Raw genomic sequence first — 106,386 nt, 5'->3', positions numbered from 1 at the left:
TAGAGCATTAGCCTTCCAAGCTGAGGGTCGCGGGTTTGAGTCCCGTTTCCCGCTCACAAGAAAGTCGGTCGAAATATTTCGACCGACTTTCTTTATATTACATTTGTGCAAATCTGATTTAATGGCGGTATTCTCGATTGATGATATTGAGGTATAAAAAAAAGACGATTCGAAGAACCGTCTTTCGTTTTTTTAATCTTGATTATATTGCTTATTCAGCAGGATGAATAGCTCCGGTCGGACAAGCGTCAGCACAAGTTCCGCAATCTGCGCAAATCGATGGGTCGATTTTGTAGATATCGCCTTCAGAGATAGCTTCTACCGGACATTCGCTGATGCAAGTTCCGCAAGCAATACAATCGTCACTAATAACGTAAGCCATTGTTTCTAAGTTTTAATTGATGAATTAGTACTAATTATGTTCTGCAAAAGTAGTAGTTTTATCGGTTCATTCAAATAAAAAGAGGTTTTTTTATTTTGAGGCTCGCTGACAGGACTTGTCAAAATGTTATCTTTGCAGGCAATAAGAGAAACTTTTCACCGTTTAATGTATGTATTAAAAGAGACGCGATTGAGAAAGACGATACTTTTGTTTTTAATGTCATTGATGGCTGTTTCAGGGATTGCGCAGAAACGTAAATTGGAAAGGTTGCCTTATATTGACCAGCGGAGGATACATTTCGGATTCTCTGTAGGATTGCATACGCAAGATTTGGGCTTTACTCATACCGGATATACAACAGAAGCGGGAGAAACTTGGTATGCCGAAGTCCCCTCTTTCTCTCCCGGCTTTAATGTCGGGTTGGTCAGCGATCTTTATCTTTGTAAATATCTTAATCTTCGTTTCTGTCCCACCATGTATTTTGGAAATAAAACGGTCGAATTTCGGGAAGATCATACAGATGAACGCCGTACTGTAGATTTGAAGTCGAATTATATTATGATACCGATAGATCTAAAATATAGTGCAAAACGGCTGAATAATTATTGTCCTTATATCACTGCAGGAGTTGCTGGGGCTTTTGATATTTCAAAAAAGAAAAATGAATTGTTGAAGCTTAAGACTTATGATACTTATTTGCAAGTAGGATTGGGATGTGATATTTACCTACCTTTTTTTAAATTGATTCCGGAGCTTAAGTTTTGTTTCGGTCTTGGCGATATTTTGCAGCATAAGCGTCCTGATCTGCGCGATCCTTTAGATTATAAATATACACAAGCGATTAAGCGAGCATCTTCTAATATGGTCGTGCTTACATTCTATTTCGAATAAAGTCTATTTTTTTGCTCGTTTTCGATTCGAAAATGGCATTTTTCTGTGTTTAGGATTCAATACTGTGTTAAATATATAGATTTAACATTTCTCTTCTTGTATAATCGGACAATATGTTATAAATTTGCACTGTAAATATCGCGGGGTGGAGCAGTGGTAGCTCGTTGGGCTCATAACCCAAAGGTCGTCAGTTCGAGTCTGGCTCCCGCAACTAAGTTTAAGAGCGCTAAGTGGTTGGCGTTCTTTTTTATTTTATTGCCTTTGCTGGGGAGGGCGGTTCGCATTGATTTTAAGAGCCTGTCTAAATTTTCCGATAAAAAAATATTATCTGGTCATTTTTGTGTTTTCTTCCGGTCTTTTTTCCCGTTTTTCCTCGTCAGATAGCTTGCTATCCTCCTCGTAAAAACAGAAAAATATCTTCGAAAGAAACTCTCAAAACTGACCCGAGCAAAATTTAGACAAGCTCTAAGGCAGGAAATATTAGAAATAAAAAATATCCGGATTTTAAAGTCCGGATATTTTTTAGTCGTATAATGAAAATACGAAAGTTCAAGAGTTTAGAATCGAGGCCGTGCTTCTTTTACTACCATCGTACGATTATCATACTGTGCGCCATTAAGTTCTTTAATTGTGTTCGCTGCTTGCATGTCATCTGGCATTTCTGCAAAAGCGAAACCTTTAGAACGACCGGTTTCTCGATCTTTAATTAATTTTACAGAGTTAACTGTACCATACTCTTCCAAAACTTGGATTAAATCTGACTCCTTAACGTTATAGCTAAGGTTACCAATGTAAATATTCATAAGAATGAAATAAAAATAAATAATAAAAAATTGAAACAACGAGGTTTGGGGAAAGATCTTGATCGACGATAAAAAAATACTCAACGGTTTGCGTTTGAGAAAATCCTCATAGAAGAGTAAGAGCGATATAAACTCTCTTTGTTTGTATTGCAAATAACGATATAATAATCGATATATATACTATGTTATCTTTATTTTCTTTATAATTTAAATATTTAGCTTTTTATTTTACGCATTTTACCAATCCAACTTAGAACCTGTATAAATTTTCCGACAAAAAATATTATCAGGTCATTTTTGCGTTTTCTTCCGGTCTGTTTTCCCGTTTTCCCTCGTTAGATAGCCCGCGCTATCCTCCTTGTAAAAATAGAAAAACATCCTCAATCGAAATTCTCAAACATGGTCTGAGCAAAATTTAGACGACAGACTCTGAATATAGTTTGTATATCGTCACTATTAATATTAAAAGACTTTGAAGCGGGTTGTATATATAGGTATATTTTTATAGAAAGAATACATTTATGGCTTTTGTGTTTCTTTTTTATATTAATAGTATAACAATATGTTGTTTTAATTGTAGAATTATTATCTCAGAATATGTTTAATAACATATTTTATACTTGATAATTTTTTATAAACATTTGATTTATAATAAAATATGTGATTTTGTGTGTTTTGTGTGTGCGCACACATATTTGTTATTTAAAATTTATGCCATATATTTGTCCGTGAAATTGAGCCTAAATCTGTTTTTATGCCGATTGATTAGACTGTCCAAATAAACGTTCGTTTATTCGGACTTTTTTTATTCACCAAATTTCTTCTTTAATTTTTACACAAATTTTTGTTATCAATATATTTATCGAATATCCAACACTACATATTTAAGACTTTTCATTCCGTTTAGTAAAACGAACGTTTGTTTGGACAAAAGATGGAGTTTGTAAATAAAAGTAGATATCTATTACCATGTCTATCTGAGTGTTTAAATTTTTTACTAAACTAATACATAACATGAAAAGTGGAACAGAGCGAATAGTCCGTATTGTCGGATGCCTAATGGCTTTTTTCAATTTCTTATTGCTGGTGCAGCCGATAAATGCGCAGACTTCCGGTAAAGTAAGTGTGAAAGGTGTTGTTCTGGACGAGGCGGGGGAAACATTGCCCGGTGCTACCGTTACAGAAAAAGGGACAAAAAATGTTGCAGCGACCGATTTGGATGGTAAGTTTACGATTAAAGTATCGAAAAGCGGTGCTACTTTGATCGTTTCGTATGTCGGGTATGTAACTAAAGAGGTTACATCAAAGCCGGATATGAAAGTTATTTTGTCCGAAAATTCTAAAAATCTCGATGAAGTAGTCGTTGTCGGATACGGAACGATGAAAAAACGAGATGTGACAGGCGCTATCAGTTCTATATCCAGTAAAGATATAGAGCAGAAGATGGCGACGAATGTGTTTGAGGCTTTACAAGGACAGACTGCCGGAATTCAGATTATTTCCGGTTCTGGTCAACCCGGGGAAACTTCTTCAATTAAAATACGTGGAACATCTACATTCTCTGCCGATGGAGTAAAACCCCTTTATATTGTGGATGGTATTCCTTTGGATGATATTGATGGAATCAACCCAACGGATATTGCATCTATGGAAATCTTGAAAGATGCAGCTTCGGCAGCTATTTACGGTTCTCGTTCTGCTAATGGTGTGATTATCATTACAACTAAGCAAGGAGAAGCGGGTAAGCCCCGTATTGATGTGAAGTATAATCATTCATGGGGAACATTGTCTCATAAGTTGGCTCAGGCAAACCGTGCTGATCGTCGTTATTATGATAATGCTCGTCGTCAGTATTTTTTAGATAATAATATCGGTAATGCAGATGAGAGTATCCAAATGATTCAAGACTCGTTGAATGTATTTTTTAATGTAGATAATGACTATCAGGATATGATTTTGCAAACTGCACAGAAAGATCAGGTTGATATTAGCGTGGGCGGTGGTAGCGACAAAATCAAATATTTTATCAATACCGGTTATTTTAATGAAAGAGGTATAGTTCCTAATACGGCATTTCAGCGGTTGACAACTCGTATTAATTCTGATTACAAACCGGTAAAATGGATGAATATGGGTAGCCGCATCGCTCTTACTTACTCTAAAAAAGAGGGTATAAACGAGAATGCATTATTAAATGCAATGTTGAGTCGTCGTCCTTATTTCTCGACATACTACCCTGATGGCTCGCTTGTGGGAGTGTTTAACGGACAGAAAAATCCGATTGCGCAAGTCGAGTATACGACAGATTTTACAGACGCATATAAAGGGAATTTTTATCAGTTCTTTGAATTTGACATTTATAAAGGTTTAAAATTCCGTACGAATATCAATGCCAATTTCTCGCTTAGCAAACGAAAGAAATTATATCCCAGTATTATTACGGATGAATGGCAAAAAAGTAATGAAGGCGGTTCTTATAACTATTTAGGCTGGAATTGGATGAATGAAGATTATTTCAGTTATAGCCACAAATGGGGAGACCATAATTTTTCTGCAATGGCGGGTTTTAGTGCTCAGCGTTGGTCAAATCAAAATGAAATTCTTGTAGGGACTAATTCTTCTACCGATTATATTTATACGATGAATGCTTTTGCGTCTAATTTGAATCAAACTTCTACCGGTACATGGCAGACGAGTCATTCTTTAGCTTCTTTGTTTGCTCGTATAACTTATGATTATAAAGGACGTTATTTATTGACGGCAAATGTGCGCCGAGACGGATCTTCTCGTTTTGCTGAGAATAATAAATGGGGGAATTTCCCGTCTGCATCTGTCGGTTGGCGTATTTCTGATGAGAAGTTCATGCAATTTGCCAAACCTGCACTCGATGATGCGAAGATTCGTGTAAGTTATGGTGTAACCGGAAATGAGTCTATCGGAAATTACGATTACGTATATACTTATTCTCCGAGTACTGTTTATGACGGTGTCGGAGGCGTTTCTGCAACTCGTATCGGTAAAGATAACCTGAAATGGGAAGAGACAAAACAGTTTGATATCGGCCTTGACCTTTCTTTCTGGAATAGCCGTCTTACCGCTACATTTGATTATTATGACAAATATACTTCGGGATTGTTGGCAGATTATGAACTTCCGAAGGAGTCGGGTTTTTCAACGATGAAAACCAATGTGGGCGAGGTCAGCAACCGGGGATTCGAAGTCGCTATTGCCGGAGATATCATCCGTACAAAAAATTTCCGATGGAATGCTTCGTTTAATATTTCACGAAACATAAATCAGATAGAGCGTCTTTCTGAAGGTAAAGCTTATTTGGAAGGAGATTTATGGTGGATGCAAGAAGGAGGACGTATCGGAGACTTCTATGGATATAAATATATCAATGTATTCCAATATGATGAGTCTAATGCTTTTGCCGAAGGATCATGGCAACAGCTTACACCGGTTTTTGAAAATGGTGTATTTCAAAATAAATATTTATTGAATGGAACGGAATATACCGGTAAAGTCTTGCAGAAAACTTTACCGAACGGAAAACCTTTCCGCGGAGGAGATATTAACTGGGAAGAACCGGAAGGCAGTCGTGACGGAATTATCGATGATAATGACCGTATGATTATCGGCAATGCACTTCCTGATGTTACAGGAGGTCTTAGTACTCAGTTTACGTATAAGGATTGGAGTTTGTTTATTTCTTTTTATTACTCTTTGGGTGGAGAGATTTACAACTTCGGTGAGCATAACCGGAATATGTTTAAATATACCGGAACGACACCTTCTCCGGATGTAATTTATAATACATGGTTGAAACAGGGAGATATAGCCCTTTATCCGAGACCTTATAATGATGAATATGATAATGCCCGTTATGCTAACTCTTTCTATGTCGAAGACGGTTCTTTCATCCGATTACAGAATGTGCGGTTAAGTTATAACCTACCGAAAAATTGGTGTCGGAAGTGTGGTGTAAAAGGTATAAATCTGTATGCTTTTGTAAATAACGCTCTTACTTGGACTAAATATTCGGGATTTGATCCGGAGTTTTCGACAAGCGATCCGTTACAAATCGGTCGGGATAATTATCGTTACCCGAAAAAAAGAGAATATGGTGTAGGTATGTCTGTTAATTTTTAATCGAAACTACTATGAATAAGATAAAGTTATTTTTTGGAGTTGCCGCACTTGCTTTTTCGTTGAGTTCTTGCGAGGCATTTCTTGAGGAAGAGCCGATAAGTGAAATACCGGTAGAAGAGATGTGGCAAACTTCACGGGATGTAAAAGCCGGAGTAAATGAAATTTACGGACTTTTCCGTACGACTATGCGGAAGAATTATTTCTACTGGGGAGAGTTCCGTTCAGACAATATGTCTCCCGGTTCTTCTTCTGCGGCAGATCAACAAAGAGTTATCGATAACTTGATAACGACGAGTCATGAATGTGCCAAGTGGACAGATTTATATAAAATGATCAATCAGGCGAATTTGGCGATTAAGTATATTCCGACAGTCGATATGCCTTCTATCGCTACCCGTAACGATTATTTAGGACAGGCCTATGCCATGAGAGCTCTCGGTTATTTTTACGCTATTCGCGTTTGGGGAGACGTACCTTTGTTTACCGAGCCGAACGAAAAGTATAGCACTGATCTGTATAAAGAGCGTACCGATAAAAATTATATCCTTAGGAATGTGATTCTTGAAGACCTTAAAAAGGCTGAAGAATTAATGGATAAAACGAATAATAAGGAACGGAAACGTATCTCTATTTATGGCGTTTGGGCTATTATGGCAGATGTGTATATGTGGCTTGAGGAGTATAATTTGGCAGATCAGACTATCGATAAGATGTCCGGAGACGCTACGTTTATGAAACTTGAAACAAGTATTGAGAATTGGCGGAAAATGTTTGTGGAAGAGCTGAACGGAAAACCTTCGGATGATACTCCTGAGAATGATGAATACACGACTAAAGAACTCATCTTTGTTGTTCATTTTGATATGGACGAAGTGGGATCGAGTGGATATAGTTATATGTATCAATGGTTTACTGGATCGGGAAACCGTGCCGCCGTTTTATCGGATGCTATTCTTGAAAAATTTTCTGATGATGATTTAAGAAAAGCATATACAACTCAGTATTATCAAAATGGATGGGAGCTCAATAAATTTATCGGAGGAACAATCAGTACGACTTTAAATAAGACATGTGAAGTGGCTTATCCTATTTACCGCTATTCAGATATGATTTTGTTACAGGCCGAAGCGCGTGCCCGTATGGGAAAATGGGAAGAAGCGTTGGATTTGGTAAAACAGATTCGCGACCGTGCCGGGTTGACAACCGCTACGTCTATGGATTTTGCTTCGGAGGACGATATTATCAATTATATTTTGGATGAACGTCAAATAGAGTTGGTCGGAGAAGGACGCCGTTGGTTCGATTTGTTGCGTACGAAAAAGTGGAAAGAAGTCATGGAGCCTATTAATGGAATGAACCAAGATGGAAATGAACTTTTCCCGATACACTATTCCCATATCAATGAGAATCCGAAATTAACACAGAATCCGTATTACGGTAAGTAAAAATAACCACATCTAAAATATAGAATCATGTTGAAGAATTTATTAAATAAGATAGCGGTTCTACTGGTCATTATCGGTACGATGAATAGTTGTGACATGCCGTTGCAGAAAAATTACGACTATGAAAGTTCTGTTCTTGATCCGCATGTGAATATGACTGCATGGGAGTATATTAATTCTCGTCCGGATATATTTTCAACCTATATCGAAGCAATAGAATATACCGGAATGAAAGATTATTTTACTCAGACTGATACCGAATATACTTTTTTGGCATTGAACAATACTGCCATGAAAAATTTTATGGCAGATCGTTTTCCGGGAATATCATCTATTTCTGATTGTGATATGGAAAGCGTAAAAAAATTATTGCAGTATCATATTATTGAAGGAAGTTATAGCGCTTATGGAGATTTGCCCGTAGAAGCGATCCATGTTCTTACTTTGCTAAGAGGAGAAGAAGGCCTTATGACTATCCTGGTACGGAAAAATCCATGGCAAGCAGATGCGGGTAAAGTGATTATCAATGATACGGGGACAAATGGAAATTCTCCGATGAGAGCAGCTATCACCAGCAATATTATGCCTGTAAACGGTGTAATTCATGTCTTTGACTCATATTGCTATTATAAAAAATAGTTTATCATAAGTAGTAACGCTTAATATATAAACGTATGTTAAAAAAAATATTATCAATATTGTTTCTTACAGCTTGCATTTTACCGTTTTCGAGCTGTAAAGATGACGAAGAGACCTTAGATCCGTCATTGAGCCAGCCGGTTATTAAGTTTGCTTATGATGATCTTCAGGCCGATATGAATGAAGTGGATAATTTGCCGGTAGTCGCTGTTATCCGTTCTGAGCTTGGACTGAAAAAAGTTATAATGCAAATCGAGACGGAAACAGGGATGATCGATTATAAAACGGTAACGACGTTCTTTAATGAGAAGGCATATAGCCTGTCTGAGAACCTGAACTATCAGGAAGATTATAAAGCTTTTGTCGTTACTGCGATCGATAAACTGAACCGGGAAGCCAAAGCGACTTTGGAGTTAGGAGTTACGGGAATAAAAGAAGGTCCGTCGATAGTCTTTGACCCTGAATCGATTACTTATGATGAGTTGGTTGGCGGGGATATGCCGAAAACGCATTTCACGGTAACCTCTGTTGCCGGATTGCAGAAGATCGAGATGTATCTTGTGTCGGAAAGCGGACAAATGCAATATGGTTTCCCGATCGAGTTTGATAATGCTGAGACCGAATATGTTTTTGATGAGCAGATTATGTATATGGAAGGGGACAAAGGTTTTAAAGTAAAAGCTACCGATGTTTACGGACAAGTGAAAATTGTTACGATGACGGTAAATTATCTGACACCGGCACCTCCGACTATTACGTTGAAAGAAGATACTGTATTTGCGGATAAGGATGAAACGAAAGCGATTACATTGCGTATGGAATCTCAACGCGGTATCCGCAATGTGAAAATTTATCGTATAGAAGATTCGCAAGAGGTGCTTGCCGCTACGAAAGATTTTGCAGACTCTCCTCTTTCGGTTACCGAATCTTTGGATGTATTGTTGACGAATGCGACATCTAAGCTGAAAATTGTGGCTACCGATGTTGTGGATAAGACATCGGAGGCGACGATGACGGCGATTGTCAATATGGATTTTGTCGCTAATCTTTCTGTCGGCAGCCAGATATTGGCTAATGGGAATGCAAATTATCCGGATGTATATGCCTTGATCTCATTGAAAGATATGAAGACTTATTCGGTAGATTATGCACTTGAAAGTTCGGCCAACGCTTCAAATGTAGATCTCAAATTTTATGCTTATGGCGGACAAGGGGTATTGCGTATGTATGCAATAGATGGAGGTAATGATACGAAATGTTCTGAATTTAAAGGAAAGAACGGATCGGTAGCAGATATGGAGGTTCAAAACAAAACTCGTTTGTTGGCAGTTCCCGGATTTGATTTCGATAATGCCACGGCAGAGTCTATATCGAATGCTATTTCTGCATCTAATATAACATCGAACAAAATCAATCCGTTTGTTGTCGGAGATATAATTGCATTTAAAACGGTAGATACCTCTACTGCAGGAGGCGGCCGTATCGGTGTAATGAAAATCTTGAGCGATACGCAGGTCGTGTCGAATAATCCGACAGCCCGTATCATAACAGTATCGATCAAGCTTCCGAAAAAATAAATCTTGAATGAAAATATGCGGTATGGCATTTTTATATGCTATACCGTGTATTCTCTTTTTTCGTAATCCTAATCAAGAATGTATAACTTCTGTTCAAATAGTGTTTTATGAAAAGATTGTTGACTTTATTTCTGCTGACGGTTTTACTTTTTCCCGTTTATTCGCAAAAAAAAGTATATGCCGATTATCATGGAATCCGCCGTACCCGTCTCTATGACGGTGAATTCGGAGAATGGAAGTATGCTTCGAAAATGACTTACAGCCCGGAAAAGTCAGGAGTTACTCAATTAACGTATAATCCTGATCTGATTTTGGCGAATGGACAGCATAATATCGCGGCCTATGAATATCCTTTGGTGGGTATGCAATCGCAATACGATCCGGATAATATCGAATATCAAGTATTAAGTGCCAAAACTGCCGGGATTGACGGATTTTTTGTGGAATGGGGTTATATAGACCATACATCGAACACTCTTTTGCAAAAAATTCAGGAGGTTGCGAAAAAGTATGATTTTGAAGTGGGCGTTAATATTTGTGATGGATGGTTGATGGAAAAGGGATGGCATGCCGGTACACGAGAAGAGAACGTAGAGTATTTTATTACCTGTATGCAATATCTTATAGATAATGTGTTTACCGGTTCGACAGCACCGATTGTCAATGGTAAACCTGTATTTTATTTGTTTCATGACGGATTTACCGCCGAAGAGTTTAAAACGATTCGTGAACATACTTATACGTATCCGGATAATTATCCGGTAAGCGGTACGGATAAATTTCCGAATGTAATTATGCGTACGACACTTAACCCGTCTTTGACGAACGATGTATATACTCCTAAAAGTCCGTTGACACAAGCCGGTTCTGAATGGGTGACTGAAAATAAAGTCGTGCCTACACCTTGGATGCCTGAACGCATACGTACCGGTTATCATCTGACTCCTAAATTTCACCGATATGCTTCTGCTGATGATTGTGAAATATTTTTGAATGCTTTTGCTACGACGGTATGGCGTTCGGGATATCCCGTCAAATCGGGATTTGTAGCTCCCGGAATGAATAACTACGGGTGTGGAGGATGGTCAACGACCGGAAAACTTTCTTATATTCCGAGAGATAATGGAGATACCTATGAGAGAATGTGGGAATTGAATCTGAAATATAAGAATATGTTAAACATGATTTATATCGGATCATGGAATGATTATACCGAAGGGCATGAAATCGAACCGACTGTCGAGAACGGAGATCGTGATTTGCGTATGACGCTTAAATATGCGACACAGTTTAAAGGCGAAACCTCTTATGATGAATCGGGTATAACCCTACCGCTCGAACTATTTAAGTTACGTAAGAAAGCTGAGTTTTTTACTCTTTGCGGCATAGACGGTTCTGCCTATACTTCTGATCTTGATAAGATAGCCATGTCTATATCCGATGGAGATTACGCCGATGCAGAATCGGAGATTGAGGATATGAAAGACCGGTTTGCTCAGTTGGAAGCAGGGATAACTTCAGAAAGTTATCATATCGATGCAGCCGGTTTGACGATTACAGGCTCATTGAATGATGACGGTGAATATGTATTGTCTAATAGCCGTACCGGAGTAACGATAAAAGACAATGATCTTAAAGGTAAATTGGCTGCCCAGAATTATGAGGGATATATGAATTTCGAATATTGGGATGACACATGGGGTAAGAATATCAATATCGTATCCGGAACATATAAAGAACCCCGAGATCTGTTCAAAACGATAGCACAACTTAAGCATGAAGGACTGGGTGCATGGAAAACTGCGAAAATACGCTTATATAAAGAGAATGTAAAATATGGAGCAGAATCGGGAAATAGCGATATTTCGTTTTATGGAGACGATTCGAAGGTTTCTAAGATCAGAAATCTGTCATTTGATTTTACCGTTTATTCGACAACATCGGGAGCTGTTTCAAAATCGGTATCCGAAGCATCTGTACGGCTTTTTATGTCCGGGAAAAACCTGAATATTCTTAATGCAGGGGAAAATGCTCGTTTGCAGATATATAATGCTGCCGGGGGAAGTTCGGTTTGTGATATGCTTGTGACAAAAGCGGTTGAAACAGTAGATCTTACAAGTTTGTCTTCGGGAGTGTATATTGCGGTTATTGTTTCGGACAGCCAGTATTCCTCATGTAAGTTTATCCGTTAACCGATAAAATATCCGGATCATGAAAAAAAGGCTGCTATATAGATTAATGCCGCTTTTGTCTTTGTTTCTATTAAGTTATCCGACGATAGCGAAGAATACGGGGAACGGCAAAAAAGTATATGCCGATTATCATGGAGTACGTTATACCCGAAATCATGACGGGATGTTAGGTCGTTGGGCTATGTATGCCGATACCCGAAAATCTCATACGGGGATAAATTCCTTGTGTTATAATGCAGATAATTTATCGGGAGATAAAGAGCCGTATATGAATGAAATTGCATCGGTTCATTATCCGATTCTCGGCATACAGTCCGATTTGGATGAAGACTATATCGAGTATCAAATTCTGAGTGCAAAGACTGCCGGGATCGACGGCTTTTTTATCGAGTGGGGATTTATGGGGCATGAGAATGATGTCTTGTTAAAAGCCATGCAAAAAGTCGCGGCTCGATACGATTTTGAAATCGGGGTGAATTGGTGTGATGGTTGGCTGTATTATGATTGGATAACCAAACGTTATCCTGAAATTAATACTCGCGAAAAAAAGACCGAGCATTATGTACGTTGTTACCAATACCTTATCGATAGTGTTTTTACTGGAGTTACAGCTCCGATAGTAAAAGGATATCCGGTATTTTATCTATTTGGTCCTGGTGCGACTGTTGAAGAGTATAAATGGGCTTATGAAAGAGTCAGAATTCCTGTAGGAATGAATGCTCCGGTAGTCTTACGTCGGTGGGCAGATTGGGGCAGATTGGAAAATAACCGTTATATTCCGGTTACTCATAGCGAAGAAATTGATGAATGGATCGGTTTGGGAGCAGTTCCTACAGCATGGTTGCCTGCCCGTGTTCGCATAATGGATGCGGCTCATCCTTATTGGGATAATTATGCGGAAACGGAAGATTTGATCGAATTTATGAAACCATTTCGTGATTCGATCTGGAACAATCCGAATCCTGTTTTCAGAATCAAGTCGGGATTCGTGATGCCCGGTATGGATAATCGGGGATGTGCAGGATGGGGACGAGGGCATTTCTTTTATATTCCGAGAGATCGAGGAGAGACATATCGTAAAATGTGGCGATTCAATATGGCGAACAAGGATAGTCTGGACATGGTTTTTATTGCGTCATGGAGCGATTTTACGGAAGGTCATGAAATTGCTCCGACACGTGAAAACGGAATACGTGAACTGGAAACTACATTGTATTATTCCTCTTTATTTAAAGAAAAGATTGCAGATAAAAGGGGATTGCTTTTGCCGGAACGGTTGTTTTATCTTCGAAAACAGTTTGCCTTATTGAAAGATTCAGGCATAGACATTGAAAAAAAGCAAGTACGAATGTTAAATGATGCAGCTAAGTATATTTCCAAAGAAAAATATAAAAAGGCGGACGGATTATTGAGAGCTTGTACGGATTATGTCTTGAAAATGTCTTCTCGTTTGATGAGGGAAAATTTAAATCTTTCGGAAAAAGATCTTTTACGGGACTCGCTCGATAAACAGGGATATGATGTCGGCAAAAGTTTGAAACTTTATTTGCCGAAGGATTTGCATCATAAGCTTTTAAAATATAATTATGAGGGATATATATGTTTTGAATATTTAGATGAAGGAGATGATTTCATTCGGATATATTCCGAAACAAATAGGATACCTAAGGATAAATATAGTGTTGTAGGAAGTATTCGCAAAAATAAGACCGGTCAATGGAAACCTGTTAGAATACGTCTTTATAAGGGAAATATCTTTTATAAAGAGAATAATCCGGCATTTTATATTAAAGGACGGGGGTATGTTCGAAATATTATGTTACAATATCAGATGATGCATTATGAAAATGATTGACCGAATTTGTATTCTTCTTGTTTTTCTGTTGTCCGGATGTTCTGTCTCGGAAACAGGTATAATATCTTTTCGGGAAGATAACGTTGATTATCGGGTCGAATTCTTTTCACCGCGGATAGTCCGGATATTATCATATCCGTCGGGAGATACTTTGGTTACGAAAAGACTTGTTGTAGATACCTCCTTACCTCGTTATACCGGTTATACTGTAAAAGATAATTCTTCTGAGTACCGTTTTGTTACTCCTGAACTTATCATTCTTTTTGATAAAAAAGAGAAAGCCTTTGAATTTAGAGAGGTCGGTACGGACAGACTTTTATTGCGTGAGAAGAATAATGGGAAGGCTCGAACGTTCCGCAGAGATACTGTTGCCGAAGAACCATGCTTGCACGTAACGCAACGCTTTATCCCGACAGAGAAAGAAGGTCTGTATGGTTTAGGTCAATATCAAACAGGTGTCATGAATTATCGCGGTGATACCGCTCTTTTGTTACAGGCAAATATGGACATAGTGAATCCATTTCTTATCTCTACTAACCGATACGGGATATTATGGGATAATTATTCTGAAACCCGTTTTAGAGATAATGAACAGGGATACAGTTTCGATTCGGAAGTCGGAGATGCCTCAGATTATTATTTTGTTTATGGGAAAAATATGGATGAGGTAATCGCCGGTTATCGAACTCTTACCGGGAGAGTCCCGATGTTCGGTAAATGGGTTTTCGGTTTTTGGCAATCTAAAGAACGTTATCGTTCGTTCTCAGAATTAGAAAATGTCGTGAAACGCTATCGGGAAGATAGTATCCCTCTTGACAATATTGTACAAGATTGGGAATATTGGGGTGATAAGGCCCATTGGAACGGCCTGATGTTCGATACGTTGAATTTTAGCCGACCTAAAGAGACGATTGCTCGATTGCAGAATGATTATCACGTTCATTTTACGTTATCCGTATGGCCTGGTTTTGGAAAAGAAACATCTGTTTATAGAGACCTTGATTCTATACACGCTTTGTTTGATGAACCTACTTGGGCAGGTTATAAAGTGTTTGATGCTTACAATCCTTATGCTCGGGAAATATTCTGGAATCATTTGAAACGAGGACTATATGATCAAGGTGTTGACGGATGGTGGATGGATGCGACAGAACCTTCCTTCAGAGATGGGTTTACCCAGTTGAAGCAGGCCGAGAAAACAAAATCTGCCGGAGATACGTATATCGGTTCATTTCATAGGTATTTGAATGTATATTCGTTAGAATTGTTACGTTTTTTACATGATAAACTTTGTGCCGAAAATGATGAAAAACGGGTGTTTATACTTACCCGGTCGGCGTTTGCTTCTCAGCAACGATATGCGACGGCGGTGTGGTCGGGAGACGTATCTGCATCATGGGAGAATTTTCGCAAGCAGATCGCTGCGGGAATAAATCTTTCCATGTCGGGCATTCCTTATTGGACATCGGATATTGGAGGTTTTTTTGTAACCGAAAGAGATGCTTGTTTCCCGAAAGGATTGGATGATCCGGCCTATAAAGAATTGTATCTTAGGTGGTTTCAGTTCGGGTGTTTTTCTCCGTTATTTCGGGCGCATGGTACGAATGTACCAAGAGAAATATGGCAATTCGGAGAACCCGGTTCTGTATATTATGATACACAGTTGAAATATATCCGCTTGCGATATAAATTGTTACCTTATATTTATTCCGTCTCTCGGCAGGTAACAGAGCGTCATGGCTCTGTTATGAAAGGGTTGTGTATGGACTTTGTTTCCGATACATCTACATACGATATTGCCGATGCGTATATGTTCGGTCCATCGTTGCTGGTTAGCCCTGTCGTGACTCCCGGTGCACGGGAGAAGAGTACATATCTGCCCGAACATTCCGGAACGTATTGGTATGACTTTTATTCCGGTGAGGCATATCGTGGAGGATGTATGCAAAAAACTTTGTCGCCATTAGATGTCATTCCTCTTTTTGTGCGGGGCGGGTCGATATTGCCTATGACCGATGTGAAACAATATGTTTCGGAATGTCCTGACCTGAAGGTAGAACTCCGTATATATACAGGGGCTGATGCTTCTTTCGAATGGTATGATGATGAGGGTGACTCATATCGATATGAAAACGGGGAGTTTGCTATATGTCCTGTCTTGTGGGATGAATCGGATAAAAGTGTAACATTAGGAGATCGTATAGGAAAGTATCGGAATATGCCTGAAAATCAACGAGTAATTGTAAAAGTTTATTTCCCGGAACAATCTACCCCGATAGAAAGAGAAATTTTTTATACAGGAGAAAAAATAAAAATCGATTTTAAATAACGCGTAATTATGAGAAAGAGCTTAGTATTTGTTTTTCTAATAGCATTGTTCGCAACAGCTTCAGCCGGAGTACGAACAGTCTATACGATAAATGACCGATGGAAGTTTTGTCCGGGATCTCCTTTTGATGCGCAAAATATCGGAGCTGATGATAGCTCGTGGGAAACCGTAAATATTCCTCATACTTGGAATAATCTTGACGGAGATGATGAAATCCCGGGATATTACAGAGGTCCGGCGTGGTATAGGAAATCTATATTTGTAGATAAGTCCCGGGAAAACCAGAGTGCGGTTATTGTTTTTGAGGGGGCGAATCAGGTTGTGGAACTTTATGTAAACGGACTTTATGTGGGTAAACATATAGGGGGATATACCCGATTTAATTTTGATATCAGCCGTTTCCTTAATTATGGAAAGAAAAATGTTTTTGCTATAAAAGTAGATAACGGGTATGATCCTAATATACCTCCGTTGTCGGCGGATTTTACCTTTTATGGAGGCATTTATAGAGATGTTTACCTGATGTTTGTCGATAAGGTACATTTGGCGACAAATGATTATGCGTCTTCGGGAGTATATATTCGTTCACCTGAAGTGACTGAGAAAAAAGCGGTTGTGGAGATTACCTCTTTGGTCAGTAACGATACCGATTCTCCTGTGGAAGTTATTCTTGAAAATAAAATATGCGATGCTACCGGAAAAGAGGTGAAATCTTTGCGGACAAATCTGAAAATTGCATCTCGGACTACGGAAACCGATATACAGAAAAAAATCATAATCGATAATCCTTTGCTTTGGGATATCGATAACCCGCATCGCTATCAAGTTTATACACGTGTTTATAATAAAAAGGGCGATGTCCTTTATGACGAAGTTTCTAATCCGCTCGGACTCCGTTGGTTTGAGTTCGACCCGGAACGGGGGTTTTTCTTGAACGGTAAGCCGAGAAAGTTGGTCGGAAATAATCGGCATCAGGATTATCTGGCTAAGGGAAATGCTTTGCGGGATGAGATGCATGTCAGGGATATTTTGTTGATGAAACAGATGGGAAGCAACTTCTTGAGAGTATCTCATTACCCTCAAGACCCGGTTATTATGGAGATGTGCGATAAGTTGGGAATTGTAACTTCCGTTGAAATACCGGTTGTGAATGCGGTTACCGATACGCCGGAATTTCTTGAGAATTCGGTAAATATGGTGAAGGAGATGATCCGGCAGGATTTTAATCGCCCGTCGGTAATGATCTGGGGATATATGAATGAAATATTGCTTCGGCGTCCGCGTACGGATGAGGATTTTCTAAAATCTTATTATCCCGTTGTGGAAAAGACAGCGAGAACGTTGGAAAATACTATTCGAAAAGAAGATCCGTCCCGTTATACGATGATGGCATACCATAATGCTCCTGATCTTTATGAACGGGCTCATTTGACGGAGATACCGATGATTATGGGGTGGAACTTGTATCAAGGATGGTATGAACCGGATATCGATGAATTTCAAAGGCTTCTTGACAGGGCTCATGATAAATATAAGGGAAAAGTGTTGTTGGTGACTGAATATGGGCCGGGAGTTGATCCGAGACTACATTCTTATAAACCGGAGAGATTTGATTTTTCTCAAGAGTACGGAATTATTTATCATCGTCATTATTTGCGGGAAATGATGGCACGTCCGTTTATTGCCGGATTTACAATGTGGAATCTGAATGATTTTTATTCTGAATCCCGAATAGATGCCGTGCCTCATGTAAATAATAAGGGTGTAACGGGGCTCGATCGTGAGCGTAAAGATACCTATTTGTTTTATGAGGCGTCTTTAGGGAACAAAGATGTCTTGCGCATAGGTAACCGAGAATGGAAAAATCGAGGAGGAGTCGTAAATACGGTAGAAAATACATGTGTTCAATCTGTTCCTGTATTTTCTGACTATCCGGTGGTTGAGTTATATGTAAACGGCAAAAGTATCGGGTCGAAAAAATGTGAAGAGAATATCGCGTTTTTTGATGTTCCCTTTGTCAATGGAGAAAATGTTGTGGAAGCAGTTGCCCGTAAAAACGGGAAAGAGCTGCGTGATATGATTCGGATCGATTTCGAACTTATTCCCGATGATTTGAAAAATGGAGACGTTCCTTTTACCGAAATGAATGTTATGCTCGGTTCTCCCCGTTATTTTGAAGATCGGACGGCAGAGATGATCTGGATACCTGAACAGCCTTATAAACCGGGAAGTTGGGGATATATCGGAGGTGAGCCTTATCGCAGAAAAACAGGCTTCGGTTCGATGTTAGGTTCTGATATAGATATATTCGGAACGGACAATAATCCGATTTTCCAGACTCAACGTACCGGTTTGGAAGCTTTTAAAGCGGATGTCCCGGATGGAGAGTATTCGGTATATCTTTATTGGGCGGAATTGGACTCTGATAAAAAGAAAGAATCTTTGGTATATAATCTTGGCGCGGATACGGAAAACGGGGGGTATAGTAAGCGTACTTTCGGATTGGAAATAAATGGTAATCCGGTAATGGATAAGGTCGATATTGCTGAAGATTACGGTTTTGGTTGTGCTGTTATCCAGAAGTTCATTGTGAATGTAAATGATGGGAAGGGCCTGACTGTTGGTTTTAAGCGCATAGAAGGAGAACCGATATTGAATGCTATTCGCATTTATAAAAATTATTAGGGGATAATCAGGTTATAAAATGAAAAGATTTTTTGCATATCTGATATGCAGTTTGACGTTTACCATGATGATTGCCCGTTCCGAAGCGTCCGGGAAATTCGACATATATCTTTGTATCGGTCAGTCTAATATGGCAGGGCGGGCGACTTTAACACCGGCTGTTATGGATACTTTAGTGAATGTTTATCTTTTTAATGACCGAAATTTTTTTGAACCGGCCGTTAATCCGCTGAATCGTTATTCTACGATAAGGAAAGAGATAGGAATGCAGAAATTAGGGCCGGCTTATTCTTTTGCCCGTAAAGTTTCAGAAAAGAGTGATTGTAAAATCGGGCTTGTTGTAAATGCCAGAGGCGGCTCTTCTATTAAATCATGGGAAAAAGGGGCATCAGATAATTATTATGGAGAGATGTTGAGCCGAATTAGAGAAGCCTTGAAGTATGGTCGGTTAAAGGCGGTATTATGGCATCAGGGGGAAGCCGATTGCCGTTATCCCGAGTCGTATAAAATCTATATTTGTAAATTGGTTGAACAGTTGCGCGCAGATTTGAATATGCCTGATTTATTGTTTGTTGCGGGAGAAATTTCTCGATGGAACTGGACAGGACATACCGAAGGAACAATCCCTTTCAATAAAATGCTCAGATCGTTAGAAGATAGCATTCCCCGATTTAAGGTGGTATCATCTGAAGGGTTGAAACCGTTAATTGATGAGAATGATCCTCATTTTGATACCGATAGCCAAATTATACTGGGAGAACGGTATGCAGAGAAAGTCCTCCGATATAACAGGGGGAAGTAATTAATTCTTTTATTTATAAAATGTTGTATTATGAAAAGATTTAGACTCTTTTTGGCAGGAATAGTCGTTATGGCCGCTGTTTCTGCAACACAAGCCGCTGTTGTGACAGATGGTTTTGATTTTGTTGAAAATTTGGTGGTCGGTAGCCAGAATTATGTACAGACAGCACCGGTCGATTATCCCGAATCGTTTGCGTTTATTTCGGTAAATGATTTGAAAACCTATGCTTTTGATGATGTTTTCGGTGTACAGGAGAATAATATAGATATGAAATTCTATATTATGGGAGGAAGTAATAATGCAACGGTACGTCTGTATAGTATGGATGGCGGTAATAACACGAAAGATTCGGAATATAAAAGCGGAGATAAAACTCAGGCCGATTTTACGGTAAAAAATGCAACTCGTTTTATGGCCGTTAAAGGTGTTGATTTTGATGCGGCTACTGTTGATCAACTAAAGAGTCTGTCATTTACAGGAACGAATGCTGTGAATCCTGTGAATGAAGGGGACGTTATCGTATTTAAAACGGCTGAGACTTCAAAAGCTGCTGACCGTTTGGGATTGATAAAAGTTCATTCTATCGTAAAAGAGAATGAGACCAGCAGTAAAGGGGTGATTACCGTGTCTATTAAAGTGGTGAAACCTGCAAAAGTAGAAACTACAGGATTCCGTTATGGCGTTGTGAAAGTTGGTACTTATGGATTCTCTACAGGAACAGTTGAAGGGTATGAAGGTATAGGTTCTCTTCTTTCGATAAAAGATTTGAAATCATATACCGTAGATGAGGCTAAATCTAATTTTAGGAATGTGGATATAAAACTTCATTTGCAGGGAGCTGATTCCGAACCTCGTGTGTATAGTATGGAAAACGGAGATTCGAAAAACTCTCAATATAAAGATGCCGAAGGAAATACATTACAAGCTTTGCTGACTGCGGAGACGACGAATGCAACTCGTTTTTTGGCTGCCGACGATATTGATTTCGATAATGTAACAGCATCTGAAATAGCGGCTATCGATCCGGAAACGATCGGAAAAGGGACGATAAAACCTGCTGCCGAAGGAGATGTTATTCTTTTTAAAACCGATGAAAATTCAACTGCCGGAAGTAAGGTCGTAGGAGTGATGCGTATTGATCGGATAACTTTGGTTAATAACGTGAATAAAGAGTTGGGTTGTTATACTGTATCGATAAAGGTGTTGGATAATACAGAAAGTGTATCTGTTCCGAAAGTCGCTAATAACGAATGGAGTTTGAAGGGCAAGAGTGTTCGTATTTTGGCCGATGCCGGCTCTAAACTGAATGTATATGCTGCCGGTAGCGGACAGTTAGTAAAGACAATTGATGTTGTAGCTGGAGATGTGATAGATTTTTCTAATTTTTCGGGTGCTTATATAGTTTCTTATGGAGGAAAGTCGGAGAAAGTGATTTTCTGATATGAGATGTGAGAAAAGATTTGTCCGTTAAAAGTCCTGTGAGAATTTTTGACGGACAATCTTTTTGTTGTTGAAAGCCTCTGAATTTTCCGATAAAGGAATGTTATTCGATCATTTTTGTATTTTTCCTCAGTCTGTTTTTTCGTTTCTACTCATCAGATAGCCCGTTATCCTTTTCGTAAAAACAGGAAAATATCCTCAAAAGAGACTCTCGAACTGGACCAAACAAAATTGAGACAGCTCCTGAAACTCTATACGGGTATGATTTTCCCTAATTCGACATACCAGATATAACCTTTTACCTGAGAGAATCCCATTTCTTTTATGAGGGATATATACCGGATCACTTGTTTGTGATAGCTTTTTTTCTGAATATTCCCGAATTTGTAGTCGATTACAGAAACTTCTTCTCCGGAAATGACTACCCGATCCGGACGGAGGAATGTTCCTTTTTGCTGTAAAATTTCCGTTTCGTTGATAATTTGTGTATCGGGGGAAAACCATGGGGCAACTTCAGGTTGGTCTAACCACGTTTTTAATTTTTTTTCTAAGGCGACTCCTTCTTCATAGCTGAGTTGTCCGTTGAATATATATGGTAAAACGGCGTTGTGAATATCTTCTGCATAGCGGACGTTGCTGAGAATTTCGTGCATGAGATTGCCGTGTTGCCGTTCGTGACTATCTCCGAAATAGCCTTTCCCGTGTAGTCGTAATTGAAGGCGTTTACCGGGATCGGCAGACCGATATTCGGGCATTATTTTAGTTTCTTGTTTTTCTTTTGCTGTTTGTATATTTTCCCATGTCTCTCCGGTTTCATAACAGTTTTTTCCCGGATCATAATCAGCAGACAAATCGATTATCGGTCTCTCTTTTTCTTCCGGGCAATTTATTTTATTTTCGGGATTGACACAATAGTATAACAATCGGGAAAGAGAACCGATAGTCCCTTCTTTTTTAGGTTTCGGAGTAAAGAGTATCAGTTCTTCTTCTGCCCGGGTAAAAGCTACGTATGCAATGTTGAGATTATCGATATAGGCGTGCATCTTTTCGTTGAAGTATGCATCGGCATAAAGACTTTTTTTCAAGATCGATCCATAACGTATCGGGACAAGCGGAATGTCATCCAGAGGTTCTTTTTGATTACACCAAAGTATGTTTTCGTGATGTGGGTTGTGGTCGATTTCCCAATCGCAGAACGGGATGATAACGGCTTTGAATTCCAATCCTTTCGATTTATGGATCGTCATGATGCGAATCGCATTTTGGGAGTCGGGCGTTGTTATGGTTTTCTTTATCCCTTGTTCGTTCCACCATTGTAAAAAAGAGGCGGGGTCGGCCGAATGATTTGTTGTATAGTCGAGTACGATGTCCTGGAATGCCTGAATGAATATGCTTTCATTTCGTTCTCCGGAGGGAGGAAACAAGCTAATGATTTTTTCGCACATTTCGAATAAGGGCGTGTTTCTCAATTGTTCGAGCTCTCTGACGATTTCCGGATCGAAATGATGCGATAATTCTTTCTCCTTTTCTGCGAAATAAGAGGCGAGAGCTGTTTCCGGAGGGAGATTCCGGTGTGCTGTCGAATATTCATATACGGCAAGTATCCGGTTTATTTCCGTCTCCGGATTTTGCAGGTAGTTTAAAATGCCGATTATCAGTTTGACAATCGGGGCATTGTGTATGAAAAGAGCTTCGTCCGAAATAATATCGAAGCGATATGCCGGATTGTTATTCTCGGCTTTGGCTTTTAAAAGACAATCTGCAACAAGGCTGCCTTCGGCTTTGCTTCTGACCAGAATGGCAATGTCCTTTAACGAGATATTTTTGTCTTGAAGTTCTTTTAAGGTTTGTGGAAGTAGTTCTGTCGCCCGGTTTTTCCAGTCTGTTTTTTCTCCTTCTTCCGTCTCGGTTTCCAGAAATATCACTTTTACATGTCCCTTTTTTTCTTTATTTTTAGGGGATATATGTTGATATATATCTTGGTATGCTTTCCCTATCTTCTCGGCATATTCGGAGTCGATGTGTACATTGACGGGAGTGTCGGCGATTTCTTTTTGTAAAGATTCTTGAAGTAAAAATGATGCTTTCCTGAAAAACGAATTGTTGAACTGTATGACGTTTATACAGCTTCGCCAGTTCGTCCCCAGTATATGGTCGTTCAGTTCTTCCGGTTTTCTGAACTGGTTACCCAATTCGTCGCTCAGCAACTTCCAGTCAGAATTTCTCCATCGATAAATACTTTGTTTTACATCTCCCACGATAAGGTTACGACCGCCTTTATCATTACTCTCCTTAATCAGCGGAAAAAAATTATTCCATTGCATCCGAGAGGTATCTTGAAACTCATCGATCATGAAATGGTCGATCCGGTTACCGGTTTTTTCATATACGAAAGGCGTATCGCTACCGTCGATGATCCGGTTGAGCAATTCGGTGGTATCGGACAAAAGAAGAATATTGTGTTCTTTTTCGTATGCTTGAATGTGTTTGTCGATGTCGCTCAAAATACCTAATGTATAAATATAGCGACGTGTTTCCATTACCGATACATAAAACGGATAAGCATCATAGCAGGAGATAATCTGTTTGATATATTCGTTTAATTCCGGAAATATTTCCCGAACTTTTGTAATAATGTCGGGAGAAGTCTTTTTTGTCGTCCAGTTTTCGATATTGTCGGATAGTTGTGTAAATGAGGCGTTCGGTTCTTTTATGTTGCCGTCCGCCCATTTGGAAAACTCTTTGAACGGAGACCGATTCCCGCCTTTAAGGTCTTCAGGGAATAGTCCCGCTTTTTTCATTATTTCAGTGGCTTTTCGTGCTATTTCCCGACTTTCGGTCTCGAAATCCTGTTTTATAATATTCAGTTTTTTGATGTATGCTCTTAATAGATCTTTGTCAGCCATGAAATGGCGTATTTCCGAACTGTGCGATTTATATTCTTCTTTAAATATTTCGTGTGCCAACTGGTCGATATTTCGTTGTATTCCCCAGCTTTTCCCTCCTTCGACCTGCTCTTCGGAAAACCGGATCAGCCAGTTTAGCAATTCTTTATTTTCAGGATTTTCGAGATCGAAGAACATCCGGTCTATAGCTTCCGTAAGCACATGACTATTGTCTATTTCGGTATTATATCCGCCTTGTAAACCGATTTCCCGAGTGAATGCTCGTGTCGTTTGTTGAAAGAACTTGTCGATGGTACTGATATTGAACCCCGAGAAATCGTGCAGAAGGGTAAATAAAATTTCTGAGGCTCTTTTTTGAAGCTCTTCGATGTTAGCCGTGATACCGTCTTTTCCCAATAAGTCGTCTAAATATTCCGATTCTGAAGTCCGATGAGCCAGAATATCGAGTTTTTCGATAATACGCCGTTTCATCTCTTCTGTCGCTTTATTGGTGAAAGTTACGGCAAGAATATGTTGAAAAGCCTTGTTCCGCTCCGATGGCAATGTCGGTTCGTTATTAGGGCGAACAGGAGATAATAATAGTTTGAGGTATTCCAATGTCAGCTTGTAGGTTTTCCCCGATCCGGCTGAAGCTCTGTAAACATGGAGCATATCGATATTTATTTAGGCTCTAAATAATCCGGGCTTTCGTATAGCCTTCTTTTTTCAGAATCTCCAAGACCTTAGTGCGAAAATCCCCTTGTATAAGGATTTCCCCGTCTTTACTTGATCCTCCGACTCCGCATTTTGTCTTTAATGTTTTTCCTAACTCTTTGAGGTCTTCTTCTTTCCCGGAGAATCCTGTGATCAACGTTACCGATTTTCCGTTTCGGTTACGTTTGTCGAGTTGTATTTTTAACGGTTGTTTTTCCGGAGCTTGAGTCTCCGGTTCTTCTGTTTCTCCGGTATCGTATGAGAAATCGGGATTTGTCGAATAAACGACATTCAGACGATCTTTCCAATCATTATTATTTTTTGCCATTGTTCGCTATTTTAAAGAGTGAGGTTATCGAATTATAACCAATTATTTGTTTTCAAATTTAATATAGATCGCTAACGTAGCCAAACAAAATATATAGTTTACGAAAAAAAATTATTACTTTTGTATTATTCAGAAAACAACAGATGAATGGCTGGTGATAATTCAAAGATAACGATTAAGTTGCCTGAGCCGTCATTGAGGCGGTTACCTTGGTATTTAGCTTATGTAAAACTTCTTAAAGATAGAGGTGTCGAATATGTGTCTTCTACGCAAATATCTAAAGATATTAATGTCGATGCCTCACAGATAGCTAAAGATCTTTCATTTATTAATATATCGGGTAAGACCCGTGTGGGATATGAAGTGGAATCTTTAGTTTCGGTATTGGAAGATTTTCTCGGATTCACGGATGTTCATAAGGCTATCATTTTCGGGGTCGGTAGTCTGGGGGCTGCATTACTTCAGGATTCGGGTTTAGCACAGTACGGAATGAATGTGATTGCCGGATTTGATATAAAAGAGGAATTGGCTGGGACTTTTATTAATGGCATACCTGTATATCACGTGTCGGAGTTTGAGGAACGGCAAAAAATGTTGAATGCGCACATCGGTATTCTGACAGTTCCGGTAGAACGTGCACAGGAGACATCTGAAAGTATGATAGCGGGAGGAATTAAGGCCATCTGGAATTTTACTCCGTTCAGAATACGTGTGCCTAAACATATTGTTGTGCAGAATACTTCTATTTATGCACACCTTGCCGTTATGTTCAATAGACTGAATAATATTAAAAAATAAAAATACTTTCCGGTTTTTTATTCCGGAAACCTTATAAATACTTCAGAATGAAAATTATTGCCGTAGGTTGGAATTATCTCGATCACAATAAAGAGATGAATCGTACGTTATTACCAAAAGAACCGGTTATATTTCTGAAACCCGAAACAGCTTTATTAAAGGATCATAAGCCGTTTTTTCTTCCGAATTTTTCGAACAGAATAGAATATGAAACGGAAATCGTAATTCATATTTGTCGGTTGGGAAAGAATATAGCTCCGCGTTTTGCTCACCGATATTATGATGCCGTTACTGTCGGCATCGATTTTACGGCACGGGATTTACAATCCCGGTTACGAAGCGAAGGAGCTCCGTGGGAAATCTCTAAGGGGTTTGACTCTTCGGCTGTGGTCGGAGATTTTGTCTCGCTTGATCAGGCTGGAGAAATACAAAACCTTACCTTTTTTCTGCAAATTAACGGAGAAACGGTACAACAGGGAAATACGGCAGATATGATTTTCCCGGTGGATGAAATTATTGCGTATGTGAGTCGTTTTTATACGCTCAAGATAGGAGATCTGATTTATACGGGAACGCCGAAAGGTGTAGGACCGGTGGCAATAGACGATCATTTGCAGGGATTTCTGGGAGACCGTAAAGTATTGGATTTCCGTGTGAAATAGACCGGTTGGAATTTTCTGTTGCTTAGAATTATAAAGATGAGAAAAAATACCGTTATTTTATTTTCTTTATTTCTGTCTTTCTGCATTTCCCTTTTTCCGGAGATGTTGAATGCTCAGTCTGACCGATATACCGGAATATCAAAATTAAATTCCGGTTATTGGGTAAAAATCAGAATATCGGAAAGCGGTATATATCAGATTTCTTATGCCGATTTACGGGCATGGGGATTTGTCGATCCGGCAAAAGTGAAACTTTACGGATACGGCGGTGCAATGCTGCCGGAGGACTTTCAAAAGCCTTATATCGATGATTTGCCTGAAGTGCCGGTGATGCGTTACGGGGAGCGGATGATTTTTTATGCACAGGGAGTCGTGAAATGGACGGCCGGCAGTTCTTCGTTTACGCATGAAAGAAATCCGTATTCTCAGTATGGATATTATTTCCTGTCCGAAAATGATGACCAACCTCGTACAATGGAAACTGTAGCTGCAAATGAGTCTACAAGTGCAACGACTGTGAATGTCTTCGATGATTATGCTTTACATGAACAAGAACTTATTAATTTAGGACGTACAGGCCGAAAATTTTATGGTGAGGATTTTATTTATGAACAAATCAGGACTTTTACGTTCGACATTCCGGGAATTACGGAGACTCCGGTTTCGATGCAGATCGATTTCGTAGTTAAAGCTTTGGCGGCAAATTCTAACACTATTGCAGGGAAAATAAAAATTAAACACAATGATGTTGCTCTTTCGGAGTCTTCTCAGGATAGGGTTTATGCTATTTTGAATAATAGTCAAGAGGCGACCTATGCAAGTGGACGTTCGACATCTTCTACAAAAACATGGGTGAGAGATCCCGATAATCCCGACCGCATTACAATACAATTCGAAGGAAGTCAAGCCTCTACGGCACGGCTTGATTTTATTCGATTGAATATGGAACGAGATTTGAAAATTTATGACGGAATCGTTGCATTCCGAAATTTGAAAGCCCGGAATACATTATTGAAATATGCCGTTAATATATCCGGATCTTCAGATCCTCGAATTTGGGATATAACCGATCTTCAAAATCCTGTATCTATCGAAAGCTCACTACATGACGGATGCTTGTGGTTTGTCCCTCAGTCGGTAGGATTAAAAGAATATGTCGCATTCGATGCGGCACGGACATTCCCGTCCCCTGAATATGTAGGAATTGTGTCGAACCAGAATCTGCATGGTTACAGTCGTGCCGATCTGGTTATTATAGTTCCGCCGGAATTTTACTCGCAAGCCGAACGTTTGGGAAAATTCCATGAATCGGAAGATGATATGTCGTATTTAATTGTATATCCGGAACAGATTTACAATGAGTTTTCTTCCGGAACTCCCGATGCGACAGCGTACAGGCGCTTTATGAAGATGTTCTATGACCGGGCGGAAGGAAATGAAGATTTGAGACCGCGTTATTTGTTGCTTTTTGGAGACGGTACGTATGATAATCGTTTGATTACGAGTGAATGGCAAGGCTATAAGTATCCGTTTTTATTAACTTTTCAGTCAGAGTCGAGTTTAGATGAACGTACGTCTTATGTAACAGATGATTATTTCGGATTTTTAAAAGATACGGATGGCGCGAATTTACTGGCCGATAAACAGGATATTAGTATCGGGCGTTTCCCGGTACGAACATTAGCCGAGGCGACTGTTGCCGTGGATAAGGTAATCGAATATGGACAAAACAAAAATTTCGGAGTATGGAAAAATAATCTTTGTTTTGTAGCCGATGACGGTAATAATTCGGATCATATGGAATTGGCTGACGAGTTGTGCGATAAAATAGAATCGAAATATCCCGAATTTTTCCCGTATAAAGTTTATCTCGATGCTTATACTCGGGTGAGTTCTGCAAGCGGAGGTACTTATCCTGATGCGAAGAAACGCATGTTCGATTTATTGGATGACGGGTTGCTTTTTATCAATTTTTGCGGGCATGGGAGTTCTACAAGTTGGACGGCGGAGAAGATTTTGGAAATGTCGGATATTCGTAAACTCTATTTGAAACGTCTTCCGTTATGGATTACGGCGACTTGTGATTTCAGCCGTTTCGATGACAAGTCCAATTCTGGAGGAGAAGAGTTGTTCTTGAACTCAAAAGGCGGAGGAATCGCCCTTTTTACGACTACTCGAGTGGTATATATGGAAAAGAATGCTATTCTGAACAAAATGTTGATCGAGAATATCTTCGAACGGGATACGGACGGCTCGAGATACCGTTTGGGAGATGTGATGCGTGTTGCGAAGAAGGCTGTTGCCGAATATGTCAATTCGGATGGAATTCGTCCGTATGAAAGAGATTTGAATAAACTGAATTTTATCCTCTTGGGAGACCCTGCACTCCGGTTGGCTTATCCTGAATATAAGATGGTAATTACCGAGATTAACGGAGACCCGATCGATGAAACTTCAGATTTGCAGACTCTGAAAGCACGTTCTTGGGTAAAAATGAAAGGTGAAGTGCGGGATCATACCACAGGCGAAAAGAAAGAAGACTTTAACGGCTTGGTATATCCCCGGTTATATGATTCGAAGAAAGAGATAACGACGAATGGTTTTGAAAGCGATGTACCCTTTACGTTTTATGAACGTGCAAATATGTTATATTCCGGTAAAGATTCGGTTCGGAACGGAGAGTTTGAATTTGAGTTTAAAATGCCTGTGGAACTGAACTATTCGTCAGAGACCGGATTATTGAATTTGTACGGGTACGATGAACAAGGACGTGAGGCACAAGGCTCGAACGAGCAGTTTGTCGTAGGTGATATGGATAATGATGTAGAAGCGGATACGGAAGGTCCTATTATTCATTCTATGTATCTGAATAGCGAGACGTTCAGTTATGGAGATAAGGTAAATGAAGAACCTGTATTCATTGCCGATGTAGAAGACGAATCGGGGATAAATATTTCAGGAATAGGTATCGGACACAATATGACGGTAACGATCGACCATTCTTCGGCTCAAGAGTATATCGTTAATAACTATTTTGATCCGGTAGTAGGTGAATTCGGGCGAGGAACAGTAATGTATCAGTTGCCGTCTTTACCGGCAGGATCGCATACTTTGACATTTAAGGTTTGGGATACGGAAGGTAATTCTACCGAAAAAACAACTTCATTTGTTGTCGTACCGGGTATGAAACCCCAGATATTCGATCTTTATCCTCAAAAAAATCCGGTGTCGGAATATGCAGAGTTTTATTTGAAACATGATCGTCCGAATATGAACATACAATTAAGATTGTCTATTTATAATTTGATGGGTACGGAACTGTGGACTTATTCGGATGACGGACTTTCTGATATGTGGACTTCTCAACCGATCGTATGGAATCTGACCGATAAAGCCGGAAGACGGGTTGCACCCGGTGTATATCTTTATCGGGCATATATCTCGACAGAAGGAAGTAAAGAGGCTACCAAGACTAAAAAAATCATAGTCGTTGCACAATAAAAGCCTTTGAATACAGTTTTTTATTAAGGAGAAATAAAATAGAAAAGAGAGAAATATATTTATGAACCGGATACGAAGTTTTTTTGTGATTGCTTTTCTGGGAGCATGTTTTACTTCGTTTGCTCAGAACGATGTTAAGAATAAATTTAATCCGATTAATACGGGAGTAACTTCTTTGGGTATTGCTCCGGATGCTCGAGGCGGATCTATGGGAGACTTGGGAGCTGCTACCGATCCTGATGTGAACTCTCAATATTGGAATCCTGCAAAATATGCTTTTGCATTCAGCCGTGCAGGAGTTTCTGTATCTTATACTCCATGGTTGCGTAAATTGGTTAATGATATTAATTTAGCGTATGTGGCCGGTTATTGGAAATTTGGCAGCAGCGACTTGCAGGCATTGAGCGCTTCGTTACGTTATTTTTCTTTGGGATCGATCAATATTACAGATGATGGCGGAAATGTGACGAATTCGATAAACCCGTATGAGATGGCTTTTGATCTCGGCTATTCCAGAAAATTGTCGCAAAGTTTTTCAATGGGTGTTGTTTTCCGGTTTATTTATTCAGATTTGGCTTATGATGAAACCGAAGGGATGAAAGGTGCTGCGGCTTTCGCTGCGGATATATCCGGTTATCAGACATTTTATCCTATTGTAGGACGGAGCGAGTGCCAGTGGTCATGGGGATTTAATATTTCCAATATCGGTTCTAAAGTTTCGTATGATGGCGGAAATAACAGTGCTTTTTTGCCGACGAACTTGCGTTTAGGGACAACATTCCTTTTCCCTTTGGCTGATTATAATACATTGGCGTTGAGTCTTGATTTGAATAAGCTGTTAGTACCTGCTGCTCCGAGACAAGAGGATTATCTGGATGTAGAGGGAAAAGAGGATAGAGAGGCCTATGAAGCTGCAAAAGAGAAGTATCAAAGTACATCTCCTATCAGTGGAATTTTCAAATCCTTTTCAGATGCTCCCGGAGGATTTAAGGAAGAGCTTCAAGAGATAAATTTTTCGGTAGGTGCAGAGTATGCATATAATAACCAATTCTTTTTGCGAGCCGGATATTATAACGAAAACAAGTATAAGGGGAATCGTAAATATTTTACTTTCGGAGCAGGGTTTGCGCTTAAGGTGCTCCGGCTGGATGCCGCTTATGTAGTTGCTACCGCACAGAGTAGTCCGTTGGATCAAACTTTGCGCTTTTCCCTTTCGTTCGATATGGATGGAATAAAAGATTTGGTTGGACGTAGAAGACGCTGATAAAAAAAGGTAAATGAAGATAAGAGTAGGTTTCGGTTTTGATGTTCATCGGTTGGTCGAAGGTCGGGAACTTTGGTTAGGAGGTATTCATATAGAACATTCATGCGGTTTACTTGGACATTCGGATGCAGACGTTCTGATTCATGCTCTATGCGATGCTTTGCTGGGAGCGGCCAATATGCGAGATATCGGCTTCCATTTCCCGGATACGGCAGGAGAATATAAAAATATAGATAGTAAGGTCTTGTTGCGAGATACGGTTAAGATGATTAGAGATAAAGGATACCAGATTGGTAATGCAGATATTACGGTTTGTGCCGAGCGACCTAAATTGAACCCGCATATTCCGGCAATGAAGAAATGTCTAGCAGAAGTTATGACAGTTGATGAAGAGGATATATCTATAAAAGCTACAACAACAGAGAAGCTCGGATTTATAGGGCGAGAAGAAGGTATCTCGGCTTATGCTACGGTGCTGTTGCAAAAGTAATTTATTCGAATACTATTGTTATACACGAAAAACAGCCGCCTAAAAAATAGCGGCTGTTTTTCGTGTATGAGTAATCTATTTCACATATAACCGTGTTACGGCTTTCCACTCTTTCCCGGGTTCTATAAATTGAAAACCGGTAAGTTCTGCCGGCAGTTTCAGGTTCGGAGCATTCGTTGCCCAGCTTTGCGGTTCAGGACATACATAGGGAACTTCACCGCCGTTATTCCAAAGAGTCCAGTGTTTAAACTGCTCGTCGGTTTCGTAGAATACGCTTATCCCTTTTTCTGTATCGGTTAGAATCGCTCCGTTGTAGTTTTTCCCGTCTATCGATAGCGGTTCGTTAGTCAATGCCCATTCTATTGCTTTGCCGAAAGGATAGAGACCTTTGGTTCGCAAGAGAACTTCTTCTTCGTTCAAGTCGTTGAGTTTTCCGGTCGGAAGCGTACGCTCGCTCATTTCCCAGCGTTTCCCCACCGACAGTTTCAGTTTATAATTGTTACGCTTTCCATCTGTTGTGAAAGGAACATTGATAGGAGTGTGGAATCCCATGCCTATAGGCATATTTTCTTTGCTTTGATTGATGAAAACGGTAGTTTGTTTTAAACCTTCTGCCGACAGCCGGAAAATCATACGGCAAATGAATTCATGAGGGAAATGTTTGTAAATAGGGTCATTGAATAAGTTAGAGAAATAAGATGCTTCTATTTCTACGTAGTCATTTCCGGTTTCCGTCCGGGTAATTATAAACGGCTGGGATTTAATGATCCCATGATGGTAATTGTTCTGAGCGGGAATGGTAATCGGATATTTGTATGTACGGTTCTCGAATGAATAAATTCCGTCTTCGATACGGTTGGGAGGAAATAGAAGCGGTAACCCGAACACTTGAGGCCGTCCTTTGAAAGTCTCTATTTCGTCTTCTGCCGGAGTTCGCAATATTTCTATACCGGAAGCTTTATGGCTTAGTTTAACGACATTAGCCCCGATTTCGGGAATCATAATTGCTTCATATCCGCCTGCTTCAAAATGAATGGCAGACATTCCGTAAAAATCAATTTTTTCGATTTGCATATTTCTTTTGTATTAGTTGATGACAATTGATTTTATTTTCCCAAAAGTACAAATATCCGTTAACCTTGATGTATGAAAAATGGTTATTTGTGTTTAAAATCTGGTTTTGAAGCCTGCTAAAATTTTACTCGGGTCAGGTTTGAGATTTTCTTTCGGAAGAAGTTAAAGGCGGCTGTTGACTGTGTGCTGTGCAGGAATGAGAAAGTAGACTCGAAAGATTCGGATATATAATTTTATCGGAAAATTTAGACAGACTCTTAACGAAAAAAACCTTTTTGCAAGCTGCAAAAAGGTTTTTTATTATCGAAAATACTGTAATTTTTAGAGAGCTTTGATCTCGTGAAGTACACTGTTTGTCTTGTGAACGGCAGCAGCACTTTTTTCGAACAACTCTTTTTCTGCATCATTGAGTTTGAAATCAACCACTTTTTCCCAACCGGTGCGTCCCAAAACAACCGGAACACCTATGCAGATGTCTGACTGTCCGTATTCGCCTTCCAGATATACGCTGCAAGGAACGATTTTTTTCTGATCGTGAAGGATAGATTCAACAACGTATGCAGCAGCTGCACCCGGAGCATACCATGCAGAAGTCCCTAATAATTTTGTCAATGTAGCACCTCCTACCATAGTATCGGCAGCTACTTTTTCTAAAGTTTCGGCATCGAGAAGTTGAGATACCGGCAGCCCCTTATAGGTAGCAAGACGAGTTAAAGGAATCATTGTCGTGTCGCCATGACCGCCGATTACAACGCCTTCTACTTCATTAGGATTGGCATTCAAAGCTTTGCTTAAATAGCATTTGAAACGGGAACTGTCTAATGCTCCTCCCATACCGATTACACGGTTTTTAGGAAGTCCCGAAGTTTTCTGAATCAGATAAGTCATAGTGTCCATAGGGTTGCTTACGCAGATAATGATTGCGTTGGGTGAGTGTGCTAATACACTTGCTGCAACAGATTTTACAATTCCTGCATTTACGCCGATCAATTCTTCGCGAGTCATACCCGGTTTACGAGGAATACCGGATGTAATGACAACAACGTCAGAACCTGCGGTTTTTGTATAATCGTTGGTAACTCCTGTGATACGAGTGTCAAAACCGAGCAAGGTTGCCGTTTGCATCATATCCAATGCTTTACCTTCTGCTACGCCTTCTTTGATATCCAACAATACTACTTCGTCGGCCACTTCATTAAAAGCCAATACATTTGCGCATGTAGCACCTACGTTACCTGCACCTACGACTGTTACTTTTGACATAATAATTCTTTATTTATTAGTTGATAATTAAACTCTTTTTTACGGTTGCAAATGTACAAACGATATTTAATTGTGGAAAATTTTCCGTATTTAATTTTTGATAAATCATATCTATTCGGGTTAATTTTATTCGGTTTGTGTCAGAATATTCGATATTGAGCAATGAACAGGGGATATGAACGGTTGTTGATAATTATAATTGTCAGATATATAGATGGTTATGAATTAATTTAGAGAAGGATATGAACATTGACTGTGTATAAGTAAGGCGTTTTTGTGAATAACTTCGATCGTGTTCGGTTAATAACTCGATTATTGCGGAAAAAGACTAAAATACAGGTTGAAGGATTGGTTTCTCGTTGGAGTTCTATTTTTTGTTATTAACAACAGTGGATAATGTTAATGTCTTTATTTTTATTAAGTTATATTTTTTATTGGAAGAGTTATAAAAATGAATTGTTGATAACATTGTTAATAATCCGTTGTAATTTGTAAGTTATAAACTATTCGTTGATTATCGATTTAAAAAATTAAATTTTCTTTCATTGAAGGATTGAATCTACTTGAAATAAAAGTATTATTATAACTCTTAGAGCCTATCGTAAATTTTGCTCGGGTCAGTTTTGAGAGTTTCTTTTGAGTATGTTTTTCTGTTTTTAGGAGGATGATAGCGGGCTATCTGACGAGTGAAAACGGGAAAAAAGACCGGAAGAAAGCGCAAAAATGACCTGATAATATTTTTCTATTGGAAAATTTAGACAAGCTCTTACATAGGATCGACATCGTAATATACGGTAACAGATTTGAATCGTTCGTCTTTTAGCATATCGTCTTGAGCCTGATATAAGAGTTCTCTCACTTTTGCCATAGATGCATTATTTTCTACTTTTAGAACGATTTTGCGGATATATAGAGATTGTATCCGGGCAACAGGGGGAAGATCCGGACCTAATATGCGATGAGCGAAAACCTGTCGTAAACGTGTTGCATAAGAAAATGCGATCGAATTGAGAATTGTTTCATCTCTATGTTTAAGATATATATATATCAATCGGAAAAAGGGCGGATAGGAAAATTGCCGACGTTCCTCCATTTGTGTATAGAACATTCCTGTGTAATCGTGGTTGATAACCTGTTGTATGAGCGGATGTTCAGGCTGTGCCGTTTGCAGAATTACAGTACCCTGGCGTTTCTTTCGTCCGGCACGTCCTGCAACTTGAGCCATAAGTTGAAATGCCCGTTCGTGAGCTCTGAAATCAGGAAAATTCATCATTGTATCGGCACTTAAAATACCGACTACGCTTACGTTATCGAAATCCAGTCCTTTGGTGATCATTTGAGTCCCGACCAGAATTTGAGTTTTGTGCTGTTCGAAGTCTTCGATCAGCTGTTCATAAGCCTTTCTCGTACGAGTAGTATCCAGATCCATACGGGCGATTTGGTAACCCGGAAAATATTGGGCGGTATCCTCTTCGATGCGTTCTGTACCGAATCCTCGAATGTCGATTTCAGTATGTCCGCAAGCAGGACATTGTCTGGGAACTTCGCATGTATATCCGCAATAATGACAAGTAAGTTGATGATATCGTTTATGATAGGTTAATGTTACATCGCAATATTTACATTTGGGAACCCATGCACAAAGTTTACACTCTATTACTGGGGCGAAACCTCTGCGGTTTTGAAATAAAATGACCTGTTCCCCTCTTTTTAAGGCTTGATTGGCTTCATCGAGAAGCAGAGGAGATATATTGCCGGTCATCTGTTTTTTACGACGAAGCTCTTGAGTATTGGCTACTAATATTCGAGGCAATTGTATATCTTCGAAACGGGAAGAAAGTTCTACGAATCCATATTTCCCTTGTTGTGCATTATAGTAGCTTTCTAAAGCCGGAGTAGCACTTCCTAATAATGTTTTTGCACCGTGCATCGATGCCAATACGATGGCTGCGTTACGGGCATGATAGCGTGGAGCGGGGTCTTGTTGTTTGTAGGTGTTTTCATGTTCTTCATCTACAATAACCAGTCCTAAATCTTTGAAAGGTAAAAATATTGAGGATCGTACTCCGAGAATGACTTGTATTCCTTTGTCCTTTAGTAGGTTATTCCATATTTCTACCCGTTCGTTATCGGTGAATTTGGAGTGGTAAATAGCAAGACGGTCTCCGAAAACTCGTTGTAGCCGGGTTGTAAGTTGAGTAGTTAAAGCTATTTCAGGAACGAGATAGAGCACCTGCCTCCCTTTTTGGATGACTTCTTGAATCAGGTGGATATATATTTCGGTCTTACCGCTGGAAGTTACACCGTGCAGCAAAGTAACCTCTTTATCTTTGAAAGAATAAAATATTTCGTCAAGAGCTTTTTGCTGTACCGTGTTGAGAGAGTGAGCCGGTTCAGCAGACCGTTCGGTAGTGCCTAACCGACTTATTTCCCGTTTATAAGAGATTAGTATCCCTTTATCGAGCAGTCCTGAAAGGACTGATGAGGATACATCGGCTCTTTCGAGCAGAGTATTTCGGGATACTTCTTTATATTGCCCTCTTTGCATGAATGATGACAATTCGAGATAGGCCATCAATAATTTGAGCTGTTTCTTGGCAGATGTCAATTGTTCGAAAATAGGCCGTAGTTTCTCTTGTTCTTCCGGTTCGAAAGCCAGTTTTATATATGTCTCGGTTTTAGGGCGATATTTCCGTTTAATCTGTTCTGTAATGAATAAAACCTCTTTGTCGAGCAGAGTACGGATAACAGGTAAAATATTGCGTAACCCGCTCTCTTTCTCCAGATCTTGTACTGAGATTTTAGGATACTTGCTTAGTGTGTCTAATAATATCGATTCCCTTTCTGTTAGTCGGTTGTCCGAATTTTCTTCATAATCAGGATTAGGAGAAACTAAGGTTTCGCTTTCTAATTTTAATCCTGACGGTAGTGCAGCTTTATATACATCGCCGACAGAGCAAAAATAATACCCGGCAATCCATTCCCAAAATTTGAGTTGAGGACGTCGTAAAATCGGCTCATTGTCCAATAAAGAGATAATCTCTTTTGTCTCATAATCAGCAGGTGCATGATTATGAGTAAAAATGACGATAGCCGTATAATATTTTTTTCGTCCGAAAGGGACGATAACCCGGCTTCCGGTAGATAAATTTTCTTTTAATTCCGCAGGAATACGGTATGTATAATATTTATGTAACGGAAGAGGTAATATGACATCGGCAAACTGGGACACGTCTGGTATGGATTTAGAATTGTCAGACAAAAATAGTAAAATGCCTCGGATTTGTAATGCTCATCTCATTTATAATTTGCAAATTGAGAAACGTCAGTAATAGTCAATCTGAATTTTCAAAAATATTATCCAGTCTTTTGTCGTTTTTACGAAGAGAATCGTAGACTATATGCTGAGTGAAAATAACAAGGTATCTTCAGAATAAACTCTCAAATCTGACTTGAATAGAATTTGGACAGATTCTAAGAAAATCTATTAATTAAAAATCCTTTTTATTTTTTTAATTGTGATATGATTAATTCTTATATTTGTGATATAGGGTTAATATGAGATTGATTTAGCTAAGTTTATTATATATTTTGAAGGAAATATTGACATGGAGAAAGGTAATTTAAGTTCTAGCTCTTTTAGCTATAGAGATTATAATAGTTATAATCGTAAATTTAATGAGCAAGATTATATTCTTGTAGTAAAAGATGAAGATTTCCCGGATAAAAATGTTATTTCTATCTTACATAGGGATGGACAAATAATAGAAGATATTGATGAATATGATATGGGGAATAAAATATTTATCGTGAAGGATAAATATAACCAAGATGTATTATCGTTAGGGGAGCGATTTACTGTTAATCAGTTATTTAAAATTGCATCGGGAAATGTCATTTATAATAGTGGAAATGAAGAAAACCCCAACTTCCCTAAGGTTAAAACCTTTCATTCTAATTTAAGTGAAATTTTAAACAATGAGATAATAGAAATATTTGAAGGTGAAATAAGTGAAGCAAAGTCTACTTTTAGCTTGAAAGAAGATATTCTGAAACCTCTGTTGTCTGATAATTATGTAGGACTTAATAATTGTTTTTTTATAACAGAAGATAATAAAACAATGAAAGGACCTTTTGTTGCAAAGAAAAAAGATAGTGAGGAACGATTTGTTATAAGGAAATCTGAATATATGCAATTTGGAGAATATGAAATGAAAGAAAAATCTTTTGTTGCCTTTTCTGCAAATGATGTTGATAGGAGGATTTTCATCCCAGGAGTGAATGAATTGCCTTCTCCGCATATAATTGATTTCATAAGTGACGAAGATTTATTAAAGGAATTTGAAATAAGAGTAAAAGGTTCTTCTAATGATTATAATATTGATGTTTTAAATTCATTCATTGATTTTATTCAAAAATCTAGGTCGGAAATAAGTGATAATGCCTATGTGAGAAGAAATGAACGATTATTGGCTATTATAGATGCGGGAAAAAATGAGATATTGTCAAATATTGATTTTATAGATCGTTTGCCTCAGATGAAGTTTGTGAGAGATACAATAAATAAATTGTCAGAAAAAAGATTGCAATTAAATGCGGAAATTGAGAGGTTAAAAACTCAAGAAGAAAAATTGCAACAAGATATAGAAAAGGAAAATCAGGAATTTGAGAGTTTAAAACGGGATAAAGAGAATTTTAAAGAACAAGAGTTGATTAATAAAAAAACGAATTTAGAAGCTGAAATAACGAAACTAGAAGAACGCAAAAATAACTTATCTTCATTTGTTAATGTTGAAGAGGAAAGACTCTCTGAAGAATTAGCAACAATAAAGGAAGACATACGGTGGAGAGAAAATAGTAAACGAGACCTAGAGGATGCGATTCAGAACCTAAGAAAAGAATTTGTTAATAAACAAATAGAAGAGCAAGAAAAGTTGAAAGAATTAATTCAGCATAAAAAGTATTTTGATTTTTTGAGTGGGCGTGATTTATCTACATATAATATAAATGAAGAAATTAAGTATCCAGATTTAAGGATTAAAGATGAAGATGTGAAATATGAGAACTATGTTTCATTCAGAAATAAAGTATTAGATATTCTTGCGCGAAATAATAGAAAGGTGGATTCTCACTTTCTTGACAATCTTCTTATTTCAATTCATCAGAATACTCTTACACTATTGGCTGGATTACCGGGTACAGGAAAGACTTCTTTAGCAAAGTTGTTAGTGAATATTTTGGCTCCTACTGAAAAAATAAGAGAAGTATCTGTAAGTCGTGGGTGGACTAGCAGCAAAGATTTAATAGGTTTTTTTAATCCATTAACAAAAAGATTTACTCCATCATCAACTGGAATATATCCATTATTGAAGCAATTGGATTATGAATGTAAGAACAGTCTATTTTTAGATTCTTCTCTAGCTTATGTAATTCTAGATGAGGCAAATTTGAGTCCGCTGGAACATTATTGGTCAATATTTTATAACTTAACAGATAGTAAAGTGGATGAAGGTAAATACTTTGCCTTAGATTTAGGTGGTACAGAGCATCTTAGATACGCTAATAATTTAAGATTTATTGGTACAATAAATTATGATCAAACTACTGAAGAACTTTCTCCTCGAGTAATAGATCGTGCCAATATTATACGTTTAAAACCTGAAAATTTCAATATAGACAATTTAATCTGTCAAGATATTAAAAAAGTTCTTTTGCGTTATAAGGACATAATAGATTATTTTGAGTTGTTAGATTTTAAGGATGAATTAAATGTTGCTTTTGATGATGAACGAGAACAGCTTTTCAGGGATATTAAAGACAAATTTAGAAAACTGAATATTTATGTAAGTCCCCGTGTTGAAATATCGATAAAAAGGTATTGTAATGTTGCTAAAAAAATTATGCATGAAGAAAACAGACCGCTTGATTATGCTATAGCTCAACGCCTATTGCCTTTAATCAATGTACAAGGTATACATGCTAAGCAGAAATTAAAAGAACTTCAAGAAAAGTTACCTGAAGAGAAATTTAGTATATCTGCAAGTATTTTGAAAGATATAATTTCATTGGGAGAGGAAGGAGAAATTTATGAGAATCAATTTAATTACTTTTTAACATTGTCTCATGCTTAAGGTTTTTCGACATCATCATAATAATATTGAGGAAGTTCGTCCTGTTAATGGTGTATATAAAGTTTGTGAGCTAGATGCTTATGAACTGAAATATACTTCAAATTCGCCGATAATAGATCAAAAGGTTTTTTTGGAGGATATTCTACTGGATTGTTCAATGTTTAATATTACTCAATTAGAGGTTGTTACAATAAAACCAGAATGTTTATTTATTGACTGCTTTGGATTTTCCTCATTGAAAGTCAATAATGAAGTTTTTAATTTTAATGTTTTGATAGAAAAGCTAAAAAAAGATGATGCTGAGGGTATGTTAATGTATCTATGGAAGCAGGATAGAAGATTATATAATATTTTTTTATCTAAGAGTTCTATTACTGCATCTAATATACAAGAAACAGAGATTAATATGACATCTAAGTTTATTAATTATGCTAATTCTTTTTATGATAAAATGTTGGAGTATATTGCCTCATTTAAATCGTTACCGTATTATGTATTACGTCCGAAAAGTGAACTTTCAAATTATTTTGCGAATTTAATTGACGCAGATTCTATACCATGGATATTAGAAAATTTGGATGCAGTATCTTTTAGCCCTGAATTTCGATATGATCCTGATGCAATTGATTTTAATGGGACTTATGGAGTTATAGACCAAGTGTTTGTCAACAAACAGGTTTACTGCTATAATACATATGAAAATAATATTATTTTAGGGGGATTTTTACGTTTGATAAATAAATTGAGCTCCTTAAAAAAAGAGATAAGTAACAACATTGATGTAACAAAGAAATATAGTGATGATAATTATGTCGATTTTCGAGACCTTAAAAAGATTCCGTATATACGATTATTGAAAGAGGCCGTGGATATTAAACGCAAACTTGAAAATTTATATTTAAAGTACAGAAATATTTTTATTGATGCTCTCCCTCAAATAGAACGTCCTACTTTAACTCCTGTTTTTATTGGCCGTAGGCATTATGCCAATGCTTTTAAGTTGGTACAAAAAGCATGGAATGTTAAATTTGATTTTCATGGCGATATGCTATTATTCAATATACAGAAAATGAGTTATTTGTATGAGATGTATAATTTCTATTTTTTGTTAGAAGTTGTAGATAAAGAAGTAAAGGAGTTAGAATTTAAAGAAAATGAAAGTTATAATGATTGTAATGCTGGATATTTTAAATCTTATAAGAAAGATGAATTGACTATTAATTTTTATTATGAACCGCATTTTTTTTGTGAGAAACAATCTATGTTAGATTTAGTTAGAATTGATAGTGAGGAGGGTACTTATTACAAACCTGATTTTTTAATTGAGTTTGTATCTCTTTCTAAAGATAATGTTTATTGTATATTAGATGCTAAATATTCTAGAGAAAGGACTATTGGAAGGAGGTTAAATGATTGTATATATAAATATATATTAAATACAGGTATATTCCAAAACCCGTATAGAAAAATAGATTATTTATTTATTTTAGCCCCAGTAGATAAAAAAGTAGATTATATTATGATTGATTCATATTATCCTCAAATTGGGATAATACCTTCTAAGCCTTCTAATGTTGTAGATATACAAGATACGATTTCAAAGGTAATAAAAAAATCTTATGAACAATTAAGTAATAAATATATTGCATAATTAATCTCTTAAGGCAGAGGAAATACAATACATAGTTGATATAAATAATAGAACGATACAAGTAAAAACAATTCTTTTGAATCCAAATATTTTATGTTTAATGGTATTTGTTTTTGTTTCCGTCAGTATAGAAAAAATAAAGAGGTAGTCTCAAAATAAAAATTGGAATTTGAAAATCTTATAGATTGAAACTTCAAAAAGAAAAATACCTTGTTGTTATGTATAGGAGTAGTCATTTTTGTTTTGACACGCCCCCTTTTTTATGTCAAAAATCCGTATCATAATCTTTTAATAATTCGTTAGCGTCTTGGATATCATGAGGTGTATATATATCAGCCATTAATACCGAGTGCCAGCGGGCTTGATCCCTGATGCTCAACTTATCTACATTATTTCTTAACATAGTCGTTACCCCTGTGTCTTTCAGTGAATAAAATTTATATTGAGGTTTGAGTTTCAATGCCGGCCTTAAATGTAAATGCCAGTAATCCCGGAACTGTTTTTCAGATCGATATTCCAGACCCGGCCGACACTCGGAAGAAAACAAATAATAGTTTGTCGGATAGGTTAGGACTCCTAAATCGATCATAAGGGTAATTATTTTTTTATTTAATGTAACAACGGCATCGCAGCGATTCTTTGCAATATCACCGGACACAAATATTGTCTGATGCTTCACGGAAATGTCTCCGATCTTTATTTTAGACATTTCTTTCGGCCGGATAAAACAGTAATGCAGAATATAACAGGCTAACAGGTAGTGTTTGTTGTGATTTGTCAACCATGTTTTTAAAGAATCCAATATATTGGGTGGGATTACGGTACGCTGTTTTTTTATGGATCGTTTACCTAATACATCTAATCCGTCAGTAAATTTGCTCGAATGATAACTGTTTTTTGTCAGATATGAAGCGAACACCCGTAACCAGCCTAAATAATTATCACGAGTTTGCGGACAATTTCCCCGATCGATATAAATATGATTTAAAAAATTGTTGGCGTAATCTTTATTCAATTGGTAAATATAAGTGATCGGAATCGGTAAAGAAGTATTGTATTTAATCAAATTACGCATATAAGACATATATCCCGTATAAGTATCTTCACGCAAAATACCGTCTTTCAAATACCTTGTAATTGTTCGTTCATAGGACAGGCATACATCGGCAAACAGCATATATCCTTTTCCCGTTCCTTGTTCGATAAAAGGATTATAACCGGCTCTTAATTTCTCTGACAGCCGTATTATCAAATCGCTTGCATATTTCCTTCGTTCGCTGATCTTTTCGACGTGATTTATTTTTATGCGTTTGAGCCGCATTTTATTAAGTTCCGGATCAAACGCATAAAAACCTATATACCAGTCTTTCCCGTTTTTCCCTGTGTATAATTTCGGAGGAGTATATCCGATAATACTCTCTAATTGTTGGTTTTTCTTTCGTATAGACATTTTTTTTTTTGCCCGGCTTAAAAAAAGTCGACCAAATGTTTAACAACCCTCTCCCGTATTTCTCCCGGCACAAAATAGCGACATAGCCGTAACTTATTGATAATCAATAAGTTACGGCTATGTATGTCGGGGTGACTGGATTCGAACCAGCGACCACACGCCCCCCAGACGTGTACTCTAACCGGACTGAGCTACGCCCCGATTAATTGTGTGGCAAAAGTAGTATATTTATTTTTATCAGCAAAATTTTTCTGTAAAATTTAGACAGACTCTCAGGGAAACATAACTTGTCCTATATAGAAAAGAGATTCTTTTATAAGTGAAAAAGATCTCGGTACAGATCAAAAGCGGTACATATTTCCTCTTTTGTTGCTGTTTGGTTAATTTCCACTATGCCGACATCTTTCAGTAATGTGAAATTGACACTATCCGATTCGTTTTTTTTGTCGTGAGTCATCTTTTCATGTAAAGAGTCGTAATCTTCACATGTAATTGGAAATGCACCGTAATTATCAGCAATGAAAGTCGATAATTGACGAATACGTTCTACCGGAAAGCCTAAATGCATGTGAGATAATAGCAGTTCGCAAATCAATCCCCAAGCTACGGCATATCCATGTTGTATCGGAGATTTGCGTTCATGCGATAAACTTTCGAATGCATGTCCTACTGTATGACCGAGATTTAAAGATTTTCGGATATTCTTTTCAAAAGGATCAGCTTCCACTATGCGTTCTTTTACTTTTACTGATTCTTCCAGTAATTTCAGCAGTTTGTCTAAATCGAGATTGGAAAAATCCAATGCCAATAATTTGTTGTATGTGTCGGGACTGCTAATCAGTCCGTGTTTAAGCATTTCTGCATAGCCCGAAAGGAGATGTTCTCGGGATAATGTTTTAAAAAAAAACGTAGAAATCAATACCGATTCAGCCGGATTGAATACTCCTATTTCATTTTTTAGTCCGTTGAAGTTGATTCCGGTTTTCCCGCCTACTGCAGCATCTACCGCACCTAATAATGTTGTGGGAATATTGATATAACGAATACCCCGTTTGAATGTGGATGCTGCAAATCCGCCCAGATCAGTTACCATGCCGCCTCCCAGATTGATCATAAAAGAACGGCGGGTGGCATGTTTATCGCTTAAAATTTTCCATACGGAGGCTAAAGCCTCCAGGTTTTTATGCGTGTCGTCCGCTTCGATGATGATTTGTTCGGCATTACTGCATAACGTACTGTTTTCAAGTAAAGGGAATGCAAATTTGAAAGTATTTCGGTCTGTTAATACGAACAACTTATCATAGGAATAACGAGATAACATTTCATCGATACTTTCAGATATATTTTGCGTGAAAATAACGGGTTGTTTCGACATAGGTTTATTTTTTTAATGCAGTATATATTTCTTCAAACCGGTCAGCTAAAGTTTGCATATCGGGAAAAAGCAGGTTTGCTCCGGCAGATAAAAGAACTTTATCATCTAAAGGTCCGGTATTTACTCCGATCGTAAAGATCCCTGCGGCAACACCGGCTTCTACGCCTAATGGAGCGTTTTCGATGACAACTGCCTGATTCGGTTTTGCTCTGGCTTTTTGCAATCCTATTAAATATGGTTCAGGATGAGGTTTTCCATATTTGACGTCAAAGGCGGTTACCATTGTTTCCGGAGTGAAGATACCGGGATATTCGTGATCTAATTTATCAAGAAGGGATGTTTGTCCTGATCCGGTTACCAAAACCGGAGTTAATCCGGCTGCTTTTATTTTTTTTAGAAATTCGGCCGCTCCCGGCATGGCTTCGGCTTTTGGTTGCCGGTTAAAACTCTCGGTTTTCTTTGCGTAGATTTCGTGAATCTCTTTTTCGGTAGCCGGGCGGTTGAATGCTCGTTGGAATAGTAGGTTGATTGTAGAAGCGCCGGTTCTACCTTCATATAAATAAAATTCACTGGGTGTAGAATCTATGCCTAAAGCCGAAATCGTTTCATACCACGCATTAGCGTGATTCTTCATCGAATCATACAAAACACCGTCCATATCGATAAGTACGGCTTTCAGATCGATTTTGTCATATCCATGCTTATCTAAAAAAGTTTGTATTTCCGGATTCGTCATCTTATCTTTTTTTAGTTTTGCAAAAATACAAAGTATTTGTTACTTATAATTGCAAAATTTACTTTTGAATGAAAAACTTTATTTGAGAAGGGGAAATAGATATCTTTGTAAGAGCCTGTCTGAATTTTGCACGGATATCGAAACGTGTGAAGCTATGATATCCTTGTTATCGGAATACATAGATAGGTTTTAAGAAATAATTTTTGTATGTTGCAAAATCAGCTATTAATTAATGAGAAAGGTATTATTATTTTCGATTGTTTTTTTAATTTCTTTATCAAATGTTTTTTCTCAGGATACGGTGTATTGTTATGATAGATATGAGCTTAAAAAAGATATGCCTGTTTATTATAAACAGATACGTGACCGATTGGTATTTCCGGATGCTTGGGGTAATTCGTCGATAAGGTCATTTAAGAGATGGAGGAAATATGCTCGAAAACTGTTAAAAGAAAGTTTACAAGCGATACTTCCGGAGACCCATTTTGGGTATCGGACTATTGATATGGAGCAACGGGAAGGTTATCGAGTAGAGAAAATTGATTTTAATATTTCTTATGATGTACGCATTCCGGCGTATTTGCTTATTCCGGATGGAGAGGGTACGTTTCCGGCTCTTGTCGTATTGCATGATCATGGGGCCAAATTTTCAATAGGGAAAGAAAAAAATGTGCGACCGTTTCATGTCCCCGATTCTGTATTACAAGAATCTAAAGATTGGGTAAAGAAATGTTATGACGGTGTTTATATCGGGGACTTTTTTGCTTCGAAAGGATATGTGGTTTTAGTTATCGATGCTCTTTTTTGGGGAGAAAGAGGGCGTTTTGAAGGGGAAAATTACAATGCTCAACAGGCTCTTGCGTCGAATCTGTTCCAGCTTGGAATGTCTTGGTGCGGAGTCATTACGAATGATGATATTCGAAGTACAGATTTTTTAGCGACGTTACCTTTTGTAGATGCTGGCCGGATTGGGGCGGTCGGATTTTCGATCGGTGCGCATCGGGCATGGATGTTATCTGCGGCAAGTGACAGAATAAATACTACTGCTGCAATTTGCTGGATGAATACGACCGAATATTTAATGACGCTTGCCAATAATCAAAACAAAGGATATTCGGCATATTCGACCATTTTGCCGGGTCTTCGCAACCATCTTGATTATCCGCATGTAGCGTCGATTATATGTCCTAAACCTTTGTTGCTTTTTAATGGGGCGAAAGATAAACTTTTCCCATTATCCGGAACATGGGATGCCTTCGGTATTTTGCGTAAAGTGTGGGATAGTCAAGGTGTTTCAGATAACCTTGAAACCCGTGTATGGGATACTCCGCATGAGTTTAACAGAGAGATGCAAATAGAAGTATTGCGATTTATGGACAGGCATCTGAAAAAATAATATTTTTGAGATTGATGATTTCTGTTGTAATGTGAAATAATTTATAGGAGTTTTATGGCCTGTCTGAATTTTCCGACAAAGCAATTCTTAAAACAGACTTACGCAAAATTTAAACAGGTTCTGAGAGTATGTCGGAACTCCGTTTCGATTTATTACTGGAATTTTTTCGTTTTACATGTTTACAAGGCTTGTTATGAATGTGTATGTAAAGTAAAGGCATACGATAAATTTTAATGCAGTCCCCAGTAAGAATCCGACTAAAGATCCCAATCCGGATTTTATAGCGTGAGAAAGCTCTTTTTGTCCTAATAATTCACCGATAACAGCACCTAAGAAAGGACCGGCTATTATTCCCCAAGGTAAAAAGAAAAGCCCGATGATCGTTCCGATTAGGCAACCCCGGTTTCCCCATTTACTACCACCGCTATATTTGCTGCCCAGCATCGGAATGAAATAATCCAAGATCAATGTGATAACGACGATAAACAACCAAATCAGTAATTGTGTGCCGGAGTATTGTACTTTTTCGGTGATATGTAGGAGAAGAATGCCTAAATAGGCGACTGGCGGTCCCGGAAGAACCGGAAGAAAACATCCGGCTATTCCTGTAATGAGGCAAATTATTCCTAAAATAATCAATGCGATATCCATATTTTGTTTTTGATTTATAAGGTTGTAAATATATTCTTTTTTGTACAAAATAAGGGTGTTAACGATAAATAAAAAATTGAATGTAAGTAATAGGTGAGAGTTGTAAATATTGGTATGTTTTTATATGGAATATTGTAAAAAAACGAAAAGGCAACAAATCTCAGATTTCTTTGATTTGTTGCCTTTCGTACCCGGAGCGGGACTTGAACCCGCACAGCTGCAATAGCCAAAGGATTTTAAGTCCTTCGTGTCTACCATTCCACCATCCGGGCGGCCTGGAGCGAAAAACGGGACTCGAACCCGCGACCCTAACCTTGGCAAGGTTATGCTCTACCAACTGAGCTATTTTCGCATTTGCGACTGCAAATATAGAATTGTTTTTTGTTTTTTCAAAAGATTTATAGCCGAAAAGCTCGATAAACTTTTAAAAATATGATTTTATGAGTTTATCAAGAAATGATTTTGTGTTGATATTTAACCTGCTAATCTTTGATTTTTAGTTTGTTATATAATATAATCCGTTTGCGATGCCGACTTGATAACTTCGTAACATATATTTATGTTCTCGAGCTGTTCCGCTTAAAGGAGAACCTGTTCCTTCAAAAACATCGAATGTCGATTTACATTGTGGGCAATAAGCGTGATATGTCTCTTCATCTATGTCGATTCTGACTGAGGGATCTCGTTCTACCGGACATGTCAGGTCGTAAGCGTATAATTGATTAGAATATCCGCAGACCAGTAATACACCTCCATAGCCTGTTGCAGAAGATACATTATAAAATTCTTTGTTGGGAATTTTGTTGAGAATAAATTTCTGATAGTCCGGAAACGCATGTACACCGTATTGACTCCATAAAGCAGAGCTTCTGAACTCGATTCTTACGGTCGTTACCGGAATACGGTATTCATCATTCTTATCGCATCCGGAGAAAAGAATAATCAGAAATAGATATAATATGAATGGATATTTGAACATTACAGACATTTACAGATATAAAACGCAGAGATATTCTCTTTGGTATATCTCTGCGTGTGAAGAATTTATTTTTTTCTTTAAAAATCTTTGATCTTTTATCGAGATTTCCCTAAAAGAGCAGCTTCAGCCGATTCGATTTTGTTAAAATCAAATCCGTCTATAACTTGCTGTTTTAGTAAAGATATGCGATCATTGCAGAGGTTACCGATACTGCCTTCATGTGTATGTTGTACATGTTTATCGGGTTCAAATGTTCCGGCTTCGATACTCAATCCGACCTGTTTGTAAGCATCCCGAAACGGTACTCCGGAAAGGGTCAGACGGTTGACTTCTTCAACACTGAATATCAATTTGTATTTATCATCGTCCAGAATATGAGTGTTTACGGTCATATGGCTCATCATTTCCGTTACCATACGCAAACATTCCTTTAGTTCATCAAAAGCCGGCAAAAATATTTCTTTAATGATTTGCAGATCTCTAAAATATCCTGAGGGAAGATTATTGGAAATCAGTGTAATCTGATACGGAAGAGCTTGTATTTTATTACATTTGGCACGAGTTAATTCGAATACGTCCGGGTTTTTCTTATGAGGCATGATGCTTGATCCTGTAGTATATTCATCCGGAAGTTTGATGAATCCGAAATTTTGGGAGTTAAATAAACAGGCATCAAAAGCCAATTTCGACAATGTTGCGGCGATCGATCCCATCGCTGATGCGACAATCCGTTCGGTTTTTCCTCGTCCCATTTGAGCATATACGACGTTATAATCCATAGAATCGAATCCTAAAAGTCGGGTAGTCATTGTCCGATTCAGAGGAAATGATGAGCCGTATCCGGCAGCAGATCCCAACGGGTTTCTGTTGCAGATGCGATAAGCCGCTTGCATGACGGTAAGATCATCGACGAGACTCTCTGCGTAAGCGCCAAACCAAAGCCCGAATGAAGAGGGCATGGCAACTTGCAAATGCGTATATCCGGGCATTAAAATATTTTTATATGTATTGCTTTGTCGGATTAATGCATTTATCAAATTATCGGAAAGTTCGACAAGGGTCTTTATCTCACTGCGAATGAATAGTTTTAGATCCACGAGCACTTGGTCGTTTCGAGAACGTCCACTGTGTATTTTTTTCCCTATATCTCCTAATTTACGGGTCAGCATCAGTTCTACTTGCGAATGAACATCCTCAATGCCATCTTCTATAATGAACTCGCCTTTTTGGATTATGGCGTAAATGTTCCGAAGTTCTCCGGTCAGAATATCCAGTTCGTTTTTTGTTAATAATCCGATACTTTCGAGCATTGTAATATGAGCAATAGAACCCAATACATCATACGGAGCAAGATAGAGATCCATTTCCCTGTCTCTTCCTACTGTAAATCGGTCTATATCCGCATTTACCTGAACATTCTTTTCCCAGAGTTTCTGTGCCATGAAAATTTTTTTTATTCGTAAGTAATTGTCGTCAACATATCCGCCAGTTTTTCGATACCGTCTTGTAACGGTTTCGAAACCATTCCTTTAATGAGCATATTCAGTTCAGCCCGACATGTGATTTTGATTTTTGTCTCTTGATCGGTTACAGGTAATAATTGTATCCATAAAAAGAGAGGTACCGGAGATTTCTCCGTTTCGAATTTGATCGTTTTGTAAGGTTCTCGTTCGATAATTCTTAGTCCGAGAGAACCGACCGGATTTACCGAGAATGAGCAACTGTCTGTGTCACAAGAGAAATCCTGTATTTTGTCGACAGGCAAGCGGTCTTTAATCTTTTCCAAATTTTTTAGATCGGATATCGTGTTAAAGATGGTCTCTATATTTGCCGGAATAATTTTTATATTACTTTCGAATTGTGTCATTTGCCGTTTATTTATCTTGATTCCATTTAGCAGGGTCGCGTCTCCATTCTTGTAAAGTAGCAAGATCTTCTTCTTCGATATACTTGGTTTCCAGAGCTACTTCCAGTACAGCATCGTAGTTACTGAGGGTAGTCAATTTTACATTTGCCGCTTTGAATCGTTCTTCCGCAATCGGGAAACGATAAGTGAAAATTGCTGCCATACCTATGACTTCGCAACCTGCGTTGCGTATGGCTTCTACGGCTTTGAGACTGCTTCCGCCGGTAGAGATCAAATCCTCTATGACAACGACCCGTTGTCCCGGAATCAAATTTCCTTCGATCAGATTTTCAAGTCCGTGATCTTTGGGCGTAGAACGCACATATACGTATGGTAAACCTAATTCGTCAGCGACTAAAGCTCCTTGAGCGATTGCCCCTGTCGCTACACCTGCAATAGCGTCGACATTTTCATATTTTTCCATAATCAGACGGCACAATTCGATTTTGATAAAAGAACGGAGTGCCGGATAAGATAAGGTCTTGCGATTATCCGTATAAATCGGCGATTTCCATCCTGAAGCCCATGTGAAGGAATTGGATGGCTGGAGTTTTACTGCACTGATTTTAAGTAATTTTTCAGCGACTAATCTCTCTAAACTTTTCATGTTGTTATTGGTTCTATATTGTAACTCTTTTATTGTAAATGCAAAGTTACAAAAAACAGAACGAAAGAAAATTTTCTGGAATGATTTTTTCAGGTTCTTATTTGTTGTTTTGTTGAGTGATAGCTAAAGTTAAAAAAGAAATTTTACAATTTTCAGATTCCGATAATGCTTCAGCACATGCTAATAGAGTAGCTCCGGTAGTTACGACATCATCGATCAGTAAAATATGTTTATCTTTTATTCCTGCCGTTTCCTGAAGATAAAATGCCGAATGAGTGTTTAGCCAACGTTCATAGAGTGATTTATGGGTTTGACTTTCGTTTTTTTTCTTTCGGTATAATAAATGAGGACACACCTCTTTACCGATAACATCGGCAATACCTTTAGCGATCCATTCACTTTGGTTATATCCTCTGGCTCGCTCTTTGCTACGATGTAACGGAACAGGAACAATGATGTCTATGTCCTGAAGTTTCCCGTCTTTAAGCAGTTCCGAGGCGAAAAGAGTGCCCAAATATTTTCCGCAGAGCTTTTCTCCTTTGTATTTTATGTTGTGAATCAGATGTCTGTAATCCCCGTTTTGGGTAAAATAAAAGAAAGCGTATGCGTCTTGTATGTCGATTTTCCCTCTGAACAATTGTTCCATTGGATGGGATTCTTTTTTGTGAAAATCGGTTCGGGGTATATTGTGAATACAATGAAGACATAGAAATTCTTCGTGAGTTAGCAACGTTCTTCCACATACCCGGCAGGTGCGAGGATAAAATAGATCTATTATATTCCCGATCTGTTTTTTCATAGTTTCATGGATTGAATGACCGATTGTATGATATCCGGTTCAAACCCTCTGGATGCGGCAAATCGGAATAGTTTTGCGTGCAGGTCGTATTTATCGGATGCTTTTATATTTTTTTGTTTGTTTTCCAGAATCTGCAAAAGAGTATCCCGATACTGCTCTTCATTTATGTTATAAAGAGCTTCATTGATTAATGTCTCCGAGATTTTTTTTTGACGTAGAGCGTATGCTATTTTTATTCTTCCCCATTTATTGAATCTGAATTTATCATTTGTGAATCCTTTTGCATAACGAGCTTCGTCGATAAAGCGTTGCTTTATCAGATATTCTATGATTTCAGAAGCTTCGGAGTTTTCAATTCCCCATTTTTTTAGTTTCTCGAATATGTCGTGACAGCATTGTTCTCCAGAAGAACAATATGCTGCTGCCTTGTGCAAAGCTTCTTGAGGCGATAAAGATTTAGACATGGTGTATATAATGAAAGTTATTCGTTTTTTTGTGCTATTCTGTAAAAAAGAGAAAAAGATTCCGGGAAAAAACAGGTCTTGTCATATCGGGGTTATCCGTTATTCTTTGCAGAGATAAATCTGTCTTTTCCCGAAATGTCTTTATATATGTGAACATCCATGTAACCGTATGCTTCTATCATCTCTTGTGTCTCTTTCCCGAATAAAGCATTGATTTCGAAATAAAGGTTCTTTCCGGGCTTAAGAATACTTTTTCCGGCTTCTGCTATTTTTCGGTAAAAAAGTAACGGGTCGGAATCTTTTACAAATAAGGCGAGGTGAGGTTCATAGTCCAAGACATTCCTTTCCATTTCTTTTTTCTCCTTTTCGCAAATATAAGGGGGATTGCTTACAATCAGTTCATATTGGGGGATTTCTTCTGTATTAAGATTTAGAATATCTTTTAAATGAAAGGATACTTCGATACCGTTTTGTCGGGCGTTTCGTGCCGCTATGTTCAGGGCTTCGTGGGAAATATCCCAACCTTCTACTCGGGATTCAGGTAAGAATTTTGCCAGAGCTAATGCTATACATCCGCTTCCTGTACCGATGTCGAGGATGTTTCCTTTCAGCTTTTCATTTTCTTTTAAGATAAGCTCGACCAATTCTTCCGTTTCGGGGCGAGGAATCAGCACTCCGGGAGCTACGTTGATATTTATTCCGTAAAATTTTGTATGTCCGAGAATATATTGGATCGGTTCATTTCGTTTCAACCGTTGTAAGATAGTTTCGATCTCTTGGTGCTTACTTGTCGATAAAATGCTACTTTTGTGCAAAAGTATATCTGTAAGAGAATATTGGCATACTTCTTCGAGAATGATGCGGGTCAATGCCTTGATTTCTCCGGCAGGATATATATCCTGTAAACAATTTTGGATACGTCGAATACTTTGTTCCATGTGCGGCTTGCTGCTTTGTGTACAAAGATAAGAAAAATATAGTATGAAATATTCGCATGAGGATCATTGCCGCTATATGCGTCGTTGTTTACAATTGGCGGCATTAGGGCGCGGTCATGTATCTCCCAATCCTATGGTGGGAGCGGTAGTCGTGCATAAAGGAAAAATTATAGGAGAGGGGTATCATCGCAGGTATGGAGACGCACATGCCGAAGTCAATGCCATCCGTTCGGTCAAGAATGAAGAATTGCTTAGAGAATCTACGATCTATGTTTCACTCGAACCTTGTTCTCATTATGGAAAAACACCTCCGTGTTGCAAACTGATTATCGAAAAGCAAATACCTCGGGTCGTCATGGCCTGTTTCGATCCTTTTCCTGAAGTTTCCGGGCGAGGAGTCCGCATGTTGCGTGAGGCCGGAGTCGAGGTAATCACGGGGGTATTGGAAGAAGAGGCTATTCGTTTGAATGCTCATTTTATGACATTTCAAAAACTTCATCGTCCTTATATTCTCTTAAAGTGGGCACAAAGTTCCGATGGGTTTATCGATCGGATACGATCTTGTAGTGAGTCGCCGGTTTTATTTTCCAATGCTGCTACTTTAGCATCTGTGCATCGGTTAAGAGCTGAATATGATGCAATTTTAGTTGGGAGACGTACGGCGTTATATGATGATCCTTCTTTGACAGTACGTTATTGGAGCGGTAAAAATCCGTTACGTTTGGTTATAGACCGGAGGTTAGAGCTTCCTGAAAATTTAAGATTGTTTTCTGATGGAAATCCGACATTAGTCATTACGGAAAAAATACATGAACCGAGCGGTAATATTGAGTATTTGACAGTCGATTTCGCAAAGCCGATAATTCCGACACTGTTGCAGGAACTGTTTCGTCGGAAAATAAGCAGCTTGCTTGTAGAAGGAGGTGCGGTTCTGTTACAAAGTTTTATCGATTCGGATTGTTGGGATGAGATCCGGATAGAAGAGACTCCGTTTGAATTGAAAAACGGAGTCTGTGCACCGGTCGTAACTCGTGTTCCCGATCGATTTTTTTATTCCGGAGGACATTTGATTTCAAAAATATATCGTCGATAGAAATGTCGGATAAATAGAGTTATTTGGCATGTATATCGAAAAACAGGACAGTTTTTCATCGGTTTTATTAATTTTGAAACTTGGCAAAATTAGAAATGGTTTTGCAACTATAATTTATGGTAATTTATAGATTGCTATTTTGTTGAAAAAAATCGTGGTTTACTATAAATTGTTATAATTATATGCAATACTGTGGCTAAAGCGAAAAATGTTTCTAATTTTGCAGCTTTAATAGCTATTAATGTAAAATATTTCAGCATGAAAGTGTCTAAAATACTTTTTTCTCTTTTATCCGTATTTTTTATATTGTTTATTAGTTGCAATGATGCGGAAGATGAAGATGTGCCGTTGTATTCCTCTTATTCGAACACTATGGTAAATTCTTTTTATCTATCCGATGATACGGCCTCTATTGTTGATAATTTATCTAAGCGATTTTTTACGATCGATCTTGTATCCGGAAATATTTACAATGCAGATTCTTTACCTTACGGGACGGACATTTCCCATTTGGTTGCAAATATGGAATTTTCATCTCCTTCAAAAGTTGAAATATATATAAAAGGTAAAGATGATTCGGGAAATGACAAAACTACGACGATCAACTATTTAGAATCACCTTCCGACTCTATTGATTTCTCCGGCGGAAGAGGATCGGTAACCATGACCGTTGTTGCGGCAGACGGAACAACTCAACGAGATTATGTGATCGATGTGCGGGTACATCAAGTAAAAGCAGATTCTTTGATTTGGGAGAATTTGTCAGGTAGCGGGCTGCCTGTATCGGATGCTGTTGCTCAGAAGACTTTGATGAAAAATGGTGTCGTTTATTGTTTTACCGAAAATGAATCGGGTGAATATTCTTTATCTAAAACGGCTACTCCGGGACAAGGAAACTGGCAAAAAGGTACTATTTCCGGAATATCCGATTTCGATATAAGTTCTATTGTCGTTTCTCCCGAAGGCTTTTTTGCGTTGTCCGGAGCATCAGACTCAAAGACGTTAGTATCTTCTTCTGATGGTGTTAGTTGGAATCCGGTAGCAGGTTCTTCTGCATTTTACAGTTTGATAGGAATGTACGAAAGTACCTTATTGGGAATAGTTAAGGACGGAAGTGTTTATAAGTATGCATCTTATCCTCAAGAAGGTGAATTGACGGTTGTCCCGGCAGATTTCCCCGTTTCGGGTTTTAGCAATACAGTCTCTTATAAAAGCGATTGGGGAACATCCCAAATTGTTTTTGTCGGCGGGCGATTAAGTGACGGGCACTCTTTTTCCAATTCGGTATGGGGGTTTGACGGAGAAATTTGGGTATCGTTGAATAATGTGAACGGAGGAGCGGGTGGAGCTCCGATTACACCGAGAGAAGGGGCTATGTTTTTTACATATTATACATATAAATATAATTCGTCTCTTGACTATTACACTGAATTGTTGACATACTTTATTATAGGAGGATCGGATGGCACTAAAGTGTTGAATGATATTTATACTACAACAGATTTGGGAGGTTTTTGGACGAAAGCAGAAGACGGGTCTTCCTTATCTTTACCGAAAGATATTAAAGGTAGAGCTTTTGCGTCGGTTGTCGTATGTGAAGAAAGTCTTAATATCCGGTCATCTCAAATGTTGTGGAATACGATAGAGAGTCCTGTTATTCCGACAGGTATGTGGCGATATACAAAAGCTTTGACAACCGAGCCTGTACCTTTTATATATATGTTTGGCGGAGTGAATGAAAGCGGAGATTTGTATGATGAGGTGTGGCGAGGAGTAATCACACGGCTTACTTTTGAGCCTATACCTTAAATAAATAAAGGTGAAAAATGAATTCTTGAAATAATTTTAATCAAATTGTAGCGTTTTTATTATTAGGTTGCGTTTTTAAATGACATCACATGAAGAAGCTCCTTTTGATTATCATTATATCGATAGCTTCTATATCGGTAGTCCGAAGCCAGGATTTTAAGTATGAAATCGGTGCGGGCGCAGGTATAGGATTTTATATGGGGGATATTAATCCTTCAAAAATATTTCGAAAGCCGGGAGCGGTTTTCGGAGCGGTATTTCGAAGAAACCTGAATTATCGCTGGGCTATAAAATGTGATTTGGCGACGTCCGGTATCAAAGGTGATACAAGAGGAATGTCCAATGTCTTTCCCGGAGGAGCTTATTATGTATTTAAGCGACAGTTGATCGATATGGGTGCTCAAGCGGAATTTAACTTTTTCCATTATGGATGGGGGTACTCTTATTTAGGAACAAAGCGTTTTTCTCCATATCTGTTAGGCGGGGTGGGGATTACGGCAGTCCCTAAAAAAGGTGACGGATATTTTAGTTTGAATATACCTATCGGAGTGGGGCTGAAGTATAAGTTGGCTGAGAGATGGAATATCGGTTTTGAATTTTCTATGAGGAAATCTTTAGGGGATAAGCTTGACGGAAAAGTTTTGGACGATCCTTATAAAATTCAAAGTTCTGCATTTAAGAATACCGATTGGTATTCTTTTACATGGTTTACAATAACTTATGATTTCGGGCGTAAAAAGACTATTTGCAATAACTTATAATAAAAAATAATGAGATCGACTTATGTCGTATTTAGAGAAAATAGATAAAACACGTTTGCCTCAACATATTGCTATCATAATGGATGGTAATGGTCGTTGGGCGAAGGAGCGGAATATGGAACGTACTTACGGCCATAAATATGGTGTAGATGCCGTACGTACTGTTACAGAAGCTGCTGTTGAAATTGGTGTTAAGTATCTTACATTATATACTTTTTCAACGGAAAACTGGTCACGTCCGGATGAAGAAATAACGGCTTTAATGGCTCTTATGGTAATGGCTATTGAAAGGGAAACTCCGGATTTGATGAAGAATAACGTTCGTTTGAATGCTATCGGGGATTTGTCGCGTATGCCGGATGAAGTTAAGGCGCGGTTAGATAATTGTATAGTACAAACCTCTGTTAATACCGGGCTTACATTGATATTGGCATTAAGTTATTCTTCCCGGTGGGAAATTACGGATGCTACAAAACGCATTGCTGCAGATGTCGCTTCGGGACAGCTTGCAATAAATGATATTGACGAATCTTTGATCAGTTCTCGTTTGACGACTGCTGCATTTCCTGATCCGGATTTATTGATTCGTACCGGAGGTGAATTACGGATCAGTAATTTTTTAATGTGGCAGCTCTCTTATGCCGAACTTTATTTTACAGAAGAATATTGGCCTGATTTCGGTAAGGAGAGTCTGTATAAAGCTATCTGCGATTATCAGTCACGCGAACGACGGTTCGGAAAAATAAGTGAACAGTTATGAGAACGATATTAGAAATTTTACAACGCAATATGCTCAAATACCCATTATTACTGCTCGTATTCCTTTTATTTGCAACTGGTTCTCTGTTTGCACAGGATGGGACGACAATTAAAAACGATACGATTTATAATCCCGAAGTTTTATATTCGGCGACTCCTAAAAAATATGAAATCGCAGGAATATCGGTTTCCGGAGTAAAAAATAATTATGAAGATTATGTTTTGATCGGTTTCTCAGGATTGTCGGTGGGGGAAACGATCGAAATACCCGGAGATGCTATCACAACTGCCGTAAAACGATTTTGGAGGCAAGGGCTGTTTTCTGATGTCGCTATTTCTGTCACTAAGATATACGGCTCTCAGGTATGGTTGAATATAGACCTTAAACAGCGACCCCGTATCTCTCAGATCAATTATAATGGAATAAAAAAATCGGAACGGGAAGATTTGGAGTTGAAGCTTGGATTGGTAAAAGGCAACCAAATAACTCCGAACATTGTAGACCGAGCTAAGATGTTGATAAAAAAACATTTTGAAGAAAAAGGTTTCAAGAATGCTGAAGTACAAATTTTGCAAAAAGATGACCTCTCTCACGAAAATCAAGTTATTGTCGATATCAATATCGATAAAAAAGAAAAGGTTAAGGTTCATAAAATATATATAGACGGAAATGCTGTCCTTTCAGATAAAAAGTTACAACGTGTAATGAAGAAAACCAATGAGAAAGGGAAATTGATAAATCTGTTCCGTACCAAAAAATTTGTAAAAGAGAAATTTGCAGAAGATCTTAATCTGATTATTGATAAATACAATGAATTGGGGTATAGGGATGCTGTTATCATAAGTGATAGTGTTGCTCCTTATAATGATAAGACTGTAGATGTGTTCATTAAGGTAGATGAAGGCCGAAAATATTATTTGAGGGATATACGTTGGGTGGGAAATACCCTTTATCCTTCTGAATACCTGAGTGCATTGCTTCGAATGAAACCGGGAGATGTATATAATCAAAAGCTCTTGAGACAACGGACTATGGAAGATGAAGATGCAGTTGCCAATCTGTATATGAATAATGGTTATCTTTTTTTTCAACTTGACCCTATCGAAGTAAATGTCGAAAATGATTCCATAGACTTGGAATTGCGTATGTACGAAGGACAGCAAGCTCGTATCAATAAAGTCATCATTCAAGGTAATGATCGGTTATATGAGCATGTCGTTCGTCGGGAATTACGAACTAAACCGGGTGAACTTTTCAATAAATCCGATTTGATGCGTTCTGCTCGTGAGATTGCTCAAATGGGGCATTTCGATCCGGAAACAATGGATATTCGTCCTGAACCTGATCCTGAAAACGGAACTGTAGATTTGGTGTATGCTTTACAATCGAAGGCTAATGACCAAATAGAATTTTCTGCCGGTTGGGGGCAGACCGGAATAATCGGTAAATTGAGCTTGAAGTTTACTAATTTCTCTGTAAAGAATTTCTTGAAACCGAAGTCTTATAAAGGAATTATTCCTCAAGGAGAGGGACAGACCTTGACAATCAGTGCTCAGACTAATGCCCGTTATTATCAATCTTATAGTTTGTCATTTATGGATCCTTGGTTTGGCGGAAAACGACCTAATTCATTCAGTTTTTCGGTTTACTATAGTCGTCAGACAGACATAAGTACCAGTTATTGGAATAATAACTATATCGATCCGTATGGTTATGGGTATAACGGCTATTATGGTTATAATGATTATTACGGCAATAATTATGACTACAGTTATGCACTCGATCCCAGTAAATCTTTACAGATGTTCGGTGTTGCTGTAGGGTTCGGGAAACGATTGAATTGGCCGGATGACTATTTTACGCTTTCTGCAGAATTGGGGTATCAGTTGTATAAGCTGAAAGATTGGGAATATCTTTATTTTATGCAGAACGGTACGTCTCACAGTATTACCTTGAATTTGACATTGGCTCGAAATTCTATCGATAACCCGATATATACTCGTCGGGGATCTCAATTCTCACTGTCGTTACAGCTTACACCTCCGTATTCACTTTTCAATAACGTTGATTATAGTAAACTCGATCCTTCCAATAATAAAAAAGACCGGGAAACGATGTATAAGTGGATCGAATATCATAAGTGGAAATTTAAAGCAAAAACATTTACTCCGCTTACTTCGGCGGAGAGCCAGCATACCCTTGTATTGATGACTCGTGCCGAAGTAGGTATCTTAGGTTCTTATAATAAATATAAGCGTTCACCGTTCGAGACTTTCTATGTGGGAGGAGACGGTATGTCGGGATATAGCTATAATTATGCTACCGAGACTATCGCACTTCGCGGATATGAAAACGGATCATTGACTCCTTATGGATATGAGGGGTATGCATATACGCGTTTGGGAGTGGAACTCCATTTCCCGGTTATATTGCAACCGTCTTCTACTATTTATGCTTTGGCATTTGCCGAAGCCGGAAATGCTTGGACTGAAGTGAAGAATTTCAATCCATTTAAATTGAAACGTTCTGCGGGTGTGGGAGTCCGTATATTTTTGCCGATGATCGGAATGATGGGGCTTGATTGGGCATACGGATTTGATAAGCCTTTCACCGGAGTGCAGAAAGTCGGAGGCAGTCAGTTACACTTCATCCTTGGGCAGGAATTCTAAGGAATGTTATTTGCTGTAGGTAGAGCGGAACAAAGAGAATGAAAGAAATGTTTTTAGGAGAAGGAGGCTCTTTCTGCCGATTCTGTTTTTAACCTTTAAAATAATTGAGTATGAAACGGATTATTTTTATTTTAGCATTAGTTGCCGCATTTGCATTCGAGAGCAAGGCTCAGAAATTTGCATTGATAGATATGGAGTATATATTGAAGAATATACCTTCGTATGAAATGGCGAACGAACAATTGAAACAAGTTTCTCAACGGTGGGAAAAAGAAATAACGACTCAAGCACAAAAAGTAGAGAGTATGTATAAAGAGTATCAGTCTAACTCCGTCTTTTTGTCAGATGATCAAAAGAAAAAGAAAGAGGAAGAAATTGTTGCTGAGGACAAAAAAACTCAAGACCTTCGTCGCAAATATTTCGGACCGGAAGGAGAATTGTTTAAGAAGAGAGAAAGTCTTATGAAACCGATACAGGATGATATCTATAACGCCGTGAAACAAATTTCGGAGACGAAAGGATACCAGATGGTAATGGACCGAGCATCTTCTGCAAATATTATATTTGCCTCTCCTCGCATCGATATAAGCAATGAAGTCCTTGCAAAATTAGGATATTCGAAATAAATATGTATTTTTGTGTCCTGTTAATGGTTCTCGATTATTAAAAATAAAAAATTGAATTATATGTTTAAGAAACTTTTGATTATTGTATTGTTTGCATTGCCTTTTTGTGCATTTGCTCAGACTCCGCAATTTAAATTCGGAACTGTAAATACTATGGAAATTTTTTCTGCTATGCCTGAACGGGAAGCTGCACAGAAAGAATATGACGCTCTTGCTAAAAAGTATGAAGATGAATTCCTTAAAATGCAGGAAGAATTCGGTAAAAAGTATAAAGAATTGATGGCGACACAAGATTCGATCTCTATTCCGGAAAATATCAAAGCTCGTCGTCAACAAGAATTGGCTGAATTGAACCAAAGAATTCAGAATTTCCAAGAGGTAGTTCAAAATGATTTAGCTAAGCAGCAACAGCAATTGCTCGCTCCGGTAGAGAAAAAAATGAGAGATGCCATTAAAGCGGTGGGAGACGAATATAAGTTCACCTATTTATTCGACCTTAATGCTGTGTTGTTTGCCGGAGCTAGTAGTGAAGATGCTACTCCGTTGGTAAAGGCAAAATTGGGATTAAAATAATGATTTTCAATACATAATCAGAGAAGGATGATCGCCTGTATCATCCTTTTTCTGTTTTCTTGTGAAAATGAATTTATATAGCGAACAACCCGGTCCGATAGGAGTATTTGATTCAGGTTACGGCGGATTGACTATTTTGGAAGATATTCGTCGGCAAATGCCCGAATATGATTATATTTATTTGGGAGATAATGCCCGTGCTCCCTATGGAACTCGCTCTTTTGAGATTGTGTATGAGTTTACCAGAGAGGCTGTGTTGACCTTATTTGAACGTGGTTGTCAGTTAGTTATTCTGGCTTGTAATACTGCCTCTGCGAAAGCACTTCGTTCTATCCAACAGAAAGACCTTCCTCGAATTGCCCCTAATAGGAGAGTTTTAGGAGTCATTCGCCCGACAGTCGAAGCGTTGGAGAATATAACCCGGACAGGAAAAATCGGGATATTGGGAACAACAGGAACTATACAATCTTGTTCATACCCGTTAGAGATAAAAAAACTATATCCGGAGTATGAGGTATTCGGAGAAGCATGTCCAATGTGGGTGCCATTAGTCGAAAATAATGAACATCGTTCTCCCGGTGCAGATTATTTTGTACGTCAGTATATAGACCGTCTTATGATGCAATGTCCCGATATAGATACGGTTATTTTGGGATGTACTCATTATCCTCTGTTATTGGATAAAATCAAGGCATTTTTGCCAGAGGGAGTATTACCTCTTCCTCAAGGCGATTTGGTTGCCGTAAGTCTTAAGAATTATCTTTATCGGCATCCTGAAATGGAGAGACGGTGTACTAAAAACAGTACATGCCGTTTTCTTACGACCGAATCCCCTCAAAGGTTTTCTACGGCAGCATCTTTGTTTTTGCAAGAAAATGTAAATGTTTCACGCATTGTTTTGGAATGATGATATGGAAAAGATAAGGATCAATAAATATATAAGTGACGCAGGTTTTTGTTCTCGTCGTGAAGCCGATCAGTTGATCGTTGACGAGCGGGTAACGATAAATGGTGTTCTTGCAGTTATGGGAGCTAAAGTGTCGTTAGAAGACAAAGTGCGGATAGATGGTGAAATATTGCGTTTCCCGGAAATAATTTCAAAAGGTGATGAGAAGAAGAATAAACGGAAATCTTCTGAGAACTTTTCATCACGAAAAGATACGGACAAATTACGAAAAACTTTGCGTGGTACACGTGGAAACGAGAGAAAAAAGGCAGAGAAAGAGATTGCTATGCGCTCTAAGTCAGAAGATAGAGCACGTAATGTCAAGAAAAAATCTCGTCGCTCGAATAGTCGTTGATTATTCGGCAAGCAGATTTCTTATCGATTCGGCTAAAGCAATGCGATCAAAAGAATAGGTCCGGTCTCGTTCTTGTACGAAATATAAAAGCTGTTGAGCTTTTTCTATTTGCTGACGATCGGAATTTATTCTGTCATCGGCTAACATCAATTTGATTAATAATTCGAGGAGTTCCCAGTCCGGTACTTTTTCGGTCAGCTCTTCAGCTGTTGCATTTTGCACCTCTTGTAAGCTCAGGTGTATATCTTTGTAGCAATCATCGGCAAGAGTATCTGTGTCGCTTCCCGGAGTTTCTTTCTTTTTCAGAAGCTTAGCTAATTTTTTAGCAAGTTCTTCAATTTGTACCAATAAAAAATCTTGTTTTATCATTGTTCCGTAAAGGTTATTTATTTAGACAGGGTCTTTTATGCAAATGTAGCAAAATGCTTGAACTTTTTACCTCTGTTTTGAGTTTCCATAAAAATTAACTACCTTCGTTAAGATAAAAACTGCATTATGGAAGAGAAAGAAAATGATATATTGACTGTCGAGGAAAAAATCGTGAAGATGCTCCGTACGGTTTATGATCCGGAAATCCCGGTAAACGTATATGATTTAGGGTTGATTTACTCTATTGAGGTAGATGATGAGAAGAATGTCCATATAGAGATGACCCTTACTGCACCAAATTGTCCGGCAGCAGATTTTATCGTTGAAGATGTTCGGATGAAGGTCGAGAGCATAGATGATGTTAAGAGTGTCGATATTCAGTTGGTTTTTGAGCCGGAATGGGATAAGGATATGATGAGTGAAGAAGCCAAACTGGAACTCGGTTTTTTGTAAAAACGAATTCCATATCCTTATTTTATAAAGTGCCGTTAAATGAAAAAGATCTATTTCTTGTCCGATTTGCATTTGGGCGCACGAACATTAGAAAATCCGCTTGAGAATGAGCGAAGAGTGGTGCGTTGGTTCGATTCGGTTAAAGAGGATGCTTCAGCAATATATCTGATGGGAGATATATTAGATTATTGGTATGAATATAAGACTGTCGTTCCAAGAGGATTTACCCGATTTTTCGGTAAAGTTGCCGAATTGACAGATAAAGGGATAGATGTGCATTGGTTTATCGGAAATCATGATATATGGATATTCGATTATTTACCCGGTGAATTAGGTGTAAAGGTGCATTATGCTCCGGAAATTGTCGATTTAAACGGAAAGACATTTTATTTGGCTCATGGTGACGGGTTAGGAGATACTCCGCTGACTTTTCGTTTTATTCGGTCTGTTTTTCATAATCGGTTATGCCAGATGTTATATTCGGCAATTCATCCCCGTTGGACGGTTGCATTTGCACATAAGTGGTCTTCTCATAGTCGCCAGAACGGTAATTGTAAAGATTATTGCGGAGAAGGCAATGAATATTTGGTTCGATATGCAAAAGAATATCTTGAGAAGTCGTCTGTTCATATCGATTTTTTTGTTTTCGGACATCGTCATATCATGTTAGATTTGATGATACGACGAGATAGTAGGGTGATTATCTTGGGAGATTGGATCAATTATTTTTCTTATGCTGTTTTAGAGGGTGATCAAATGCGGTTAGAACAATTCGAAGGATGATACTATTGTTTTAAGGGACTGTCCTGAATTTTTCGATACAGAAATTCTGTCAGCGCCTCTTTGCGCTTTTCTTTTTGGTTTGTTTCTTCATTTTCTTATAAGCCTGTTATTTTCTTATCAAAATCAAAAGGACATCCATAACTCTCAAACCTAACCCGAGCAAAATTTAGACAAACTCTAAGATTTTATCGTTTGTTCTTCAGTTGTTCTAAATAGTCAGCCGGCGTGATGCCCGTAACTTCTTTAAATACTCTATAAAATGAAGTTTTGGAGTTAAAGCCGCATTCGTCGGCAACACCCATCAATGTTATGTCTTTATATTTAGGGTCTTTTAGTTTTTCTTTCACAGCTTCCACCCGATAGTAATTGACAAAATCTGCAAATCCTTTTCCTATGTACTCTTTTAGTATTTGTGCTAATTGTAGTTCCGTAAGCTTCAATACTGCAGCCAATTGAGCTTTATTGAGACGTTTATTAGTATAAAGATGGTCTGTCTCCATAGTTGCGATAAGAGCATTTACTATCTTTTGGTTTTTCTCGTCCGGTTCTTTTAGTTTTACCGGATTTTTAAGAACCTTGTTTTTCTTTTTTGATAAGATTTTCTGGTAATTTTTCAAGATATGAGGATATCTCTTGTTTAAGAGGTAAAGTAGAAATCCGAATAAAGCGATAGCTCCTAAGATACTCCAGATCACGATTGCCCAAAAACTTTTTACTCGGATGATTAAAACTTCGTGAGCGTCTCCCCATTTCCCGTCCGAATTTGCTCCGCGTAGCATCAATGTATATTTCCCGCTTTTTAAAGACGGAAGTGTAATACTGTTTTTTCCGAAAGTTACCCATTTCCAAACGGAGTCTTTGGGTAATATTTTGTATTGGTAACGATTTCTCCATTCATTCTGATAAGAATAGGCAGAAAATGCGATTTCGCAGAGATGATTTCTCGATGAAAGAGAGAGTGCCGGAATGTTGTTTTCTGTCTGTAATTGATTTGCATCGATGCTTCCTTTATCATTTTGGATTTTTAATACCGAGGGCCACGGGATAAAACTATTATCGAATTGTATCCGAGTATCGATTTTGTTGAATCCGTTATTCCCTCCGAAATAGAGATAAGGAGGAAGTGCTGCAGCAGCTTGATAATTGAAGAGTGGGCCTTGTAAACCGTCTCGTTCGCTAAAGCGAATAATGTTATTTCCTGTCATGGAAATGCGGACAATGCCTTGTTCTGTCCCTAACCATAGATAATCAGGCCATACCGGAAGTATGGAAGTTACAGCTCCATTGATTGCGGCATTAAAACTTTTTCTTTTTTCGAAAGTCTTAGTTTTCAAATTGAAAAAACTTATTCCTGATCCGGTTGCAAATACAAGCATTTTATCCGGTAATTCTACGATATCCCATACGATATTATCGTTCAGTCCGTCATGAGTCGAAGTTTGAGTGTACAGATCAAGTGTTTTGTTTTCAGGAGAATATCGGCCTATTCCTCCCTGATAAAAAACAATCCAGATATTATTTTCCGAATCTTCAAATAATACTTTGATATTCGTATAAACATCTTTTTTCCCGGAGTATTCGATAGGCAAAGATACCTCTTCTACTTTGTTTGATTTACTATCGTATCGATATAGACCTCTGTCTAAAACTCCCATCCAGATATCTCCGTTGCGTGTTTCAAGTAATGCATATATTTCTTTCAATTCTGTTTGAGAATTAAATATTTTGGGATATATAGCATTCTGTAAGGTATTGTATTCCAGTAATCCTCCTCCTGTCCCTAACAATAAGTTTCCGTTATGCAATAAAATTCCTGTCCGTATTTGATTATATCCGGGTTGTAGTTTTAGAGCAGAAAGCGAATAATGAGAGAAAAGTCCGGTTGTTGCGTCATAACGGTCTATTCCGGCATTTGCTGTTCCTATCCATAATTGATTTTTGGCTTTATCTGCTTGTAAAAAGACCAAAGAATTATTGCTGAGAGAATTTTCTGATTCGGGAAGATTCTGAAGCAGAGGAAATCGTGGTTGCCTTTCGATGCGGCACACACCTTTGGACGTTCCGCACCAGATAGCTCCGGAACGATCTTTGTAGATGCTCATTACATCGTTACTTAGGAGAGTATTTTCACTACCCGGGTTGTTTTTTAACCATTCGATGGATTGTTTCTTCTTATTAAAAATCACGACGCCATTATCCGTAGCAAGAAATAATGTCCCTGTTTTATCTTCTGTTATACTGGTTACCAATCCATTGATTCCTATATGATTATATCTTTCGAAGTTATTATCGTCTCTCCGTAATCGGCATAAACCATCGGCAGTTGCAATCCATAATGAACCGAAACTGTCCTCATATATATTTTCGATAAAATCGCTTGATATGGTAGTGCTGTCTGTAAGAGAGTAATGAAAACTTTTATGTGTCCGATCTTTTGTGTTGATTACTACCAGACCGTTACCTTCAGTTCCTACCCATAAAAGTCCCATCTTATCGAAATAGATACATTTGGCTATTCGTTCGCTTTTCAAAGCTTCGTTAAATGTTTTATGGTGGGCAAACAGTGGAGACAGTAACAGTTTATTCGAAGATTCATCATACTGGTATATTCCGTTTCGTGTACCTAACCAGATTTGATTATCAGGAGATAATGCAATACTGTAAATAACATTGCTTTTGCTATTTATGTCATTTTCGTTCGGCAGGAAATGTTTTATTTCTCCGTTTTGTTTATCGTATCTGAAAGCTCCGTACGGAGTACCTATCCACATTCGGTCTCGTGTATCGTTTTGGAGTGAGTAAATTCTTTTGTAAAAACCGTGGTTTATATTCTGAGGTAAAGGAAGAGTTTGTAATGAGTACCCGTCGTAGTAAGCTACCCAATCGTTTGTTCCGATCCAGATAAGTCCTTGCTTATCTTGTGTTATACATTGCACCGATCTTGAAGGGAGTTCGAAGTTAAGACGAAATTGATCTACATTACCGTTAAATGCCGATAAGTAACCGACATTGGTGATACATAGGAGTAGTACGATAGTGATCTGTCTGGCGAATCCGAACATAAATACGGCATTAAAAACGAATCGCAGAAATTTTTTTTATAATGCGTTTCATTTAAGTTATAAAATATTCATTTCTAAACAGTTGTAAGAAATAGTATAAATCCGTTTAGCAAATATACTCTTTTTTTTGAAAAAAAGGTCGTAGATAACCATTTTTTCAGTTTTTATAATATAAACACAAAAGAGCTGGAAAAGATTTAGATATGTTCAGAAAGTTCTTCTGATCGAGGCAGGTGATTTATGGAAAACTGTGGTGAAATTTTTTCAAACCGAAATGTTTTCTTGAACATGAAATGTTATTTTATCAGATAAGAAAGATATATATTTTATCTTTGAAGTTTCAGATTCTGATATTGAAAGGGAATAACCTGTCGTATATTTAGCAATTAAGTTGAGTATATTAGGAAAGTATTTTTATTAAGTAGAAAAATGGACAATTCAATTACAATTAGGGAATATGATCCGGCAGATAAAGTTGCTGTGATGAATTTAATCAGATTAAATACGCCTGAATATTTTGCATTAGAGGAAGAAGCCGATTTAAATGAATATCTGGAAAATGAAAGAGAACTTTATTATGTTTTGATTTTTGATGGCGATATTGTCGGTTGCGGTGGTATAAATTTTGTGAAGAATGGGGCGGTTGCGAAAATTAGTTGGGACATTCTTCATCCGGAATATCAGCGGAGATCATTCGGGTCACAGCTTCTTAAATATAGGGTCGATAAGCTTAAGACGATCGAAAGTGTTCGGGAAATAATGGTAAGGACATCTCAATTGGTATATAGGTTTTATGAGAAGCATGGCTTTGTACTGAGTGAAATCAAGAAAGATTATTGGGCTAAAGGGTTTGATATGTACTGCATGAAATATAAGACGAAAGATTTATTGGAAAAAGGAAGATAATTATACAATTTGAATGACTTCTGATTCGAGAGACTGTCGTAAATTTTCCGACAAAAAAATATTATCAGCTCTTTTTCCCATTTTCACTCGTCAGATAGCCCGCTATCCTCCTCGTAAAAACAGAAAAACATCCTCGAAAGAAACTTTCAACCCTGACCTGAGTAAAATTTAAACAGGTTCTAAAATAATTACCGGAGTTATTTTGCTCAGCGCAGAATGACTCCGGTATTATAAACTATAAATTTAAATGAATCTTTAATATGGTATTTTAGAACTTAAGATGCGATCTTTATACCATGGGTCATTTATCTGTTTCAGTAATTGTCCCATTTGTTTGCATAAGTCATTGAATATTTTCTGGTTTTCCGTTACAGATAGGTTATTCATCTGATAAGGATCTTTGATATCGTCATAAAAGAAAATATGCTTTATATTTTGTTGCTTATCGATAGATATGGCTAAAGTATAACGTTCGGTTTTGATTCCTCGTGCCTCAGGAAAGTATGAGATAATTTTGCCGTCGGCATTCTTTTCTCCGTTCAGGTTTCTTAGATACAGTACTCCTGAAGGCAATTTAGGCGCATTTTTTTCTTTTGATATTACCGGCGCAAAATTCGTACCTTGTACGGTTTCCGGGATCTGTCGAGACAGTCCGGCTAAGCCGAGTACCGTAGGCATGATGTCCGGAGAAGAAAGCAATAGTCGGTCTTCTACACGAGGTTTTAATTTCTCCGGGTAACGAACCAGAAACGGAACGTTCATAGATTCTGCATAAGGTGAATTTTTAGGATCATTTGTGTTTTGACTGCACATGGTTTCTCCGTGGTCAGAAGAAAAGACGACGATCGTGTTTTCTTCTAATCCCAAATCTTTTAATGCTTTCAAAATACGACCGAATTCCCGATCTACTCCGGTAACCGAAGCGAAGTAAAAGGGTGCGCATTGGGCTTTTTCCATTTGAGGATTTGCATTGGGGCGTACTAATAGCTCGTCTAAAGGAATATCTTTGTAAAGATTATAGTCTTCCTCCATGACATCGTTGATTGTGCGGTAAGGACTGTGAGGTGGGTTCATACTGACAATCATAAAGAAAGGTTTAGAAGTATCTCGTACGTTTCCGGTATTTTTCAGATATTCTATCGCTTTATCCGCTTCGTGTTTCGGAGACCATTCTCTTATTTCATGACGTTTGCCGTCGGTATCCCAATAATGCGGTTGTTTGTGAATGTCGAAAGTTCCGTAAGAATACCAGTAGTCAAATCCATGCCGCCTTTCTTTGGGAGTATAGGCATCCCATACAGGAGTGTCGTTATTTACATAAGTTCCCGGCGCTTCAGGATTATTCGGAGTCGGAAAATCAACATGTAATTTTCCGATATAAGCACAATCATATCCGTTTTTCTTAAAGACGTCTCCTATACACTCTATATCCTCTCGGAGACTGCTTATAGGGCGATCCGAGTTACAATTTAACGGAACTCCGCTTCCATCCGGATACATACCGGAAAGTAACATTCCCCGATGCGGACTGCTCAAGGGGCAGTTGCTCATGGCAGAGGTCAATACTACCGATTCTTTTGCAAAATTATTCAGATTGGGAGTAATTACGGGATCAGGTTTAAACCGGACATGTTCTTTGAACCCTTTTTCGCCCCAGAATCCCATGGCATGATTTCTGAATTGATCGGGGAAAACATAGATTACATTCGGTTTTCGGTCTTGAATGTTATTTTGAGCTGTAACAGGAATTCCGTTTGTCAAAGATAATCCCGCAGCTGCGAATAGAAATTTTTTAGATGTTTTCATTGCGTTTAATCTTTAATCAGGTTTACTTCTCTGGTCATGCCGTGTTGGCAAGAAACTTCGAGGAATGTACTTTTCGTGTCTTTCCCGGATATTTTTATGTAATCAGAAGGCGTTTCTAAGTTCCATGTTCCGTTTATTTTTATTTTTATTGTCGATTTTGCGGAAGGGTTGTCTATCCATTTTCGTGAATAAACACTTCGTTCTATTCGTTTCCCGTTTTTGTCATACTGTTCGTCTGCCGGTCCTTCGTAGAAGTGAAGATCTGGGTCACAAACACTGATCGTCATTTTATCTTTATTTTCTTTGGCTGTCATTATTAAACAAGGATGATTAACAGACAGTATTTCGTTTCCTACGGTTACTTCACCCTCTTCAAAAAGTACGTATCCGGTTGTAGAAGTTACTTTGTCTCTTACGATATGAGCTCGTTTGTTTTGTTGCAAGACAATATAGCCTCCCGATTTTTGATATTGTTTTTTTTCTTTTTCCGAAGGTTGTATAAGTACCATGTATTCATAAGATGCATTATGAGGAGTTTTCCCGTGATCAATGGCCGCCAACGCAAAGTTATTTTCTGTCGGGGCACATGTCTCCTCGTCAAGTGAGTGCTGTAGAGTCTTGTGTACGGTGATATTCCCGTTGCGTATCAGGTAATAATTCTTTTTGCCGTCGCCCAGCATGGCTGTTTTCTCTGATAACCGTTTTTCATACGGAAAATCGGAGATTTTCTTTCCGTTTACGAAAATCGGACTCTCTTTTTCCGGAAGATATACTTGGAATAGTGTCGTATGTACCGGAGCATCAGGAAGAGCGCTTTCTATATCTGAACCTAATGCAATGATTCGGTTGTCAAAAAAGAAATAAGATTTATGAGCTCGTAATGATCCGTTATATTTGTCATGCTCATGCAATTTCATCCCGAAAGCTCCATTTCGATTTTTGCTGGATATTGCTCCTGCAAAAGATTCGTCGGAAAGGAGCATCTCTTCATAGCCGGAGACATCATCTACCTGACGAATGTCGGCTTTAAGATCTTTCATCGGTATGACTGCTGCTGTCGTTCCGGGTATGTGATTCCAGTCCCAGCCTTGTTGATTGAAACCGGATGCGAACATGTCTATGGGATTACCAGAACCTAATATTTGTAAGTTCCCGTGATTCAGATAGCGTCCGAAATAGTTTGCTCCGATATAAGATTCGGTAGCCCATAGGTATCGGCTGTGTCCCATCGCTGTTGCCAGCCAGTTTCCTCGGCGATGTACAGCCAGACATGAATAATTGATCCCCCAATTTCCTTCAGGAGCTTTTTCCGGCATTATTCCGGCTTTTGTAAACTTTTTACTGTAACTGTCTTTTTTTCCGTTATTGAGTCGCAAATAAGCAGAAGCAAGTTCTGTATCTATCTTTTCCGTTTTATCAGGACTGCCTACTTCGGCTAATCGGGCGTAGTGCCATGGGATGAGTTTCCCTTTTCCGTCGGGATGTCTTCCTGATAAGGATAAAGGCCATGTTACGAGATTACAATATTTTCGCATGGTGAGAAGTGCGAATTTTAGATTCTCATGACTTTGGCGGCTGATTTCGAATTCGGAATCTTGTAATAACCAAACTGAGTTTACCGCTCCGTCTAATCCTCCTACGGCGTATGCCGGATAGTTATGACGATGGTGAAAAATCGAACCGTCTATTTTAAAACAACCCATCGTCCCGTCCGAAAAATGTAATCCGTTGTCTATCCAACGCGAAATAGAGTGCAGATAAGTTACTTTTTGGGGAGAATCTTTCATCATCATGATGCTCGAAAGACGCCCTATTAAACTCGTGTTGAATGCATCTATGTCCATGCCGTCTATTTCGGGTTTCAGTTTTACTTCTCCCGTACCGGCAAACCATTCCATTGCCTGCTGAATGTCTTGGTCTAATTCTGCTTTTACAAGAACGTCCTTCATCAAAAACATTGCCGGATAATAATTTCTCATGCTGTACCCTAAGTGGTGAAGTGTTCCCATAGCACTTCCTGCACGAAATCCTTGATCGAGCATGTGGCGTGTCATCAGGATAAACATGTTTGCTAATTCTGTCTTTTCATTATTATTCGTACTATTGTTCCATGCTATTGCAAGGTTATACATGAAATTTACACAATTTCGTAATCCCATAGGGTTAGCGTAGATTTTTGCATAGTTCTCTCCTCCGAGATTTGCATAAGCTTCTCCAAAACGTTCAAAAAATATCGGTAATCCGGAGATTGAACCGTCCGGATTTTCTGTAATATTATATGCAATGAATTGTTTTTTCAGTTTTGCGACATCTGGCTGCTTTTTAGGAAGAAGCAATTGCTTGAGCCGGGTTTCTACGTCGTTTATACTTTTTTGTTCAGAGGAACTTACTCGGGCCGAAATCGGGAGATCGAAATCATTTCCCCATGATTTAAGTAATACTAACCAATGGCTGGTTGTTCCCGGATTGATATAGGGCGCTTGAAAATCTGCTGTTTGATGACGTACATCTTGAAATGAAGATAAAATAATATGGTCGAGGAATATTTCGCCGCAGTCTGTATTGGGGGCGGTAATACGAAGTTCGTCCATCCCTTCTTCCGGAGTTCCTTGCATATCTCGGCTGAAAATAAGCCATGCTCCACTCCATCCGGTGAAGTTCATTCCGTATTCAAACCATGAACAGACCTTTCCTTGCTTTAAAAATTCGAATTTCAGTTTTCCCGAAGAGATAGCTTTCGGGTTGTAAATCCAAAATATAAAAGTAGAAAGCGAAGTTTCTTTGGGATTTGGATTTTGAGACAAGTAGCCTATCGGTTGATTGATAAAAATCTGTGCATTCGATTTATCCCAATTCCATTGAAGGCTGTGTCCTAAATGTTTATAATGTTTGTTCGATAAAGAGACTTTAGAGTTCTTCCCAGCAGTTATCGGATCTGTCGAATGTTCGAATGATATGATTTCCGGATGGGTAAATTCTCTGATTTGAGCATTTGTTATAGAAAAGGGTATTGTCAGAAATAACAGGAAGAATATGTGTTTGAAATAGTACATAAGATTTATATTGTTTATCGGTATTTGGTGGAGTGATTAATAAAATCGCGGATCAATTAATATCTTGAGGTTAGTCTCATACCTAAAAAACGGAATGAATTTTCCTTATATTTTTATAGGTCTGCCGAATAACTTCGTTAAGAATACGTTTTTAATCGTACGGAATAGAAACACTCATTCTTGATTCCTGAAAATAATAAAGGTCAAGAATGAGTGTTTATTTCTTATTTCTTTTCAAGATTTATTTTGCGAGTCAGTGCTTCCAGATAATAATAATCGGCGTAATTTAGAGGTACATCGATTTCACTGTGATGAGGGATACTTCCGACGGAATGCATCAGTACAAAATTTCCGTTTGTCCCTACAATCGCTAAATAAGCCGGACTGGATAACGATTCTATAATCTTATCTGCTGTCTTTTTATATTCTTTGGAATTGTCGTATGTGCTTAATTCATATAAAGCCGAGGCGGTTACGGCAGCAGCAGATGCATCGCGCGGTTCGTTCGGGATATGAGGTGCATCGAAATCCCAATAGGGTACTAAATCCTCAGGCATGTTTTTATTATTGAATATAAAATCATAGACCTTTTGAGCCTGTTCCAGATATTTTTTGTCTTTTGTTTCACGGTAACATACGGTATAACCATACAAAGCCCATGCTTGTCCGCGAGCCCAAGAAGATTCATCTGCATATCCCTGTGCTGTTTGCCTGCTGCGTACTCCTCCTTTTATTTTATCATAATCTACGACATGATAACAACTGTTATCCGGACGGAAGTGATGCGCCAATGTCGTGTCGGCATGGCTGATAGCGATTTTACGGTATGTTGAGTCTCCGCTTAATTTAGTTGCTTCGAATAAAAGTTCGAGATTCATCATGTTATCGATAATAACAGGACACATCCAGCCTCTTGTCCCTTGCCATCCTCGGTCTTCATCCCATGATTGTATGACACCTGCAACCGGTCTGAATCGAGAGGATAGAGATTTTGCCGTTTCTATAATCACGTCTTTGTATGCGGGATTTCCCGTTAATCGATAAGCGTTTCCGTAACTGCAATAAATCATAAAACCTACGTCATGATGCCATTTGAGATATTTTACCGAGTCTAATGTTTCGGTGTACTTGATACCTAAGTCTTTCCATTTGTTATCGTTGGTGAGCTCATACATGTACCACATTGTTCCGGGAAAAAATCCACTGGTCCAGTCATCTACCGGAATATATTCGATTACACCGTTGTAGACCGTTCTTGGATTCAGAAATTTTCCAGAATCTTCGATAATTTCGACCTGTCTTCCTATTTGTTGAGTTGCCGTTTCTATACCTTTCTGCACCGGATCGATTTGTCCTACTTGGTGTTCGGTGTTTTTCATGCAACTAAAAAGAAACAATAGTGATAAACCTGCAAAAAAGAGTGTCTTTTTCATAGATGGGCTTTGTGTTTTTTGATTAGTTAATGTCTTGAATTATTTCTGGTGCTAAGATAATTTATAATGCTATTCGTCGATTTTTTTTATACAAGAAGCGTGTCCTATATTCTTATATAATTTGTATCAAAAAAACGGGACTCCTTTTGAAGATTATTCGAAAAATATTAAAGAGTTCCATTTTTTATTTTATGGGCTATGCTTGGTGCTGTAAACGTGTATATCTCATTTAAATGTATCTATATTAGCCGAAAATTTAAAGTGTATAATAATCCCGAATTAATTGTATGAATTTTCCATGGAACACAAAAGTCTTCTTTGTTTTTTAATAATCGGCGGGTATTTCTTTCTCGATTTTAGGATAAAGAACAACGCAGAATACAATTTAGTTTTGAAACAATAACCCTAATCAAATATCACCAAGACTCATGAAAAAAAATAAACTAAGGATTATCCTAGTGATGTTATGTGCTTTCGGTGCTTTGGCATTGCAGGCTCAAAAAAATGTGACCGGAACCGTAGTCGATCAGTCGGGTGCCGGACTTCCGGGTGTCAGTATTCTTGTAAAAGGTACTACAAAAGGTACAACAACTGATATAGACGGAAAGTTCGGTATTTCAGTACCGGATGGAAATGCAATTCTCCGTTTTACTTTTTTGGGATTCGGAGCAATTGAACAGAAAGTAGATTTAAAGAAACCGATGACAGTCGTTATGAAAGAGACCTCTAAAGATTTGGATGAGGTTGTTGTTGTCGGTTATCAAGAAGTTCGTCGTAAGGATTTGACAGGAGCAGTAGGGGAAGCTAATTTGGGGGATATATTGCAAACTCCGGTAGTTAGTTTTGACCAAGCTCTGGCAGGACGTATTGCCGGTGTCCAAGTTTCCTCTAATGAGGGTATGCCGGGATCGGCATTTAACATCGTGATTCGTGGAGGGAACTCCATAACTCAGGATAACTCTCCCTTGTTCGTCATTGATGGGTTTCCTGTAGAAGATGCTGATGCTGCGGCCTTAAATCCGAATGATATTGAGTCGATGAACTTTTTGAAGGATGCTTCGGCTACGGCTATTTACGGAGCTCGGGGTGCAAATGGTGTCGTTATTATCACAACGAAAAAGGGACAAATCGGTAAACCCAAAATTTCTTATAATGGTAGTTTCAGCGTTTCTACGGTAACAAAGAAACTTGAGCTGATGGATGCTTATGAATTTGTAAAACTGCAGGAAGAGATACAAGGTGATTTGAGTTCTTCTTATTATAGTAATGGGCGAACACTCGAATCATATCGTAATTATCCCGATCAGTTTAAATGGCAGGATGATATTTTCCGGACAGCTTTTACCAATAATCATTACATCTCTTTGACCGGAGGAACAGCCGATACTCGTTATACTGCTTCATTATCGTATCTGAATCAGGAAGGTATTTTATTAAATTCCGGATATCAACGTTTTCAGGGACGTTTTAGCCTTGACCAGCGAATAAGTCCGAAACTGAAAGTAAATGTTAATGGAAATTACGCCCGGGGAATAACGAATGGAGCTTCTCCGTCAGTTGCTTCGAGCAGTGCGACGAACAGTTTGTTTTATAGTGTTTGGGGATATCGGCCTGTAAGTTATGATGGAACCGATTTACGTACGTTATTATGGGATCCGACCGTACCGACGAACAATGACTATCGTTTTAATCCGATTTTGTCTTTAGAGAATGAATATCGTCGTTTGATACAAGATGATTTTCAAGCTAATGCATACGCTGAATATACATTTATTCCGGGATTGAAATTGAAAGTTTCCGGAAGTTATCGGTTGAAGAAACGTCAGAACGAACAGTTCAATAATTCGAAAACACGTTATGGTAATGCCACCCGTTCTGAAGGTGTCAATGCGTCGGTACGCCATTATGATGATCATAGCTGGGTAAATGAGAATGTATTGAATTACTCTAAAGTATTTAAGCGTAAACATAATTTCTCGGCTATGGCGGCGGCTACGTTTCAAGGAAATTATTCTAATTACTTTAGAAACGATGTGCAGAATATCTCTCATGAAGATTTGGGCATGGCAGGTATGGACAACGGTATTCCAATATTATCCGAGTCTACTATCGGAGAAAATATGCTGATGTCTTATCTTGCCCGTGTAAATTATAACTACAATTCGAAATATTATATTACGGCTTCATTCCGAGCTGATGGTTCTTCTAAATTTTCTAAAGAAAATCGTTGGGGATATTTCCCTTCGGCATCTGTGGCATGGAGTTTTAACCGGGAAGATTTTATGGCTCCGTTCGAAGATTGGTTGTCTAACGGTAAATTGCGTTTAGGTTGGGGTGCTACGGGAAATAACCGTGTGTCGGATTTTGCCTCATTGGGACAGATGACTTCGAAAATTGCATTTGAATATCCTTTTGGGAACAGTTACCAGACTGCTTATAAATTGACCGGTTTGGAAAACAAGAATTTAAAATGGGAAACGACCGAGCAGACTAATCTCGGACTCGATCTCGGGTTCTTTAACGACAGAGTAGCGCTTACGGTAGATTTATATCATAAACTTACACGAGATTTGTTGCTTCAGGCCGATCTTCCTTATACGACCGGCTATGCATCTACCTATTTGAATGTCGGTAAAATGCAGAATAGAGGTTTGGAAATAACATTGGAGACTACCAATATTCAGAATAAGAATTTTACGTGGACGACAAATTTCAATATTGCATTTAATCAAAGTAAGGTAAAAGAGCTTTCTCGTAATCAAGAAACATTGTTGAGTACGGTTACTTTTGATAATGCTTATAGTGCCGAGCCGTCTTATATCGCTCAGGTCGGTAAACCGTTGGGGCTAATGTACGGATATATTTATGACGGGACTTATAAGTATGAAGATTTCGATGTATCGGGAGGTAATTACACTTTGAAGTCGAATGTTCCCAATAATGGGAATGATCGTTCCACGATTCAGCCGGGAGATGCCAAATATGTCGATATAAACGGTGACGGAGTTGTCGATGATAATGACCGTACGATTATAGGACGAGGGCAACCTATCCATACCGGAGGTTTCACGAATAATTTCAAATATAAAAATTTTGATCTGAATATTTTCTTTACTTGGTCATACGGGAATGACATTTTAAATGCGAACAGGTTATTATTCGATAACGGATTATGGAAAAGAGAAACCAATATGTTTGCTTCGTATGCCGATCGATGGACTCCGGAAAATCCGAATAGCGATATTCCCCGTGCGGCAAGTCAACCAAACGTATTTTCTTCACGTGTGATCGAAGACGGTTCTTATTTGCGTTTGAAATCTGTGACTTTGGGGTATAATTTCCCTCAGAGAATCTTGAAAAAACTGATGTTGTCCAGTGCCCGGATATTTGTTTCCGGAGAAAATTTATGGACATGGACTTCTTATACAGGATATGATCCGGAAGTTTCTGTACGTAATTCTGCCTTGACTCCGGGTTTTGACTACTCGGCTTATCCTCGGGCTTATAACTTCTCAGTAGGCCTAAATGTTAGTTTTTAACCGATAAAATCCGAATTTGAAAATGAAAACAATTAAAAATATATTTTGGGGCAGCACAATGTTATTGTTCACTGCTTGTAATTTCTTAGAAACTACTCCGAGTGATTTCATTAATCCGGATGATTTTTATAAAGATGACACGGAGGCATTTATGGGACTTACAGGGATTTACAATACTCTGAACAGTTCGAGCGGTTATGGTGAAAAATATTATCAGGCAATAGGTACGGACGATCTTACTTATTATTATACTTCCAGTACGGCAGAGGTAGGATTGCCTAATAATAATTATACAGCGAATGATGCCGATTTGGCTTCTATTTGGCAGGGCTTGTATGAAGGAATTAATAATGCCAATTATTTCCTTGAACGAATAACCGATTCTCCGGTAAGCGAGGCGAATAAAAAAATGTATCGGGGAGAAGCAACTTTTTTAAGGGCTTATTTCTATTTCCTTTTGGCTCAAAGTTGGGGAGACGTACCTTTGATTACGACAGCTCAGACCAATACCGATAATTACGTGCCGAATATAAAGGTGACTTCTCAAGCTGAAGTATTGAAATTTGTAACAGATGAAATGGAAAAAGTCCTTACCGATGAAGAAAATTATTCAATAGGTACGATACAGGTCGTGGGAGCCGGGCGTGTAAGCCGTTCGGCAGTAAAAGGGATTCTTGCCCGTGTATATTTGAAGAGAGCCGGTTGGCCGACAAATGAGACCGAACTGTATTCGAAAGCTAAATATTGGGCGGGAGAGGTTATCCATCCGCAGGACGGATCGATGACTCACGCGTTGAATATGGAAGGTTATGCCCAAGTATTTAAGAATCTGGCGACAGACGTTTATGATCCGGAGGAATCGATATGGGAAGTCGAATTTAAAGGTAATCGTCAGGATTCTCATACGAATGCCGGACGTATCGGTAGCTTGATCTGCGGTATTCAGAATGCGGATGTGCTTCAGACTTCTTTGGGATATAGTTATGGCCGGTATTGTGTAACTCCGGGTTTGTGGGATTTATATAATGACCTTGACGGAGACGGAGAGCCGGAACTGATTTCTACAAAAGATGAAGATGATCCTTTGAATGAGAAGTATAATAAAGATGAACGTAGAGATTGGAATATAGCTCCTTATCGATTCCAAAAAAGAGATGATGCGACGGTTTATTGGAAAAAGAATTGGGAATATATAGGAGATGTGAAACTGAATAATAATGGAGAACCGGATTTAAAAGATGGACAAAAGCAATATGCTACACGTACGCAATATATCGAAAGAAATGCCGGTAAGTTCCGTCGGGAATACGAGTTGGTAACTCCTCGCGATAAAAATTATACACCGATTAATTTCCCGCTGCTGCGTTATTCCGATGTGTTGTTAATGTATGCCGAAGCACAAAATCAGGCAGACGGATCGCCTTCTGTCGAATCGATCGGCTATGTGAATGATGTTCGTCGTCGTGCTAAAGCTGATGAAGTCAATATTACAGATCCTCAGGATTTTCAGCGTTTGATTGAAGATGAACGAGGTCGGGAACTTTGTTTTGAAGGTTTACGCAAAATGGATTTGATCCGTTGGGGTAAATATAAGAAGGCAATGGAAAAAGTCAGTCTGTATGCGACTGATTCCCGTTGGTCGAGCGGTCGGCAATATTTGCTGATATATGCGACGAACGGCGCGACATCGGATAGGTATCAATGGTTACCTATTCCTACCCGGGAACTCGGACTGAATAATTTGTTACAGCAGAATCAAGCGTGGAGATAAACTTTAAATACGGAAAATTATGAAAATCAGAAATTCAATCTATATATTGGCTGTCGGTGCATTTTTAGTTTCTTGTAATGATTTGGATGTGGATGACAGTGTTGACTTCAACGTCTCTTTAGCTTCCGATAATACATACGAGGCAGGAGATCCGGTCGTATTTAATTTTGACGGAAATCCGGATTATATAACTTGGTGGTCTGGAGAAGAAGGACATAAATATGCGAATCGGGAACGTACCGAATTACCTTTGGAGGAGATAGAATCTGTGACTTTAAGTTTTGAGGCACAAGCTCGTTACGGAAAAGTTACCAATACATTGTCTCTTTTTGTCGGTGATTTCCCGGGATTAAGTAAAGATGTTGCTACAGATGATTCTCGTGTTGCCGATTTTGAGTCTGATGCTACCTTACTGAGTGGTAACGGGGAACTATTGGAAAGTAAATTCTCAAACAGGACGGCGACTTCTTTCGACCTTACACCTTACAGTACTTCCGAGATGACTCTCGCTTTTCATTATAAAGCAGATTTTGATGGAACAAGTGCTTTAAAAAGGTGGGATTTTTATAGTGTAGCTATAAAAACAATCTACAAGAATGGAAATACTACAACGTTGGGCTTATCAGATTTAGGATTACAAACGTTTGACCGCAATCCGAATACAAATCCTAAACATGCACAACAGGGAGATCCCTATTTTGATAACAGTTCCAGAACTTCTTCTTGTACGGGAGTGTGGGATTTGCGTTCATCATTGACACGGGTAAATAGCTTTATGTATCTTGGTGGAGGTACTAATGAAACAGACTATACCAATAATGCAGATGATTGGTTGTTTACCAAGTCCTTAAAATTCAATACTTGCGATCCGGATGAAAATAGCGGAGTCCTGAAAAATATAAATGTGCGACTTCCTTCGTATTCCTATGTTTATACTCAGCCGGGCACATATACTGTAACTTTTATTGCCGGAAATCAAAATGTTTATGGATCGGCACGTACGATTAAGGAAGTGACTTTCACTATTAAGGAAAAAGAATAACCTTGACTATGCTTATTATAATTAAGGACTGCATCTTCTGTGTGCAGTCCTTTTCTATTCTTCGGAAAATTGAGTCCGGGTTATTGAAATTGTTCCATTTTTTATTTTATGGGATATGCAGAGCTTTTTATCATTTCGGGTTTTCATCTTTAATAAAGATATTTGCATCAAACGAAAAACACTCTCTATGAAAATAAAATGGTTGGCCTTGCTTCTGATTGTTCTGTTTTCTTATAACGGATACTCTCAAAAAATCGACTGGAATGTTTCTATTCCGGAATATATTTCTGCAACTTCGGCTAAATTATCTTTGAATAAGGATTTTGTAAAAGAGGGAACTGCTTCTCTTCAATGGCAGTGGTCTTCTCCTTCTGTATTGACTATTGATAATCCTTCATTGTTGCAAAAGGCTGTCGGAACTCGTAAAGGCGGATTGACGATGTGGGTGTATAATGATGAACCTGTGGATGCTGCGTTGCGAATATCTTTTGTTGCAGCCGATGGATCGATTCCTTATTGGTTCGATTATTATCTCGGATTTTCCGGGTGGCGAGCTTGTTGGATCAGCTTTGAGAATATGCAGGGAGATCATAAAAATAAAGAGTTGGTACGTTGGACGATGACTACACCTGAAAATTTAAAATCGGGAACTCTTTTACTCGACCGGGTCGAATTTCCTGCAAAAGGAGTTCATCATCAAGCGACTCCGGATTATCAGACTCCTTTGAATAATACAAAACTGTCTCGTACTCTTTGGCATTGGGCTCGATTGTATGAATGGGAACATTATGAATATGATCTGCCTTTAGCGTCTGTCGGTTCATCACAGAGACAAGATATAGAGTTGCTCTCCCGGCGATTGACGGATCAGGTAGCTCCGGAAACCGGAAAAGGCAATGCTACCCGGGCTTTATCCATTGCGGAGAAAGCCAATATCCATAGGGTTGACGGAAAAATAACAGGAGCTCCGCTGGTTTCTAATGATGAGTTGAATAAGAAAGCAGGGGAGATCGGCTTGTCTGATCTGGAAACCATGTTATTCGGTTTTGCCGGAGATTGGTATTACAACAAAAATGAAGAATCGAAACAAGCTTTCTTCGACGTATTCGAATATGCAATGCAGCAAGGTTTTGCTTTCGGGAGCGGTTTGGGAACTAATCACCATTACGGATACCAGATTCGGGATATTTATAAAGCCGCATGGATGATGCGTGATTTATTAAAGGAGGAAACTCCTTTGAACAAGGATATTCGTCGGACATTAGCGTATTGGAGCGGATTAGCAGAAACACGGATTCCTTACCAGTATGGAAGAGACGAATTACTTGATTCGTGGAATACATTATTGACAGCGAAAGTAATAAGCGCTCTTATTCAACCGGATATGAGGGAACAGGTTCGTAGTATGAAAGCTTTGAGCCGTTGGGTAAGCGGATCTTTGGGTTTCACTCCCGGAACGATAGGCGGGATTAAAGTTGACGGTACGACTTTTCATCATGGAGGTTTATATCCGGCATATTCGATCGGTGCTTTTGCTACTATCGGAAAATATCTTGAGCTGACAAACCATACAGAGTTTACTATTTCTGATGATGCAGCTCGTAATGTAAAGCTTGCATTGCAAACAATGCGGAATTACTGTAATTTAAAAGATTGGGGACTGGGTATAGCCGGACGACATCCTTTTGACGGATCGATTTCGAATGATGCAGTACAAGCTTTTGCTTTGTTGGCAGATAGAGGAGACCTTACCGGATCGGGGAATAAAATCGATGAAGAGCTGGCTGCAGATTATTTGAGACTAAACAGGACCTCGTCTCCATATAAGAGAAAATTTGAACAAGCTGGCATTAAAGCAGCTTCGTCGTCACAGGGCTTTTTTGTTTATAATTATGGAGCTCTGGGAATACATCGTTTTGGAAATTGGATGGTGACGTTAAAGGGATATAATACTGATGTTTGGTGTTCCGAAATATATGCAAAAGACAATCGTTACGGTCGTTATCAGAGTTATGGGTCGGTACAGATTTTGGCTTCAGGTCGTCCGGTCAATAACTTTGCCAGTGGGTTTGTAGAAGATGGATGGGACTGGAATCGAGTACCGGGAACAACGACGATTCATTTACCTTTTGATAAATTGGAAAATCCCCTTCAAGGAACGTTAATGGAACGATCTGAAGAAAATTTTTCAGGAGCGTCATCTTTGGAAGGGAAACAAGGAGTATTTGTCTTTAAGCTGAAAGAGAAAGATCGGAAAAATTTTACACCCGGATTCGTAGCCCGAAAGTCAGTCTTTTGCTTTGAAAACCGTTTGGTATGCTTAGGATCGAATATCTCTAATAATAATAAAGAATATCCGACGGAAACCACGTTGTTTCAACTGGCATTGAAAAGAAATTCCGAACCTATATTGCTCGGTTCGGATACAATTGTCGGTCTTCCGATAGAAAAAACGATTTCAGAAAAATCATCTGTACTTTTATCCGATACAAAAGGTAATTATTACCGGATTGCTGCCGGGCAAGACTTGCGCATTTTAAGGCAAAAACAAAAATCCATGGACAACAAGCAGAAGTCGGAAACCGAAGGTAAGTTCGTAACAGCTTACCTGAATCACGGTGTATCTCCTGATAATGCCGGATACGAGTATATGGTATTGGTACAGCCGACTCCCGAACAAGCAAAAGAAATAACATCGGAAGAAGGATTGCCTTATCAGATACTTCGAAAAGATTATTATGCACATATTGTAAAAGACATTCCGAGTGGTACGGTGGGGTATGTTATGTTTGAAACTTTGGACAATATAAAGGACGATTATTTGCTTGCCTCTGATGCCGAAACATTGATTCTTTTGCGTCCGACAGATAAAAAGACTTTGGTGATGAGTATTTGCGATCCGAATCTGAATTTGGAAGAGAAGACTTATACGACGGCAAAACCTTCACGACCGCTTATAAAGAGTGTTCTTCTAAAAGGGAAATGGAAGAATGTATCGGATAATGATGAGGTCGTTATAAAACAAGAAAACGGGAATACTCGCCTGACTGCTACTTGTATCGATGGTCGTCCGGTGGAATTCAAGTTGATAGCCCAATAAACAACGAAATACTAATCTTAAAAAGAATGACAATGAAAAAAATGCTATTTTGCCTGTTGAGTCTGTGTTTCGGACTTACGGCTTTCGCTCAAGAAAATCTGTTGGAAAACGGCGGATTTGAAGATGGTATTCCGGCAGTAGTTACCGGACAGAAAAATACACAAGGTAAATGGTTGGCTTATTATCAAGCTCAACGAGGAGGAATAGAAACTTCGGAATGTGAAGGGTTCAAGGGAAAGGGTCTGAAAGTTACCGTAAATAAGTGCGAGAAACCGGTTTGGGACAATTATATCTATCAAAATTTGTCTTTAGAACCGGGCCAGTATGAAATAACTTTTTATGCGAAGGCTTCTAAAAATGCAGCAGAGCGTACGAGTTTGCGAGTGATGATAAAACCTTCTACAGCACCTTATTTGGGAGATTTTAAATCGCCATGGTCTCCTAAGAAAAAAGTGACTACCGAATGGCAACAATTTACTCAGAAATTTACTATTACCGATGATCAGGAAGGTGTGGATAATGCCCGTTTTCTGATCACTCTGGAAGAACCGAATATCGATTTTTTTATCGATGAAGTGACTTTGACCAAGATTAAATAATTACTTACTTTTTAATACCTCATAATTATGAAAAGAATTTTACTGATTACGGCAGCTGTCTTGTTCGGGATGAACATGTCTGCTCAAAATTTGATTTCGAACAGTATGTTCGATACCGATATGACAGGTTGGACACAATATTCACGGAATGGTGGATCCGTGGCGACTTGCGAGGTATCGGACGGTATTCTTCATGTGAAAAGTAATGGCGCAGGGGATAATACTACCGATACTAATTTAAAAAATCGTTTTAATGGTGGAGTCTATACCTCTTTACCATCTTTGGCAGCTCAAAAATATACGTTGACACTTGATATTTGTGCCGTGAATACTGCTGAAACAAGGACTTTCAGTGTCGGTATATTGAAAGGCGTCGATCTGTCTGCAGATGGGGCTACCACAACAGCAAATAACGTGTATCTTCCTGCTGCACAGAAGATCAATACAAGCACGGGGGTAACTCTTATGACTTTGAGATTTGATATTACTTTGTCTGAGGCTGTGGATGATGCCATACTTGCATTCGGATTTTCAGCAAATTCGGCAGAATGGTATATCGATAATGTTTTTCTGACCCCGACTTATTTAGGAAACCCGGGATTTGAGACGACTTATAATTGGAGTAAAAACGGAGGAATGGATTGGGCCCAAGATGATGCTGAAGGAAATGTTCATGGCGGTATTAAATCTGGGAAATATACACCTGCTCCAGACCTTGAAAAAGAATTTTATCAGTGCCGCTCTCAAGCACCTGTAGCTTATCTGAAAACTACGGATAATAAAGTAACCGTTCGTTTTTGGGCGAAAGGTGCGGAAGGTGGAGAGACCGTTTACGGTTTATTCTATGACGGGGAAAAAGAATCTACGGCTTTAGGTTTAGGTTCTTATCTTGCTGAAGATAAAAAATCTCCTAAAGAAGGAACACCTATGGCGACACTGACTACCGAATGGACTCCGTATACATTTGTTTTTGAAGGTACGGAAAATATGATAGATCCTTACTTTGCATTCAGTTGTAATACTACCGGAAAGACGTTTTGGATCGACGATATTGTCATGTTTGCAGAAAATGATCCGACTTCAGGAATATCAACTCCTGCTGTAACCGATAAATCCGGCGTTAAGGTGATTGCTACCGGTACGCAAGTTTCTGTTTTGTCTGCTACTGCTGCAACCGTAAATATTTATGATATGGTTAGCGGTTCATTGCTCGGAAATAAACAGATTTCAGAAGGTAATACGAGTATCGACTTGAAAAAAGGATCTTATATTATTCAGGTGATTACAAACGGAAAATCCGTTTCAGAGAAAGTGATTATCCGTTAATTGATTATTTTGTATTTGCTTAATGGCACGGGTAATCCGATTGGATTACCCGTACTTTTCTTTCTAACCGTAAAAACACCCCTTACTCATGAAAAAAATATTCATTTCGTTTTTTGTTTTTATATTCTCCGTATCTGTTTATGGGATACAATACGACTTTGAGGACGGAGTGGTTCCGGCAACCATCAACGATATACAAAAAGGAACGTTATCTGTTTCGTCCGACCATGCCAAGATGGGAACAAAATCTCTTCGTTGGGATTGGACGGATACCGGAGCACTTTTCCGAGTAAATGATGAGGTAAATATTCCGTATGCGATTAATGCATTCAGTAATCGGGGAGGTTTACGGATGTGGATCTATTCTCCGAAAGCGATGCCCGGAAAATCGTTACAATTTATTTTTAGGAATAAAACGGTACGGGTATATACATTTGACTTTAATTTAAATTTTACAGGTTGGCGTGCTTGTTGGATAGCCTTTTCGGATATGTGGGTACCCGGAGAATCGGATGACGTGCAACCGACGCAACAAGATATTGACGAATTGACGATAAAAGCTCCGGAAGGGGTAGAAAGTGGTACGCTCTATTTTGACCGTTGGGACTTTTCGAGTAACATAAACAAACAAGCTACTCCGGATGCCCAAATTCCGAGAAATAATCGTTTCCTTATCCGTGATTTTTGGCATTGGGGACGTTTGTGGGAATGGGAGCAGTTTTTATATTCAGATGAATTGAAAGGTCTTGTTCCTACGACATCGGAGTTGGCAGAATTGCGTGAGATGACTACTACGGTACAAACGGCTTTATTCGGTAAGGTGAACAATACTACTATTGCGAATGCTTCTTCGAAACTTTCTGCTGCTGGGATTAAACGGGATATTTCTACCGGTTTTATTTCGGGAAAACCTTTGTACACAGATCAGGAAAAAGAGTCCGGAGATATCGGGTGTCAGGATGTGAATGATATGATGCTCGGTTTTGCTATGGATTATTACTTTAATGGAAATTCATCGGCAGCCGAGAATTTTATGTTGGTGTTCGATTATGCTTTGGATCAAGGGTATGCTTATGGAAGTGGTATGGGGACAAATCACCATTTCGGTTATTTTAACCGGGATATGCCTAAAGCCGTGTGGATGATGAAAGATTATCTTAAGTCTGAAAATCGTTGGGATGAGGCTTTGCAATTAATTCAATATTGGAGTGGATTGGCAGAGACCCGTCAGCCTTATGATATAAATCGGGATGAGTTGGTCGATACTTGGTACACTTTGCATTTGCCGAGACTTTATGCGGCATTGATGATCGAGGATGAGACCGAGCGATTCCGAGCTGTTAAGGGTTTGTCTGAATGGACTAACGGATCGATATGTTATACACCCGGAACTATCGGAGGTATTAAACCGGACGGAACTGCATTCCACCATGGAGCTCATTATCCCGATTACGCCTCTTCCGCTTTTGGTATATTGGGCGATTATGCCAATTATGTGAACGGTACATCTTTTACATTGGATGCTTCGGCTCGGGCTATATTAAAGCAGGCATTTATGGCGATGGCTTCTTATTGCAATGTGAAAGAATGGGGAATAGGTGTTTGCGGGCGACATCCGTTTAATCCGAACGAGTGTTCTATAAAATCGAAAAATATCAATGCGTTTGCCTATTTGGCGGTAGATGGAGAAACTGTCGATAAAGATCTCGCTTCTAATTTTTTACGCATTTATGAGACGGCTACAGCTACTACCGCCATGAATAATATGAAAAAGAAATTTACGGCACTGGGAATAGAAAAGGCCGATCCTATGCAGGGCTTCTTTACTTATAATCATGCGGCTCAAGGGGTATTTAGAGGAGGAAAATGGATGGTTTCCTTGAAAGGCTTTAACCGGTATGTCTGGGGTACGGAAATATATTATTCTAATAATCGTTATGGTCGTTATCAGAGTTACGGATCGATACAAATTTTGGATAGCGGAGATCCTGTAACCGAGGCGGACAGTCGTTTTCTGGAAGACGGGTGGGATTGGAATCGGTTGCCGGGAACAACTACGATCCATAAGAGTTGGTCGGCTCTGAATTCCCCATATACCGATGCGACATTAAAGCAAAATGAAACATTTTCGGGAAGTAATAACTTGAATGGGACTTCCGGTATGTTTGTCATTAAGTTGAAAGAACCGTCACATAAAAACTTTACATCCGATTTTACTGCTCGTAAATCGGCTTTTTGTTTCGATAATCGTATCGTATGTATCGGGACGGGAATAACGAATTCCGAAAGTGCTTCCAATACGGAGACGACTCTTTTTCAACATGCTATTTTAAGTGATGATGAAGCGGTCGAATGGAATAATACCGTTTCGACGGATGCGACGATCAATACTACGGTACAAAATGCGAACGGAATGGTTTTTAAGGATCAGACAGGTAATTATTATCAGGTAAAGGAAGCGCTAAAAGTTGTTGTTACTAAGGGTTTACAAACTTCTGTAAATAATAAGACCAAAGCTGCGACCGAAGGGAAATTCGCCTCTGCATATATCGATCATGGAGCAGCGCCTTCAGATGCCTCCTATGAGTATTTGATTACAGTACAACCGGATGATTCAGAAATAGCTGCATTAAAAGCTGAAGGTTATCAACCTTATGATCTTCTTCGTAAAGACGATAAGGCTCATATTGTATATGACCGTGAAACAGGTGTGACAGGCTATGCGTTTTTTGAAGAAACGACTCTCGATAATGATGACTATATTGCAAATGCAACCGGTGAAGTTATGGCCATGATCGGAACTCCTGATGTGGATGGACAAGTTGATATGAGTATATGCGATCCTAATCTTAATATAGAGACTATCGATTATACGACTTCTGATCCGAGTCGTCCGGTGACTCATGTATTTGAGCTGAAAGGAGAGTGGTCTTTGGTTGGGGATAATGATAAAGTATCTGTAATGTCGGCTTCGACAGAAGGTAATACCCGATTGGAAATTACTTGCCAATATGGTATTCCGGTTACTTTCAGATTAGAAAATGAAGCTCTTTCAGCTAATGATAAGACTGAACTCCGGAGTATCCGGGTATTCGGTTCAAATGGGAAATTGTGTGTGAATAGTGACGCCGCCCGAATTCGGATATATACCCTGCAAGGTCGGATGATAGAAGAAACGGAAAAAAATGCCGGAATTCGTTATTTTGAATTACCGGAAGGTTGTTATATTGTATCGGTCGAAACTCCCGGAGGAAATGTGCGTCACAAAGTGATGTTATAGAAGAATAGTACGGGAAATGGTTGAGATTGGGGTATTGTTTCAACCCGTACTTGATAGAGAGCCGTTTTTGGAAAAAAGCGGCTCTCTTTTGTTTTGTGTATTTGATTATAAAAATTAAATCAGACTTTGAATGTAATTTTGCATCTCTTTCTCGTGTTCTTCGATACTTTGCAGAAGTTTGAATTGGGCTTGAGACCGTTGCCAGTTATGTTCAGGATATTGAATTTTATAGTAACAGTCGCCGTCGATATAATCGGTGAGGAAACGTACGGTCTGCATATAAGTGAGCAGTTTAGCTCCGTACGGAAGGTTCTCTATTTCTATCGGGACTAAAAATGATCGGGCACTCTCGATATATCCTTTTGCAAAAGATCTGAAGATGTCCATGTTGAGATTTACGTTGTCCAGATTTTTGTCATCTTCTTTACCCATGTTCCCGGCAGTACGGATGAAGTCTCCGAAGTCAGACAGTACAAATCCCGGCATCGTAGTGTCAAGATCGATGACGCAGAGTACTTTCCCATTTTCGTCGAACAACATGTTATTGACTTTCGTATCGCAATGAGTAATTCTTTTGGGAAGTTTCCCTTCTCTGTAAAGACGTTCTGCCTTGCACATTTCATCACTTCGTTTCAGCAGTTCGTCTACCATCCATTGAACTTTTTCCAAACGACCCGATTTATTTGAAGCGATGGCTTCCTTGAAACTTTCAAGTCTAAATTCCATATTATGGAATTTTGGGATTGTTTCGCCTAAAGTTTCAGGAAGATCGACGAGCATTGCTTGAAATTCTCCGAATGCTTTACCTGTATAATAGGAAAATTCAGGATTTACGGTTTCATAAGTTTTTGATTGAGGAATTAATACCGTAATTCTCCAATAGTTGTTTCCGTCGAAATAATACAGTTTTCCATCCTTAGTCGGAATAACTTGTAGAGCTTTACGTTTAATGTCCGTTTCTCCTTTCTCGATCAGTTTTTTGCGGATATGGTCGGTTATTGCAACAATGTTTTTTTGTAAAAGATCTACATCTTTAAAAATAGCATGGTTGATCCGTTGAAGAACGTAATCGTCCGTGTCAGACGATTGTGTCGTTATTTTATAAGTATCGTTAATTAATCCGCTTCCTAAGGGATCAATACTTTTTACAATACCGTCAATACGGAATTTGTCCACAATTTCGGTCAGGTTAGTCATGATATATTATTTGTATTTGGATTATAAATATGACTTGCAAATTAAGGATAAAATGCTGAAAATCCAAAGTTTTCAGTCAATATATTGTTATCGGATCTCGAAAAAATTTGATCTCGATCTTGCTATTGATGAGAGTAAAGAGAATAAAAAACTGTGACTTTGTAAAAAGCCACAGTTTTTTTACAGTAGTTTTTATAATTAACGGTTTGAGAGAATTGCTTGTGTATCGGATGCGATCATATATTCTTCGTCTGTAGGAATTACAACGACTTTTACTTTCGATTCTGGGGCTGATAAATCTGCCTCTTTGCCGTGTATGGTACTATTCAGTTCTTCATTGATTTTTACACCCATAAATTCGAGTTGGCGGCACACTGTTGCACGAGTTACGGTTTGGTTCTCTCCGACACCTCCCGTGAATACGATAATGTCTACTCCACCTAACACTGCCGTATAAGCTCCTATATATTTGGCAATTCGATAATCGTACATTTGTAAAGCAAGTTTTGCTCGTTCATTACCCTGAGCTATTGCAGCCTCTATTTCACGCATATCGGATGAAACGCCGGATATTCCCATTACACCGCTTTTTTTGTTGACCAGCGTAGACAACCCATGTGCATCGAGATTTTCCTTTTCCATAATGAAAGATAGAGCTCCGGCGTCTACATCTCCGCATCGTGTTCCCATCATCAAGCCTTCTACCGGAGTAAGTCCCATAGACGTATCTATCGATTTACCGTCTTTAATTGCTGTAATAGACCCTCCATTACCGATATGGCAGGTTATAATGCGTTGTTTTTCATAAGGAACTCCTAAAAATTCACATGCTCGACGGGATACGTAACGGTGACTGGTCCCGTGGAATCCATAGCGTCGGATACCGTATTTTTCATACATCTCGTACGGAAGAGCGTACATATATGCATGCTTAGGCATGGTTTGATGGAATGCTGTGTCGAAAACCGCTACTTGAGGAACTTTGGGAAGAATCTTTTCTACTGCATCGATACCTTTGAGATTCGCCGGATTGTGCAATGGAGCGATGTCTATGCATTCGATGATCTTTGCTTTAACTTCTTTATCGATCAGTACCGATTGGTTGAATTTTTCTCCACCGTGTACTACTCGGTGACCGACAGCTTCAATTTCATCGAGCGATTTTATACAGCCGTATTTTGCCCCGGAGAGAGTCTCCAATATAAATTCAATACCTATTGTGTGTTCAGGAATGTCTTTTTCAAGAATCACTTTTTCTCCGGAAGGAAGTGTGAATTTTAAAAAAGAACCTTTTAGTCCTATTTTCTCGATCCCTCCTTGAGCGAGAATATTTTTAGTTTGGGTATCGAATAGCTTGTATTTAATGGATGATGAACCGCAGTTCAGTACTAAAACTTTCATTGCCTTTGATTTAATAGGTTATTTTTTCATTCCGATAGCTTGATTGGCTGTAATAGCAACCATTTTGTAAATGTCTTCGACAGAACATCCGCGAGACAGGTCGTTGATCGGTGCGGCAATACCTTGAAGTATTGGTCCGACAGCTTCTGCTCCGGCAAGACGTTGTACGAGTTTATAGGTAATATTCCCCGTTTCTAAAGATGGGAATACCAGTACATTGGCATTTCCTGCTATCTCGCTACCCGGAGCTTTAGACATTCCTACTGCAGGAACGATCGCTGCATCGGCTTGTAATTCTCCGTCGATTTTTAATGAAGAATCCATTTCTTTTGCGATACGGGTGGCTTCTACTACTTTATCTACCATTTCATGTTTTGCACTGCCCTTGGTAGAGAAGCTTAACATGGCTATGCGAGGTTCAAATCCGGCAAGAGTTCGGGTCGTGTGTCCTGTCGAAACTGCTATTTGGGCGAGTTCTTCAGCATTGGGATTAGGTAATACGGCACAATCTGCGAATACCATAATGCCGTTTTCTCCGTAGTTCTTGTTCGGCAGGAACATTAGGAAAGCTCCTGATACAACACTGACTCCGGGAGCTGTTTTTACGATTTGAAATGCTGCACGTAAAACATTTCCTGTAGTATTTTGTGCTCCGGCAACTTCTCCGTCTGCATGGCCGCTTTTGATCATCAACGCAGCAAGGAAAAGCGGATCTTCAACTTGTTTTGCGGCTTGTTCTTCTGTCATGCCTTTCTTTTTGCGAAGCTCGAATAATAAGTTGGCATATTCTTCTTTTCTTTCATGATTTTTCGGATCTACAATAATTGCATTTCCGATGTTTTGTAATCCGTGTTTTTCGGCTAAAGCCATGATCTCGGCAGGATTACCGATTAACGTAATGTAAGCTACTTTGTCAGCAATAAGTTTATCTGCTGCTTTCAAAGTCCGTTCTTCAGTTCCTTCTGGAAGAACAATGCGCTGCATATCAGCTTTTGCACGCGCAATAATTTGATTCATTAATTCCATTGTTATTAGGAAGTATAAAGTTGATTTATTTGAATTTGCATTTAAAATACGGTGCAAAAATACGAAAAAATGCTATATGGAGATAGCAATTTTGGATAAAAAAATATATCTCTATATGACAAATAAGTTTAAAAAGAGACTTTTAAGTTTTTTTATATAATTTATCGGTATGCAGGTATACAGGAGTTCAGGATATGAAGTCTTGTATTTTGAATTTGGATACAAAATGAATTCGGAATGTTCAAAATTTTGTTTGGACCGGGACGAGGATATTTTTCGAGGTATTTTGAGATTATGGATACTAAAATAATATGTCACGTTGAATCTATATTTCAGGATAAAGTTCCTTCAATATTTTTTTTGAAGCTCCGGAGTTATTTTGGATATATTGTCCTGCCGTAATCCCTGCTTTAGATAAAAATTCTTTATTTTCAAGAAGTCTGTCCATCAAAAGTTTAAAGTCTTCCGATTTGGATATGCTAAATCCTCCTCCAGCAATAATGAGTTCTTTAGCTTCCTTAAATTTTTTGTGGTTAGGCCCGAAAATGACAGGGATACCATATACGGCAGCTTCAGGAACATTATGTATTCCTGCACCGAATCCTCCTCCGACATAAGCGACTTGCCCGTAACGATAGATGGAGGAGAGCAGTCCGAAACAGTCTATGATAATGCAGTCGGCCTCTTGTACGTTTTTTTCATTAGCCTGTGTGTATCGAATAGCAGTCCGGTTCAAGCGAGATAAAATAAATTGTATATGTTCTTCATGTATTTCATGGGGTGCGATGATAAGTTTCATTTCGGGATGACGGTTGAAATAGTCGATGAAGATCTCCTCGTCTTTTGGCCATGAACTTCCGGCGATCAAGGTGAAATTCCCTTTTGAAAATTGTTCGATAAGGGGTAATTCCTTAGCTTGGCTACGGATCTCCAGAACGCGGTCGAATCGGGTATCGCCTGTTACCGAAACTTTTGTTATTCCGATGCCTTTAAGGAGCTTTTTAGAATTTTCATCTTGAACGTATAAGTGTTCAAAATTTTGTAATATTTTTCTGAAGTAACTACCGTAAGATCTAAAAAATATTTGAGAAGGCCTGAATATCGCAGAAATGATGTATGTAGGAATATTTCTCTTTGCGAGAGCATTCAGATAATTTCCCCAGAATTCATATTTGATAAATATAGCCTGCTTGGGTTTCAATATATTTAGAAAGCGATTGACGTTATTGGGCAGATCAAAAGGCAAATAGCAAATCAGGTCTGCTTTAGGATAATTTTTCCTGACTTCATAACCGGATGGAGAGAAAAAGGTTATGGCTATTTTTTGTTCCGGATAATGTGCTTTTATTGCCTCGATTATAGGACGTCCTTGTTCGAACTCACCGAGTGAAGATGCGTGTATCCATATATATCCTCCTTCAGGATCGGCATTTTGTGCAAGATAATGAAACACTTCTTTATGTCCCTGTTTCATCTTGCGTGCTTTGGGATTGCGAAAAGATGCAATGTTGACAAGTTGTTTATATGTATAAATGCCGAAATTATAAAGTATGTTCATGATTACGAAATAGACTTCTTTGAAAGGAGTTTGTTTTTATGGGATTATAAAATATTTTTCAATCGGTTTTTTCTTGACGGATCATTCCTTTTTTTCCAACTTTCGTTGTTTAGGTTGAACCTTACAATCAATTGTTGCTGAAGATCTACATGAGAGCGTGTCGTATGGAAATTGACCGATGCCATGCAATTTACGAATCTGTTCCGGAAAAAATAGAAATAGATGTCGGTACGGTTATATAATTTAGCCTGATAGAAGGGATCTCCTTGATTTAGCTGACTGCCTAATTGGGGATAAAACGGCTGTTGATTGCCTCCGGTATAGAATGTGTTTTTTAATCCGATGAAGCGCCATTCTGCCAGAATTTCCGCTGTAATGCCTTGAGGATGATGCCAAGTGCCTATCCCCCGATTACGTTCTAAGCTCAGTAAGTATCCGCATTGAATGGTCAGAGAATCTAAAGGGGAGACAAACCGAGTCAGGTTTAGTCCTACATAAGGGTGCACGACCATGTCGTCGGTAACCGATTGTCCTTCCGTCGCATTTTTCGAACGAGCAAGATGGTTCATGACGATATTTCCTCCGGCATAAAATATGCCGGGTTGCCAACGTCCGCTTCCGACTATAATAAAGGCTTCTCTACGTTTTTCGGTTTGCATTTGTCGCCAGTCGATATAGATTTCTCCGTATCCTTTATGCCCGATATATTGAAATAGAGCTCCCGTGATATTCGGACGGAAAATCGTCAAAGAATCGTATTGGAGAAATGCCGGAAGGATTTCTATCAATTGAGTGCGGGCGAATGACCCGAAGGACATCTTGAATTTGGGGCTTTCGTAATGATAATATGCTGTCAAGTTGAGAGACCCCTCGTCTTTTTTTGCCCCCATCGGTTGTATCCAGCTACCTCCTACCATGATTCGGTGTTTGTTGTCGAGAACACCTATACCGATTTCCGGGGAGAGTCTGGTTCCGAAAAATGTCTGAGATGTTTGTCCCGGATATTTGTACTCTCTGTTATCGAAAAATCCGGTCATGTCGACATCCCATAATATATTTTGAGCCGTTATCCCTGAAGATAAGACCGACAACACGGCTAATATCAGACTCCGTTTAATGTGTTTCATTGGAGAACTTCTATTGCTTTTTTTATCCGTTTGATGGTTTCTTCTTTTCCCAGTATGGCTGTGATGTCGAACATGTGAGGACCTTTGCATTCTCCTACTACGGCAAGTCTGAATGCATTCATGACGTTACCCATGTGATAATTGTTTTCGGTAATCCAGCCTAATACGATTTTTTCGGTGTCTTCCGAAGCAAAGTCTGTTATGTTTTCGAGAATCTCGATCAGCTCTTTCATTCGTTCAGGAGTATCTTCTTTCCATCGTTTTTTTACCGACTTCTCTTCATAACTTTCCGGGGCAATGAAGAAATAAGAAGTTTGAGCCCAAAGTTCTTTGACGAAAGAGATACGATCTTTTACCAATCCTATGATTTTGGCTGTTTTGGCAGGATCGGCAGATATTCCTTTTTCCTGTAGGATCGGCAAGAATAATTCAGTAAGTTCTTCGTTACTTTTATTTTGTATATATTTGTGATTAAACCATTTCCCTTTTTCGAAATCGAATTTTGCTCCGTTTTTACTGCATTTTTCAAGAGAAAACAATTTAATCAAGTCGTCCATAGAAAGAATTTCCTGATCGTTCCCGGGATTCCATCCTAAAAGGGCAAGGAAATTTATTACGGCTTCGGGCAGATATCCTGCTTCACGATAGCCTGATGATACCTCACCGGTTTTAGGATCATGCCATTCGAGCGGAAAAACAGGGAATCCCAAACGGTCACCGTCTCGTTTACTCAGTTTACCATTTCCGTCAGGTTTCAGCAATAGAGACAAATGCGCAAATGCGGGCATAGTGTCTTTCCATCCGAAAGCCCTGTATAATAAAACATGTAAAGGTGCTGATGGTAACCATTCCTCTCCACGTATGACATGGGAAATTTCCATTAAATGGTCATCGACGATATTGGCGAGATGGTAAGTCGGCAGATTATCGGACGATTTATACAGAACTTTATCGTCTAAGATAGATGAATTGATGATAACTTCTCCACGTATAAGATCGTTAACATGAACATCTTCTCCGGGTTCTACTTTGAACCGTACGACATATTGTTTCCCCTCTGCTATCAGTCTGTCGATTTCTTCTTTCGGAAGAGTCAGGGAGTTCCGCATCTGCATCCGAGTCGAGGCATCATATTGAAAGTTCGGGATTTCTTTTCTTTTGGTCTCCAGCTCTTCTGGTGTATCGAAAGCTATATATGCTTTCCCGTCAGAAAGAAGTTGCTCTACATATTTTCGGTAAATGTCTTTACGTTCCGATTGGCGGTAAGGAGCATGATCGCCTCCATAACCGACCCCTTCATCGAATTTTATTCCCAACCATTCGAGTGCTTCTATAATGTAAGCTTCAGCTCCGGGAACAAATCTTTGAGAGTCGGTATCCTCGATTCGGAGAATCATATCTCCATTGTGCTGTTTGGCAAACAAGTAGTTATAAAGGGCGGTTCTCACTCCGCCGATATGCAGCGCTCCTGTGGGACTGGGAGCAAATCGTACTCTTACTTTTCTTTCGGACATAGTATCGTTTTTTGAAATCAGGGAACAAAATTAACTCTTTTTTTTGATTTCCTATACTTTATTATAAAAAGACTGTTGATACTGTATTCCCCAATATTATGAGTCGAGTTCTTCCAGCATTTTTTTTATTTCTTCATCTGTTTCGAACAGTTTATCTTTACAGAACCTTAATAAAGAAAGTGACCGGTCTGTATAGGTTTTCAGCTCGTCGATTTCACATTCATTGTTCTGCAGCTTGGTAACAATTTCTTCTAACTCGGCAATGGCCTGAGCATAAGTTTGTTTTTTCTTTTCAGCCATATTTTATAGTTTAAATGATTGTAGATTCTTTTTCTCCATCTTTGAAAAGGGTTGTGATTTTATCTCCCGGATGTAATTCTAAAATACTCCGAATTACTTTCCCTGACTTTAAAGTGAGGCTATATCCCTGTTTTAATATATGTTCCGGTGATGTTAAATCTATTGTTTTACCGAGAATGTCGAGATGCTGTTTCTCTGTTTTTATCGTATAAAAAATCGCTTGGCGAAGAGAATGCTCGAGCCGATATAAGTTCGACCGTTCCTGCGGTAAAGATTTTTCGATGATTCTTGGTAATGATATAGAGAGATTATTAATACGGATTCTTTCCTTAAATAATTGTTCTCTTGATTTTTGGATAATGGTCTGTTGTATTTTTTGAATTCTGTTTTTTTCTGCTTGTACTTGTCGATCGAGCAGGCGAGGGATTTCTTGAGTGACTATGGAGAGAAATTTTTCTTTTTTATGTATGTGCTGTTGCAGTAAAAAGACAATAGCATCGCGTAGAGAAGTACGCCGTTCATCGGCTTTTTGAGTTTGCGAAATTAACCATTCGGCAGCGGCAGTAGGCGTTTTTACCCGTATGTTAGCGACTTTGTCGATAACGGTTTCATCCCGATCGTGCCCGATACCTGTCAATATCGGTAATGGAAATTGAGCAATGTGCTGGGCTAACAGGTAACTGTCGAAACAACTTAACTCGGTAGTTGCTCCTCCGCCTCTGATAATGACTACTCCGTCGAAATTGTCTGCTTGTTCATAAATCTTTTCTAATGCTGCAATAATGGAGGATTCGGCTTGGTTACCTTGCATGACGGCTTGAAAGAGAACTGTATAAAAAATATATCCTTCGGAGTTGTTCTTTAGTTGATTTGTAAAGTCTCCATATCCTGCTGCCGTCTGAGAGGATATTACGGCAATACGTTGGGGAGGAAAAGCCCATGTCAACTCTTTATTCATATCGATCACTCCTTCATCGGATAACTGACGTAAAATCTCTGCTCTGTGGCGAGCTATGTCTCCTAATGTATATGAGGGATCTATATCGTGTACGGTTAATGTGAACCCGTATAATTCATGAAAGTCTATACTGACCTGAACCAAAACCTTTATTCCGGCTCTGAATGGTTCTCCGGTCTGTTCTTCAAAATAAGGTTTCAGCATCAGGAATGTCGAAGCCCAGATTATTCCTTTTGCTTTTGCGATAATTTGGCCTGAACGACTGTCTTTTTCGGCAAATTCAAGATAACAATGTCCTGAATAGTTTTCTCTTGCTTCACTTATTTCGGCAGAGACCCAGTACCGCTCAGGAAATCCATCGTTCAGTGTTTCCCGAATCAGAGAATTCAGTTCGTATAAAGATATATTTTGTATGGCCATATCATCGGAGCTTTGTAAACATCAATTTATACTTTATTTCTGAGAATATTTTTTTAAGTTGCGTTGGTCTGAAATTATTCCGCCGCCAATCACTTGATTGCCGGAATAGAATACGGCAGATTGTCCCGGAGTTACGGCAGATACCGGTTCTCTAAATTTGACGATTATGTGGTTGTCGTCTGTAAGAAATAGAGTCCCTCGTATTGCCGGACTCCGGTAACGGATTCGTATTTGGATTTCTCTATCGGATATTTGATCGATGGGCATGTTTATAACGGGAGATTCTACAAGCATCTCGGTAGTTAGCAAATCTTCTTTATTTCCCAACCTGATCGTATTCTTATACGGATTTATTTTTATTACATAAGCCGGATGTCCGAGAGCTATTTCCAAACCTTTTCTCTGGCCTATTGTATAAAACGGAAAGCCTTTATGCAGTCCTAGTTTTTTCCCTTTCTCATCGACGAAAAAGCCTTTGCCGACAACTTCATTCAGATTAGGAATTTGTTGCATGAGGAAATCTCGATAGTCGTTTTCTATGAAACATACCTCCATGCTCTCTTTTTTCTCGACTTTTTCTTTGAATCCTTTTTGAAGAACGTATGTTTTTATTTCTTCTTTCGTGATATTCCCTAAAGGAAATAACGTTCGGGCAAGTTCTTTCTGTCCAAGTCTCCATAGAAAATAAGACTGGTCTTTTTGGGGATCTAAACCTTTCTCGAGAATATACCTATTCATATTTTGGGTTATGCGTGCATAATGTCCGGTAGCGATGTAATCACATTCTAACCGATCGGCTTCATCAAGCAGATATTTCCATTTGAAGTAAAGATTGCACATGACACAGGGATTAGGAGTACGTGCTTGTAAATATTCGTCAATAAAGGATTGTACGACCGTTTTTCTGAATTCGTCTCTTACATCGAGTGTATAATGCGGAATGGCAAGTTTTTTTGCTAAAGATCGTGCTTCTAATATATGGTCGGGTTCTTTTTGTCCGGGAGTAGAAAAATGAGAAGGGATATCCCACATTCGTAGAGTTATTCCCAGAACTTCGTGTCCTTGGTCTTGCAGCAGCATACATACGGCGGAGCTGTCTATTCCTCCGCTCATCCCGACTAATATTTTTTTCTTTCCAGAAAAGTTTGTTGCCATATTTAATCCTTATGGAATTGTAATATGCAAAAATAGAAAACTTTAAACAACTCTTGGAGTCTTCTTTAATAAAGTTATATACAAAGGATGAAAAGAAATAGGTATAAAATGTTTTTTCCGATCATCTGACAGATAAATATTTTTGTTTTACTCCGCCATATTAAAAACGCAACTGATCGAAAACAATCAGTTGCGTTTTTAGGGAAGTCTAAAAATAGAGTTTCCTTTTAAGGAACTTGCCTTAAAATATTTTTTATCCGTTATATTCGTCAGATACTGTCAATTTTTTTCTGCCTTTAGCACGACGGGCAGCTAATACGCGACGTCCGTTTGCGGTAGCCATTCTTGAACGGAAACCGTGTTTGTTTTTTCTTTTTCTGTTTGAAGGTTGAAATGTTCTTTTCATTGCCGTATATTTTTTATCGTTATTATTTCAAAATTCGGACTGCAAAAATAGATACTTTTTTTTAATAAACCAAAGGATAAATGGTTTTTAGACAAAACTTTTGCGTTTTTTTCTGATTTAGATTATTTTTGTACCCGGAAATCAATGTCCATAATCGAACAATAATTTCAAATAGATAAAAATATGATTAATGCACAAGACATCAAGAACGGAACATGCATCCGTTTAGACGGTAAATTGTACTACTGTATCGAATTTCTTCATGTGAAACCCGGAAAGGGAAATACATTCATGCGTACCAAACTGAAAGAGGTAGTAAGCGGACGCGTTCTTGACCGTCGTTTTAATATCGGTGAGAAATTGGAGGATGTTCGTGTAGAACGTCGTCCGTTCCAGTTCTCTTATAATGAGGGAGATCATTATCATTTCCTGAATCAGGAAACATGGGATGATGTTACCATTGATAAGGCTCTTATTACCGGTGTTGACTTCTTGAAAGAAGGAATGGTGATAGAAGTTGTTTCGGATGCATCTACCGAAACGGTATTGTTTGCAGAGCTTCCGGTAAAAGTAGAGCTTCAAGTTACCTATACCGAACCGGGAATTAAGGGAGATACTGCAACGAATACCTTGAAACCGGCGACTGTAGAAACCGGTGCTGAAGTCCGCGTTCCTTTGTTTATTAATACGGGAGAAACGATTCGTATCGATACGAGAACGGGAGAATATATGGAACGTGTTCGTTAAGTATGAGAAAGATTCAATAATTATTGGACGGTCTGGCACTGAAAAGTTTCAGACCGTTTTTTGTTGAGACAAAGGGAAAATGTAAAAAACTTGACCGTATCACTTTATCGAAAATTTAAACGTTTTTTGTCTGTAAATTAAAAACAGACCTTTATATAAAAAGTATATAGAAAATTTTATACCTTTATGCCCTGAATAAAATCTTCCGTGTGCTTGCTACCACGTTAAAAACAAGAACTCCTTTCTCGTGTCCGTATAATCCCGGAAGAATATAATCTATTTTTATTTTAAGATTGAACGATAAAAATTATGAAGAAAAAAGAAACTGCGTTAGTTTGTTTTTCCGGAGGTCAGGATTCTACTACCTGTCTGTTTTGGGCATTGTCGCGTTTTGAATCGGTAGAGGCAGTCTGTTTTGTTTATGGACAAAAACATGTGAAAGAGGTAGATGTAGCCCGTAAAATTGCGGTAGAGGCAGGAGTCCCGTTTGAGGTTCTCGATGTTTCTTTGATAGGTCAGTTGACTCATAATTCTCTGACGGATTTCAATATGGTGATGGATAAAGAAAAGCCTGAAGACTCTTATCCGAATACATTTGTACCCGGGCGCAACATGGTTTTCTTGACGTTTGCAGCTATTAAGGCATTCCAAAAAGGAATACATCACTTAGTGACGGGAGTGTCTCAAGCTGATTTTAGCGGTTATCCTGATTGTCGGGATACTTTTATCCGATCGTTAAATGTTTCCCTTAATTTGGCAATGGATACGCATTTTGAAATACATACTCCGTTAATGTGGAGAGATAAAGAAGCCGTGTGGAAGCTATCGGATGAATTAGGTGTTTTCGATTTGGTTCGGAATGAGACTTTGACGTGTTATAACGGTATTCCTGCAGACGGTTGCGGAGAATGTCCTGCTTGTAAATTGCGGAAACACGGTTTGGATTTGTATTTGAAACATCGTAACGAATAGAAATAATTTCAGGAGTTTTTTTTAACATAAAACTAAAAAATCCATACCTTTGTCTTTTCTCATAATATAATGATGCTATGCCGTATTTTTCAATTATCATACCGGTTTATAATCGCCCGGATGAAGTTCGGGAATTATTAGAAAGTCTGAGCAAACAGACATTAAAAGATTTTGAGGTTATTTTAATTGAGGATGGTTCTGTCAATCGGTGTGATACGGTAGCTCAGGAGTTTGACAAAAATCTGAATATCTGTTATTTCTACAAAGAAAATTCGGGACGTAGTCTTACTCGGAATTATGGAATGGAAAGAGCCTCGGGAGAATATTTGATTTTTTTTGATTCTGATTGTATCATTCCCGAACGTTATTTTGAGATTGTCAAAGCCCGGTTGGATGAAGATTATGCCGATTGTTTCGGCGGCCCAGATGCAGCGCATGCGTCTTTTAATAATTTGCAGAAAGCGATCAGTTATTCTATGACCTCATTTTTCACGACGGGAGGTATTCGGGGCGGGAAAAAAGGTATGGAAAAGTTTACTCCGAGAACGTTCAATATGGGCTTTTCCAGAGAAGTATATAAGCGTGTAGGCGGTTTTAAAGATATGTTCGGAGAAGATATAGATTTGAGTTTGCGAATTCAAAAGGCCGGTTTCCGTACAATATTGATCCGAGACGCATTCGTATATCATAAACGTCGTGTGAGTTTTCGATCGTTTTATCGTCAGGTTTCGGTATTCGGGAGAGCCCGAGTTGATTTGTATTTGCTTCATCCGGAGTCATTAAAGATCGTTCATCTTTTACCTGCGGCATTTGTGCTTGGCTCATTGTTGCTGATTATATCGTCTTTTTTCTGTGTTTGGGCATTGTTTCCGTTAGTAGCATACTTCTTAGCAATTTTTCTCGAATCGTTGATCTGTAACCGGAGTCTGCGTATTGCCGGATTGTCGGTTGTGACGAGTATCGTACAGTTAGGCGGGTACGGAATAGGTTTTTTAAGTGCATTTGTTAAGAAAGTTATTTTCCATAGGACAGGTGATACGGATGCTGAACTTGAGAGGCTGTATAAGAAGAAGTAAGAAAAAGAATGTATGAGAGATTTTCGTTGAGGTCGTTTCCCGATTTTGATGAGAATTGTAGTAGGTTGTGTGACGAACATGAATGAGAGAACAGACCGAAAAAAGTGATAATATATTTTTTGTCGAAAAATTTAGGCATGATCTTAATCAATTTGCATAGTGTTTAAAATGATATTTATTTCGCCTATTCTTTCCAAATACTCCTTTTATCTCTATTGAAAATGTCGCTTTTGGACTATTAAATGCGATAAAAAGAACTTTTTTTATATCTATCTGTTGTTCTATCTTTGCCCGAGTTGGTGAAAAAGATAAAAAGATGGTTTTAAATGGAAAGGTTAAATAGGTTTCGAGGTTTTTGTTTTTCATCTTTTTGTGATAATATTCGCACATATCTGGTTATGTTGTTTTTTCTGCTGTTCGGGATATCGGGACAAGCACAGAAGACCGTGACGGGATATGTGACCGATTCTATTTCCGGTGAACCGGTTTCCTATGCCTCCGTGTATGTAGAAAGTACGGGAACAGGTACGAGAAGCGATGACGACGGTCGATTTGTATTGAAGCGCCCTTCAGGGTCTACTGAAATTGTTATTTCGGCTATCGGTTATGTTGAGAAAACCGTAAAACTTACGTCGGGGAGTAATGCGACTTTGCAGATACAAATGAGACCAGCCGACTATCAGTTGAAAGAAGTTGTTGTTCGTCCGAAAAAAGAGCGGTATAAACGGAAAGGGAATCCTGCGGTAGATTTTGTGAAAAATGTTATGGCAGCTAATGAGAAGAATGATCCAAGACAACATGATTATTATTCTTATGAGAGATATGAAAAGGTTACCTTTGCTTTAAATGACTTTAAGAATAATAAAATTGCCGGGAAAAAGTATGATTTCTTGTCGGCTTATATAGATTCATCCGATATTTCTCGGAAACCGGTATTGAATATTTCGGAACGGGAAAAGCTCGAGACGGTCTATTACCGAAAATCTCCTCATACCGAGAAAACAATAATTCTGGGGAAAAAACATTCGGGAATGGATGAGGTTATATCTCCTCAAGGTATGGAAGCGATGATGAACGAGACATTTAAGGACGTCGACTTATTTAAAAATAATATTTCGTTGTTTACGAATAAATTTGTAAGTCCTTTATCGTCTATAGGACCATCTTTCTATAAATATTATTTGGCGGATACAGTAGTTTTGGAGGGGGATTCCTGTGCTATTTTGTCTTTTGCTCCTGCTAATTCCGAATCTTTCGGATTTGTCGGGCAGATGTGGGTAACTTTAGATTCTACATGGTTTGTAAAAAGAGCCCGTTTGCTTTTATCGACAAATATCAATCTGAATTTTGTAGAGGATATGGAAATTGACCAGAGTTATACGCGAGCTCCTGATGGGACACGTCTGGTTCAAAGGGATTTCTTGACTACGGATTTTAAATTAAAATCGAACAGTAAAAGTGGAATACATGCTCGAAGATTGGTTACATTTAAAGATCAGTCATTCGATCCTCCTGAAGATATGTCGATATTTAGTATTCCCGAAAAGGAAAAGTTGGCAGACGGAGCAGAGTCGCGAAAAGAGGATTTTTGGAAAGAACGTCGGCATGAACCTTTACAAGGAAAGGAGAATCTTGTTGCTCGAATGATGACGCAGTTGAGGTCTTATCCGGCTTTTTATTATACAGAAAAAGTTATCGGCGCTTTAGTTGCCGGATATATACCGACCCGAAAAGAGAAAAATCTTATTGATTTAGGACCGATGAATACGACAATCAGCGGAAACTCGTTAGAGGGTGCTCGATTTAGGGTCGGCGGGATGACTACTGCGAATTTGAATCCGCATTGGTTTGGTAAAGCTTATTTGGCATACGGAACTAAAGATGAAAAATTGAAATATTTAGCTGAAGTCGAATATTCGTTTTTACGGAAAAAGGAACATCAGAATGAGTTCCCTATACATTCTTTGAAAGCCTCGTATAATTATGATATAGATCAATTAGGACAACATTATTTATATACGAATAAAGATAATGTGTTTCTTTCGGTAAAACGTAAGAGGGATAGTCGGGTTACATATTTGCGAGATGCCCGTTTAGAATATACTCGTGAGTTTTACTCGGGATTTTCTTATAAGGCAATTTTACGTTATCGCACCCAGTATGCGACGCCGAATTTTGTCCCGTTTCTGAAAATGAGTGAGATAGAGGGAGAATATACTCCGGTGAAAGACTATTCTATGGGAGAGTTGGAGGTGCGGTTACGATATGCACCGAATGAAAAATATTATCAGAGCAAATCATATCGTTATCCGGTTTCATTGGATATGCCGGTTTTTACTTTATCTCATATAGTTGCGCATAAAGGAGTGATGGGCAGTGATTATTCATATAATTGTACAGAATTCGGGTTTCAGAAACGATTTTGGTTTTCTGCATTCGGTTATACCGATGTGATATTACGGGCAGGAAAAGTTTGGGATAAAGTTCCGTTCCCGTTATTGCTTATTCCGAATGCGAATCTTTCATATACGATCCAGCCGGAATCGTTTACCCAGATGAATGCTATGGAGTTTTTGAATGACCAGTATGTATCGTGGGATGTTACCTATTATGCCAATGGTTGGATATTCAATCGGATACCTTTCTTAAAAAAATTACAATGGAGAGAAGTTGGAACATTCCGAGGATGGTATGGGGATTTAAGCAAAAAGAATATCCTGACAGCCGAAAACGGATTGTTTGTATTTCCTGAAGGCAGTTATGTAATGGGAAAAATGCCTTATATGGAAGCCGGAGTGGGGATAGAAAATATTTTTAAGTTTCTTCGACTTGATTATGTCTGGCGTCTGACCTATCGGGATCACCCCCATATAAATAAGCACGGAGTCCGTTTCTCTATGAGATTTACATTTTAGAGGCATTGGTTTGAATCGGTATGAATCCGATTATAAAAAAATCCCGAATTAATGAATTCATTCCGTTTGAGAGGATTTCATGTTTTCGGGATTTCACTATGTAGATTCTTCGGGTTATAGGATTCGTTTGAAATATTCGATAGTCTCTTTTAGTCCGTCTTCTAAAGCAATTGTCGGCTCCCATTTCAGTTTCTCTTTAGCTAAAGAGATGTCGGGTTTTCTTTGAGTGGGATCATCTGCAGGAAG

Annotated in this window: 75 protein-coding genes, 4 tRNA genes and 1 pseudogene; 43 read left to right on the top strand and 37 right to left on the bottom strand. The window is 38.6% G+C overall.

Annotation, left to right across the window (positions count from 1 at the left end):
- Positions 1-211: 211 nt before the first annotated feature.
- Complete coding sequence (locus Q0093_RS07525; protein WP_009318100.1) at positions 212-382, bottom strand: DUF362 domain-containing protein; 171 nt, start codon at positions 380-382, stop codon at positions 212-214.
- 189 nt (positions 383-571) lie between these two features.
- Here Q0093_RS07525 and Q0093_RS07520 point away from each other — a divergent pair, with 189 nt between their 5' ends.
- A complete protein-coding gene (locus Q0093_RS07520; protein WP_270738561.1) occupies positions 572-1,273 on the top strand; it encodes a porin family protein in 702 nt (233 codons plus the stop codon).
- A gap of 139 nt (positions 1,274-1,412) precedes the next feature.
- Positions 1,413-1,484, top strand: a tRNA-Met gene (locus Q0093_RS07515).
- A gap of 346 nt (positions 1,485-1,830) precedes the next feature.
- On the opposite strand, the gene Q0093_RS07510 is transcribed toward Q0093_RS07515, so the two are convergent.
- Positions 1,831-2,076, bottom strand: coding sequence for an RNA-binding protein (locus Q0093_RS07510; RefSeq protein ID WP_009318098.1), 246 nt, complete (start codon positions 2,074-2,076; stop codon positions 1,831-1,833).
- Between the two features lie 1,005 nt (positions 2,077-3,081).
- Between Q0093_RS07510 and Q0093_RS07505 the strand changes: the two genes are divergently transcribed.
- The 10 genes from Q0093_RS07505 (at position 3,082) to Q0093_RS07460 (ending at position 21,192) form a co-directional block, all read left to right on the top strand.
- Positions 3,082-6,228 carry a TonB-dependent receptor gene (locus Q0093_RS07505; RefSeq protein WP_297929404.1) on the top strand — a complete coding sequence of 1,049 codons (3,147 nt, stop codon included), beginning with the start codon at positions 3,082-3,084 and terminating at the stop codon, positions 6,226-6,228.
- Between the two features lie 11 nt (positions 6,229-6,239).
- Positions 6,240-7,673 carry a RagB/SusD family nutrient uptake outer membrane protein gene (locus tag Q0093_RS07500; protein ID WP_009318096.1) on the top strand — a complete coding sequence of 478 codons (1,434 nt, stop codon included), beginning with the start codon at positions 6,240-6,242 and terminating at the stop codon, positions 7,671-7,673.
- An 81-nt stretch (positions 7,674-7,754) separates the two neighbouring features.
- The gene (locus Q0093_RS07495) at positions 7,755-8,312 is read left to right on the top strand and encodes a fasciclin domain-containing protein (protein WP_244925459.1); all 558 of its coding nucleotides are present in this window, start codon (positions 7,755-7,757) and stop codon (positions 8,310-8,312) included.
- Positions 8,313-8,347: 35 nt separating this feature from the next.
- Positions 8,348-9,889, top strand: a complete 1,542-nt coding sequence (locus tag Q0093_RS07490; RefSeq protein WP_294176382.1) for a hypothetical protein — start codon at positions 8,348-8,350, stop codon at positions 9,887-9,889.
- A gap of 107 nt (positions 9,890-9,996) precedes the next feature.
- The gene (locus Q0093_RS07485) at positions 9,997-12,081 is read left to right on the top strand and encodes a T9SS type A sorting domain-containing protein (protein WP_297929393.1); all 2,085 of its coding nucleotides are present in this window, start codon (positions 9,997-9,999) and stop codon (positions 12,079-12,081) included.
- Between the two features lie 19 nt (positions 12,082-12,100).
- On the top strand, positions 12,101-13,936 hold the full coding sequence (locus Q0093_RS07480; protein WP_297929391.1) for a hypothetical protein: 1,836 nt from the start codon (positions 12,101-12,103) through the stop codon (positions 13,934-13,936).
- On the top strand, positions 13,923-16,265 hold the full coding sequence (locus Q0093_RS07475; protein WP_297929389.1) for a TIM-barrel domain-containing protein: 2,343 nt from the start codon (positions 13,923-13,925) through the stop codon (positions 16,263-16,265). Before Q0093_RS07480 ends, Q0093_RS07475 begins: the two co-directional genes overlap by 14 nt.
- Positions 16,266-16,274: 9 nt before the next feature.
- A complete protein-coding gene (locus tag Q0093_RS07470; protein ID WP_297929387.1) occupies positions 16,275-18,950 on the top strand; it encodes a glycoside hydrolase family 2 TIM barrel-domain containing protein in 2,676 nt (891 codons plus the stop codon).
- 64 nt (positions 18,951-19,014) lie between these two features.
- Positions 19,015-19,752 carry a sialate O-acetylesterase gene (locus Q0093_RS07465; RefSeq protein WP_333491134.1) on the top strand — a complete coding sequence of 246 codons (738 nt, stop codon included), beginning with the start codon at positions 19,015-19,017 and terminating at the stop codon, positions 19,750-19,752.
- 30 nt (positions 19,753-19,782) lie between these two features.
- On the top strand, positions 19,783-21,192 hold the full coding sequence (locus Q0093_RS07460; RefSeq protein WP_297929385.1) for a hypothetical protein: 1,410 nt from the start codon (positions 19,783-19,785) through the stop codon (positions 21,190-21,192).
- A gap of 251 nt (positions 21,193-21,443) precedes the next feature.
- On the opposite strand, the gene Q0093_RS07455 is transcribed toward Q0093_RS07460, so the two are convergent.
- Together Q0093_RS07455 and Q0093_RS07450 are read right to left on the bottom strand one after the other, a co-directional pair.
- A complete protein-coding gene (locus Q0093_RS07455; RefSeq protein WP_297929383.1) occupies positions 21,444-24,749 on the bottom strand; it encodes an exodeoxyribonuclease V subunit beta in 3,306 nt (1,101 codons plus the stop codon).
- A gap of 19 nt (positions 24,750-24,768) precedes the next feature.
- Complete coding sequence (locus Q0093_RS07450; protein WP_270213797.1) at positions 24,769-25,119, bottom strand: translation initiation factor; 351 nt, start codon at positions 25,117-25,119, stop codon at positions 24,769-24,771.
- Positions 25,120-25,266: 147 nt separating this feature from the next.
- Between Q0093_RS07450 and Q0093_RS07445 the strand changes: the two genes are divergently transcribed.
- The 5 genes from Q0093_RS07445 (at position 25,267) to ispF (ending at position 31,834) form a co-directional block, all read left to right on the top strand.
- On the top strand, positions 25,267-25,917 hold the full coding sequence (locus Q0093_RS07445; protein WP_294176363.1) for a redox-sensing transcriptional repressor Rex: 651 nt from the start codon (positions 25,267-25,269) through the stop codon (positions 25,915-25,917).
- A gap of 47 nt (positions 25,918-25,964) precedes the next feature.
- On the top strand, positions 25,965-26,579 hold the full coding sequence (locus Q0093_RS07440; protein ID WP_297929379.1) for a fumarylacetoacetate hydrolase family protein: 615 nt from the start codon (positions 25,965-25,967) through the stop codon (positions 26,577-26,579).
- 36 nt (positions 26,580-26,615) lie between these two features.
- Positions 26,616-30,080 (top strand): type IX secretion system sortase PorU, encoded by a 3,465-nt coding sequence (porU, locus tag Q0093_RS07435; RefSeq protein WP_297929377.1) that lies wholly within the window; start codon positions 26,616-26,618, stop codon positions 30,078-30,080.
- Positions 30,081-30,141: 61 nt separating this feature from the next.
- On the top strand, positions 30,142-31,344 hold the full coding sequence (gene porV / locus Q0093_RS07430; protein WP_294176357.1) for a type IX secretion system outer membrane channel protein PorV: 1,203 nt from the start codon (positions 30,142-30,144) through the stop codon (positions 31,342-31,344).
- 13 nt (positions 31,345-31,357) lie between these two features.
- Positions 31,358-31,834 (top strand): 2-C-methyl-D-erythritol 2,4-cyclodiphosphate synthase, encoded by a 477-nt coding sequence (ispF, locus tag Q0093_RS07425; protein WP_297929375.1) that lies wholly within the window; start codon positions 31,358-31,360, stop codon positions 31,832-31,834.
- A 75-nt stretch (positions 31,835-31,909) separates the two neighbouring features.
- On the opposite strand, the gene Q0093_RS07420 is transcribed toward ispF, so the two are convergent.
- The 3 genes from Q0093_RS07420 to priA form a co-directional block, all read right to left on the bottom strand.
- Positions 31,910-32,908, bottom strand: coding sequence for an aldose 1-epimerase (locus Q0093_RS07420; RefSeq protein WP_297929373.1), 999 nt, complete (start codon positions 32,906-32,908; stop codon positions 31,910-31,912).
- A 321-nt stretch (positions 32,909-33,229) separates the two neighbouring features.
- A complete protein-coding gene (gene mdh / locus Q0093_RS07415; protein WP_009318078.1) occupies positions 33,230-34,171 on the bottom strand; it encodes a malate dehydrogenase in 942 nt (313 codons plus the stop codon).
- 766 nt (positions 34,172-34,937) lie between these two features.
- The gene (gene priA, locus Q0093_RS07410) at positions 34,938-37,403 is read right to left on the bottom strand and encodes a primosomal protein N' (RefSeq protein ID WP_297929371.1); all 2,466 of its coding nucleotides are present in this window, start codon (positions 37,401-37,403) and stop codon (positions 34,938-34,940) included.
- Between the two features lie 376 nt (positions 37,404-37,779).
- Here priA and Q0093_RS07405 point away from each other — a divergent pair, with 376 nt between their 5' ends.
- Both Q0093_RS07405 and Q0093_RS07400 read left to right on the top strand, forming a co-directional pair.
- A complete protein-coding gene (locus Q0093_RS07405) occupies positions 37,780-40,302 on the top strand; it encodes a hypothetical protein (RefSeq protein ID WP_297929369.1) in 2,523 nt (840 codons plus the stop codon).
- Positions 40,295-41,953, top strand: a complete 1,659-nt coding sequence (locus Q0093_RS07400; RefSeq protein WP_297929367.1) for a hypothetical protein — start codon at positions 40,295-40,297, stop codon at positions 41,951-41,953. Before Q0093_RS07405 ends, Q0093_RS07400 begins: the two co-directional genes overlap by 8 nt.
- Before the next feature lie 265 nt (positions 41,954-42,218).
- On the opposite strand, the gene Q0093_RS07395 is transcribed toward Q0093_RS07400, so the two are convergent.
- The 4 genes from Q0093_RS07395 to Q0093_RS07380 form a co-directional block, all read right to left on the bottom strand.
- A complete protein-coding gene (locus Q0093_RS07395) occupies positions 42,219-43,403 on the bottom strand; it encodes a tyrosine-type recombinase/integrase (protein WP_297929365.1) in 1,185 nt (394 codons plus the stop codon).
- 126 nt (positions 43,404-43,529) lie between these two features.
- Positions 43,530-43,604: transfer RNA gene (locus Q0093_RS07390), tRNA-Pro, on the bottom strand.
- A gap of 112 nt (positions 43,605-43,716) precedes the next feature.
- A complete protein-coding gene (aroB, locus tag Q0093_RS07385; RefSeq protein WP_297929363.1) occupies positions 43,717-44,778 on the bottom strand; it encodes a 3-dehydroquinate synthase in 1,062 nt (353 codons plus the stop codon).
- 4 nt (positions 44,779-44,782) lie between these two features.
- Positions 44,783-45,514 (bottom strand): HAD-IA family hydrolase, encoded by a 732-nt coding sequence (locus Q0093_RS07380; protein WP_297929361.1) that lies wholly within the window; start codon positions 45,512-45,514, stop codon positions 44,783-44,785.
- A gap of 232 nt (positions 45,515-45,746) precedes the next feature.
- Here Q0093_RS07380 and Q0093_RS07375 point away from each other — a divergent pair, with 232 nt between their 5' ends.
- On the top strand, positions 45,747-46,910 hold the full coding sequence (locus Q0093_RS07375; protein WP_297929359.1) for an alpha/beta hydrolase family protein: 1,164 nt from the start codon (positions 45,747-45,749) through the stop codon (positions 46,908-46,910).
- 171 nt (positions 46,911-47,081) lie between these two features.
- On the opposite strand, the gene Q0093_RS07370 is transcribed toward Q0093_RS07375, so the two are convergent.
- From Q0093_RS07370 to prmC, 10 genes are all read right to left on the bottom strand, one after another.
- The gene (locus Q0093_RS07370; protein WP_297929358.1) at positions 47,082-47,561 is read right to left on the bottom strand and encodes a DUF456 domain-containing protein; all 480 of its coding nucleotides are present in this window, start codon (positions 47,559-47,561) and stop codon (positions 47,082-47,084) included.
- Positions 47,562-47,749: 188 nt separating this feature from the next.
- Positions 47,750-47,833: transfer RNA gene (locus Q0093_RS07365), tRNA-Leu, on the bottom strand.
- Positions 47,834-47,837: 4 nt separating this feature from the next.
- Positions 47,838-47,913, bottom strand: a tRNA-Gly gene (locus tag Q0093_RS07360).
- A gap of 144 nt (positions 47,914-48,057) precedes the next feature.
- A complete protein-coding gene (locus Q0093_RS07355) occupies positions 48,058-48,549 on the bottom strand; it encodes a hypothetical protein (RefSeq protein WP_294176318.1) in 492 nt (163 codons plus the stop codon).
- Between the two features lie 86 nt (positions 48,550-48,635).
- The gene (argH, locus tag Q0093_RS07350; RefSeq protein WP_297929355.1) at positions 48,636-49,982 is read right to left on the bottom strand and encodes an argininosuccinate lyase; all 1,347 of its coding nucleotides are present in this window, start codon (positions 49,980-49,982) and stop codon (positions 48,636-48,638) included.
- An 11-nt stretch (positions 49,983-49,993) separates the two neighbouring features.
- Positions 49,994-50,407 carry an SRPBCC family protein gene (locus tag Q0093_RS07345; RefSeq protein ID WP_294176316.1) on the bottom strand — a complete coding sequence of 138 codons (414 nt, stop codon included), beginning with the start codon at positions 50,405-50,407 and terminating at the stop codon, positions 49,994-49,996.
- A gap of 7 nt (positions 50,408-50,414) precedes the next feature.
- The gene (pyrE, locus tag Q0093_RS07340; protein WP_022391262.1) at positions 50,415-51,053 is read right to left on the bottom strand and encodes an orotate phosphoribosyltransferase; all 639 of its coding nucleotides are present in this window, start codon (positions 51,051-51,053) and stop codon (positions 50,415-50,417) included.
- A 97-nt stretch (positions 51,054-51,150) separates the two neighbouring features.
- On the bottom strand, positions 51,151-51,699 hold the full coding sequence (locus tag Q0093_RS07335; protein WP_297929353.1) for a ComF family protein: 549 nt from the start codon (positions 51,697-51,699) through the stop codon (positions 51,151-51,153).
- 149 nt (positions 51,700-51,848) lie between these two features.
- Positions 51,849-52,316, bottom strand: coding sequence for a regulatory protein RecX (locus tag Q0093_RS07330; RefSeq protein ID WP_297929351.1), 468 nt, complete (start codon positions 52,314-52,316; stop codon positions 51,849-51,851).
- A 92-nt stretch (positions 52,317-52,408) separates the two neighbouring features.
- Entirely contained in the window at positions 52,409-53,254 is an 846-nt protein-coding gene (prmC, locus tag Q0093_RS07325) for a peptide chain release factor N(5)-glutamine methyltransferase (RefSeq protein WP_297929349.1), read from the bottom strand.
- Positions 53,255-53,297: 43 nt separating this feature from the next.
- Between prmC and ribD the strand changes: the two genes are divergently transcribed.
- From ribD to Q0093_RS07280, 9 genes are all read left to right on the top strand, one after another.
- A complete protein-coding gene (ribD, locus tag Q0093_RS07320) occupies positions 53,298-54,347 on the top strand; it encodes a bifunctional diaminohydroxyphosphoribosylaminopyrimidine deaminase/5-amino-6-(5-phosphoribosylamino)uracil reductase RibD (protein WP_294176312.1) in 1,050 nt (349 codons plus the stop codon).
- Between the two features lie 192 nt (positions 54,348-54,539).
- Positions 54,540-56,156, top strand: coding sequence for a DUF6242 domain-containing protein (locus Q0093_RS07315; RefSeq protein WP_297929347.1), 1,617 nt, complete (start codon positions 54,540-54,542; stop codon positions 56,154-56,156).
- Between the two features lie 89 nt (positions 56,157-56,245).
- On the top strand, positions 56,246-56,917 hold the full coding sequence (locus tag Q0093_RS07310; protein ID WP_294176310.1) for a DUF6089 family protein: 672 nt from the start codon (positions 56,246-56,248) through the stop codon (positions 56,915-56,917).
- A 22-nt stretch (positions 56,918-56,939) separates the two neighbouring features.
- On the top strand, positions 56,940-57,677 hold the full coding sequence (locus Q0093_RS07305) for an isoprenyl transferase (protein WP_294176309.1): 738 nt from the start codon (positions 56,940-56,942) through the stop codon (positions 57,675-57,677).
- A gap of 29 nt (positions 57,678-57,706) precedes the next feature.
- Complete coding sequence (locus tag Q0093_RS07300) at positions 57,707-60,346, top strand: POTRA domain-containing protein (protein ID WP_297929400.1); 2,640 nt, start codon at positions 57,707-57,709, stop codon at positions 60,344-60,346.
- 110 nt (positions 60,347-60,456) lie between these two features.
- Positions 60,457-60,972 (top strand): OmpH family outer membrane protein, encoded by a 516-nt coding sequence (locus tag Q0093_RS07295; protein ID WP_022391269.1) that lies wholly within the window; start codon positions 60,457-60,459, stop codon positions 60,970-60,972.
- A 60-nt stretch (positions 60,973-61,032) separates the two neighbouring features.
- Positions 61,033-61,545 carry an OmpH family outer membrane protein gene (locus Q0093_RS07290; protein ID WP_022391270.1) on the top strand — a complete coding sequence of 171 codons (513 nt, stop codon included), beginning with the start codon at positions 61,033-61,035 and terminating at the stop codon, positions 61,543-61,545.
- Positions 61,546-61,612: 67 nt separating this feature from the next.
- The gene (gene murI, locus Q0093_RS07285; RefSeq protein WP_297929344.1) at positions 61,613-62,452 is read left to right on the top strand and encodes a glutamate racemase; all 840 of its coding nucleotides are present in this window, start codon (positions 61,613-61,615) and stop codon (positions 62,450-62,452) included.
- Between the two features lie 4 nt (positions 62,453-62,456).
- Positions 62,457-62,846, top strand: a complete 390-nt coding sequence (locus Q0093_RS07280) for a S4 domain-containing protein (RefSeq protein WP_297929342.1) — start codon at positions 62,457-62,459, stop codon at positions 62,844-62,846.
- On the opposite strand, the gene Q0093_RS07275 is transcribed toward Q0093_RS07280, so the two are convergent.
- Complete coding sequence (locus Q0093_RS07275) at positions 62,847-63,215, bottom strand: hypothetical protein (RefSeq protein WP_294176299.1); 369 nt, start codon at positions 63,213-63,215, stop codon at positions 62,847-62,849. It abuts the gene before it with no gap.
- 126 nt (positions 63,216-63,341) lie between these two features.
- Between Q0093_RS07275 and Q0093_RS07270 the strand changes: the two genes are divergently transcribed.
- Together Q0093_RS07270 and Q0093_RS07265 are read left to right on the top strand one after the other, a co-directional pair.
- The gene (locus Q0093_RS07270; RefSeq protein ID WP_294176298.1) at positions 63,342-63,668 is read left to right on the top strand and encodes an iron-sulfur cluster assembly protein; all 327 of its coding nucleotides are present in this window, start codon (positions 63,342-63,344) and stop codon (positions 63,666-63,668) included.
- A 39-nt stretch (positions 63,669-63,707) separates the two neighbouring features.
- Positions 63,708-64,451 (top strand): UDP-2,3-diacylglucosamine diphosphatase, encoded by a 744-nt coding sequence (locus Q0093_RS07265; protein WP_297929340.1) that lies wholly within the window; start codon positions 63,708-63,710, stop codon positions 64,449-64,451.
- Between the two features lie 185 nt (positions 64,452-64,636).
- Here the strand turns inward: Q0093_RS07265 and Q0093_RS07260 are convergent, their stop codons facing one another.
- Complete coding sequence (locus Q0093_RS07260) at positions 64,637-67,513, bottom strand: two-component regulator propeller domain-containing protein (protein WP_297929338.1); 2,877 nt, start codon at positions 67,511-67,513, stop codon at positions 64,637-64,639.
- 429 nt (positions 67,514-67,942) lie between these two features.
- Between Q0093_RS07260 and Q0093_RS07255 the strand changes: the two genes are divergently transcribed.
- Positions 67,943-68,419 carry a GNAT family N-acetyltransferase gene (locus Q0093_RS07255; protein WP_294176292.1) on the top strand — a complete coding sequence of 159 codons (477 nt, stop codon included), beginning with the start codon at positions 67,943-67,945 and terminating at the stop codon, positions 68,417-68,419.
- Between the two features lie 255 nt (positions 68,420-68,674).
- Here the strand turns inward: Q0093_RS07255 and Q0093_RS07250 are convergent, their stop codons facing one another.
- The 3 genes from Q0093_RS07250 to Q0093_RS07240 form a co-directional block, all read right to left on the bottom strand.
- Entirely contained in the window at positions 68,675-70,225 is a 1,551-nt protein-coding gene (locus Q0093_RS07250; RefSeq protein WP_297929336.1) for a sulfatase, read from the bottom strand.
- Between the two features lie 5 nt (positions 70,226-70,230).
- Positions 70,231-73,278 (bottom strand): chondroitinase family polysaccharide lyase, encoded by a 3,048-nt coding sequence (locus tag Q0093_RS07245; protein WP_297929334.1) that lies wholly within the window; start codon positions 73,276-73,278, stop codon positions 70,231-70,233.
- A gap of 224 nt (positions 73,279-73,502) precedes the next feature.
- Complete coding sequence (locus Q0093_RS07240) at positions 73,503-74,711, bottom strand: glycoside hydrolase family 88 protein (RefSeq protein ID WP_297929332.1); 1,209 nt, start codon at positions 74,709-74,711, stop codon at positions 73,503-73,505.
- Between the two features lie 461 nt (positions 74,712-75,172).
- On the opposite strand from Q0093_RS07240, the gene Q0093_RS07235 reads away from it, so the two are divergent.
- The 7 genes from Q0093_RS07235 (at position 75,173) to Q0093_RS07205 (ending at position 89,368) form a co-directional block, all read left to right on the top strand.
- A complete protein-coding gene (locus Q0093_RS07235; RefSeq protein ID WP_307766681.1) occupies positions 75,173-78,250 on the top strand; it encodes a SusC/RagA family TonB-linked outer membrane protein in 3,078 nt (1,025 codons plus the stop codon).
- Between the two features lie 22 nt (positions 78,251-78,272).
- Complete coding sequence (locus Q0093_RS07230) at positions 78,273-80,021, top strand: RagB/SusD family nutrient uptake outer membrane protein (RefSeq protein ID WP_294176286.1); 1,749 nt, start codon at positions 78,273-78,275, stop codon at positions 80,019-80,021.
- A gap of 19 nt (positions 80,022-80,040) precedes the next feature.
- Positions 80,041-81,063, top strand: a complete 1,023-nt coding sequence (locus Q0093_RS07225; protein WP_297929329.1) for a DUF5017 domain-containing protein — start codon at positions 80,041-80,043, stop codon at positions 81,061-81,063.
- Between the two features lie 187 nt (positions 81,064-81,250).
- A complete protein-coding gene (locus Q0093_RS07220; RefSeq protein WP_297929327.1) occupies positions 81,251-84,163 on the top strand; it encodes a chondroitinase family polysaccharide lyase in 2,913 nt (970 codons plus the stop codon).
- A gap of 32 nt (positions 84,164-84,195) precedes the next feature.
- On the top strand, positions 84,196-84,762 hold the full coding sequence (locus Q0093_RS07215; protein ID WP_294176279.1) for a carbohydrate binding domain-containing protein: 567 nt from the start codon (positions 84,196-84,198) through the stop codon (positions 84,760-84,762).
- Between the two features lie 27 nt (positions 84,763-84,789).
- A complete protein-coding gene (locus Q0093_RS07210; RefSeq protein ID WP_297929325.1) occupies positions 84,790-86,088 on the top strand; it encodes a T9SS type A sorting domain-containing protein in 1,299 nt (432 codons plus the stop codon).
- Positions 86,089-86,176: 88 nt separating this feature from the next.
- A complete protein-coding gene (locus tag Q0093_RS07205) occupies positions 86,177-89,368 on the top strand; it encodes a chondroitinase family polysaccharide lyase (RefSeq protein WP_297929323.1) in 3,192 nt (1,063 codons plus the stop codon).
- Between the two features lie 114 nt (positions 89,369-89,482).
- Here Q0093_RS07205 and Q0093_RS07200 read toward each other — a convergent pair whose 3' ends face one another.
- The 10 genes from Q0093_RS07200 to rpmH form a co-directional block, all read right to left on the bottom strand.
- Positions 89,483-90,565 (bottom strand): aminoglycoside phosphotransferase family protein, encoded by a 1,083-nt coding sequence (locus tag Q0093_RS07200; protein ID WP_297929322.1) that lies wholly within the window; start codon positions 90,563-90,565, stop codon positions 89,483-89,485.
- Positions 90,566-90,763: 198 nt separating this feature from the next.
- Positions 90,764-91,966 (bottom strand): acetate kinase, encoded by a 1,203-nt coding sequence (locus Q0093_RS07195; protein WP_294176271.1) that lies wholly within the window; start codon positions 91,964-91,966, stop codon positions 90,764-90,766.
- An 18-nt stretch (positions 91,967-91,984) separates the two neighbouring features.
- Positions 91,985-92,992 carry a phosphate acetyltransferase gene (gene pta / locus Q0093_RS07190; protein ID WP_294176270.1) on the bottom strand — a complete coding sequence of 336 codons (1,008 nt, stop codon included), beginning with the start codon at positions 92,990-92,992 and terminating at the stop codon, positions 91,985-91,987.
- Between the two features lie 325 nt (positions 92,993-93,317).
- Positions 93,318-94,544 (bottom strand): glycosyltransferase N-terminal domain-containing protein, encoded by a 1,227-nt coding sequence (locus Q0093_RS07185; RefSeq protein WP_297929398.1) that lies wholly within the window; start codon positions 94,542-94,544, stop codon positions 93,318-93,320.
- A 50-nt stretch (positions 94,545-94,594) separates the two neighbouring features.
- On the bottom strand, positions 94,595-95,677 hold the full coding sequence (locus tag Q0093_RS07180; protein ID WP_297929320.1) for a hypothetical protein: 1,083 nt from the start codon (positions 95,675-95,677) through the stop codon (positions 94,595-94,597).
- Positions 95,674-97,191, bottom strand: a complete 1,518-nt coding sequence (gene gltX / locus Q0093_RS07175; protein ID WP_297929318.1) for a glutamate--tRNA ligase — start codon at positions 97,189-97,191, stop codon at positions 95,674-95,676. Before gltX ends, Q0093_RS07180 begins: the two co-directional genes overlap by 4 nt.
- 96 nt (positions 97,192-97,287) lie before the next feature.
- Positions 97,288-97,491, bottom strand: coding sequence for an exodeoxyribonuclease VII small subunit (xseB, locus tag Q0093_RS07170; RefSeq protein WP_294176267.1), 204 nt, complete (start codon positions 97,489-97,491; stop codon positions 97,288-97,290).
- A 10-nt stretch (positions 97,492-97,501) separates the two neighbouring features.
- Positions 97,502-98,869 carry an exodeoxyribonuclease VII large subunit gene (gene xseA, locus Q0093_RS07165; protein ID WP_297929317.1) on the bottom strand — a complete coding sequence of 456 codons (1,368 nt, stop codon included), beginning with the start codon at positions 98,867-98,869 and terminating at the stop codon, positions 97,502-97,504.
- 33 nt (positions 98,870-98,902) lie between these two features.
- Positions 98,903-100,024: a tRNA 2-thiouridine(34) synthase MnmA gene (mnmA, locus tag Q0093_RS07160; RefSeq protein WP_294176262.1), complete on the bottom strand. Its 1,122-nt coding sequence runs from the start codon at positions 100,022-100,024 to the stop codon at positions 98,903-98,905.
- Between the two features lie 253 nt (positions 100,025-100,277).
- Positions 100,278-100,430 carry a 50S ribosomal protein L34 gene (gene rpmH, locus Q0093_RS07155; RefSeq protein ID WP_009318019.1) on the bottom strand — a complete coding sequence of 51 codons (153 nt, stop codon included), beginning with the start codon at positions 100,428-100,430 and terminating at the stop codon, positions 100,278-100,280.
- 183 nt (positions 100,431-100,613) lie between these two features.
- Between rpmH and efp the strand changes: the two genes are divergently transcribed.
- The 4 genes from efp to Q0093_RS07135 all read left to right on the top strand — a co-directional run bounded on the left by efp (position 100,614) and on the right by Q0093_RS07135 (position 106,140).
- Positions 100,614-101,177, top strand: coding sequence for an elongation factor P (gene efp / locus Q0093_RS07150; protein ID WP_294176260.1), 564 nt, complete (start codon positions 100,614-100,616; stop codon positions 101,175-101,177).
- 309 nt (positions 101,178-101,486) lie between these two features.
- Positions 101,487-102,149, top strand: a complete 663-nt coding sequence (gene queC / locus Q0093_RS07145; RefSeq protein WP_297929313.1) for a 7-cyano-7-deazaguanine synthase QueC — start codon at positions 101,487-101,489, stop codon at positions 102,147-102,149.
- A gap of 77 nt (positions 102,150-102,226) precedes the next feature.
- A complete protein-coding gene (locus tag Q0093_RS07140; protein WP_297929311.1) occupies positions 102,227-103,225 on the top strand; it encodes a glycosyltransferase in 999 nt (332 codons plus the stop codon).
- Positions 103,226-103,623: 398 nt separating this feature from the next.
- Positions 103,624-106,140, top strand: coding sequence for a DUF5686 and carboxypeptidase-like regulatory domain-containing protein (locus Q0093_RS07135; RefSeq protein WP_297929396.1), 2,517 nt, complete (start codon positions 103,624-103,626; stop codon positions 106,138-106,140).
- Positions 106,141-106,254: 114 nt separating this feature from the next.
- Here Q0093_RS07135 and Q0093_RS07130 read toward each other — a convergent pair.
- Positions 106,255-106,386 (bottom strand): annotated as a pseudogene (locus tag Q0093_RS07130) (SDR family NAD-dependent epimerase/dehydratase); the annotation flags it as partial.

Source organism: uncultured Coprobacter sp. (assembly GCF_947855755.1).
Lineage (GTDB): Bacteria > Bacteroidota > Bacteroidia > Bacteroidales > Coprobacteraceae > Coprobacter.
The sequence above is the reverse complement of the archived record's forward strand: the minus strand, read 5'-3'. Positions and strand labels throughout refer to the sequence as shown.

What these genes read in the sequence shown, in the direction of transcription:
- Q0093_RS07525 (WP_009318100.1), bottom strand. Translation starts at nt 382, where the DNA reads ATGGCTTACGTTATTAGTGACGATTGTATTGCTTGCGGAACTTGCATC.
- Q0093_RS07510 (WP_009318098.1), bottom strand. Translation starts at nt 2,076, where the DNA reads ATGAATATTTACATTGGTAACCTTAGCTATAACGTTAAGGAGTCAGAT.
- Q0093_RS07500 (WP_009318096.1), top strand. Translation starts at nt 6,240, where the DNA reads ATGAATAAGATAAAGTTATTTTTTGGAGTTGCCGCACTTGCTTTTTCG.
- Q0093_RS07495 (WP_244925459.1), top strand. Translation starts at nt 7,755, where the DNA reads ATGAATAGTTGTGACATGCCGTTGCAGAAAAATTACGACTATGAAAGT.
- Q0093_RS07490 (WP_294176382.1), top strand. Translation starts at nt 8,348, where the DNA reads ATGTTAAAAAAAATATTATCAATATTGTTTCTTACAGCTTGCATTTTA.
- Q0093_RS07485 (WP_297929393.1), top strand. Translation starts at nt 9,997, where the DNA reads ATGAAAAGATTGTTGACTTTATTTCTGCTGACGGTTTTACTTTTTCCC.
- Q0093_RS07480 (WP_297929391.1), top strand. Translation starts at nt 12,101, where the DNA reads ATGAAAAAAAGGCTGCTATATAGATTAATGCCGCTTTTGTCTTTGTTT.
- Q0093_RS07475 (WP_297929389.1), top strand. Translation starts at nt 13,923, where the DNA reads ATGAAAATGATTGACCGAATTTGTATTCTTCTTGTTTTTCTGTTGTCC.
- Q0093_RS07470 (WP_297929387.1), top strand. Translation starts at nt 16,275, where the DNA reads ATGAGAAAGAGCTTAGTATTTGTTTTTCTAATAGCATTGTTCGCAACA.
- Q0093_RS07465 (WP_333491134.1), top strand. Translation starts at nt 19,015, where the DNA reads ATGATGATTGCCCGTTCCGAAGCGTCCGGGAAATTCGACATATATCTT.
- Q0093_RS07460 (WP_297929385.1), top strand. Translation starts at nt 19,783, where the DNA reads ATGAAAAGATTTAGACTCTTTTTGGCAGGAATAGTCGTTATGGCCGCT.
- Q0093_RS07455 (WP_297929383.1), bottom strand. Translation starts at nt 24,749, where the DNA reads ATGCTCCATGTTTACAGAGCTTCAGCCGGATCGGGGAAAACCTACAAG.
- Q0093_RS07450 (WP_270213797.1), bottom strand. Translation starts at nt 25,119, where the DNA reads ATGGCAAAAAATAATAATGATTGGAAAGATCGTCTGAATGTCGTTTAT.
- Q0093_RS07445 (WP_294176363.1), top strand. Translation starts at nt 25,267, where the DNA reads ATGGCTGGTGATAATTCAAAGATAACGATTAAGTTGCCTGAGCCGTCA.
- Q0093_RS07440 (WP_297929379.1), top strand. Translation starts at nt 25,965, where the DNA reads ATGAAAATTATTGCCGTAGGTTGGAATTATCTCGATCACAATAAAGAG.
- porU (WP_297929377.1), top strand. Translation starts at nt 26,616, where the DNA reads ATGAGAAAAAATACCGTTATTTTATTTTCTTTATTTCTGTCTTTCTGC.
- porV (WP_294176357.1), top strand. Translation starts at nt 30,142, where the DNA reads ATGAACCGGATACGAAGTTTTTTTGTGATTGCTTTTCTGGGAGCATGT.
- ispF (WP_297929375.1), top strand. Translation starts at nt 31,358, where the DNA reads ATGAAGATAAGAGTAGGTTTCGGTTTTGATGTTCATCGGTTGGTCGAA.
- Q0093_RS07420 (WP_297929373.1), bottom strand. Translation starts at nt 32,908, where the DNA reads ATGCAAATCGAAAAAATTGATTTTTACGGAATGTCTGCCATTCATTTT.
- mdh (WP_009318078.1), bottom strand. Translation starts at nt 34,171, where the DNA reads ATGTCAAAAGTAACAGTCGTAGGTGCAGGTAACGTAGGTGCTACATGC.
- Q0093_RS07405 (WP_297929369.1), top strand. Translation starts at nt 37,780, where the DNA reads ATGGAGAAAGGTAATTTAAGTTCTAGCTCTTTTAGCTATAGAGATTAT.
- Q0093_RS07400 (WP_297929367.1), top strand. Translation starts at nt 40,295, where the DNA reads ATGCTTAAGGTTTTTCGACATCATCATAATAATATTGAGGAAGTTCGT.
- Q0093_RS07395 (WP_297929365.1), bottom strand. Translation starts at nt 43,403, where the DNA reads ATGTCTATACGAAAGAAAAACCAACAATTAGAGAGTATTATCGGATAT.
- aroB (WP_297929363.1), bottom strand. Translation starts at nt 44,778, where the DNA reads ATGTCGAAACAACCCGTTATTTTCACGCAAAATATATCTGAAAGTATC.
- Q0093_RS07380 (WP_297929361.1), bottom strand. Translation starts at nt 45,514, where the DNA reads ATGACGAATCCGGAAATACAAACTTTTTTAGATAAGCATGGATATGAC.
- Q0093_RS07375 (WP_297929359.1), top strand. Translation starts at nt 45,747, where the DNA reads ATGAGAAAGGTATTATTATTTTCGATTGTTTTTTTAATTTCTTTATCA.
- Q0093_RS07370 (WP_297929358.1), bottom strand. Translation starts at nt 47,561, where the DNA reads ATGGATATCGCATTGATTATTTTAGGAATAATTTGCCTCATTACAGGA.
- Q0093_RS07355 (WP_294176318.1), bottom strand. Translation starts at nt 48,549, where the DNA reads ATGTCTGTAATGTTCAAATATCCATTCATATTATATCTATTTCTGATT.
- argH (WP_297929355.1), bottom strand. Translation starts at nt 49,982, where the DNA reads ATGGCACAGAAACTCTGGGAAAAGAATGTTCAGGTAAATGCGGATATA.
- Q0093_RS07345 (WP_294176316.1), bottom strand. Translation starts at nt 50,407, where the DNA reads ATGACACAATTCGAAAGTAATATAAAAATTATTCCGGCAAATATAGAG.
- pyrE (WP_022391262.1), bottom strand. Translation starts at nt 51,053, where the DNA reads ATGAAAAGTTTAGAGAGATTAGTCGCTGAAAAATTACTTAAAATCAGT.
- Q0093_RS07335 (WP_297929353.1), bottom strand. Translation starts at nt 51,699, where the DNA reads ATGGAACAATTGTTCAGAGGGAAAATCGACATACAAGACGCATACGCT.
- Q0093_RS07330 (WP_297929351.1), bottom strand. Translation starts at nt 52,316, where the DNA reads ATGTCTAAATCTTTATCGCCTCAAGAAGCTTTGCACAAGGCAGCAGCA.
- prmC (WP_297929349.1), bottom strand. Translation starts at nt 53,254, where the DNA reads ATGGAACAAAGTATTCGACGTATCCAAAATTGTTTACAGGATATATAT.
- ribD (WP_294176312.1), top strand. Translation starts at nt 53,298, where the DNA reads ATGAAATATTCGCATGAGGATCATTGCCGCTATATGCGTCGTTGTTTA.
- Q0093_RS07310 (WP_294176310.1), top strand. Translation starts at nt 56,246, where the DNA reads ATGAAGAAGCTCCTTTTGATTATCATTATATCGATAGCTTCTATATCG.
- Q0093_RS07305 (WP_294176309.1), top strand. Translation starts at nt 56,940, where the DNA reads ATGTCGTATTTAGAGAAAATAGATAAAACACGTTTGCCTCAACATATT.
- Q0093_RS07300 (WP_297929400.1), top strand. Translation starts at nt 57,707, where the DNA reads ATGCTCAAATACCCATTATTACTGCTCGTATTCCTTTTATTTGCAACT.
- Q0093_RS07295 (WP_022391269.1), top strand. Translation starts at nt 60,457, where the DNA reads ATGAAACGGATTATTTTTATTTTAGCATTAGTTGCCGCATTTGCATTC.
- Q0093_RS07290 (WP_022391270.1), top strand. Translation starts at nt 61,033, where the DNA reads ATGTTTAAGAAACTTTTGATTATTGTATTGTTTGCATTGCCTTTTTGT.
- murI (WP_297929344.1), top strand. Translation starts at nt 61,613, where the DNA reads ATGAATTTATATAGCGAACAACCCGGTCCGATAGGAGTATTTGATTCA.
- Q0093_RS07280 (WP_297929342.1), top strand. Translation starts at nt 62,457, where the DNA reads ATGGAAAAGATAAGGATCAATAAATATATAAGTGACGCAGGTTTTTGT.
- Q0093_RS07275 (WP_294176299.1), bottom strand. Translation starts at nt 63,215, where the DNA reads ATGATAAAACAAGATTTTTTATTGGTACAAATTGAAGAACTTGCTAAA.
- Q0093_RS07270 (WP_294176298.1), top strand. Translation starts at nt 63,342, where the DNA reads ATGGAAGAGAAAGAAAATGATATATTGACTGTCGAGGAAAAAATCGTG.
- Q0093_RS07265 (WP_297929340.1), top strand. Translation starts at nt 63,708, where the DNA reads ATGAAAAAGATCTATTTCTTGTCCGATTTGCATTTGGGCGCACGAACA.
- Q0093_RS07260 (WP_297929338.1), bottom strand. Translation starts at nt 67,513, where the DNA reads ATGTTCGGATTCGCCAGACAGATCACTATCGTACTACTCCTATGTATC.
- Q0093_RS07255 (WP_294176292.1), top strand. Translation starts at nt 67,943, where the DNA reads ATGGACAATTCAATTACAATTAGGGAATATGATCCGGCAGATAAAGTT.
- Q0093_RS07250 (WP_297929336.1), bottom strand. Translation starts at nt 70,225, where the DNA reads ATGAAAACATCTAAAAAATTTCTATTCGCAGCTGCGGGATTATCTTTG.
- Q0093_RS07245 (WP_297929334.1), bottom strand. Translation starts at nt 73,278, where the DNA reads ATGTACTATTTCAAACACATATTCTTCCTGTTATTTCTGACAATACCC.
- Q0093_RS07240 (WP_297929332.1), bottom strand. Translation starts at nt 74,711, where the DNA reads ATGAAAAAGACACTCTTTTTTGCAGGTTTATCACTATTGTTTCTTTTT.
- Q0093_RS07235 (WP_307766681.1), top strand. Translation starts at nt 75,173, where the DNA reads ATGTTATGTGCTTTCGGTGCTTTGGCATTGCAGGCTCAAAAAAATGTG.
- Q0093_RS07230 (WP_294176286.1), top strand. Translation starts at nt 78,273, where the DNA reads ATGAAAACAATTAAAAATATATTTTGGGGCAGCACAATGTTATTGTTC.
- Q0093_RS07225 (WP_297929329.1), top strand. Translation starts at nt 80,041, where the DNA reads ATGAAAATCAGAAATTCAATCTATATATTGGCTGTCGGTGCATTTTTA.
- Q0093_RS07220 (WP_297929327.1), top strand. Translation starts at nt 81,251, where the DNA reads ATGAAAATAAAATGGTTGGCCTTGCTTCTGATTGTTCTGTTTTCTTAT.
- Q0093_RS07215 (WP_294176279.1), top strand. Translation starts at nt 84,196, where the DNA reads ATGAAAAAAATGCTATTTTGCCTGTTGAGTCTGTGTTTCGGACTTACG.
- Q0093_RS07210 (WP_297929325.1), top strand. Translation starts at nt 84,790, where the DNA reads ATGAAAAGAATTTTACTGATTACGGCAGCTGTCTTGTTCGGGATGAAC.
- Q0093_RS07205 (WP_297929323.1), top strand. Translation starts at nt 86,177, where the DNA reads ATGAAAAAAATATTCATTTCGTTTTTTGTTTTTATATTCTCCGTATCT.
- Q0093_RS07200 (WP_297929322.1), bottom strand. Translation starts at nt 90,565, where the DNA reads ATGACTAACCTGACCGAAATTGTGGACAAATTCCGTATTGACGGTATT.
- Q0093_RS07195 (WP_294176271.1), bottom strand. Translation starts at nt 91,966, where the DNA reads ATGAAAGTTTTAGTACTGAACTGCGGTTCATCATCCATTAAATACAAG.
- pta (WP_294176270.1), bottom strand. Translation starts at nt 92,992, where the DNA reads ATGGAATTAATGAATCAAATTATTGCGCGTGCAAAAGCTGATATGCAG.
- Q0093_RS07180 (WP_297929320.1), bottom strand. Translation starts at nt 95,677, where the DNA reads ATGAAACACATTAAACGGAGTCTGATATTAGCCGTGTTGTCGGTCTTA.
- gltX (WP_297929318.1), bottom strand. Translation starts at nt 97,191, where the DNA reads ATGTCCGAAAGAAAAGTAAGAGTACGATTTGCTCCCAGTCCCACAGGA.
- xseB (WP_294176267.1), bottom strand. Translation starts at nt 97,491, where the DNA reads ATGGCTGAAAAGAAAAAACAAACTTATGCTCAGGCCATTGCCGAGTTA.
- xseA (WP_297929317.1), bottom strand. Translation starts at nt 98,869, where the DNA reads ATGGCCATACAAAATATATCTTTATACGAACTGAATTCTCTGATTCGG.
- mnmA (WP_294176262.1), bottom strand. Translation starts at nt 100,024, where the DNA reads ATGGCAACAAACTTTTCTGGAAAGAAAAAAATATTAGTCGGGATGAGC.
- rpmH (WP_009318019.1), bottom strand. Translation starts at nt 100,430, where the DNA reads ATGAAAAGAACATTTCAACCTTCAAACAGAAAAAGAAAAAACAAACAC.
- efp (WP_294176260.1), top strand. Translation starts at nt 100,614, where the DNA reads ATGATTAATGCACAAGACATCAAGAACGGAACATGCATCCGTTTAGAC.
- queC (WP_297929313.1), top strand. Translation starts at nt 101,487, where the DNA reads ATGAAGAAAAAAGAAACTGCGTTAGTTTGTTTTTCCGGAGGTCAGGAT.
- Q0093_RS07140 (WP_297929311.1), top strand. Translation starts at nt 102,227, where the DNA reads ATGCCGTATTTTTCAATTATCATACCGGTTTATAATCGCCCGGATGAA.
- Q0093_RS07135 (WP_297929396.1), top strand. Translation starts at nt 103,624, where the DNA reads ATGTTGTTTTTTCTGCTGTTCGGGATATCGGGACAAGCACAGAAGACC.